The sequence below is a fragment of the Zobellia uliginosa genome, assembly GCF_018860745.1.
Taxonomy (GTDB): Bacteria; Bacteroidota; Bacteroidia; order Flavobacteriales; family Flavobacteriaceae; genus Zobellia; species Zobellia uliginosa_B.
The window spans coordinates 230,687-346,029 of the sequence record NZ_JAHKPY010000012.1; the positions used below are offsets into that span (position 1 = coordinate 230,687).

At 37.3% G+C, this 115,343-nt stretch carries 113 protein-coding genes, 2 tRNA genes and 1 pseudogene; 39 read left to right on the plus strand and 77 right to left on the minus strand.

Going from position 1 to position 115,343, the window contains the following annotated elements:
• The first annotated feature begins 101 nt into the window (after nt 1-101).
• A complete protein-coding gene (locus KO521_RS12340; RefSeq protein WP_215940218.1) occupies nt 102-857 on the plus strand; it encodes a hypothetical protein in 756 nt (251 codons plus the stop codon).
• A 46-nt stretch (nt 858-903) separates the two neighbouring features.
• Here the strand turns inward: KO521_RS12340 and KO521_RS12345 are convergent, their stop codons facing one another.
• The 4 genes from KO521_RS12345 to KO521_RS12360 form a co-directional block, all read right to left on the minus strand.
• On the minus strand, nt 904-1,638 hold the full coding sequence (locus tag KO521_RS12345; RefSeq protein WP_215940219.1) for a LytR/AlgR family response regulator transcription factor: 735 nt from the start codon (nt 1,636-1,638) through the stop codon (nt 904-906).
• A 3-nt stretch (nt 1,639-1,641) separates the two neighbouring features.
• Entirely contained in the window at nt 1,642-2,679 is a 1,038-nt protein-coding gene (locus tag KO521_RS12350) for a sensor histidine kinase (RefSeq protein ID WP_215940220.1), read from the minus strand.
• 9 nt (nt 2,680-2,688) lie between these two features.
• A complete protein-coding gene (locus KO521_RS12355; RefSeq protein ID WP_215940221.1) occupies nt 2,689-3,015 on the minus strand; it encodes a DUF4907 domain-containing protein in 327 nt (108 codons plus the stop codon).
• A 63-nt stretch (nt 3,016-3,078) separates the two neighbouring features.
• Nucleotides 3,079-4,080, minus strand: a complete 1,002-nt coding sequence (locus KO521_RS12360) for a Kelch repeat-containing protein (RefSeq protein ID WP_215940222.1) — start codon at nt 4,078-4,080, stop codon at nt 3,079-3,081.
• Nucleotides 4,081-4,319: 239 nt separating this feature from the next.
• Between KO521_RS12360 and KO521_RS12365 the strand changes: the two genes are divergently transcribed.
• Nucleotides 4,320-5,633, plus strand: a complete 1,314-nt coding sequence (locus KO521_RS12365) for a DUF4270 family protein (RefSeq protein ID WP_215940223.1) — start codon at nt 4,320-4,322, stop codon at nt 5,631-5,633.
• A gap of 46 nt (nt 5,634-5,679) precedes the next feature.
• Complete coding sequence (locus KO521_RS12370) at nt 5,680-6,873, plus strand: OmpP1/FadL family transporter (RefSeq protein WP_354668204.1); 1,194 nt, start codon at nt 5,680-5,682, stop codon at nt 6,871-6,873.
• Between the two features lie 15 nt (nt 6,874-6,888).
• On the opposite strand, the gene ctlX is transcribed toward KO521_RS12370, so the two are convergent.
• The 38 genes from ctlX to rpsL all read right to left on the minus strand — a co-directional run bounded on the left by ctlX (nt 6,889) and on the right by rpsL (nt 31,928).
• Nucleotides 6,889-7,818, minus strand: coding sequence for a citrulline utilization hydrolase CtlX (gene ctlX, locus KO521_RS12375; RefSeq protein WP_215940225.1), 930 nt, complete (start codon nt 7,816-7,818; stop codon nt 6,889-6,891).
• Between the two features lie 104 nt (nt 7,819-7,922).
• Nucleotides 7,923-8,855 (minus strand): dimethylarginine dimethylaminohydrolase family protein, encoded by a 933-nt coding sequence (locus tag KO521_RS12380; RefSeq protein WP_215940226.1) that lies wholly within the window; start codon nt 8,853-8,855, stop codon nt 7,923-7,925.
• A 120-nt stretch (nt 8,856-8,975) separates the two neighbouring features.
• A complete protein-coding gene (locus KO521_RS12385; RefSeq protein ID WP_215940227.1) occupies nt 8,976-10,262 on the minus strand; it encodes a citrate synthase in 1,287 nt (428 codons plus the stop codon).
• Nucleotides 10,263-10,392: 130 nt separating this feature from the next.
• Nucleotides 10,393-11,928 carry a glycogen synthase gene (locus KO521_RS12390; protein WP_215940228.1) on the minus strand — a complete coding sequence of 512 codons (1,536 nt, stop codon included), beginning with the start codon at nt 11,926-11,928 and terminating at the stop codon, nt 10,393-10,395.
• A gap of 132 nt (nt 11,929-12,060) precedes the next feature.
• On the minus strand, nt 12,061-13,353 hold the full coding sequence (gene eno, locus KO521_RS12395) for a phosphopyruvate hydratase (RefSeq protein ID WP_215940229.1): 1,293 nt from the start codon (nt 13,351-13,353) through the stop codon (nt 12,061-12,063).
• Between the two features lie 119 nt (nt 13,354-13,472).
• Entirely contained in the window at nt 13,473-14,594 is a 1,122-nt protein-coding gene (carA, locus tag KO521_RS12400; protein ID WP_215940230.1) for a glutamine-hydrolyzing carbamoyl-phosphate synthase small subunit, read from the minus strand.
• 95 nt (nt 14,595-14,689) lie between these two features.
• Nucleotides 14,690-15,241 carry a 50S ribosomal protein L17 gene (gene rplQ / locus KO521_RS12405; protein ID WP_215940231.1) on the minus strand — a complete coding sequence of 184 codons (552 nt, stop codon included), beginning with the start codon at nt 15,239-15,241 and terminating at the stop codon, nt 14,690-14,692.
• A gap of 61 nt (nt 15,242-15,302) precedes the next feature.
• On the minus strand, nt 15,303-16,295 hold the full coding sequence (locus tag KO521_RS12410; protein WP_215940232.1) for a DNA-directed RNA polymerase subunit alpha: 993 nt from the start codon (nt 16,293-16,295) through the stop codon (nt 15,303-15,305).
• A gap of 18 nt (nt 16,296-16,313) precedes the next feature.
• On the minus strand, nt 16,314-16,919 hold the full coding sequence (gene rpsD, locus KO521_RS12415; protein ID WP_215940233.1) for a 30S ribosomal protein S4: 606 nt from the start codon (nt 16,917-16,919) through the stop codon (nt 16,314-16,316).
• 86 nt (nt 16,920-17,005) lie between these two features.
• The gene (gene rpsK / locus KO521_RS12420) at nt 17,006-17,410 is read right to left on the minus strand and encodes a 30S ribosomal protein S11 (protein WP_215940234.1); all 405 of its coding nucleotides are present in this window, start codon (nt 17,408-17,410) and stop codon (nt 17,006-17,008) included.
• A 13-nt stretch (nt 17,411-17,423) separates the two neighbouring features.
• Nucleotides 17,424-17,798, minus strand: coding sequence for a 30S ribosomal protein S13 (gene rpsM / locus KO521_RS12425; protein ID WP_215940235.1), 375 nt, complete (start codon nt 17,796-17,798; stop codon nt 17,424-17,426).
• Nucleotides 17,799-17,800: 2 nt separating this feature from the next.
• Nucleotides 17,801-17,917: a type B 50S ribosomal protein L36 gene (gene ykgO, locus KO521_RS12430; RefSeq protein WP_013305171.1), complete on the minus strand. Its 117-nt coding sequence runs from the start codon at nt 17,915-17,917 to the stop codon at nt 17,801-17,803.
• A gap of 24 nt (nt 17,918-17,941) precedes the next feature.
• A complete protein-coding gene (gene infA, locus KO521_RS12435; protein ID WP_013751343.1) occupies nt 17,942-18,157 on the minus strand; it encodes a translation initiation factor IF-1 in 216 nt (71 codons plus the stop codon).
• A gap of 2 nt (nt 18,158-18,159) precedes the next feature.
• Entirely contained in the window at nt 18,160-19,503 is a 1,344-nt protein-coding gene (gene secY, locus KO521_RS12440) for a preprotein translocase subunit SecY (RefSeq protein ID WP_215940236.1), read from the minus strand.
• A gap of 12 nt (nt 19,504-19,515) precedes the next feature.
• On the minus strand, nt 19,516-19,968 hold the full coding sequence (rplO, locus tag KO521_RS12445) for a 50S ribosomal protein L15 (protein WP_215940237.1): 453 nt from the start codon (nt 19,966-19,968) through the stop codon (nt 19,516-19,518).
• A 13-nt stretch (nt 19,969-19,981) separates the two neighbouring features.
• Complete coding sequence (rpmD, locus tag KO521_RS12450) at nt 19,982-20,164, minus strand: 50S ribosomal protein L30 (protein WP_215940238.1); 183 nt, start codon at nt 20,162-20,164, stop codon at nt 19,982-19,984.
• An 11-nt stretch (nt 20,165-20,175) separates the two neighbouring features.
• Nucleotides 20,176-20,700 (minus strand): 30S ribosomal protein S5, encoded by a 525-nt coding sequence (rpsE, locus tag KO521_RS12455; protein WP_215940239.1) that lies wholly within the window; start codon nt 20,698-20,700, stop codon nt 20,176-20,178.
• 8 nt (nt 20,701-20,708) lie between these two features.
• On the minus strand, nt 20,709-21,065 hold the full coding sequence (gene rplR / locus KO521_RS12460; RefSeq protein ID WP_215940240.1) for a 50S ribosomal protein L18: 357 nt from the start codon (nt 21,063-21,065) through the stop codon (nt 20,709-20,711).
• A 9-nt stretch (nt 21,066-21,074) separates the two neighbouring features.
• Nucleotides 21,075-21,617: a 50S ribosomal protein L6 gene (gene rplF, locus KO521_RS12465; protein WP_215940241.1), complete on the minus strand. Its 543-nt coding sequence runs from the start codon at nt 21,615-21,617 to the stop codon at nt 21,075-21,077.
• An 18-nt stretch (nt 21,618-21,635) separates the two neighbouring features.
• Entirely contained in the window at nt 21,636-22,034 is a 399-nt protein-coding gene (gene rpsH, locus KO521_RS12470; RefSeq protein ID WP_215940242.1) for a 30S ribosomal protein S8, read from the minus strand.
• Between the two features lie 65 nt (nt 22,035-22,099).
• A complete protein-coding gene (gene rpsN, locus KO521_RS12475; protein ID WP_076455840.1) occupies nt 22,100-22,369 on the minus strand; it encodes a 30S ribosomal protein S14 in 270 nt (89 codons plus the stop codon).
• A gap of 1 nt (nt 22,370) precedes the next feature.
• A complete protein-coding gene (rplE, locus tag KO521_RS12480; protein ID WP_215940243.1) occupies nt 22,371-22,922 on the minus strand; it encodes a 50S ribosomal protein L5 in 552 nt (183 codons plus the stop codon).
• A 3-nt stretch (nt 22,923-22,925) separates the two neighbouring features.
• Nucleotides 22,926-23,240, minus strand: coding sequence for a 50S ribosomal protein L24 (rplX, locus tag KO521_RS12485; RefSeq protein ID WP_215940244.1), 315 nt, complete (start codon nt 23,238-23,240; stop codon nt 22,926-22,928).
• A gap of 13 nt (nt 23,241-23,253) precedes the next feature.
• Nucleotides 23,254-23,622, minus strand: coding sequence for a 50S ribosomal protein L14 (gene rplN, locus KO521_RS12490; protein ID WP_013993867.1), 369 nt, complete (start codon nt 23,620-23,622; stop codon nt 23,254-23,256).
• 1 nt (nt 23,623) lies between these two features.
• On the minus strand, nt 23,624-23,884 hold the full coding sequence (gene rpsQ / locus KO521_RS12495) for a 30S ribosomal protein S17 (protein WP_013993866.1): 261 nt from the start codon (nt 23,882-23,884) through the stop codon (nt 23,624-23,626).
• 13 nt (nt 23,885-23,897) lie between these two features.
• Nucleotides 23,898-24,089, minus strand: a complete 192-nt coding sequence (gene rpmC / locus KO521_RS12500) for a 50S ribosomal protein L29 (protein ID WP_215940245.1) — start codon at nt 24,087-24,089, stop codon at nt 23,898-23,900.
• 8 nt (nt 24,090-24,097) lie between these two features.
• Complete coding sequence (gene rplP / locus KO521_RS12505; protein ID WP_215940246.1) at nt 24,098-24,529, minus strand: 50S ribosomal protein L16; 432 nt, start codon at nt 24,527-24,529, stop codon at nt 24,098-24,100.
• A gap of 19 nt (nt 24,530-24,548) precedes the next feature.
• Complete coding sequence (rpsC, locus tag KO521_RS12510) at nt 24,549-25,271, minus strand: 30S ribosomal protein S3 (RefSeq protein ID WP_215940247.1); 723 nt, start codon at nt 25,269-25,271, stop codon at nt 24,549-24,551.
• A gap of 1 nt (nt 25,272) precedes the next feature.
• Nucleotides 25,273-25,680, minus strand: a complete 408-nt coding sequence (gene rplV, locus KO521_RS12515; RefSeq protein ID WP_215940248.1) for a 50S ribosomal protein L22 — start codon at nt 25,678-25,680, stop codon at nt 25,273-25,275.
• 3 nt (nt 25,681-25,683) lie between these two features.
• The gene (rpsS, locus tag KO521_RS12520) at nt 25,684-25,962 is read right to left on the minus strand and encodes a 30S ribosomal protein S19 (protein WP_215940249.1); all 279 of its coding nucleotides are present in this window, start codon (nt 25,960-25,962) and stop codon (nt 25,684-25,686) included.
• 13 nt (nt 25,963-25,975) lie between these two features.
• Complete coding sequence (gene rplB, locus KO521_RS12525; protein WP_215940250.1) at nt 25,976-26,800, minus strand: 50S ribosomal protein L2; 825 nt, start codon at nt 26,798-26,800, stop codon at nt 25,976-25,978.
• Nucleotides 26,801-26,809: 9 nt separating this feature from the next.
• Nucleotides 26,810-27,100 (minus strand): 50S ribosomal protein L23, encoded by a 291-nt coding sequence (gene rplW / locus KO521_RS12530; RefSeq protein WP_194524650.1) that lies wholly within the window; start codon nt 27,098-27,100, stop codon nt 26,810-26,812.
• A 6-nt stretch (nt 27,101-27,106) separates the two neighbouring features.
• On the minus strand, nt 27,107-27,736 hold the full coding sequence (gene rplD / locus KO521_RS12535; RefSeq protein ID WP_215940251.1) for a 50S ribosomal protein L4: 630 nt from the start codon (nt 27,734-27,736) through the stop codon (nt 27,107-27,109).
• Nucleotides 27,736-28,353, minus strand: coding sequence for a 50S ribosomal protein L3 (rplC, locus tag KO521_RS12540; protein ID WP_215940252.1), 618 nt, complete (start codon nt 28,351-28,353; stop codon nt 27,736-27,738). The genes rplD and rplC overlap by 1 nt, the downstream gene beginning before the upstream one ends.
• A gap of 189 nt (nt 28,354-28,542) precedes the next feature.
• Nucleotides 28,543-28,848 (minus strand): 30S ribosomal protein S10, encoded by a 306-nt coding sequence (gene rpsJ, locus KO521_RS12545; RefSeq protein WP_007094989.1) that lies wholly within the window; start codon nt 28,846-28,848, stop codon nt 28,543-28,545.
• A 12-nt stretch (nt 28,849-28,860) separates the two neighbouring features.
• Nucleotides 28,861-30,996, minus strand: a complete 2,136-nt coding sequence (gene fusA, locus KO521_RS12550; RefSeq protein ID WP_215940253.1) for an elongation factor G — start codon at nt 30,994-30,996, stop codon at nt 28,861-28,863.
• 6 nt (nt 30,997-31,002) lie between these two features.
• On the minus strand, nt 31,003-31,479 hold the full coding sequence (gene rpsG / locus KO521_RS12555) for a 30S ribosomal protein S7 (protein ID WP_215940254.1): 477 nt from the start codon (nt 31,477-31,479) through the stop codon (nt 31,003-31,005).
• 74 nt (nt 31,480-31,553) lie between these two features.
• Nucleotides 31,554-31,928: a 30S ribosomal protein S12 gene (gene rpsL / locus KO521_RS12560; protein ID WP_010519393.1), complete on the minus strand. Its 375-nt coding sequence runs from the start codon at nt 31,926-31,928 to the stop codon at nt 31,554-31,556.
• 657 nt (nt 31,929-32,585) lie between these two features.
• Between rpsL and KO521_RS12565 the strand changes: the two genes are divergently transcribed.
• The 4 genes from KO521_RS12565 (at nt 32,586) to rlmB (ending at nt 39,398) form a co-directional block, all read left to right on the plus strand.
• Nucleotides 32,586-35,846: a SusC/RagA family TonB-linked outer membrane protein gene (locus KO521_RS12565; RefSeq protein ID WP_215940255.1), complete on the plus strand. Its 3,261-nt coding sequence runs from the start codon at nt 32,586-32,588 to the stop codon at nt 35,844-35,846.
• 10 nt (nt 35,847-35,856) lie between these two features.
• Nucleotides 35,857-37,284, plus strand: a complete 1,428-nt coding sequence (locus KO521_RS12570) for a SusD/RagB family nutrient-binding outer membrane lipoprotein (protein ID WP_215940256.1) — start codon at nt 35,857-35,859, stop codon at nt 37,282-37,284.
• A 27-nt stretch (nt 37,285-37,311) separates the two neighbouring features.
• On the plus strand, nt 37,312-38,481 hold the full coding sequence (locus KO521_RS12575) for a hypothetical protein (protein WP_215940257.1): 1,170 nt from the start codon (nt 37,312-37,314) through the stop codon (nt 38,479-38,481).
• Between the two features lie 170 nt (nt 38,482-38,651).
• On the plus strand, nt 38,652-39,398 hold the full coding sequence (rlmB, locus tag KO521_RS12580; RefSeq protein WP_215940258.1) for a 23S rRNA (guanosine(2251)-2'-O)-methyltransferase RlmB: 747 nt from the start codon (nt 38,652-38,654) through the stop codon (nt 39,396-39,398).
• 32 nt (nt 39,399-39,430) lie between these two features.
• Here the strand turns inward: rlmB and KO521_RS12585 are convergent, their stop codons facing one another.
• Nucleotides 39,431-40,174: a rhomboid family intramembrane serine protease gene (locus KO521_RS12585; protein WP_215940259.1), complete on the minus strand. Its 744-nt coding sequence runs from the start codon at nt 40,172-40,174 to the stop codon at nt 39,431-39,433.
• Nucleotides 40,175-40,320: 146 nt separating this feature from the next.
• On the opposite strand from KO521_RS12585, the gene KO521_RS12590 reads away from it, so the two are divergent.
• Nucleotides 40,321-41,598 (plus strand): replication-associated recombination protein A, encoded by a 1,278-nt coding sequence (locus KO521_RS12590; protein WP_215940260.1) that lies wholly within the window; start codon nt 40,321-40,323, stop codon nt 41,596-41,598.
• Here KO521_RS12590 and KO521_RS12595 read toward each other — a convergent pair.
• The 9 genes from KO521_RS12595 to KO521_RS12635 all read right to left on the minus strand — a co-directional run bounded on the left by KO521_RS12595 (nt 41,595) and on the right by KO521_RS12635 (nt 50,147).
• Nucleotides 41,595-42,449, minus strand: coding sequence for a hypothetical protein (locus tag KO521_RS12595; RefSeq protein WP_215940261.1), 855 nt, complete (start codon nt 42,447-42,449; stop codon nt 41,595-41,597). The two genes, KO521_RS12590 and KO521_RS12595, sit on opposite strands and share 4 nt — an antisense overlap.
• A 114-nt stretch (nt 42,450-42,563) precedes the next feature.
• The gene (locus KO521_RS12600) at nt 42,564-43,994 is read right to left on the minus strand and encodes a DUF5723 family protein (RefSeq protein WP_215940262.1); all 1,431 of its coding nucleotides are present in this window, start codon (nt 43,992-43,994) and stop codon (nt 42,564-42,566) included.
• A complete protein-coding gene (locus KO521_RS12605) occupies nt 43,991-44,509 on the minus strand; it encodes a hypothetical protein (protein WP_215940263.1) in 519 nt (172 codons plus the stop codon). The genes KO521_RS12600 and KO521_RS12605 overlap by 4 nt, the downstream gene beginning before the upstream one ends.
• Before the next feature lie 89 nt (nt 44,510-44,598).
• Complete coding sequence (locus KO521_RS12610) at nt 44,599-45,288, minus strand: YjjG family noncanonical pyrimidine nucleotidase (protein ID WP_215940264.1); 690 nt, start codon at nt 45,286-45,288, stop codon at nt 44,599-44,601.
• Nucleotides 45,281-46,528, minus strand: coding sequence for a polysaccharide deacetylase family protein (locus KO521_RS12615; protein WP_436801489.1), 1,248 nt, complete (start codon nt 46,526-46,528; stop codon nt 45,281-45,283). The genes KO521_RS12610 and KO521_RS12615 overlap by 8 nt, the downstream gene beginning before the upstream one ends.
• Nucleotides 46,529-46,655: 127 nt before the next feature.
• Entirely contained in the window at nt 46,656-47,354 is a 699-nt protein-coding gene (gene radC / locus KO521_RS12620) for a RadC family protein (RefSeq protein ID WP_215940266.1), read from the minus strand.
• A gap of 198 nt (nt 47,355-47,552) precedes the next feature.
• On the minus strand, nt 47,553-48,263 hold the full coding sequence (locus KO521_RS12625) for a hypothetical protein (RefSeq protein ID WP_215940267.1): 711 nt from the start codon (nt 48,261-48,263) through the stop codon (nt 47,553-47,555).
• A gap of 16 nt (nt 48,264-48,279) precedes the next feature.
• Nucleotides 48,280-48,483 (minus strand): hypothetical protein, encoded by a 204-nt coding sequence (locus KO521_RS12630; protein WP_215940268.1) that lies wholly within the window; start codon nt 48,481-48,483, stop codon nt 48,280-48,282.
• Between the two features lie 305 nt (nt 48,484-48,788).
• Nucleotides 48,789-50,147 carry a UDP-N-acetylmuramate--L-alanine ligase gene (locus KO521_RS12635; protein ID WP_215940269.1) on the minus strand — a complete coding sequence of 453 codons (1,359 nt, stop codon included), beginning with the start codon at nt 50,145-50,147 and terminating at the stop codon, nt 48,789-48,791.
• A 256-nt stretch (nt 50,148-50,403) separates the two neighbouring features.
• Here KO521_RS12635 and KO521_RS12640 point away from each other — a divergent pair, with 256 nt between their 5' ends.
• From KO521_RS12640 to KO521_RS12665, 6 genes are all read left to right on the plus strand, one after another.
• Complete coding sequence (locus KO521_RS12640; protein WP_215940270.1) at nt 50,404-53,289, plus strand: gliding motility-associated C-terminal domain-containing protein; 2,886 nt, start codon at nt 50,404-50,406, stop codon at nt 53,287-53,289.
• A 3-nt stretch (nt 53,290-53,292) separates the two neighbouring features.
• Complete coding sequence (locus KO521_RS12645; protein WP_215940271.1) at nt 53,293-54,231, plus strand: PorP/SprF family type IX secretion system membrane protein; 939 nt, start codon at nt 53,293-53,295, stop codon at nt 54,229-54,231.
• Between the two features lie 2 nt (nt 54,232-54,233).
• Nucleotides 54,234-56,378: an OmpA family protein gene (locus KO521_RS12650; RefSeq protein ID WP_215940272.1), complete on the plus strand. Its 2,145-nt coding sequence runs from the start codon at nt 54,234-54,236 to the stop codon at nt 56,376-56,378.
• 138 nt (nt 56,379-56,516) lie between these two features.
• Nucleotides 56,517-56,828, plus strand: a complete 312-nt coding sequence (locus KO521_RS12655; protein WP_215940273.1) for a cupin domain-containing protein — start codon at nt 56,517-56,519, stop codon at nt 56,826-56,828.
• Nucleotides 56,829-56,863: 35 nt separating this feature from the next.
• Nucleotides 56,864-57,649: an SDR family oxidoreductase gene (locus KO521_RS12660; RefSeq protein WP_215940274.1), complete on the plus strand. Its 786-nt coding sequence runs from the start codon at nt 56,864-56,866 to the stop codon at nt 57,647-57,649.
• 323 nt (nt 57,650-57,972) lie between these two features.
• Entirely contained in the window at nt 57,973-64,029 is a 6,057-nt protein-coding gene (locus tag KO521_RS12665; RefSeq protein ID WP_215940275.1) for an alpha-2-macroglobulin family protein, read from the plus strand.
• 34 nt (nt 64,030-64,063) lie between these two features.
• Here KO521_RS12665 and KO521_RS12670 read toward each other — a convergent pair whose 3' ends face one another.
• The 6 genes from KO521_RS12670 to KO521_RS12695 form a co-directional block, all read right to left on the minus strand.
• Nucleotides 64,064-64,795 (minus strand): LytR/AlgR family response regulator transcription factor, encoded by a 732-nt coding sequence (locus KO521_RS12670; RefSeq protein WP_215940276.1) that lies wholly within the window; start codon nt 64,793-64,795, stop codon nt 64,064-64,066.
• Nucleotides 64,792-65,829, minus strand: a complete 1,038-nt coding sequence (locus KO521_RS12675; RefSeq protein ID WP_215940277.1) for a sensor histidine kinase — start codon at nt 65,827-65,829, stop codon at nt 64,792-64,794. Before KO521_RS12675 ends, KO521_RS12670 begins: the two co-directional genes overlap by 4 nt.
• Before the next feature lie 2 nt (nt 65,830-65,831).
• Nucleotides 65,832-66,896 (minus strand): histidine kinase, encoded by a 1,065-nt coding sequence (locus tag KO521_RS12680; RefSeq protein ID WP_215940278.1) that lies wholly within the window; start codon nt 66,894-66,896, stop codon nt 65,832-65,834.
• A gap of 127 nt (nt 66,897-67,023) precedes the next feature.
• Nucleotides 67,024-67,365, minus strand: a complete 342-nt coding sequence (locus KO521_RS20455) for a hypothetical protein (RefSeq protein WP_252730061.1) — start codon at nt 67,363-67,365, stop codon at nt 67,024-67,026.
• A gap of 146 nt (nt 67,366-67,511) precedes the next feature.
• The gene (locus KO521_RS12690) at nt 67,512-67,859 is read right to left on the minus strand and encodes a hypothetical protein (RefSeq protein WP_215940279.1); all 348 of its coding nucleotides are present in this window, start codon (nt 67,857-67,859) and stop codon (nt 67,512-67,514) included.
• Between the two features lie 106 nt (nt 67,860-67,965).
• Nucleotides 67,966-68,352, minus strand: coding sequence for an ankyrin repeat domain-containing protein (locus KO521_RS12695; RefSeq protein ID WP_215940280.1), 387 nt, complete (start codon nt 68,350-68,352; stop codon nt 67,966-67,968).
• A gap of 203 nt (nt 68,353-68,555) precedes the next feature.
• On the opposite strand from KO521_RS12695, the pseudogene KO521_RS20625 reads away from it, so the two are divergent.
• Nucleotides 68,556-68,714, plus strand: a pseudogene (locus KO521_RS20625) (hypothetical protein); the annotation flags it as partial.
• A gap of 19 nt (nt 68,715-68,733) precedes the next feature.
• On the opposite strand, the gene KO521_RS12705 reads toward KO521_RS20625, so the two are convergent.
• The 4 genes from KO521_RS12705 to KO521_RS12720 all read right to left on the minus strand — a co-directional run bounded on the left by KO521_RS12705 (nt 68,734) and on the right by KO521_RS12720 (nt 72,181).
• The gene (locus tag KO521_RS12705; RefSeq protein ID WP_215940281.1) at nt 68,734-69,099 is read right to left on the minus strand and encodes a hypothetical protein; all 366 of its coding nucleotides are present in this window, start codon (nt 69,097-69,099) and stop codon (nt 68,734-68,736) included.
• Nucleotides 69,100-69,304: 205 nt separating this feature from the next.
• Nucleotides 69,305-69,826 carry a DUF4136 domain-containing protein gene (locus KO521_RS12710; RefSeq protein WP_215940282.1) on the minus strand — a complete coding sequence of 174 codons (522 nt, stop codon included), beginning with the start codon at nt 69,824-69,826 and terminating at the stop codon, nt 69,305-69,307.
• Nucleotides 69,827-69,890: 64 nt separating this feature from the next.
• On the minus strand, nt 69,891-70,892 hold the full coding sequence (gene obgE / locus KO521_RS12715; protein ID WP_215940283.1) for a GTPase ObgE: 1,002 nt from the start codon (nt 70,890-70,892) through the stop codon (nt 69,891-69,893).
• Between the two features lie 182 nt (nt 70,893-71,074).
• Nucleotides 71,075-72,181: an adenylate kinase gene (locus KO521_RS12720; RefSeq protein ID WP_215940284.1), complete on the minus strand. Its 1,107-nt coding sequence runs from the start codon at nt 72,179-72,181 to the stop codon at nt 71,075-71,077.
• 110 nt (nt 72,182-72,291) lie between these two features.
• Here KO521_RS12720 and KO521_RS12725 point away from each other — a divergent pair, with 110 nt between their 5' ends.
• The 5 genes from KO521_RS12725 (at nt 72,292) to KO521_RS12745 (ending at nt 77,212) form a co-directional block, all read left to right on the plus strand.
• The gene (locus tag KO521_RS12725; protein ID WP_215940285.1) at nt 72,292-73,464 is read left to right on the plus strand and encodes a 5-(carboxyamino)imidazole ribonucleotide synthase; all 1,173 of its coding nucleotides are present in this window, start codon (nt 72,292-72,294) and stop codon (nt 73,462-73,464) included.
• A gap of 4 nt (nt 73,465-73,468) precedes the next feature.
• Nucleotides 73,469-73,960 (plus strand): 5-(carboxyamino)imidazole ribonucleotide mutase, encoded by a 492-nt coding sequence (purE, locus tag KO521_RS12730; RefSeq protein WP_215940286.1) that lies wholly within the window; start codon nt 73,469-73,471, stop codon nt 73,958-73,960.
• A gap of 29 nt (nt 73,961-73,989) precedes the next feature.
• Complete coding sequence (locus KO521_RS12735; RefSeq protein WP_215940287.1) at nt 73,990-74,391, plus strand: hypothetical protein; 402 nt, start codon at nt 73,990-73,992, stop codon at nt 74,389-74,391.
• A gap of 22 nt (nt 74,392-74,413) precedes the next feature.
• Nucleotides 74,414-76,432: a M3 family metallopeptidase gene (locus KO521_RS12740; protein WP_215940288.1), complete on the plus strand. Its 2,019-nt coding sequence runs from the start codon at nt 74,414-74,416 to the stop codon at nt 76,430-76,432.
• Nucleotides 76,433-76,690: 258 nt separating this feature from the next.
• The gene (locus KO521_RS12745) at nt 76,691-77,212 is read left to right on the plus strand and encodes a 5' nucleotidase, NT5C type (RefSeq protein ID WP_215940289.1); all 522 of its coding nucleotides are present in this window, start codon (nt 76,691-76,693) and stop codon (nt 77,210-77,212) included.
• On the opposite strand, the gene KO521_RS12750 is transcribed toward KO521_RS12745, so the two are convergent.
• Nucleotides 77,209-77,568 (minus strand): rhodanese-like domain-containing protein, encoded by a 360-nt coding sequence (locus KO521_RS12750; protein ID WP_215940290.1) that lies wholly within the window; start codon nt 77,566-77,568, stop codon nt 77,209-77,211. The two genes, KO521_RS12745 and KO521_RS12750, sit on opposite strands and share 4 nt — an antisense overlap.
• A 121-nt stretch (nt 77,569-77,689) precedes the next feature.
• Here KO521_RS12750 and KO521_RS12755 point away from each other — a divergent pair, with 121 nt between their 5' ends.
• Nucleotides 77,690-78,244, plus strand: coding sequence for a sigma-70 family RNA polymerase sigma factor (locus KO521_RS12755; RefSeq protein WP_215940703.1), 555 nt, complete (start codon nt 77,690-77,692; stop codon nt 78,242-78,244).
• A 227-nt stretch (nt 78,245-78,471) separates the two neighbouring features.
• On the opposite strand, the gene KO521_RS12760 is transcribed toward KO521_RS12755, so the two are convergent.
• Nucleotides 78,472-79,296 carry a hypothetical protein gene (locus KO521_RS12760; protein WP_215940291.1) on the minus strand — a complete coding sequence of 275 codons (825 nt, stop codon included), beginning with the start codon at nt 79,294-79,296 and terminating at the stop codon, nt 78,472-78,474.
• Nucleotides 79,297-79,420: 124 nt separating this feature from the next.
• Between KO521_RS12760 and gcvP the strand changes: the two genes are divergently transcribed.
• The 4 genes from gcvP (at nt 79,421) to KO521_RS12780 (ending at nt 84,976) form a co-directional block, all read left to right on the plus strand.
• Nucleotides 79,421-82,273 carry an aminomethyl-transferring glycine dehydrogenase gene (gcvP, locus tag KO521_RS12765; RefSeq protein WP_215940292.1) on the plus strand — a complete coding sequence of 951 codons (2,853 nt, stop codon included), beginning with the start codon at nt 79,421-79,423 and terminating at the stop codon, nt 82,271-82,273.
• Nucleotides 82,274-82,438: 165 nt separating this feature from the next.
• On the plus strand, nt 82,439-83,494 hold the full coding sequence (locus tag KO521_RS12770; RefSeq protein WP_215940293.1) for a 3-oxoacyl-ACP synthase III family protein: 1,056 nt from the start codon (nt 82,439-82,441) through the stop codon (nt 83,492-83,494).
• A 45-nt stretch (nt 83,495-83,539) separates the two neighbouring features.
• A complete protein-coding gene (locus tag KO521_RS12775) occupies nt 83,540-84,070 on the plus strand; it encodes a methyltransferase (protein WP_215940704.1) in 531 nt (176 codons plus the stop codon).
• Nucleotides 84,071-84,124: 54 nt separating this feature from the next.
• The gene (locus KO521_RS12780) at nt 84,125-84,976 is read left to right on the plus strand and encodes a glycosyltransferase (protein ID WP_215940294.1); all 852 of its coding nucleotides are present in this window, start codon (nt 84,125-84,127) and stop codon (nt 84,974-84,976) included.
• A gap of 74 nt (nt 84,977-85,050) precedes the next feature.
• Here the strand turns inward: KO521_RS12780 and KO521_RS12785 are convergent, their stop codons facing one another.
• The 7 genes from KO521_RS12785 to KO521_RS12815 form a co-directional block, all read right to left on the minus strand.
• Nucleotides 85,051-85,560 carry an OmpH family outer membrane protein gene (locus KO521_RS12785; RefSeq protein ID WP_215940295.1) on the minus strand — a complete coding sequence of 170 codons (510 nt, stop codon included), beginning with the start codon at nt 85,558-85,560 and terminating at the stop codon, nt 85,051-85,053.
• A 142-nt stretch (nt 85,561-85,702) separates the two neighbouring features.
• Nucleotides 85,703-86,521, minus strand: a complete 819-nt coding sequence (locus tag KO521_RS12790; protein WP_215940296.1) for an OmpH family outer membrane protein — start codon at nt 86,519-86,521, stop codon at nt 85,703-85,705.
• 91 nt (nt 86,522-86,612) lie between these two features.
• Nucleotides 86,613-89,222, minus strand: a complete 2,610-nt coding sequence (locus KO521_RS12795; protein WP_215940297.1) for a BamA/OMP85 family outer membrane protein — start codon at nt 89,220-89,222, stop codon at nt 86,613-86,615.
• 4 nt (nt 89,223-89,226) lie between these two features.
• Nucleotides 89,227-89,967: an isoprenyl transferase gene (locus KO521_RS12800; RefSeq protein ID WP_215940298.1), complete on the minus strand. Its 741-nt coding sequence runs from the start codon at nt 89,965-89,967 to the stop codon at nt 89,227-89,229.
• A gap of 175 nt (nt 89,968-90,142) precedes the next feature.
• The gene (locus KO521_RS12805; RefSeq protein WP_215940299.1) at nt 90,143-90,841 is read right to left on the minus strand and encodes a DUF6089 family protein; all 699 of its coding nucleotides are present in this window, start codon (nt 90,839-90,841) and stop codon (nt 90,143-90,145) included.
• A 101-nt stretch (nt 90,842-90,942) separates the two neighbouring features.
• A complete protein-coding gene (locus KO521_RS12810) occupies nt 90,943-91,824 on the minus strand; it encodes an NAD kinase (protein WP_215940300.1) in 882 nt (293 codons plus the stop codon).
• A gap of 105 nt (nt 91,825-91,929) precedes the next feature.
• A complete protein-coding gene (locus KO521_RS12815) occupies nt 91,930-92,607 on the minus strand; it encodes a CBS domain-containing protein (protein ID WP_354668205.1) in 678 nt (225 codons plus the stop codon).
• A gap of 72 nt (nt 92,608-92,679) precedes the next feature.
• On the opposite strand from KO521_RS12815, the gene KO521_RS12820 reads away from it, so the two are divergent.
• From KO521_RS12820 to clpX, 6 genes are all read left to right on the plus strand, one after another.
• A complete protein-coding gene (locus KO521_RS12820; RefSeq protein WP_215940301.1) occupies nt 92,680-93,396 on the plus strand; it encodes a pyridoxine 5'-phosphate synthase in 717 nt (238 codons plus the stop codon).
• Nucleotides 93,393-94,166 carry an alpha/beta fold hydrolase gene (locus tag KO521_RS12825; protein WP_215940302.1) on the plus strand — a complete coding sequence of 258 codons (774 nt, stop codon included), beginning with the start codon at nt 93,393-93,395 and terminating at the stop codon, nt 94,164-94,166. The genes KO521_RS12820 and KO521_RS12825 overlap by 4 nt, the downstream gene beginning before the upstream one ends.
• A gap of 126 nt (nt 94,167-94,292) precedes the next feature.
• A complete protein-coding gene (locus KO521_RS12830; RefSeq protein ID WP_215940303.1) occupies nt 94,293-94,643 on the plus strand; it encodes a phage holin family protein in 351 nt (116 codons plus the stop codon).
• A 97-nt stretch (nt 94,644-94,740) separates the two neighbouring features.
• The gene (gene tig, locus KO521_RS12835) at nt 94,741-96,063 is read left to right on the plus strand and encodes a trigger factor (RefSeq protein ID WP_215940304.1); all 1,323 of its coding nucleotides are present in this window, start codon (nt 94,741-94,743) and stop codon (nt 96,061-96,063) included.
• Nucleotides 96,064-96,166: 103 nt separating this feature from the next.
• Nucleotides 96,167-96,847, plus strand: coding sequence for an ATP-dependent Clp endopeptidase proteolytic subunit ClpP (gene clpP, locus KO521_RS12840; protein ID WP_215940305.1), 681 nt, complete (start codon nt 96,167-96,169; stop codon nt 96,845-96,847).
• Between the two features lie 99 nt (nt 96,848-96,946).
• A complete protein-coding gene (gene clpX, locus KO521_RS12845; RefSeq protein WP_215940306.1) occupies nt 96,947-98,182 on the plus strand; it encodes an ATP-dependent Clp protease ATP-binding subunit ClpX in 1,236 nt (411 codons plus the stop codon).
• A gap of 97 nt (nt 98,183-98,279) precedes the next feature.
• Here the strand turns inward: clpX and KO521_RS12850 are convergent, their stop codons facing one another.
• Both KO521_RS12850 and KO521_RS12855 read right to left on the minus strand, forming a co-directional pair.
• Nucleotides 98,280-98,843, minus strand: a complete 564-nt coding sequence (locus KO521_RS12850; protein ID WP_215940307.1) for a hypothetical protein — start codon at nt 98,841-98,843, stop codon at nt 98,280-98,282.
• A 73-nt stretch (nt 98,844-98,916) separates the two neighbouring features.
• Entirely contained in the window at nt 98,917-100,431 is a 1,515-nt protein-coding gene (locus KO521_RS12855) for a GH3 auxin-responsive promoter family protein (RefSeq protein ID WP_215940308.1), read from the minus strand.
• Between the two features lie 77 nt (nt 100,432-100,508).
• On the opposite strand from KO521_RS12855, the gene KO521_RS12860 reads away from it, so the two are divergent.
• Nucleotides 100,509-101,303, plus strand: coding sequence for a DUF2797 domain-containing protein (locus tag KO521_RS12860; RefSeq protein ID WP_215940309.1), 795 nt, complete (start codon nt 100,509-100,511; stop codon nt 101,301-101,303).
• A gap of 73 nt (nt 101,304-101,376) precedes the next feature.
• Here KO521_RS12860 and KO521_RS12865 read toward each other — a convergent pair whose 3' ends face one another.
• Together KO521_RS12865 and KO521_RS12870 are read right to left on the minus strand one after the other, a co-directional pair.
• Nucleotides 101,377-104,091 carry an AsmA family protein gene (locus KO521_RS12865; protein ID WP_215940310.1) on the minus strand — a complete coding sequence of 905 codons (2,715 nt, stop codon included), beginning with the start codon at nt 104,089-104,091 and terminating at the stop codon, nt 101,377-101,379.
• 176 nt (nt 104,092-104,267) lie between these two features.
• Complete coding sequence (locus KO521_RS12870; protein WP_215940311.1) at nt 104,268-104,978, minus strand: queuosine precursor transporter; 711 nt, start codon at nt 104,976-104,978, stop codon at nt 104,268-104,270.
• A 109-nt stretch (nt 104,979-105,087) separates the two neighbouring features.
• Between KO521_RS12870 and KO521_RS20630 the strand changes: the two genes are divergently transcribed.
• Together KO521_RS20630 and KO521_RS20635 are read left to right on the plus strand one after the other, a co-directional pair.
• Complete coding sequence (locus KO521_RS20630; protein WP_215940312.1) at nt 105,088-105,660, plus strand: DUF5723 family protein; 573 nt, start codon at nt 105,088-105,090, stop codon at nt 105,658-105,660.
• Between the two features lie 3 nt (nt 105,661-105,663).
• Entirely contained in the window at nt 105,664-107,187 is a 1,524-nt protein-coding gene (locus KO521_RS20635; RefSeq protein WP_354668206.1) for a DUF5723 family protein, read from the plus strand.
• A 75-nt stretch (nt 107,188-107,262) separates the two neighbouring features.
• Here the strand turns inward: KO521_RS20635 and sppA are convergent, their stop codons facing one another.
• Entirely contained in the window at nt 107,263-109,026 is a 1,764-nt protein-coding gene (sppA, locus tag KO521_RS12885) for a signal peptide peptidase SppA (protein WP_215940313.1), read from the minus strand.
• 71 nt (nt 109,027-109,097) lie between these two features.
• On the opposite strand from sppA, the gene folK reads away from it, so the two are divergent.
• A complete protein-coding gene (gene folK, locus KO521_RS12890; RefSeq protein WP_215940314.1) occupies nt 109,098-110,243 on the plus strand; it encodes a 2-amino-4-hydroxy-6-hydroxymethyldihydropteridine diphosphokinase in 1,146 nt (381 codons plus the stop codon).
• Here the strand turns inward: folK and KO521_RS12895 are convergent.
• A complete protein-coding gene (locus tag KO521_RS12895; RefSeq protein WP_215940315.1) occupies nt 110,240-110,779 on the minus strand; it encodes an RNA methyltransferase in 540 nt (179 codons plus the stop codon). The two genes, folK and KO521_RS12895, sit on opposite strands and share 4 nt — an antisense overlap.
• 198 nt (nt 110,780-110,977) lie before the next feature.
• Between KO521_RS12895 and mutS the strand changes: the two genes are divergently transcribed.
• From mutS to proC, 4 genes are all read left to right on the plus strand, one after another.
• Nucleotides 110,978-113,560 carry a DNA mismatch repair protein MutS gene (gene mutS / locus KO521_RS12900; protein WP_215940316.1) on the plus strand — a complete coding sequence of 861 codons (2,583 nt, stop codon included), beginning with the start codon at nt 110,978-110,980 and terminating at the stop codon, nt 113,558-113,560.
• A gap of 133 nt (nt 113,561-113,693) precedes the next feature.
• Nucleotides 113,694-113,766: transfer RNA gene (locus tag KO521_RS12905), tRNA-Gly, on the plus strand.
• Between the two features lie 73 nt (nt 113,767-113,839).
• Nucleotides 113,840-113,923: transfer RNA gene (locus tag KO521_RS12910), tRNA-Leu, on the plus strand.
• A gap of 531 nt (nt 113,924-114,454) precedes the next feature.
• The gene (gene proC / locus KO521_RS12915; RefSeq protein ID WP_215940317.1) at nt 114,455-115,270 is read left to right on the plus strand and encodes a pyrroline-5-carboxylate reductase; all 816 of its coding nucleotides are present in this window, start codon (nt 114,455-114,457) and stop codon (nt 115,268-115,270) included.
• Nucleotides 115,271-115,343: the final 73 nt, after the last annotated feature.

Genomic DNA, 115,343 nt, shown 5'->3' on the forward strand with positions numbered 1-115,343 from the left:
AAACTGAAATACTAGTTGGAGGTATCTACAACGGATTAAACCGTTCTTGAGTTGCTCAGTTAACAACTAACATTATAGCTTCAAAAGCGGAATAATAAGTTATGACCGTATTCAGAAAAATAAGAAAAAAATTATTAGATTCAGGGAAATTAAAAAGCTATTTGACCTACGCTTTTGGAGAGATTTTACTCATTGCAATTGGTATATTAATTGCCTGGAAGATAAATGACCTCAACGAAATTCGTAAAAACAGGATTGTTGAGCTAAAAATTTATGAAAGCCTTTACGATGAGTTGGACACGAACTTAAAAATTTTGAATACTTCAATTGTCAAATACTCCAATACTGCTAGGAGGCTGGAGCATACTATGAATTATATAGGCCTACCTTATGATGAAATCAGTATTGGAGCTAAAGACACTATTGTCCACATTAACTACACACAAATAAATCTATTGGATGGCGCTTTGAATTCCGTGATTAATACCACCAAATTTGAACTTATAGAAAGTGACTCGCTTAAAAGTCTAATCATGAACTACCCTGCAGAAATTCAAAAACTAAAGTCTATCGATCTAAAAATAAAAGAGATTGTTTTAGACCGGTTACAGCCGTCATTAGAAAAACATTTGGCATTAAAAGACATGCTAGCCAAGGAGAACCCTAAATATGAAAGAATAAAAGCTTTTGGAGAAAAATCCAACTACTACAACTTGTTACAAAGTAAAGATTATCAAAATAGCATAGTAGACCGTTTGCTTCAGACAGAAAACTTGCTTACAAGCGCTAAAAAATTGAGGAATAGAACGCAAGTGATGTCCAAAAAGTTAGGAGAGGAACTAGGTTACAGTCTTTAAAAACAATGTTTAGACCTTCCCTCATCAGTTTAAACAAGAACACAGACTACAGACCCAACAAAGAGAAAAATTGGGTTTTATGACTCTCCCCAATGGGAATACGAATATCATCAATTACAATTCTGTTCCGCTGTATGGTTTTGATAAAATTTACGTTTACCACAAAAGATTTATGTACTCTAATAAACTGATTAGGAGGCAATTTTTCTAAAATATCCTTAAAGCTGAGCAAGGTTAAAATGGCCTTATTACAGCCCACTACATGAATTTTTAAATAATCCTTAAGTCCTTGCACATATTGTATGTCATCTAAATTAATCTTTACACTCTCATGTTCCGATTTCACAAAAATAAACTTCTGACTCTCATTTCCATCCCCTCTAGAAGGAAATACATTGGCACTAGAAATAATAGCTGGTGCATCTTTACGTGTTAAAAGTTCTTTTGCCCTTAGCACTGCTTTTATAAAACGCTGGTATGGAATTGGCTTTACCAAATAGTCTACCGCGTTAAGTTCAAAACCTTCTACTGCGTATTGAGAGTAAGCCGTTGTAAAAACAAAAAGCGGACGGTTATCAAGAGCGCTTATAAAATCCAGTCCATTTATTTGTGGCATCTCAATATCGCAAAAAATGACATCTACCTTTTGCTCATTAATTGTTGGAATGGCTTCCAATGGGTTGGTAAATTTCCCAACAACCTCAATAAAACCTATTTTTTTACAGTAGTCCACCAAAATTTCAATGGCCAACGGTTCATCATCTATTAGAATGCATTTCATAATTTATAGGTTTAGAATTAAATTAACTTCATAAGTAGCCCCGTCATCTTTTATGTCCAAATCATGAGAATTTGGATATAAAAAATTTAATCTATTCTTTACGTTTTGAAGACCCACACCACTACTTTCGGACTTTGCCTGATGCTTTCCAATTTTGTTTACAACGTACAGATGTATAGACTTCACTTTGATTAAAAGGTTTATTTTCACGTAGGTCTTTCCGGCATAATCAGTGCCATATTTAAAAGCATTCTCTATAAAGGAAATGAACAGAAGAGATGGTATTATCTTACCAGTGTCATCACCGGAAATTTTTAGATATACATTTTCACTGTTGGCCAACCTTAGACGTTGTAGTGCCACATAGCTTTTAATATATTCTATCTCTTTTCCTAATGGCACCAAGTCTTTATCTGCTTCATAAATCATGTACCGCATTAATTCCGATAGGTTTATAATAGCCTCAGAAGTATCCGGTGATTTTTTTACGGATAGCGAATAAATAGTATTAAGTGAGTTGAATAAAAAATGGGGATTTAATTGCGTTTTTAGAAATTGAAGTTCCGACTGCACCTTCTCTTTTTCAACCGTTTTACGCAGATTTTCGTTTTTCTGCAATTCATTATAAACCCGCAGCATTATAGCGGATATATAAGGTACGATTAGGGTAACGAACGGCATTAAAGAAAAACGTAACGGCATACCCGAAGCTCTTCTTTCTCCTAAAAAATTTCCAAGAGGCCCTAAGTCTTTGGGGATTTCCGGTATAAATAATACATGTGACAAATAGGTGTAAGTAATGAATATAAGTATTGAAATCCCAATGTAGGTTTTCATTTTATCATTCAACAGAAAGTTGGGAACCAGATAGTAATAATTGAAATAAAACAATCCTGCTGCCATGAATAACTTTACAATAATATGAAGCGGAATTGACCTAGACTCTATTAAAAATGGATAAACGAATATTAAGTAAATAGCACACCAGAAGAAGGCATGTACTAACCACTGCGGAAAGTATTTTCTTTTGGGTGCATTCATCTTTTTACTTTAAAGTTTTATTCTTAATTCGTTAAGTTCAGCAACAGTAACAAAAGGAGCCTTTTTCTTTGTTATTTTTTTAAGAACCTCATCTGCTACTAATCTGGCATCCTTTTCAGATTCAAAAGGCCTTTTCCCCTGTATTGCCGGTATAACTTCCTGTTTTACCAAAATCTTATCCTCATATAAAATTTCATAACCATAGCCATTAGTAACCTTTATAGTCTCTGCGCGAAGCTGTGTCTTTTTTACTTCTACCTTTTTAAGGTTGAACGTAATATATGCAACCAAGATGACCACTGCTGCCAATAAAATGTGAATTTTCCGTATTCTCATAAGCTTAATTAAAAAAAGGGCAGTACCAGAAGGACTGCCCCATTACTAACTCAAATAAATTAACTAATCTTCATCATCGTATTCATCAAAAGGAAAAAATTCATACAAATCATCTAAATAAAGACTTCCCGTTCTTCCTAATCCAACAACCGCTTTTGTTCCATTAGAGAAGGCCACTCCATCTTGCCTTGTAGTTCCCTCAAAGCTGGTTTTCACTTCCCAACTATCAATGCTAGGATCATACTGCCAAACAGAGCCTAAAGTTCCACTAGATACACCACAGGCTATGTACCCATATCCATTGAGAGTAAAACCAACCGCATTACTTCTGGTAATGGAATAATCATCTTCTTCGTCCAAATCCAATTTCTTTGTCCATGTTTCCGTAGCGGCATCAAATTCCCAAAAATCATCAATATAGATACCATTAGAGACGCCAGTTCCCAAATAGACCTTATCTCCAATAGTAAAAGTGGTTGCAGCTCTTCTTTTATCCCCGCCAAAACCAACTAGTTCTGACCAAGTGTCCGTTACTGGATCATATTTCCAAAAGTCTTTACGATCATTCTCTCCGTCATATCCTGTTCCAAAATAACCAAAGCCATTCATTCCAAAAGCTACGGCACTCCTTCTACCTGTGGTAGAAGGCAAAGAAGCAATTTCTTCCCATGAATTAGAACCTGCATTATAAGCGTAGAAATCAGAAAGTTCATCTAACCCGTCATATCCTGACCCAATGTAACCTATATCATCAATTTCAAAACCAACTGCAGCATTTCGTGCAGTGCCTATAAAATCTGCTTTCTGCGACCAAAAATCGCCATCCATATCATAAGACCAAAAAGAAGTAAGATAATCATCACCATCATATCCCACTCCGGTATACCCCATATTTCCAATTGTAAAGCTTGAAGTTCCGCTACGTGGACTACCGTCAAAAACAGATCTATCTGTCCAGTTACCCAAATAATCGTCATCATCGTCATCATTTGAACAACTCACCAGTGTACTGGCCATTGTGCTGAAGATTATTATCGTACCTACATAGTATTTCAATCCTTTCATGTGCTTTCTATTTTGTTAGCCAGTTAATTTTCATCAAAACTAAAACACGGTGTTCACCCTTGAAACCGAAATAGATGAAGCAGCGTATTTAACACATGAACACTAGAATTTAATCTACCAAAACGCTTTATGTTTTAATAGTCAAAAAACGGGTATTGGTCTTATAACTATGGAGGTTTGTCTATTCCGGTTTATAAGCGCTAGCGTGTCCAATACATTTACCCTCAAATACTATCAATATGAAAAACATCATAGTCGTTTTAATCTGCTTAACCTTCTTAACATCTTGTAGTACCGATAGCCTTAATACTTCTGATTTTGAGGCAGGAGACACCTTTACAGATAGTGATATACGTGTGGTTCAGTTGGATACAATGACTGTAGATTTCTCTACTATGAAGTTTGATAGTATAGACACATCACAATCTGTTCGCATGCTTGTTGGAAAATATAACGACCCTATTTTTGGAGCGGTCAAAGCTGCCAGTTTTTTAGAGTTGGTTCCTACCTCCTATTTCATTGACACTGATGCCGAGTATGATAGTATAACATTCTTACTTAGACCGGACAATTACCATTATAATGATACCCTGTTATTAAATACCATTCACATAAACCAACTGAGCGAAAATATGAAACCAGCGGATGGTATTAACTTTTACAACACGAGCAAGATAGACTTTGAAGAAGAAGATTTAGGGCGCACAACCTACTACCCAAGACCCATGAATACAGATTCTCTTGAAATTAAACTAACGGACGTTTTAGGACAAGAATTGTTTGACGATTTACAATTAAAGAAAATAACGAACTATGATGAGTTCAAAAACTACTTTTACGGTATTACCGTTCAACCCGATGCAGATGACAATGGTTCTATAATTGGTTTTTCATTGACCTCTAATATGCGTCTTTATTACACCATAGCCACAGAAAACGAAAGAACGCAGTATTACACGGATTTCTATGTTAATACAAGTAGTTCTCCCCTTCCTTTTTTTAATCAAATCTCTGCAGACGAACCCATTGATTATCTAAAGACTTTGATCGATCAAGAAATAAACCTCCATAGTTCCAAAACTGATAACCAAAGTTTTATACAGTCCGGTATGGGCATAGCTACTAGGCTTGAATTTCCTTATATAAAATCGGTATTTGATATTCCTGGACAGGGTACACTACTAGATGCCTCCCTTAGGATTGCCCCTGCAATAAGATCATATACCGATGCATTGGCTTTGAGAGATACTCTTTCTGTCTTTATTGTAGACCAAAACAATGAATTAACCAGCCAATTGTATTCAACAGATGGTTCTGTAGCACAAGCTATTCTAAATAAAGAAAACCAAGAGTTTAATGATATCTATTACGAATTACCCTTAAGTGGCTATTTAGAAGAGTTACTATCCGTAGACCAAGAATCCTCAGATGCCCTGATTCTTTTGCCTAGCAATTACAATTCAACAGTGGATCGTTTTGTACTAAACACAGATATAAATTCTCAAGGTACCACGCTTGAGCTCACTTATGCCATTTATGACGAAGATGAATAAAGTTTTACTCTTTTCTACTTTTGTATTATTCCTAAACTTCTGTGCCGTGAGAGCACAATCAGAAAGTTTAACTAGTTCTCCCTATTCTTTGTACGGCCTAGGCGCCATAAACCAATCTAGCATAGGGCGAACCAATGGAATGGGATTTACAGGAATAGGCCTCAAGACCTCAAATCAAATCAATAATTTAAACCCTGCAAATTTTGCTTTAATTCCCAAAGGGTCATTTTTTTATGACATAGGTATAAAGGGCGAATACAACCAGTACAGCAATAAGGCGGATAGTGAAACAAAAACTACCATCAACTTTTCTAATCTAGCCCTTGCTTTTAGGATAGCGGAAGGATTAGGTGCAGGTATTTCTCTTGTTCCTTATAGTGAGATGGGATATTCCTTGATAGGAATCAAAACCAACATAGAAGGAACAGATGAAACTTTTGAGAGCAATGTAAATGGCATTGGAGGCTTAAGTGAACTTAAATTTAATATAGGGTACAGTGTCTTACCCAACTTTAGGTTGGGGGCAAATGCATCCGTTCTATTCGGAAACATTGAAGAAAATGAGTCTTTTATACTAAACCAAAGCACTTTTTATTCTGAGGAAACCACGAACTATTCCGGTATCCGTTTTGGCCTGGGCATGCATTTTGATGTATCTGAAAATTTTACCATTGGTAGTACGGTTCAATTTCCAACCAGCTTAAAAGGAAATATCAAACGTTCCATTACAAAAAGTTTAGATGGTACAGAAATAACGGTAGAAGATGGTGCCAGCGATACTTCTGCCAATTTCAACATGCCGTTGGAAGTGGGCTTAGGATTGAGTGCTAATCTTTTTGAAACGTTAACCATAAGCGCGGATTATAAGAAGAACTATTGGGATGCTACTGGACAAACAGAAAGTCTTGGAAGTTATGCAGACCAAGACATATACGGAATTGGTCTGGAATATATCAAAGATCCTAGGGGTTATAAATATGCCGATCGCATTCGTTACCGTACCGGTTTTAATTATGACAACGGATACCTTTCCATAAATAAAAAAAAAGTAGATGGATACAACTTTACCGCTGGTATTGGCATACCAATAGGTCATAGTCAAAAATCTATGATGAATTTATCTTACAGTTACGGATCTAAAGGTCAAATTCAAAATATTTTGATAAAAGAGAACTTTCACCTATTAACATTGAATTTTAGCCTAGAAGACCTTTGGTTCCAGAAACGAAAAATAAACTAGTAAAGAATTTTCTCATTAAGAATGCGGCAGAAAAACCTCTGCCATCATGCAACGAGCACTACCGCCGCCACAAGTCTCAATAGCCTCCAAAGAGCTATGAATAATCTCACAATACTTCTCTATAGCTTCAATTTGCTCAGGAGTTAAACTGTGGTAGGCAGAAGAACTCATTACAAGATACTTTTTATCGTCGCTTCCTAAAACCTGAAGCATATTACCAGCAAAATGGTGCATTTGCTGTTCGGTAATTTTAATGATTTCCTTACCGTCTTGCTTTAGATGATCAATTACATTTTTACGCTCCTTTTTATCATCAATCGTATCAAGACATATTACCGAAAAATTCGTGGCCAAACACATCATAACGTTTGTATGGTAAATTGGCATTCTTTTGCCATCTACAGATTGGTTTGCAGTAAAAATTACCGGAGAATATTCAAAATCTTCACAGAACTCTATAAATAAATCCTCATCGGCTCTTTTAGATAGTGCACAGTATGCTTTTTTATTCACTCTATCCAAAGCCATGCTTCCTGTTGCCTCTAAAAAAATCCCTTCTTCCTCTGCAGAGGTATAGTCCACTACATTTTCAATAAGTAATCCATTTTGCTCAAGAATATCTAAAATATCCTCACGTCTTTCATTACGTCTGTTTTCTGCAAACATAGGATATAAACCTACCGTACCGTTAGCATGAAACGAAATCCAATTATTAGGAAATATAGAATCTGGAGTATCAGGCTCCTTGGTGTCTTCAATCACTATTACATTAACGCCTTTGGAGCGCAATACCTTTACAAAGGCATCAAACTCTTGTTGCGCCTTTGAATTGATAGTAGAATTCTTGACATCTATATCTTCCTGAAAATAATTATTAACCGCAGTCTGCTCATTCATTCTAAAATTGACCGGGCGAATCATTAGTATGTTATTCGTAATCTGCATAAAGATTTAATTAATTTTTCGCAAAATTAGCGCTTTTAATTCTGTATAACCTAGGATATATCAAAATATTAGACTTGCAAAAAATACACTGTTAAAGGAAAGTATTAACCTACATATGAGTCCTGTTCCCGAACCAATGGCAGCGTGCTGCAACGCAAAAGACCTTCTTGCTTAGCTATTTCCGAATATGGAATCTCCTCTACCGTAAAGCCCTGATTTCGCAACCAATTATTAAGACGTGTAAAGTTCTTTTCCGAGACCACTACTTCTGGTGAAATAGAAAACACGTTACTGAACATTTGATACATTTCGTCAGGTGAAATTTCAAATATATTTTCCTTACCGAAAAAGTCTACCAGCCATTGGTATTCTTCTTCCACCAAAAATCCATTTTTATGTAATATGGCTTTTCCTTTTCCTAAAGGTTGAAAGCAACAGTCCAAATGCAACGCATTCTGTTTAGCATCTGTATTGGATTTTCGCAAATGAAATGACTTTATTTTTTTAGTAGGAAATTGTTCTGTTATATAATCTATAGCTTCTTGGTTGGTTCTGGCAGTAATATAACTTGGATAATCATCTGCCGTATAGGTACCTATAAAAATATAGTCGCCCCATGGCATAACATCACCACCCTCCACATGTACTTCCTCTGGTGGATGTAGAATATTCTCATCTTCTATTCTATCCAAAACATGTAGAATAGCTTCTACCTCTTTTTCTCTATCCGGTAAAATATTAGCTATGATGAGCTTGTCCTCTATAACGAAAGCGATATCCCTAGAAAAAATTTGATTACAATCCGTTAAGACTTCTGGTCTGTATACTTGCACATCATACTTTTTAAATACCTCTGCAAATGCATTCATCTCAAGAATCATATCCTCTTCCTTTGGATACGTACCCGCTAAAATATGCTCTAATGATTTAGGATCATAGGTCTCTTCTGGTTTTGGTGTGGGTCCGTTACTTTTAGCAGTACCCAAAACCACAACTTTTAACTTAGAAATCTCATCGTTTACGTGAAGCTTAAGCATATACTTTTTGATGGCAAAGATAAGAGAACCAATTGGCGGGCAACAAGATTTATAAAAATAAAAAAAAGTCCTTTCTTGAGTTTCTCAAAAAAGGACTTTGATATAAAATAGTAATGTTGCTTATCTCAATTCCACATCTACAAAAGGGCGTTGAGTAGCACCAATATAAACCTGTCTTGGCCTTCCTATTGGCTCACCTCTTAAACGCATTTCTCTCCATTGTGCAATCCATCCGGGCAGACGTCCCAATGCGAACATTACAGTGAACATCTCTGTTGGTATACCCAACGCGCGATAGATAATACCAGAGTAGAAATCTACATTAGGGTATAATTTTCTGTCTACGAAGTACTGATCTTCCAAGGCTTCTTTTTCCAATCCTTTGGCAATTGCCAAAATGGGATCGTCAATACCTAAACTTTCTAATACATCATCCGCCGCTTTTTTAATGATTTTCGCTCTTGGGTCAAAGTTCTTGTAAACTCTGTGACCAAAGCCCATTAATCTAAAAGGGTCTGATTTATCTTTGGCCTTCGCCATATATTTTTTGGTATCCCCGCCATCTTTTTCAATAGCTTCAAGCATTTCTAATACAGCTTGGTTTGCTCCACCATGCAAGGGCCCCCATAAGGCAGATATACCTGCAGACAGAGATGCAAAAAGACCTGCATGTGAAGAACCTACTATTCTTACTGTAGATGTAGAACAGTTCTGCTCGTGATCTGCATGCAGAATCAACAACTTATCCAAAGCATCGATTACCAAATCATCTTTGCAATACACTTGGTTTGGCTTTTTGAACATCATTTTATGAATATTCTCTACGTAGCCCAAAGTATCATCACCATAATCTAATGGCAATCCTTTTTTCTTTCTAAGCGTCCAAGCAACAAGTACCGGGAATTTGGCCAAAATGCGAACTATGGCATGGTACATATCTTTATCCGAAGAAACATCAACTGTTGAAGGGTTAAAGGCGATAAGTGCACTAGTTAATGAAGATAAGACTCCCATTGGATGTGCGGACTTCGGAAATCCATCCAAAATCTTTTTCATTTCCTCATCAACTTGAGATTCTTCCTTAATATCGGTATGAAATTTTTCTAATTCAACCTTATTAGGTAATTCCCCAAAAATTAAAAGGTAAGCAACCTCTAGGAAGTCGGCCTTTTCCGCCAGTTCTTCAATAGAATAACCACGATACCTTAATATACCTTTTTCACCATCTAAAAACGTGATGGCACTTTCACAAGAACCTGTATTTTTATAACCTGGATCTATTGTTATAATACCGTTTGTGGAAGCCCGTAAGGTTTTGATATCTATGGCGAGCTCATCTTCTGTGCCCTTGATTACCGGAAATTCATATTTCTTACCGTTGTACTCTAAAGTAGCTTTATCTGACATTTTTGAATTTTACTTAAAATTGAAGTGGACGTAAATTTACACAAAATGAAACATCTTAACAACGATGTTTTTTTGTTTATTTAATAATTAACAATGATTTGATTGGTTGTTGCAGAAAAACCGATTTCCCTTATAGAACATATAATTTTTCATAATACTCATCTAAAGACTTCTCCCATGTAAAGCGAACTTTAGATGCATTAGCCTTGATTTCCTTCCATTTATCTTTATCATTCTCCCAAACATCAATGGCCTCACTAAAATTCTTGACCATATTTTTTATTTTTTCGTCATAGGTCTTACCGTCAAAAGCAAAACCTGTTACACCGGGAACGACAGTATCTTTTAAACCGCCAGTATGGTGCACAAAACAAGGATTCCCATTACGCATAGCCAGCATCTGACTTATACCGCAGGGTTCAAAAAGGCTTGGCATGCAATATAAATCCGACTCTAAATAAATAGAGTCTATAAGGTCTTCTGATTGCCCGTTGGTAAAGATAAAATTATCATGTTTATAGCTCATACTACGGAAAAATTCTTCATAATCAGGATCTCCCGTACCTAGCAGCATAAATATACCATCTATATCGCGCAACCTTTGAAGCATTTGTTCAAAAGCCTCCGGAGAGCGTTTAAAAAAATAAAATTTCTGTTCTGTTAATCGGGCTACGCTAGAAACTATAAACTTTGGCTTTTCCGATACATATAACATTATCTTCTCCCCTGTATGGGCTAGAAAATCGGCTTTATATTTTTTAGACTCATCCTGTAACCATCGAAAAAGAGCTTTTACAGTGTTACGATATATCTTGCCTTTATCCGCCTTTCTTATATTGTTATAATTAGAAGCATTAAGTATACCTATAAGTCTACCTTCATTATTTGCATGTTGTAAATCTTTCTCCAAACTCTCACCTCCAACAAATTCAGGTCTTGCACTTGGTAACATCACATCTTCTTTATAAGATGGAGATACGGTATGAACCGAATCTGCCAACCTAATACCAACTGCCATAAGATTAATACAATCTTGATAGCGCGGGTCTTTTAAAGCATCATGATCTAATTGCAACTCCGGAAACCAATTATGAACCGAAGCATAATTATCATAAAAAGGACGTATGCCTTGAATAGCTAAATTATGTATACTATATACGTAACGCATTTTCTTCAAATCCGTATAACTTGGATGATAGGTTTTTAAGAAAAGTAAAGCACTAGCATGCCAGTCATGCATATGTACGATATCCAAATCTCCAAATGCGCCCATTTTTATTGCCTCGGCAACCGCAGTACAAAAAATTACATATTTTATGAAATCGGTGAAAAATGGCTCTGTAGGATCGTCATGATAAATATGAGCTATTCCTCCCTCTTCAATTTCCGGATGGTGAATAACATAATGCACAATATTAGGGTATTCTTTTTTTCCAGGAACCTCATAGAGTTCAGCCCTGTAATTAGTACCTCTTAATTGAAAGTCCAGGTTGGTCCTAAATGTACCGTTATGATGAAGCCTAGAATATGATGGCACCACCACTTGCACTTTATCACCTCTTTTGGCTATGTGCCTTGGTACATCTCGCACAACATCACCCATGCCTCCTGCTTTACAGTTAGCTATCCCATCATTTTCAGCAGCTACAAAAAGAAAATTATTCATGTGAGGCATTGGTTAGAAGTTTGTTAAAAAGGTAGGTAATCTTTGTGATTACTGCAAAAAAAAAGGCCTTCTGATTCGAAAAATATCGAAAGAAAGGCCAGTTTTTCAATTTTACTAATAAGCTTTAATTCACTATTTAATCTTAAATGCTTTATCCTGAGGATAATAGGCTGTTTCGCCCAATTCTTCTTCAATACGAAGTAATTGGTTGTACTTGGCCATACGATCCGATCTTGAAGCAGAACCGGTTTTAATTTGACCTGTATTTAACGCTACGGCCAAATCAGCAATGGTATTATCTTCAGTTTCACCTGATCTATGACTCATTACAGAAGTATATCCTGCATTTTTCGCCATGTTTACAGCTGCAATTGTTTCGGTAAGTGTTCCAATCTGATTTACTTTGATCAAGATAGAATTTGCAATACCATTATCTATACCTTTTGACAAACGTTCAACGTTGGTAACAAAAAGATCATCTCCTACCAATTGAACTTTATCACCAATTTTATCGGTCAGTGATTTCCAACCATCCCAATCATTCTCATCCATACCATCTTCAATAGAAATGATAGGATATTTAGCACTTAATTCCGCCAAATACTGAGCTTGCTCTTCAGAAGTTCTTATCACTCCTTTGTCACCTTCAAATTTAGTGTAGTCATATTTGCCATCTACGTAAAATTCGGCAGAAGCGCAATCCAGGGCAATCATTATCTCATCACCTAGTTTATAACCTGCATTCTCTACAGCTTTAGCGATAGTATCAAGAGCATCTTCAGTACCACCAGCTAAGTTTGGTGCAAATCCACCTTCATCACCTACTGCTGTACTTAAGCCTCTATCATGTAATACTTTTTTTAGGTTATGGAAGATTTCAGTTCCCATTTGCATGGCATGAGAAAAACTTTTAGCCTTAACGGGCATTATCATAAATTCCTGAAAAGCAATAGGCGCATCAGAATGCGATCCACCATTAATGATATTCATCATAGGGACTGGCAATGTATTTGCGCTTACCCCACCAACATAACGGAATAAAGACATACCCAATTCGTTAGCTGCCGCTTTAGCCGCTGCCAATGAAACTCCTAAAATAGCATTTGCTCCTAGTTTTGATTTATTTGCCGTACCATCTAAGTCAATCATTACTTGATCCAGAAGATTTTGCTCAAAAACAGACATTCCCAAGATTTCCTCAGCAATTATCGTGTTTACATTTTCTACCGCTTTAAGAACACCTTTTCCCATAAAGGTCTTATCTCCATCGCGAAGTTCTACTGCTTCATGTTCTCCTGTTGATGCTCCTGAAGGAACAGCAGCACGACCCATTACTCCATTTTCGGTAATAACGTCTACTTCTACCGTAGGGTTTCCTCTTGAATCTAAAATCTGACGTGCATGTACACTTAGTATGATACTCATAAATATAATTTTAAGTTTGGAATTCTCTTAAATTTTGCTAGCTGCAAATATACAAAACCGTGAAAGTAATGCATGGTACGGCGCAACTATATTACCGTAATTATAACAATAACTTAACCTTATGCCATTGCTGTTGCATTTTTCTCAATCAAATCAAAGAATTGATCGAATAAATATTCTGCATCATGTGGTCCCGCACTTGCTTCTGGGTGATATTGAACCGAAAACACATCTTTGCCCTTCATTCGGATACCAGCAACCGTTTCATCATTTAAATGAACATGGGTGATTTCCAAATTTTCATTTGATTCAGTTTCCTCTTTATTCACAGCAAAACCATGATTTTGAGAAGTAATCTCACCTTTCCCAGTCAATAAGTTTAAAATTGGATGGTTTATTCCTCTGTGGCCGTTGTGCATCTTAAAGGTAGAAACTCCGTTAGCCAATGCTATAACTTGATGACCAAGACAAATACCAAAAACTGGTTTCCCGCTAGCAATCATTCCTTTTGCGGTCTGAATAGCATCAGATAGAGGTTCTGGATCTCCAGGTCCATTAGAAATAAAATATCCATCAGCTCCCCAAGCTTCCATTTCTTCAAATGAAGTATTGTAAGGAAAGACTTTTACGTATCCACCTCTTTTTTCAAGGTTTCTCAAAATATTCTTTTTAATTCCAATATCTAACGCTGCAATTTTCATTGGTGCCTGTTCATCTCCAAAGAAATAAGCCCCCGTCGTAGAAACACTAGAAGCCAATTCTAGACCCTCCATACTTGGTACTTTCGCCAACTTGGCTTTCAAACCCTCGATATCATCAACATCTGTAGTAATCACAGCATTCATTGCTCCGTTATCTCTAATATATCCTACCAATGCACGAGTATCAACATCGGATATTGCAAAGAGATTATTATCTTCCAAAAAATTCTCCAAACTCTTATCTGCTCTCGGCCTAGAATAATTATAGCTGAAATTTCTACATACCAGACCAGAGATTTTAATTGAATCAGACTCCGCTTCTTCTGCCACAGTACCGTAATTCCCTATATGGGCATTTGTGGTTACCATAATCTGACCGAAGTATGACGGGTCCGTAAAAATTTCTTGGTAACCGGTCATTCCGGTATTAAAGCAAACCTCTCCAAATGCCGTTCCATCTTTATCACCAACGGATTTACCATAAAATATGGTGCCATCGGCCAACAATAACAATGCTTTCTTTCGGGATTGATACTTCATACGTTTGTTCTTTTTTTTAATTTCACAAATAAACATAAAAAAAGGATAAACTATAAAGTTTATCCTTTTCCAAAATATTATTAAATATCAACATCTTATTCTTCTGAATCGTCTGCTTTTGTTTCGATATCTTTTTGAGACCCTTTTTCAGAATCCTCGGCAACCACAGGTGGAGTCTTAGCCTCTTTAGTAGCTTCTACTTCGCTTTTACCACCTCTTCTACTTCTTCTAGTAGTTTTCTTTTTGGCTTTACCAGCGTTATATAGTTCGTTAAAATCAACCAGCTCGATCATTGCCATGTCAGCATTATCTCCCAAACGATTACCAAGCTTAATTATCCTGGTATAACCTCCTGGTCTATCGGCTACCTTTTCCGCTACAGTACTGAACAACTCATTAACTGCAAACTTATCTCTTAGGTTTTTGAAAACAATACGTCTGTTATGTGTTCCCTTCTCAGCGGAAACATTATTTTCTGCTTTTGATTTTGTAATCAAAGGTTCAACAAATTGTTTTAAAGCCTTAGCTTTAGCTACAGTTGTATTAATTCTTTTGTGTTCAATCAATGAACAGGCCATATTGGCTAACATCGCCTTTCTGTGCGCTGTTTTACGTCCTAAATGATTGACTTTTTTACCGTGTCTCATTATCTTATTCTAATGTATTTCTCCAATCCCAGGGAATTTCCCTTCGTGTAAGAAATATCGATTAATCTTTATCTAATTTATATTTCGAAAGGTCCATCCCGAAGCTAAGCCCCTTATTGATAACCAATTCTTCTAATTCTGTTAATGACTTCTTACCGAAATTTCTAAATTTCATCAAGTCATTCTTATTGAAAGAAACCAAATCTCCCAAAGTATCTACTTCCGCTGCTTTCAAACAGTTCAAGGCACGTACGGAAAGATCCATATCTACCAATTTCGTTTTCAACAACTGACGCATATGCAACGACTCTTCATCGTAAGTTTCAGTTTGAGCTATTTCATCTGCCTCTAAAGTGATACGCTCATCAGAAAACAACATAAAGTGGTGAATCAAAACCTTAGCACCTTCGGTTAAAGCATCTTTAGGATGAATTGAACCATCGGTTACAATTTCGAAAACCAATTTTTCATAATCCGTTTTTTGCTCTACACGAAAGTTTTCAATACTATATTTTACATTCTTTATAGGTGTAAAGATAGAATCAATAGCTATAGTACCTAAAGCAGCATTTGATTTCTTGTTCTCATCAGCAGGAACATAGCCACGACCTTTATCGATAACTATTTCCATATTGATGTTAACTTTAGAATCCATATTACAGATAACCAAATCCGGATTCAACACTTGGTAACCAGAAATAAATTTCTGAAAATCACCAGCAGTCAATTGCTCTTTTCCACTTACGGAAATTGAAACTACTTCTGCTTCAGAATCTTCTATTTGTTTCTTAAAGCGTACTTGCTTAAGATTCAATATTATTTCTGTAACATCTTCTACTATGCCAGAAACAACCGAAAACTCATGCTCTACACCATCCATTCTCAAAGAGGTAATAGCATGTCCTTCCAATGAAGAAAGCAACACTCTTCTAAGTGCGTTCCCAACAGTCAATCCATAACCGGGCTCTAAAGGACGAAATTCGAACTTTCCTTCGAAATCCGAAGAATCGATCATTATTACTTTATCGGGTTTCTGAAAATTAAATAATGCCATATGACTTAGTGTTCTTTATTATTTAGAGTAAAGCTCAACTATTAATTGTTCTTTGATATTCTCTGGAATTTGAAGTCTTTCAGGAACAGTTACAAAAGCTCCTTCTTTCTTTTCTGAATTCCAAGTAATCCATTCGTACACTTTACTGTTAGCAGCAAGTGAATCTTGTATAGATTGTAGAGATTTAGATTTTTCACGAACTCCTACAACATCACCTGCTTTTAGTGAATAAGAAGGTATGTTTACCAATTCTCCATTTACTGTAATGTGTCTGTGTGATACCAATTGTCTTGCCCCTCTTCTTGAAGGAGAAATTCCCATGCGGAAAACTACGTTATCCAAACGTGATTCACATAATTGAAGTAATACCTCACCAGTAACACCTTCTTTTCTCTTAGCAGTAGAGAAGATATTTCTAAATTGCTTTTCCAAAATACCGTAGGTGTACTTAGCTTTCTGCTTTTCCATTAACTGTACTGAGTACTCAGACTTTTTACCTCTACGTCTTGCGTTACCATGTTGCCCTGGAGGGTAATTTTTCTTTTCAAAAGACTTATCATCTCCGAAAATTGCTTCGCCGAATTTACGTGCGATTTTACTCTTTGGTCCTGTATATCTTGCCATTTTCTTAAATTTAGAAGTGTGATTATGAATTAAGGCTTATCCTTCGATAATCGTTAACAACACTTCTGTGAAATATTAGTAATTAATTAAACTCTTCTTCTTTTTGGAGGACGACAACCATTATGCGGCATAGGTGTAACATCAATAATCTCGGTAACTTCTATACCAGAATTATGAACGGCACGAATGGCGGATTCTCTTCCATTTCCAGGTCCCTTTACATAAACCTTTACTTTTCTTAAACCAGCTTCATGAGCAGTTTTAGAACACTCTTCAGCAGCAACCTGTGCAGCATAAGGAGTATTTTTCTTAGAACCCCTAAAACCCATTTTTCCAGCAGATGACCATGAAATGACATCTCCTTTTTTATTGGTAAGGGAAATTATAATATTATTAAAAGATGCAGTTACGTGAGCCTCTCCAACCGAATCAACGATTACTTTACGCTTCTTTGCCGCTTTTGCACCTGCTTTTGTAGTTGCCTTTGCCATAATAACCTACTTATTATTTAGTTGCCTTCTTCTTGTTGGCTACCGTTTTTCTTTTTCCTTTTCTCGTCCTAGAGTTATTCTTGGTACGTTGTCCTCTAAGAGGAAGACCTGATCTATGACGGATACCACGGTAACAACCAATATCCATTAGACGCTTAATATTAAGCTGTGTCTCAGAACGCAACTCACCTTCTATTGTAAAAGAAGAAACGGCATCCCTGATACGACCAATCTCCTCATCGTTCCAATCAGACACTTTTGTATCTTCACTCACTTGGGCCTTCTCTAAAATCTCTTTAGCCCTACTTCTACCGACACCAAAAATATAGGTCAATGCAATTACGCCCCTTTTCTGTTTTGGTATGTCTATACCTGCAATTCTTGCCATAATTATCCTTGTCTTTGTTTAAATCTAGGATTCTTTTTGTTGATTACGTACAACCTGCCTTTTCTGCGTACAATCTTGCAGTCGGCACTTCTTTTCTTAACTGATGCTCTAACTTTCATCGTTCTTATTCTTCTATCGTATTACTAATATCTATATGTAATTCTGGCTTTGGATAGGTCATAAGGACTCATTTCCAATTTCACTTTATCACCAGGAAGTAATTTAATGTAATGCATACGCATCTTTCCTGAAATGTGAGCCGTTACTACATGCCCATTTTCTAACTCAACTCTAAACATTGCGTTTGACAATGCTTCAATTATAGACCCGTCTTGTTCTATTGCTGCTTGTTTAGCCATACTTATGCGACTTTTCTATTTTTCCCAGATTTCATCAACCCGTCATAATGTCTATTCAACAAATAAGCATTTACCTGTTGTACTGTATCAATAGCTACACCTACCATAATTAAAAGTGATGTACCCCCATAGAACATTGCCCAACCTGCTTGAATATCCATCAATTTTACCACAATAGCAGGTAAAACTGCTAAAAGGGCCAAAAATACGGAACCTGGCAACGTTATCAAAGACATTATTTTATCTAAAAAGTCTCCAGTCTCTTTGCCCGGTCTAATACCCGGTATAAAACCACCACTTCTTTTTAAATCATCTGCCATTTTATTGGTCGGTACAGTAATAGCTGTATAGAAATATGTGAAAATAATTATCAATAAACCGAACAACACATTGTAAGCTAGACCAAATATATCCTGAAACTGAACTTCCATCCATTGACCCGCTGCGCTGCTATTAAACGTTTTTCCAATTAAACTTGGTGCAAACATAATTGCTTGAGCAAATATAATAGGCATTACTCCCGAAGCATTAAGCTTTAATGGTATGTATTGTCTAGAACCCATTATGTTCTTTTCATATCCGCCAGAAGCCGTCCTTCTTGCATACTGCACAGGTATTTGACGTGTAGCCATCACCAATAGAATACTAGCTAAGATTACCAAGAACCAAAGTATTATTTCTATCAAGATAAACATTAAGCCACCATTATTATCGACAGTTCTAGAGATAAATTCCTGCACGAAAGATTGAGGCATAGTTGCTATAATACCTATCATAATTAATAATGAGATTCCATTACCAATACCTTTATCGGTAATTTTCTCTCCTAACCACATGGCAAATACACAACCTGTAACCAAGATAATAACTGCAGGAACCATGAAATCCAAACCTTTACCCAAAACAAAGGCACTATCTTGAACTCCAAAAGCCTCTAAACCATATAAATAAGCTGGTGCCTGTACAACACAGATACCAATAGTTAACCAACGTGTAATCTGATTCTTCGTTTTTCTACCACTCTCACCTTCTTTATCCAACTTCTGTAGATAAGGAATGGCAATACTCATAAGTTGTACAACAATAGATGCCGAAATATAAGGCATAATGCCTAACGCAAATATTGATGCATTAGCAAAAGCACCACCGGTAAAAGCATTCAATAGTCCAAAAATACCAGAATCAGTACTCGAGGCTAGTTGAGATAATTGTGTAGAATCAATACCTGGAAGAACAATTTGACAACCAAAACGGTATACCAATAACAAACCAAGGGTTAGTAAAATTCTATTCCTTAGCTCATCTATCTTCCAAATATTGGATATGGTCTCGAAAAATTTCTTCATGGTCAGTTATGCTTATAAATTTATTGCTTCTCCACCAGCAGCTTCAATGGCCGCTTTAGCACTTGCTGTAAATTTATGCGCTGAAACTTTTAGTGAAGCTTTCAATTCTCCACCACCTAATATTTTTACCAGGTCTTTACTTTTGGCCAAACCGTTTTCTACTAAAGTTTCAAAAGTAATAGCGTCTTTAACTTTTTTGTCATCAACTAACTCTTGCAACCTTTCAACGTTAATACCCTGATATTCCACTCGGTTTATGTTTGTAAAACCAAATTTAGGCACACGTCTCTGTAGTGGCATCTGACCACCTTCAAAACCAACTTTCTTAGAATAACCAGATCTAGACTTGGCACCTTTGTGTCCTCTAGCGGCAGTACCACCTTTTCCAGACCCTTGACCTCTACCTATTCTTTTGCCAGCTCTATTGGTAGAACCTTCTGCCGGCTTTAGATTACTTAAATTCATTATAATATGCTATTTAAGCCTCCTCAAAGGAAACCAAATGTTCAACTTTAGCTATCATACCGAGGATATTCGGCGTGGCATCATGCTCTACTACTTGACCGATTTTTTTTAGACCTAAAGCAGATAATGTACGCTTTTGGTTCTGTGGTCTTTTGATGCTGCTCTTTAACTGTTTTACCAGAATTTTCTTTGCCATAATATTTCTACTTAACCTTTAAAAACTTTTTCAAGAGACACACCTCTTTGGCTTGCCACGGTTCTTGCATCCCTCAACTGTAAAAGCGCATCAAAAGTGGCTTTTACAACGTTATGAGGATTAGAAGAACCTTGGGACTTAGAAAGTACATCATGCACACCCACTGCCTCTAATACCGCTCTTACGGCACCACCTGCAATAACTCCGGTACCGTGAGATGCCGGTTGAATATATACACGAGCGCCTCCAAATTTCCCTTTTTGCTCATGAGGCAATGTAGCCTTATTCAGAGGAATACGAATTAAATTCTTTTTCGCATCTTCAATAGCTTTAGCAATAGCCGTTGCTACCTCCTTAGATTTTCCTAAACCGTGACCAACTACTCCGCTTTCATCACCTACAACAACTATAGCTGAAAAACCAAAAGCTCTACCACCTTTAGTAACCTTGGTAACACGTTGTATACCTACCAACCTATCTTTAAGATCTAATCCACCGGGTTTAACGGTCTCTACGTTTTTATATTTCTGGTACATACTCTTATTTAAAAATTAAGTCCTGCTTCCCTTGCGCCGTCAGCCAAAGATTTCACTCTTCCGTGGTAAAGATTACCACCTCTATCAAAAGCAACTTTTTCAATACCTGCTTCCTTGCACTTAGCAGCAATTGACTTACCTACAAGGTTAGCAATTTCTATCTTAGTACCTTTTTCCTTTGCCAAATCTTTGTCTCTAGACGATACAAAAGCCAAAGTGACTCCTTTTTTATCATCTATAACTTGAGCATAAATTTCTTTATTACTTCTAAAAACCGACAATCTAGGTCTTTCCGCTGTTCCAGTGGAAACCTTTCTGATTCTTCTCCGTATTCTCTGCTTTCTTTCGCTTGTTGATAATCCCATGATATACTATTAAGCTGATTTACCTGCTTTTCTTCTTAATTGCTCGCCAACAAACTTAACACCTTTTCCTTTATAAGGCTCAGGCTTACGGAACCCACGTATTTTAGCGGCAATTTGACCCACTAGTTGTTTGTCGAAAGATGTCAATTTTATAATTGGATTCTTTCCTTTCTCAGATACAGTTTCAACCTTAACTTCTGGAGCTATATCTATAACTATATTGTGAGAAAACCCTAAGGCGATATCTAATTTTTGACCTTGATTACTAGCACGGTAACCTACACCTACAAGCTCTAATTCTTTAGTCCAACCTTTAGAAACACCCTCAATCATATTCTTAACCAGAGCACGATAAAGACCATGCTTCGCCTTATGCTCTTTAGAATCCGACGGTCTGGTTACCCAAACCTGGTTCTCTTCATTTTTTATCTCGACGGCAGAAAACTCTTGGGTAAGTTCACCCAACTTGCCTTTTACGACAACCTCGTTATCCTTTACCTCAACAGTAACCCCTTCAGGAATAGCTACCGGATTATTACCAATTCTTGACATTTCTTACTATTTATTCTATTAATATACGTAGCAAAGCACCTCGCCACCTACATTCTCATTTTTTGCCTGCTTGCTAGTCATTACCCCATGAGAGGTAGATACTATCGCTATTCCTAGGCCATTTAGGACTCTAGGCAGATTTTCAGCTCCGGCATACTTACGTAAACCTGGCTTACTGATTCTCTGAATTTTTTTGATAACAGGCTCTTTAGTTGCCTTGTCATATTTCAAAGCTATCTTAATAGAACCTTGAACTTTGTCCTCTTCGAACTTGTAGCTTAAAATATAGCCCTGATCGAACAATATTTTAGTCATTTCTTTCTTCACTTTGGAAGAAGGAATTTCTACGACTCTGTGACCAGCTCTGCTGGCATTTCTAACTCTCGTTAGATAATCTGCTATAGTATCTGTAACCATCTGTATATAATTCGGTAACGGTTTTCGTTCTTAATAACAAACCTGAAACCAGTTATTCAATTTTATTACCAGCTTGCTTTTTTAACACCTGGTATAAGACCTTTATTGGCCATCTCTCTGAACATAACCCTAGAGATACCAAAAGTTCTCATATATCCTTTTGGTCTACCTGTTAATTTACAACGATTGTGCATACGAACAGGAGATGCATTTCTTGGCAACTTTTGCAACGCTTCGTAATCTCCAGCCTCTTTTAAAGCTTTTCTTTTCTCGGCATATTTAGCAACAGTCTTTGCCCTTTTGCGCTCACGGGCCTTCATTGATTCTTTAGCCATACTACTTCTTTTTAAAAGGTAATCCTAATTCCGTTAATAATGATTTTGCTTCTTTGTCCGTTTCGGCCGTAGTTACAAAGGTAATATCCATTCCGTCAATTCTATTGATTTTATCAATATTGATTTCAGGAAAAATTATTTGCTCCGTAACACCAAGGCTATAATTTCCACGACCATCAAAGCCTGTAGCTTTAATCCCTTGAAAATCACGAACTCGTGGCAATGCACTTGTAATTAATCGATCTAAAAATTCGTACATACGCTCACCACGTAAAGTTACTTTAGCACCAATTGGCATGCCTTTACGCAACTTAAACGCCGCAACATCTTTCTTAGATAATGTAGCAACAGCTCTTTGACCAGTAATATTAGTCAATTCATCTACCGCATGATCGATAAGTTTCTTATCTGCAACAGCGGCACCTACACCTCTACTCACAACTATCTTCTGAAGTTTTGGTACTTGCATTACATTTTTGTAACCAAACTCTTCTTTGAGCGCATTTACAATACGCTCACCGTATTCTTTCTTTAACCTTGAAACGTAAGCCATAACTTATATTACTTCATTGGATTTCTTAGATAACCGGACTTTCTTCCCGTCTCTAACCTCGTACCCTACTCTTGTAGTCTCACCTGATTTTGCATCAATAAGCGCAAGATTAGATATATGGATAGGAGCTTCTTTTTTAACGATACCACCTTGAGGATTTTGCGCACTTGGCTTCTGATGTTTAGAAACCATATTAGCACCTTCAACGATAGCTTTGTTCTTTTCACGGTTTACAGTCATAACCTTGCCTTCAGTACCTTTATGGTCTCCTGCAATGATACGAACCGTATCTCCCGTTTTAATTTTCAACTTTTTCATGCTTGCTCTAATATTAAAGTACCTCAGGGGCCAATGAAACAATTTTCATGAATTGCTTGTCGCGTAATTCGCGGGCAACCGGACCGAAAACACGGGTTCCTCTCATTTCTCCCGTTGGATTTAACAATACACAGGCATTGTCATCGAAACGAATGTATGAACCATCTGGTCTTCTAACTTCTTTCTTTGTTCTTACAACTACCGCCGTAGACACTGCACCTTTTTTAATACCCCCATTTGGCGTAGCCTCTTTAACGGTAACAACGATCTTATCTCCGATGGAAGCGTATCTTCTCTTGGTTCCCCCAAGAACACGAATGGTCAAAACTTCTTTTGCCCCAGTGTTATCCGCTACCTTTAATCTTGATTCTTGCTGTAACATATTATTTAGCTCTTTCTAAGATTTCTACTAAACGCCAAGTTTTAGTCTTACTCAACGGGCGCGTCTCCATTATCTTAACGGTATCACCTTCATTGCAGTCATTCTTTTCATCATGTGCAACGTATTTTTTCGTCTTTAAAACGAACTTACCGTACATAGGGTGCTTTACTCGCTTTACCTCTGCCACAACAATGGATTTCTCCATTTTGTTACTGGTTACAACCCCTATCCTCTCTTTTCTTAAGTTTCTTTTTTCTTCCATAAAGCAGAACCAGTTATTGGTTTTCCCTATTAGTTAATTCCGTTGCTAATCTAGCTACCGTTCTTCTTGTCTTTCTGATTAGAAGTGGATTCTCAAGAGGCGTTACAAAATGCGCTATCTTAAGGTTCGCAGACTCCTTTTTAAACTCAGCAAGCTTCTGCTTAAGTTCTTCTGTAGACAGTTCTTTAATTTCTTTGTTTTTCATGGTACAACTTAGATTAAATCTTGATCAACGTAGTCACGTGCAACAATAAATTTTGTTTGCACAGGTAACTTTTGCGCTGCCAACCTTAATGCTTCTTTAGCAACATCTATAGGTACACCAGCAACTTCAAATAAAACTCTTCCAGGCTTCACGGCAGCAACGAAATACTCAGGAGCACCCTTACCCTTACCCATTCGAACCTCAAGAGGTTTTTTGGTAATAGGCTTGTCCGGAAATATCTTTATCCATAACTGGCCTTGCCTTTTCATATATCTAGTAGCCGCGATACGAGCAGCCTCGATCTGACGTGACGTTATAAATTTTGAATCCAAAGTTTTAATGCCGAACATTCCATTTGATAATTGAAATCCTCTACCCGCATTGCCTTTCATGCGGCCCTTTTGCATCTTACGAAACTTGGTTCTTTTAGGTTGTAACATTGTTTACTTCTTTAAAAAATTACTTTCTACGACGTTGCTTTCTTCCGCCATCACGTTTATCACCACCCTTTGAAGATTGACCCTTGGTCATTCCCACTAACGGAGACAATTCACGTTTGCCGTACACTTCACCTTTCATAATCCAAACCTTTATCCCTAACTTACCGTAAGTCGTTTGTGCTTCATGTAAAGCATAATCGATATCTGCACGGAAAGTAGACAATGGAATACGACCATCTTTATAAGATTCTGAACGCGCCATCTCTGCTCCGTTCAAACGACCTGAAATCTGAATCTTAATACCCTCAGCATTCATTCTCATTGCCGCAGCAATAGCCATTTTAATAGCTCTTCTAAATGAAATTCTGCTTTCAATTTGACGAGCAACACTTGCCGCTACCAAATTTGCATCAAGTTCAGGTCTTTTGATCTCATAAATATTGATCTGAACCTCTTTATTCGTGATTTTCTTAAGCTCTTCCTTAAGCTTATCTACCTCTTGACCACCTTTACCTATAATAATACCAGGTCTTGCGGTTGTCACAGTTATTGTTATCAACTTTAAGGTACGTTCGATAATTACTCTTGAAACGCTGGCTTTCGCTAAACGCGCATGAATATACTTACGTATCTTATCGTCTTCAGCTAGCTTATCTCCATAATCGTTTCCACCGTACCAGTTAGATTCCCATCCCCTGATAATTCCTAGACGATTTCCTATCGGATTTGTTTTCTGTCCCATTCTAGCTTTCTATATTATTATTAGACCCCAAAACCAATGTAACATGGTTGGAACGTTTTCTAATTCTATGTGCTCTACCCTGTGGAGCTGGACGCAATCTTTTTAACATACTACCTCCATCAACACGGATTTCCTTTACAAAAAGATCTGCATCCTCTACACTAGCATCCTCATTCTTGGATTGCCAGTTTGCCAACGCAGAAAGCAACAACTTCTCTATCTTACGAGAAGCCTCTTTTGGATTAAAACGCAAAATAGCTAAAGCTTTTTCAACCTTTACACCTCTTACAAGATCAGCTACCAAACGCATTTTTCTAGGCGATGTAGGACAGTTGTTCAACTTGGCGAACGCTATCTGTTTTTTCTCGGCCTTAATTCTTTCGGCCATCTGTTTTTTTCGAACTCCCATAGCTTACTTTTTACCTTTGTTCTTGGCTCCCGCATGACCCCTAAAAGATCTTGTTGGAGAAAATTCGCCTAATTTATGACCTACCATATTCTCTGTAACGAAAACAGGAACAAACTGCCTTCCATTGTGAACAGCTATAGTCTGACCTACAAAATCAGGTGTTATCATCGATGCTCTTGACCACGTTTTAATAACGCTCTTCTTCCCGGAAGAAGCGGTTTGCTGGATTTTTTTCTCCAAGCTATAATGAACGTAAGGTCCTTTTTTTAACGATCGTGCCATTGTTTCTTACTTTTTATTTCTTTCTACGTTCTAGAATATACTTATTCGTCTTCTTGGTCCTAGTACGCGTTCTATAACCTTTAGCCGGTATTCCGTTTCTTGATCTTGGATGACCACCAGAAGCCCTACCTTCACCACCACCCATTGGGTGATCAACAGGGTTCATAGCAACCGGCCTAGTTCTAGGTCTCTTGCCTAACCATCTACTTCTACCTGCTTTACCAGATACCAATAACTGATGATCAGAGTTTGAAATAGCTCCTATCGTAGCCATACACGTAGACAATATCAATCTAGTTTCACCTGAAGGCATCTTAACAGTAACAAATTTACCGTCTTTCGCCATTAACTGAGCAAAAGTACCTGCACTTCTAGCCATAACAGCTCCCTGACCAGGTCGTAATTCTATACAAGAAATAATAGTACCTAATGGAATTTCACTTATAGGTAATGCATTACCAATTTCAGGAGCAACATTACTACCAGAAGAAACCTCTTGACCTACTTGCAATCCGTTTTGCGCGATGATGTACCTCTTCTCACCATCAGCATATTTTAACAATGCAATAAAAGCGGTTCTATTTGGATCATATTGGATAGACTCAACAACACCAGCAACATCTTGCTTATCTCTTTTGAAATCTATTACACGATACCTTCTCTTATGCCCACCACCTCTATGGCGTATGGTCATCTTTCCTTGACTGTTTCTTCCTCCCGATTTTTTTAACGGAGCGAGTAAACTCTTCTCCGGCTTATCAGCAGTAATGGCGTCAAAACCATTTACTACTCTAAAACGCTGACCGGGGGTTATGGGTTTTAATTTTCTAACTGACATTTCTTGTCTTTATAGATTACTGTAAAAATCAATGATATCACCTTCAACCACATCCACTATTGCTTTTTTAATAGCATTAGTTTTACCATGCTGTACGCCGGTTTTGGTGAAACGTGTTTTACGAGACGGACCATAATTCATGGTACGCACTTTCTTTACCGAAACACCGTAAGTTGCCTCTACAGCATCCTTTATCTGAATCTTGTTGGCCCTTGGATCAACTACGAAACCATAACGATTATATAACTCACTCTCGGCGGTCATTTTTTCCGTTATTATTGGTTTTATCAACACACTCATGGCTTTCTATTTTGTTAAGTTTGACTCCAATCCTTCTAAAGCACCTTCCAACAACACAATACTATTTGCATTAAGAATTTTATAAGTGCTTATTTCTGAGGAAGTTACAACTTCGGAACCTTTCAAATTTCGCGAAGACAAATATACGCTATTATTTGAATCACCCAAGACAAACAACGATTTTTTGTTTTCAAGTCCCAATGACTTCAAAACTCCTTGAAAATCTTTTGTCTTTGGCGTATCAAAATTAAAGTCTTCCACAACCAAAATTGCTTGTTCTTTAGACTTGATACTAAGTGCAGATTTACGAGCCAAACGCTTAACGTTTTTGTTCAACTTTTGACCGTAATCTTTAGGTCTTGGCCCAAAAATTCTACCACCACCTCTAAAAATAGGAGATTTAATACTACCGGCACGTGCTGTACCAGTTCCTTTTTGCTTCTTGATCTTACGAGTGCTTCCCGCAATTTCCGCACGCTCTTTAGCTTTGTGCGTTCCTTGCCTTTGGTGTGCTAAATACTGCTTAACATCCAAGTACACCGCATGATCATTAGGCTCTATTGCAAAAACAGCATCAGAAAGGTCTGCCTTTCTACCTGTTTCTTTTCCTTTGATATCTAAAACTGCTACCTTCATTACTTTTCGATAGTTACGTAAGCGTTCTTATGACCTGGAACAGCCCCTTTTACTACTAAAAGGTTCTTTTCCGGAACCACCTTTAACACTCTAAGGTTTTGAACGGTAACTCTATCGCCACCCATTCTACCGGCCATTTTCATTCCTTTAAAAACTCTAGCAGGATAAGATGCAGCACCAATGGAACCTGGAGCTCTCAAACGGTTATGCTGACCGTGAGTCGCCTGACCTACACCACCAAATCCGTGGCGCTTTACAACACCTTGAAACCCTTTACCTTTAGACGTACCTATTACATCTACAAATTCTCCTTCCACAAATACATCAACACCAACGGTGTCTCCTAATTTGTAATCCTCATCAAAACCTTGAAACTCAACGACTTTTTTCTTAGGAGACGTACCTGCTTTTTTAAAATGACCTGCTTCGGCCTTATTAGCACGCTTATCTGCCTTGTCATCGAAACCAAGCTGAAGGGCCTTATAACCATCAACTTCTTCGGTTCTGACTTGGGTGACTACACATGGCCCTGCTTCAATAACGGTACAAGGAATATTCTTCCCGTTCTCATCAAAGATGCTGGTCATGCCTACCTTTTTTCCAATTAACCCAGACATACTGATTTTAGATTATGGAATTCAGATTTAACAAAACCCGTCTTCCGTTTATATATACTTATATTAATTACTCGTTAACTATGGGACAAAAAAACAGGGTCAAAACAATTCAACCCTGATTGTTTCTTCCGTTTTTCCCTCGCACGCAGCTCGGGACATGTCCCCCATCCATAAACGGATGGGCTAAAACTATACTTTTATCTCAACCTCTACACCGCTAGGAAGCTCAAGCTTCATAAGCGCATCAATAGTCTTTGATGAAGAACTATAAATATCCAACAAACGCTTATACGAGCTAAGTTGAAATTGTTCTCTAGATTTCTTATTTACGTGCGGTGAACGCAAAACCGTAAATATTTTTTTATGCGTAGGCAATGGAATTGGACCAGTTACCACAGCTCCGGTAGTTTTTACCGTCTTTACGATTTTTTCAGCAGACTTATCTACCAAATTGTGATCGTAAGATTTTAATTTTATTCTAATTTTCTGGCTCATCTTTTTAAAAAATTAAGCGGTTGTAATACCTTTTGCTGCCTTTATAACTTCTTCTGAAATATTCGATGGAGTAGCTGCATAATGCGAGAATTCCATAGTTGATGTTGCTCTACCAGACGATAATGTTCTTAATGAAGTTACATATCCAAACATTTCAGACAATGGCACTGTACCTTTTACAACTTTAGCACCTGCCCTATCACTCATATCGCTGATTGTACCTCTCCTACGGTTCAAATCACCAACAATATCACCCATGTTTTCCTCAGGTGTAAGCACCTCGATCTTCATGATTGGCTCCATTATTACGGCACCAGCTGCTTTACCAGCCGCTTTGTATCCCATTTTTGCCGCCAATTCAAAAGAAAGTGCATCAGAATCCACAGGGTGAAAAGACCCATCTTTCAATACAACTTTCATTGTATCCATTTCGAAACCTGCCAACGGACCGTTTAACATTGCCGCTTTAAAACCTTTCTCTACCGAAGGAATAAATTCTTTAGGAATACGACCACCTTTTATCTCATCAACAAACTGCAATCCTTCTCCTTCAAAATCCTCATCTGCAGGACTCATTTCAAAAACAATATCACCAAACTTACCACGACCACCGGATTGCTTTTTATAAGTTTCTCGGTGCGAAGCCAATTTAGTAAGTGCTTCTTTATATTCTACCTGAGGCTCACCTTGATTCACCTCAACTTTGAATTCACGCTTTAAACGGTCTACAATAATATCCAAGTGAAGCTCACCCATACCAGATATAATAGTCTGACCTGAAGCTTCATCAGTTTTAACTTGAAAAGTAGGATCCTCTTCAGCCAATTTAGCCAAAGCCATACCTAATTTATCAACATCAACCTTAGTCTTAGGCTCAACAGCAATACCGATTACCGGATCTGGAAAATCCATACTTTCCAATACAATAGGATGCTTCTCAGCAGACATTGTATCTCCAGTTTTAATATCCTTAAACCCTACAGCAGCTCCAATATCCCCAGCTTCGATAAAATCTATAGCGTTTTGTTTATTGGAATGCATCTGATAAATACGTGAGATACGCTCTTTTTTACCTGAACGGTTATTCAATATATAAGAACCAGCGTCCAAACGACCTGAATACGTTCTAAAGAAAGCCAACCGACCTACAAAAGGATCTGTCGCAATTTTAAATGCTAAAGCAGCAAACGGCTCCTTAACATCCGGTTTTCTTGACTCTTCCTCACCTGTATCTGGATTGACACCAACAATAGCATCTTTATCTACCGGTGAAGGCAAATATCTACAAACTGCATCCAACAAAAACTGAACACCTTTATTTTTAAATGAAGAACCACATATCATAGGAATAATAGCCCTATCCATTACAGCAGCTCTTAATGCAGCATGAACTTCTTTTTCCGTGATAGAATCCTCATCTTCGAAGAACTTCTCCATCAACTCTTCATCATATTCAGCAACAGCCTCAATTAAAGCAGCTCTATACTCCTTAACTTCCGCCTTCATCTCTTCAGGAATATCCACAACATCAAAAGTCGACCCGAAACCTTCTTCATGCCAAACGATTGCTCTGTTTTTTGCCAAATCCACGATTCCTCTAAAATCAGCTTCATCACCAATAGGCAAAACAATAGGGACGGCATTAGAACCTAACATCTCTTTAACCTGCTTACACACATTTAAGAAGTTAGAACCTTGACGATCCATTTTATTCACGAAACCAATACGCGGAACTTTATAGTTATCAGCTAATCTCCAGTTAGTTTCAGACTGTGGCTCAACACCATCTACTGCACTAAAAAGAAAAACCAGACCATCTAAAACACGTAATGAACGGTTTACCTCAACCGTAAAATCAACGTGTCCCGGTGTGTCTATTATATTAAAGTGATAATCTTTAGTTTCAGGCAACGCCTTCGCGTTTTCCATTGGAAACTTCCATGTACATGTTGTAGCAGCAGAAGTAATGGTAATCCCACGCTCTTGCTCCTGCTCCATCCAGTCCATAGTAGCCGCACCATCGTGCACCTCACCTATCTTATGACTAACACCCGTATAAAAAAGTATACGCTCCGTTGTTGTTGTTTTACCAGCATCAATATGAGCAGCAATACCTATATTTCTTGTAAATTTTAAATCTCTTGCCATTTTCGATTAGAATCTAAAGTGTGAAAAAGCTTTGTTAGCCTCAGCCATTTTATGCGTATCTACCCTCTTTTTAACAGCCGCACCTTCCTCTTTCGAAGCGGCAAGAACCTCTGCTGCTAATTTTTGTGCCATTCCTTTTTCATTACGCTTTCTTGCAAAACTAATCAACCACTTCATTGCAGTTGAAATCTTACGATCCGGCCTAATTTGCATTGGAATCTGAAATGTAGCACCACCTACTCTCCTACTCCTAACCTCTACGTGAGGCATAACATTTGAAAGTGCATCCTTCCAAAGTTCTAAAGCAGTTTTTTCTTCATCGGTCTTTTTTTCCTCTACGATATCCATTGCATCATAGAAAACATTAAAAGCGATTGACTTCTTACCGTCCCACATCATCATGTTAACAAAACGTGTTACCAATTGATCGTTAAATCTTGGATCTGGTAAAAGCGGTCTTTTCTTTGCCTGTCTTTTTCTCATTACTTAATAGTTTAGAGTCTTGAATTCATATTGAAACTCATCATCTCAATCTTCACCCACTACTCTTTGTTCATTTACTTCTTAGGGCGTTTTGCACCGTACTTAGACCTTCGTTGAGTTCTTCCTGCAACACCTGCAGTATCCAAAGCACCTCTAACGATATGGTATCTAACACCTGGCAAATCTTTTACCCTTCCGCCCCTTACTAATACTATCGAGTGCTCCTGGAGGTTATGTCCTTCCCCGGGTATGTAAGCATTTACTTCCTTACCGTTTGTCAACCTTACCCTTGCTACTTTTCTCATAGCTGAATTTGGTTTCTTCGGTGTAGTCGTATAAACACGAGTACAAACCCCTCTTCTCTGAGGACACGAATCCAAAGCCGCCGATTTACTCTTCTTAGTAATCGTGGACCTTCCTTTTCGTACTAATTGTGAAATTGTTGGCATACTAAATATATATGTATAAATAACCCCTTGTTTAAGGGTCGGCAAATGTAAGACTATTTCGCAGAAATTCAAACAGTTTGCAATTTATTTTAAATAAATTAATTGCGAGTGAATTTTTATTAAAAAAAATAAGCCCAAAATTAAAGACACACACAAGATTTAAAGTATGCATTATCGACAACAAATGATATGAAAAATAATCACTACTTCTATATTATTAGATAAGACCTTAATCATTATCAATAGAAAACAACCGACAATTATCCTTAATTTTCCTAAAAGGAATTACTCCTTTTTAAATGTAAAAAAAAACTGAAATTTCAAATACTATGTCTTAAAACTACTTATTAACATGAAATTTCCTGTTAATATTTAGCTAAAATATTATTTAAACAACAAATTGAGTCAAAAATGCTGATTATTGAGCAATTCCAATTTTTTTAACAAAAACCGGCATCCATATTCATTTAGAGAATTCAAAAATCACGTTTTCTACAACTTTACATGTGTTTTCTGTGTGATTTTCCTAAAATAATTGCTCAAAACCTCATTTTATAACACCAAAAACCTATGCATGCATAATTTTGAGTTAAAAAAAATTGCATAATTAACGTGGATTTGTGACTTTTGGCGCTAGCTAATTCAAATAATTATAAAATGAGAGCAAAACAAAAAGGATTGTTAACGCTGTTTTTGGCGTTAGTCGTGCAAATATCCTTTGCACAAAGCAAATCGATTACCGGAACGGTATCTGACCAAGATGGTCTACCACTGCCGGGAGTTAACATTGTTGTTCAAGGTACCACCAACGGTACCCAAACAGATTTTGACGGAAACTACGCCATTTCGGCTAGCGAAGGTCAAACATTAGTATTCTCTTACATTGGTCAAAAAAGCACTTCTGCCGTAGTAGGATCATCTAACAGTTTGAATGTTCAGATGGAGGAGGATGCCCAGGCTTTGGACGAGGTTGTTGTGACTGCCCTTGGAATTAAAAGAAGTAAAAAATCTTTAGGATATGCAACACAAAAAGTTGATGCTGAAGAGCTTTCAACCGTAAAAGAATCAAATGTTCTTAACCAACTTTCAGGAAAGGTTGCTGGTCTTGCGGTTCAAAGAACTAATAACCTTGGGGGTTCTACCAACGTTGTAATCCGTGGACAAACTTCTCTAACCGGAAATAACCAAGCATTATTTGTTGTTGATGGTGTGCCAATTTCTAACAGAAATACAAATACCGGAACTCAATCACAAGGTTCTACTGGATATGATTACGGAAATCCCGTTTCTGACATCAACCCAGATGACATTGAGTCTATGAACGTATTAAAAGGTGCTGCTGCAACTGCATTGTATGGGTCAAGAGCTTCTAATGGTGTAATTGTGATAAACACCAAAAAAGGTAGTCAAGCAAATACTAAGGACTATACTATAACTTTATCTTCAAACGCTAGCATCGGTAGTATTGACAGTAGTACTTTTCCTGAGTTTCAAAAAGGATATGGAGCTGGTTACGGTGGAAATGATTATAACTTCAGTCCTTCAGATTTTAATGGTGACGGAACGATTGACAACTATGCAAATGTAAATGATGATGCATCTTTTGGACCTGCATTTGACCCTAACCTAAACTTACTACAATGGGATGCACTTTATCCTCAACTACCTGAAACTTACGGCGTCGCAAGACCATGGGTAGCTGCAGAAAACGGCCCTATGAGCTTTTTTACAACTCCAACATCTTTTACAAATTCTGTTGCCGTAGCCAAAAGATTTGCTGACGGAGATGGTTCGTTTAGATTATCATACTCTAATTATGATGCTACAGGCATACTACCTAATAGTTCTCAGAAGAGAAACACCTTTTCTTTATCCGCTACCGCACAATTAACGGATAAGCTTGAAGCAACTGGATATGTTACCTATGTAAACACTAAAACAGTTGGTAGAAACTCTACAGGATATAATGACAATATTGTAGGTTTTATGCGCCAGTGGGGACAAAACAATGTAGATTTTGCAAGGCAAAAAGCTGCTTACGAACAAACGGGAGAAAACATAACATGGAACCCTAAATCGCCAACAGACTTACAGCCAATATACTGGGACAACCCATATTGGACACGTTACGAAAACTACCAAAGTGACGGAAGAGACAGACTTACAGGTTATGCTCAATTGAAATACCAAATTGCTGAAAATCTTTCCGTTACCGGTAAAGCAGCCGTAGACCAATATAGCGAAATACAGGAAGAAAGAAGAGCCGTAGGGTCTGTTGCAACTGGTTTTGGTATTAATGAAGGTCCCGATGGAAGTTACAACAGAAGTGATCAAACTTCAGGATATCTAAGAAGAAACATCAACGCGAGAGAAACGAACTTAGATGTGATATTGAACTATTCTAAAAACTTTTCCGATGATTTCAGTTTTAGTTCTTTCTTGGGTGGTAACGTTAGGCACGAAACCTTAAATATGGTTACCGCTGCAACTAATGGTGGTCTTAAAGTTCCTGGAGTATATTCTCTTCAGAATACAACTGATGCCCTACCTAACCCTAAAGAACGGGATGAAACTATAGAAGTTCAAAGTTTCTTCGCAGGTGCAACTTTTGGATACAAAGATTTCCTTTTCTTAGAAGGAACTCTACGTAGAGATCAATCTTCTACATTACCCGCAGATAATAACTCATATTATTACCCAGCTGTTTCAGGGTCTTACCTATTCTCGAACAACTTAAACATACCATTTATTAAGTTTGGTAAATTAAGAGCTAACTGGGCACAAATTGGCAACGATACCAATTTTGATAGAATTAACGACACATACACTGCCCTAACTTCTTTCCAAGGAAATGCCGCTGCAGCAGTAAGCAACTCAAAGAAAAACCCAGACTTAAAACCTGAAATCTCAAGGTCTTACGAAGTAGGTCTTGAAATGAGGTTTTTAGAAAAGGCAAACGTAGGTTTTGATATTGCTTATTACAAAACAAATACAACAGATCAGATTGTTCCGGTTTCCGTTAGTGAAACCACAGGATTTCTTAGCAAAATTATTAATGCTGGTGAGCTAGAGAACCAAGGTCTAGAAATAGCTGCCTTCTCTGAATTTGACATTACAGAAAATTTCAAATGGAAATTAAATGTAAACTGGTCTAAAAATGAAAGTGAAGTAATTTCTTTAGCCGATGGATTGGACGAACTATTAATTGGATCTTTTGGGGTTCAAGTAGTAGCTAAACCAGGTGAAGCCTATGGTGCTTTAAAAGGAACCGACTATACTTACAACGAAAATGGGCAAAAGATAATTGGTGATGACGGCAAACCAGTTTGGAGTGATGCTGATCAAATTATTGGTAACGGTAACCCAGATTGGCTAGCAGGTGTTAGAAATACATTTTCTTACAAAAACCTAGCCTTAAGTGTGTTCGTAGATATTAGAAGTGGTGGGGAAATGTACTCACTGGATCAAAGATATGGCCAGGCTACAGGAGTTTTGGCTAGTAGTGACTATATAAACGATTTAGGTAACCCAGTAAGAAACTCAATAGCAAATGGCGGCGGTTTTATTTATGAGGGAGTTCTGGCAGACGGAACACCTAATACTAAAAGACTAGACGCTAGTGCTTTCGGAAATACGGGTTACCGAGCATTACCACTTAGCGAATTTGTTTACGACGCCTCATTCGTTAAGTTACGTGAGGTTAGTTTAGCTTATAACTTCCCTAAAGATTTTGTTTCAAAGTTAAGAATGGACAACCTGTCTTTAAGTCTAGTTGGTTCTAACTTATGGATTATCCATAAAAATATACCTGATGCAGATCCTGAAACTGGTTTTGGATCTGGTAATATTCAAGGTATTTCTTCTGGGTCATTACCTACCACTAGAAATTTCGCACTAAATCTTAAACTTCAATTTTAATATATATAAAATGAAAAAAAATATAATAATAGCTCTTATCTCTTTAGTCGCACTTTCGTGTACTAATGATTTGGAAGAGCTGAACGTCAACAAAAAAGATTTTGCGATCACTACAGACGCATCTCTTTTTACAAGCGCACAGTACAAGTTGTTTAACCAAATGACAGAGACTAGTGTAAATGAGAACATTTTTCGGTTAGTTGTTCAACACTGGACCGAGACCACCTATACAGATGAGGCAAACTATGATTTCAAAACAAGAAACATAGATGAATTTCATTGGGAAACTTTATATAGAGATGTATTAAAGAATTTTAAAGAAGCAAAAAGTTTGGTTTCTGGCTTACCAGATGTGCAAACTAATAAAACTGCAACCATTGAGCTTTACGAAATCTATACCTACTACGTTCTTGTAACTTCCTTTGGTGATATTCCTTATACCGAAGCTTTAGATATAGATGTATTAAATCCTACTTTCAATACGCAAGAAGAAGTATTTAATGACCTACTTGATCGATTGGATAACAATGTAATTTCAAAATTCGTAACTGGTGAAGTTGGTTTCTCTGCTTCAGAAGACATTGTTTACAATGGAGATATTGAGCAATGGATAAAATTCGCCAATTCCTTAAAATTACAAATGGGAATGCTCTTAGCGGATTCTGATCCTGCTAAAGCACAAACTGTTGTAAATTCTGCTATAGAAGGCGGAGTTTTCACTTCAGCTAGCGACAATATGAAAATTGCTTTTGAAAGCGCAGCTCCTTATACAAATCCTGTATATGCAGCATTAGTACTATCAGGTCGTGATGATTATGTTCCTACAAATACTATTGTAGATATGATGGGTAGTTTAAACGACCCAAGAAGAGATGACTATTTTACCTTACTTAATGGTGAATACGTTGGAGGCTTACCTGGTGAACTAAACTCATTTGCAAGGTATTCTCACGTTTCCGACAAGATTGGTAAGGACCCAACTTTAGAGGCGCCGTTAATGACCTATTATGATGTTGAATTTTTATTAGCTGAAGCTGTAGAAAGAGGGTTTATAACTGGTGATGCAGCTGAACACTATAATAATGCCATTACTGCTTCTATACTCTATTGGGGCGGAACCAATGTGGAAGCAGACAGTTATTTAGGTCAAGCTTCTGTAGCCTATGCAACAGCCGAAGGAGATTTTAAGGAAAAAATAGGAACACAGAAATGGTTGGCCTTATACAATAGAGGTTATGAATCCTGGACTGAATGGAGAAGGTTGGACTATCCAATATTAGTTGCTCCCGAGGATGCCAAAACAACAAATAATCTTCCTCCATTTCGTATAACATACCCTGATGTTGAACTCACTTTGAACGAGGCTAATCTAAAAGCTGCTATTTCCAACATTGGTGGAGATGAATTAGAAACTAAATTATTCTGGGATAAGCTTTAATTAAAAAACAGTCATAAAATTCAAATTATGAAAAAACTTAATATATTTTATATTTTACCCATATGCGTTCTTTTCTCTTGTAGTGAAGATGATGGGGCTATCACTAATTATGATTTAGGTGCTAATGTCATCCTAAGTCCATCGAGTTTAAGCAATCTTGATGAGAATCATACTATGGAACTTTCCCTTCTTACTGCTGATGATGTAACCGTAACAGGTGTAAAAGTTACCAAGGGTGAATCTACAGTTGATGCGACTATCTCTGGAAACCTTGCCACCTTTAATTCTTCCCTTTTAGGCACACTAAATGGTGAAGAGCAAGAAGAGGATGGGATCGATATTACAACCGTTACTTCGCTCTCCAATGGTCTACCATATTCAAAAGATTTTAATGTTGCGATTACAAAAGCACTTTCTCTTGAAAAAGGTTTAGAAGCTATTACCTATAATTCTTCTGTGGAAGACACTTTGTCATTTGCTGCCTCTACAAAATCTGCAATAATTGATAATATTTCTTTGGAATGGAAAAACGGAGAAGAAGGTACGTATGCACCTACAACCCCATTAGGAGAGGCTTTAGATGTTGATGGCAACGAAATTATATTCGCTAACTTCACAGATGAAAGTTACGGTTATAATTTAGCCGTTAAGGACACACTTTATTACAGGTTTATTGCTACGAGCGGTTCTTTAACTGATACTCTTGAGACTTATATACCAATTATTAGTCAGACTTTTGAAGCTGCCAATAGTGTATCTTTAAGTTCTGATCTTTCGATAAACAAATTAAATCTTGATACTGCAACTTTCTACGGTGACACTAACACCGAAGATGGAGAAATAAAATTCCAAGATCCTTCAGGTTTTGAAAAAGAAGGTGATACAGATATAGATTTTGTTAAAGTTGGAGATTTATCTGGTGAAAGCGAGTATTACAATACTGTAGAAAAACTTTTCGCAGAAAAAGATCTGTTAATTGCTGAAAGGTTATATGATGCAGGTACAAAGGAAACAGGATTTAGTATTACCGCTAAAGGAGACCTATATATTTACAAAGTAACTAGAGCTTCCGAAGAAGAAGGAGAAGATGACATTACTGAGTACGGTATGATAAAAATTGGAGATATTGTCACTACTAATGGTGGTACTAGCTTAACCGAAATTAACATTGAATTTGGTGAGGGTGAAATTAAATAACTAACACCTTTTTTATTATAATTTTTAAAAGAGACTACCTTTACAGGTAGTCTCTTTTTGTTTTGTAGTAATACTATTTATTATTGAGAGCATATAAAAAGTATACACCGTACTTTTTTCTTATAACAGAATCCAATAATATAATTCTGTAATAACCTATATTTGCGCCCATGGACAAAACAACTCAAATTTACGGTATACGCGCGGTCATAGAAGCTATAAATGCCAATGAACCTATTGACAAGGTGTTTGTCCAGAAAGGCCTTAAAGGTGACTTATCGCGAGAGTTAGAAGGATTGATCCGTAAAAACGGAATCAACTGTTCCTATGTACCTATTGAAAAGCTGAATCGATTGACACAAAGCAACCACCAAGGTGTTGTTGCCAATATTTCTCCCATTACCTTTTATGAACTTGAGGAACTTGTTGAATCTGTGATAGCGGACAAGAAAGCTCCTTTATTTTTACTATTAGATCAACTTTCCGATGTTCGTAATTTTGGTGCGATTATAAGAACTGCGGAATGTACCGGAGTTGATGGTATCATTATTCAGAAAAAAGGTGCTGCTCCCGTAACTGCAGATACTATTAAGACTTCTGCCGGTGCCGCTTTTAAAGTGCCTATCGCAAAAGTCGACCACATTAAAGATGCCGTTTATTACTTACAGGGAAGTGGTATAAGCGTAGTTGGTGCTACCGAGAAAACGGAAACCTCTGTTTATGACGTTAATTTTACTGGGCCATCGGCTATTATTATGGGTTCTGAAGATAGAGGCATCTCCCCCTCTACCCTAAAGGCTGCGGACCATTTAGCCAAATTACCATTATTAGGTGAAATTGAGTCTTTAAACGTTTCTGTTGCTTGTGCTGTATTCTTATATGAAGCTGTAAGACAAAGAATTTCAGTTAAATCTTAATTCAAAGTAGTTTCACAGAGTGTAGTTCACTCCTATTCTATAGAATCACTCTCTTTGTTTTCTTTAAAGTGATATGTAATTTGGATTCCCTCGTCAGGAACAACTTCTTCGGGTGGTAATTCTATAAAATTCCCGTTTTCATCAAACTGCCTTAAAAACGCATCTGCTTCTTCATCATAATCCTCTTTCTCCCAATCGTATTTTTTTACGGGTGGTAATTCGGTTTTCAACGTAAATGCTAAGAAAAGTCCTCCAAGAAATCCGCCTAAATGTCCTTCCCAAGAAATTCCATCTTCCACCGGAAAAATATACCAAAGCATACTTCCATAAATAAAAACTACGATTAAGGACAAGGCTACCAACCTATAGTGTTTGGTAAATATTCCCTTAAAAAATATAAAGCTTGCTAAAAGGTAGATAACACCGCTGGCACCAATATGATATGAAGGTCTACCCAATGACCAAGTAAACAAACCGGAAATTAAAATACCTATTAAAATTACCCGTAGCGCAATACTTCTATAGAAATAAAACAACGAGGCAGTCAAAATGGCTAACGGAATAGTGTTATTATAGAGATGTTCTAGCGAACCATGAATAAACGGGCTAAAAATAATGCCTTTTAAGCCAGAAACTCGTTGAGGATATACACCGTAATCATTTAGGTTGATTTTAAAGCGCAATTCCACCCAAAATACTGTCCATATAGTAATCACTGCCAATAAAGGGGCAATGATAACACTATTGGTAAATTTAAAATAAATGTTTTCGGACATATGTTCTAAAACTAGCAATAAGTTAGCCAACTCATTAAAGACTGCTAAATAGTCATTTCATGATGATGACAACTCTTATTGCAAAAAAGCTCGTTTGCTTCTTTATATGAAACAATCTTCTGCCAACTTTATTATACTTTTGCCGTATGAATGAACCCTTAGCCGAACGTATTCGCCCTAAAACCTTAGAAGATTATATCAGCCAGAATCATCTTGTAGGGAAAGATGGCTCATTAACGAACCAGATTAAAAGAGGTATTATTCCCTCTCTTATTCTTTGGGGTCCTCCGGGTACCGGCAAAACAACGTTGGCAAATATCATTGCAACAGAAAGTCAGCGTCCTTTTTATGTACTAAGTGCTATTAACAGTGGTGTTAAAGATATTCGTGAGGTAATAGAAAAGGCAAAGAAAAGTGGAGGGCTATTCACGGCTAAAAATCCAATTCTGTTTATTGACGAGATACACCGCTTTAGCAAATCACAACAAGATTCGCTTTTAGCTGCTGTGGAGAAAGGCTGGGTTACATTGATCGGCGCCACTACAGAAAACCCAAGTTTTGAGGTAATCCCAGCTTTATTATCACGATGTCAGGTATATATTTTAAACGCTTTTGGAAAAGATGATTTAGAAAATCTATTAAAAAGAGCAATCAAAGAGGATAAATACCTTAAATCAAAAAAAATAGACCTAAAAGAGACTGAAGCTCTGATGCGACTATCTGGTGGTGATGGTCGAAAATTGCTGAACATCTTTGAGCTCGTGGTAAATTCTGAATCTGGAGACACTATAGAAATTACGGATAAGCTTGTTATGAGCAAGGTTCAAAAAAATACGGTGCTCTATGATAAAACAGGTGAACAACATTATGATATTGTTTCAGCGTTTATAAAATCCATTCGTGGAAGCGACCCTAACGGTGCCGTTTATTGGTTAGCTAGAATGATCGAAGGTGGCGAGGATATAAAATTCATTGCCAGAAGGCTTCTTATTTCAGCTTCTGAAGATATTGGCCTTGCAAACCCTACTGCTTTGGTTATTGCCAACAATGCTTTTCAAGCGGTTACTACAATAGGATATCCCGAGGCTAGTATAATTCTCAGCCAATGTGCCGTGTACTTGGCCACTTCTCCTAAAAGTAATGCCAGTTATATGGCAATTAAAAAGGCACAGCAAAAAGTTAGAGAAACCGGTGACCTCTCCGTACCTCTACCCTTGCGAAATGCACCTACCAAATTAATGAAGGATTTAGGGTATGGTGCCGAATACCAATACGCCCATGATTACGAAAACAACTTTGTAGATGCAGAGTTTCTTCCGGAGGAAATATCGGGAACGCCATTTTATCAGCCCGGAAATAACTCCCGTGAAAATGCAATCAAAGAATTTTTAAAGAATAGGTGGAAAGGTAAGTATGACCATTAAAATTTAACGGTCAATTCTTCTGTTTTCAGTTTTCCGTCAACATACTGCTCAAAAAACCATTTTTCGCCTTGCTGATAAACCACTCCATTTGCACTATCACCTTCGGCTATAAAATAATTTGGTAAAGAGGTCTTGTATATTTTTAATTGAATTTTAGGCGTACTATCTACCAACTGAAATCCGTTTGGGATTTCCTGTGCATAAAGTGCTCCCCTTGTAGATTTCTCTGCATTAATTACAACACTAGCTGCAGTTGGAACCGCAGGTGGCGCTTGAACAGAACTCTTTAAGTTAGAAGGCTTGGGTCTATTATCCTTATAACTTTGGTTTTCTCTAGTAGCTTTCTGTTGAACCATTGGTTGTTTGTTTTTTGGCTCATACGACTCTGGCTTTTCTTCTATCTGCTTTACATCGTTTTGCATGCTTACGGTTACGGGCTCAGTTTTATCGGCCTTACCATTATAACTATAACTGACAGTATTTAAAGACTTAAAGGCATTTCTTAAAGCTTCTCCGTATGCTGACTTATAATCCTTCTCCTTACTTTTACCTACAGCTGTTGCATAAACTTCTTCTCCTTTACAATTCTCTAGGGTAACACTTGTTTTAGTAGAAAACATTGACGAATCATCTATAAGGTTTGCTGTTAAACCTAAACATCTATTGTTGTTTAATTCGCTAGGTAATTCATCCTCATAAACCGTTTGGAATCCTTCTTCGGTAAATAGATATTTCACCAAAGTACTAGTCTGGTATTGATTAACCTTTTTGAAGTCGTCAAACTTCTTAGGAATAATAATATACTTGTAATCATTAAGTTGCTCTTGGCCCATACCAATTAGGCTTACCATAAAAAAACAGGTTAGGAATATATGCTTCACAATCTTTGTATTTAATATTTGTAATTAGGAAGATGAAAAAAGCGTGCCAAACCTTGAAGTTGTTCATTAATTGACACTATCATATCATTTCTTGCCCCAAGATATGATATTTAATCCTAATTGAAAAGAAGCATAATTACTATCTGCTAAATTGCCGTACGATAACAAATTATCGGCCATAGCATACATGTTTACGGGTCCAGCTTGTATGGAAACCCCTAAACCTACATTTGAATATGAAAACTTATCTATGGTATACGTAGTCTTAACACTCATGAAATTACCAAAGCGCCTTTGATAGAAACCGCTTAAAGCAACTTGCGGACCTCTTGGTCTATTTATAACATATAACTGCCCCCCGGCACTGTTTACATATTTGGCTCGTGCTCGGTTGCTTGAAGCATTTACACCACAGGCACAATTTGCCCTGTTGTCTACATGTTCTCCAAAGTTATAACGTAAAGAGCTATATAATTTGGTAGGCCTAAAGGCTACATAGCTATCCGTGTTATCATTAAATGGTACAAAACCTTCTACATCATCAACAAGCTCCTGCCAAAAATCTTCATTAGGATCAGCTGCCGCATCTGGCAAAATAATTTCTATTCCCTCTATTGTAGCCTTCCCGTTTAAAGTATAGTTTTTAATATCCTTTGAATGATAGATAAAACCTAAATCTAAAAGACTACCGGTAAAAACGAGTTGATCACTTAATTGGTACGTAAATCCAAGATCTACCCCTACACCAAGATTTCCTCCAAAAAATGCTCTCTTTGTAATCGTACTCCCTAGCGTACCATCATCTGAGGCATCTTTTAAACCGTTGAGTCCAGAAGTCCGCAATTGCATATCCGCTTCAACTGTACTAGAATAAATATTGTTTACACCTTCTTTCGTAATAAAAGTTCCCTTATTTTTTGTTGAGTTGAAATCAAAAATACTGGAGTAAATTTTGCCTCTTACCCCTATAGTAAGCTCATTGTCAATTTTTTTATTTAAGCCAACATGAAATACATTCATCAACTCACCGCGTGTTTTAAGGTGTCCTAAATCAAAAGCTTGATTGAGCTTGTCCGCATTTCCTTCAAAACCTAAAATGGCATAATCTTGAAACCAATAACCAATGGCATCCCCTTCAATATACATTCCTGCGGTATAGAAGTTATCAGGATTTTTTCCGCGGAAACCAAAATTTAGAATTTCAATTTGAAAAGTACCGCTCAACTCATCCCGAGCATTCATACCATAAATGGCTCGATCTCTAATCTTATCATTGATATCGAGGCCATCGTTTGAAAAAATATCATTTACAGAGATACCACTCAAACCTGCCTGAAGAGAAACACCTGATAACATAGGAACGCCCGCATACCACTGAAAATCCGTATCAACCCCAGGGTTGACCATTGCAGATTGAGGAATCTCAACAAAATCATACAACAACTGCTTGTTCTGTCCGAACATAGTAAAGCATGTCCAGAAAAGGACGATAGTAAGTGTTAGGGGGATTCTCATTGTACAATTTCCAATCTAAATTTTCCGCTGGATTTTAAAATGACCTTTGGTTCGGCCGCCGTTGAAGCACTTTGAGTACCACTTATGTTAACAGCCTCTACCCGTATACTTGAGGTATTTTTAATAATATCTATACTACGGCCAGAACTACCGTAAGCAACATCTACTTGCTGCATTTCCATTGGAGCAGGTGCAACAGGAATGATTACTGTATCAAGAACATTACCGTCCACATCCAACAATTCTATGGAAACACTTAATTCTGATTCTGTGGTATTTTCAACGATATAAGTAATAGTCCCATCAAGAACTCGTTTTGAAAAAACATTTGAACTAAAGGCATCAAAATTAAACTCTTGGCTAATTACATTGGCTTGGGTAGAAGCGTTTACCAAAGATTCAGGAGCTTCTACATAAAGAATACTGGCCTCAACCGTAGGTGTTACTCCAATCTCATCAAACTGATCAAAATCCTGATCCTCTATACACGATAAAAGTGTGAGGCAGGATAACATGCAAAGAATAGTGTATCTAAAAAATCTTATCATGGCAAAACCAAATTTTAGCCTTTATTGGCCCAATCGTGGCATTACCTAATATAACTCTATAAAAGGGATTTTATTTCGTGCAAATCGTCAATGATTTCACAAAAATCGTGTTTTGGTCCCTGATGTGCATTAAAGTGCAGGGCGTGATAACCTACGGCCTGTGCGCCAAGAATATCAGCTTCCAAACTATCTCCTATCATCAAAGAAGTTTCCGGCCTTGCTTTTGCCCTATCCAGCGCCAGTTTGAAGATAATCGGATCCGGTTTTTTAACTCCTGCCATTTCGGAATCTATAATCTGATCAAAATAGCTATGAATATTAGAATTTTTCAACTTTTTACTTTGAACTTCCTGAAAACCGTTAGTTATAATATGAAGTTTATACTTTGGCTTTAGATAATCCAATATGGACATAGCGTTAGGGAACAAGTGATTAAAAGAAGATAGATGAGCAATATAATCTTCAGATAGTTTATGAATCGTTTCATCCCCTACAGAATAGCTTAAATCATCAAAAACCGATTTTAAGCGTTGGTATCTTAATGCCTCCTTGGTAATTTTCCCTTCCCTGAAAAGCTTCCAAAAGGCAAAATTTGCTGGAATATATACTTCTAGAAAATCCGGAAGGGCGATTTCTATATTATTTTCTTGAAAAATTTTATCAAAAGTAAGGGCAGAGTTCTTTTCAAAATCCCATAAGGTATGGTCTAAATCGAAAAAAACATCAGTAACAACGTTTTTAAACATGGCATTGCTTTAATACGGTTTCGTAAAATTTCTTCCAGTCAATTTTTTCTTTTCCACCTAAAAGTTCATTGGAAAAAACCGAAACAAACTCACCATTTACGGCCTTTACCTCATCACATATATTGCGGACCTGATTTAGAATAGCATCTTCATTGGCACTATTCAGAAAGCCGTAATCATGAAACGCGAATGAATGTATACGTATGGGCTGTTGTACTTCTAAACTAATATCATAAAAGTAAAAAGGAGTACATGTGCTAGCCCTAAAACCTACTTCATGAGTGTAACCCATAGTATAATCATCTACAAACTCTGCTTCTACCAAATTCCTGTAGGTATGTGGTAAGTCTACCCTATTGTAACGTAATCTAGAGGAATTTATAGGTCGGTTTATAACTGATGTCAACCTTTTCTTTTCTTTCTTTAAAAGCTCTATATCATTAAAGGAACTATAAGAAGCGGCAAGTGCCACTTTGCTATAATCTGCAATGGATTTGATAAGAAAGCGAAAATTATTGTTATTCGGAGAAACATTCTTATCAAACGTAGAATAGTCTGCAAACTGAAAAAAGAATATACCTTTTACCCCATATTTTTTATGAAGATCAACCAACATTGTAAAATTGTCGTAAGGATCTTTTTGGGTATTAAACCACACCTTAACACGCTGCACAACCCTTTTAAACTTAAATGACCCCAAATCGTAGAAGAATCCGGCAACGCCTCTAACGATACCTCTATGTGCAAAGCAATGAGATGTGGTTACATCTATGGCAGAAACATAGCGATATTTTTTGGGCGTATACTCCAACTCCGGAAACTTGAGTTTTAATTCGTCCAACAATCTGTAAGCCCAAATATCTACAACAGGAGATCTAAGAAATTTATTTTTATAGGCGATACTGTCCTTAACGGGAAATCTCTCATGAATATCTTTTACATGTGGCAAGTACTCTTCGTACCTACTCAATAAATAAAAGCTGGCTGAAAATATATCAAAAGGAAGACTACTGCGTTCTCCGGCCCTAAAAAAGCAAGGAACACCATCCCAATCGTTAACCACGATCTGCAAGTCATTTATACCTTGCTCAAAAAGAAGATCGTTGCTACGAACAAAGAATTCATTTTGTAAAGGCTGTTTGGTATAGGTAATCTTAGCGCCCGAATGTTTTATGAAATCCTCAACTTTAGTGGTAAAAGAAATTTCAATACCCAATATACGCGTAAAGACCTGCTTCATGGTATATCTGAAACGCGGTGTAATCTTATGGGTATAAATAAGTAACATAATCTGTTAAAAATTCAAGTTTCAACTAACACTCGGCAATCAAAAAATTGTGACACCCGGAACGCTCCAGATTACAAAGTTAAAGAATACCTTCATCAGCAAAACTATAATAATCATTTTGTGTAATTATCAAATGATCCAAAACTTTTATATCTAGAGCCGCAGCGGCCCTTTTTAATTTCTGTGTAACCTTACGATCTTCCTCACTTGGCCTTAGTGTCCCTGATGGGTGATTATGCGATAAGATTAGCCCTACAGCACCTTGTTCCAAAGCTTGGCGCATGACTATTCTAACATCAACTAAGGTCCCCGTAAGACCGCCTTTGCTTAATTGTGCACTGTACAAAACTTTATTAGCATTACTTAGGTAGAGAATCCAGAATTCTTCGTGTTGCAACTCTCCAATACGTGGTTGCAATATATCAAAGGCATCTTTACTACTATTAATTTTACTTATTTTTTGCGCCTCTTCTCCTCGTCTCCTTCTGCCCATTTCCAAAGCAGCTGCAATGGTTACCGCTTTTGCTTCCCCAATTCCCTTAAAGGTCATTAGTTGTTTTATGGAAAGCTTCCCTAGTTCATTAAGGTTGTTATTGGCAGAAGCTAAAATACGCTTACCCAGTTCCACAGCGCTTTCATCTCTACTGCCTGATCCGATTAGAATTGCAATCAACTCGGCATCCGATAATACGGACCGTCCTTTATGGACTAATTTCTCTCTAGGTTTATCATCATCCGACCAATTTTTAATTGAGAATGAAGTTGGTTTTTCATGCATGTTTTAAATATAATAAACTCTGCTACTATTTGCCTTCTACAAAGGTCTAAATCGTTAAGATTTCATCTTACCACAAATTACTCGGAGCATTAATTTCAAATATACATTACAGCTCTAAAATTTAGTTTAAAGGCTACTTTTACTGAAAAAACCTTGCTTATTGCAAGGCTTTTTCACTTGTTAAATTGTAGTTGGTATTTACTCCACTGGTGTAATTACCTTTTCAATTTCTTCACTACTACTCTTTACTTTTTCCTTTCCTTTCTTAATTACATCCTCAAGTTCATTAAGCTTCTCTTCTGCTTTTCTTATCTTTTCTTCTTTTTTCTCAAGAACTTCTTCGTCAAAAACTTCCTCTTCTCTTTGTTTTTGTACTCTCTCTTTAGCCTCTTTAACTTTAACCCTACCTTTTTTTAAAGTTTCCTCATTTTCATCAAAAGACTTTTCGCTTTTTTCTATTTTCTCTTTTGCCATAGAGGCTCTCATATTTCCGAACTCTTCTCCTGACATTTCCCCTTTATCCCTTCCATAGCCATTGCCCTTATTTCCTTTCTCCCGTTCTTTTTTTAATTTTTTATCACCATTTTCTTCGTTGGAAACTTCTTCTTTAACCTCAAAGTCATCATCACCTAAATCATAATCCTCATCATCACCCTCTTTCTTAATTTTCTCTTTTTTTCCCTTGACCCTATCTTTACTTTTTTCTTTGACTTTTTTGGTCTTATCTTCTATTTCGCCAGCCTTCTCTTGATAATCTTCCACCTCATCTTCAACATCTTTTTTAGTCTTTTTTAACTTCTCTTTCTTACCCTTAACTTTATCTTGCGATTTTCCTTGGGCCTGTATACTAGTCCCTGACATGGCCAATAGAACAACAAACATTGTTATAATCTTATATGTATATTTCATGTGTTTATTTTTTAGTCTAAAGGTTATCTAGTTCTTTAAGTGCAGCTTCTACTTCTTCTGATTTCTTTTCTACCTTATCTATAGTTTCATCAATATCTTGCTCTACAGATTCAATGGCATCAAGAGTATGATCTAATTTTTCTTGTTCTTTTTTATCGTCTCCACAGGAAGCTATACCAGCAAAAAGAATAGACGCCATTACTACTTTAATTGTTTTCATCGGTTTTGTTATGAATGATTAGTCTCCTAAGAACGAACCAATTACACACATATTGCTTTTCTAATAATCCTGAAACCTTGTACGATAGCTATAGCAAAGGTGTAACTCTAGAGAATCATTTAAATAACAATCTCTAAAATGAATAAAATCATTTTAGATATGAACTTTCAAGCAGATTTTTCCCATAAATTACCTGGCCTCAAAGAAGCTAAGTATTAAGTGTAAATAGGGAGATGCCTATACACTAACAGAAAAATAAAGAGTTAACGCAGATTGAAAATAAAATACAGAAAAAATTATATCTACTAAGCTTCAATAATGGACTTGACTGTTACTAAATCCAACCCACCATAATTACCGGAACTCATTAAAAGTAATACAGAGTTGTCATAATCTTGACTAAAGACAAAATCTTTAAAACTCTGCGCATTAGTGTAAATCTTAAGGTCTTTACGTTCAAAAGCTTCCGAAATTTGTTCGGGTGTAACCTCTTTTAGTTTTTTTATGGCCACAGATTCCGGCAAGTAAAAAATAATAGCATCATCTGCAGCATCAAGCGCTCCTTTGTATTCCTTTAAAAACTCAGGATTAAAACTACTGTACGTATGCAATTCCAAACAGGCAATTAGTTTTCTGTTGGCATATTGTTCCTTCACCGCTTTTGTAGTTGCCGCCACTTTACTTGGTGAGTGTGCAAAATCTTTATACGCTACGGAAGTTTCCCCTTCTGCAATTTTCTCCAACCTTTTGGAAGCTCCGGAAAAAGTTGCTATGGCTTCATAAAAATCATCTTCATCTACACCCATATTCTGGCAAATCCATTTAGCACCTGCTAGATTACTCAAATTATGTTTTCCGAAAACCTCAATTGGCATAGGACCTTCTGGGGTTGCCAAAAGGGTGGTTCCATTCTCGATACTATATTCGGGTGTTGTGTAGGGCAATTTTCTAATAGCATTCTCTGAGGCCTCTACTACCCTTTTAACTTCCGGGTCTTCCTCATTATATGTAATGCTTCCACCTTTTACAATACTATCTACAAAGATTTGAAATTGCTCCACGTAATTTTCAAATGTTGGAAATACATTAATATGATCCCAAGCAATACCGCTCAAAAGGGCGATATTTGGTTTGTATAAATGGAATTTAGGTCTACGATCTATTGGGGAAGAAAGATACTCATCTCCCTCTAAGATCATAAAATCGTTATCATCGGTCAAATGAACCATACGTTCAAAACCTTCTAATTGGGCGCCTACCATAAAGTCAACTTCCCTATCATGATAATTCAATACATGAAGAATCATAGAGGTAATCGTAGTCTTTCCATGACTACCACCAATAACAACACGGGTTTTATCCTTGGCCTGCTCATAAAGAAATTCAGGATACGAGTAAATTTTTATACCCAATTCTTGGGCTTTCAATAGTTCGGGATTATCTGCTTTTGCATGCATGCCCAAAATAACTGCATCTAAGTTTTCATTTATCTTTTCTGGATACCAACCAAAATTTTCAGGCAGAAGCCCTTTATGACTTAAACGAGACTTGGAAGGTTCAAAAATAACGTCGTCACTTCCTGAAACGACATCACCTTTATGTGCTAGGGCCAAAGCTAAATTGTGCATGGCACTACCACCAATTGCAATAAAATGAATCTGCATAAACGCTGTATTTGCCACAAATATAGGCATTGATTTGTCGAAAAAAAACATCAAAAAAGGTTGTATACTTCACCTGCCAAATATGATAAACGTTCTATTTTATCGGCAAAATACACACATTAAGAAACCCCTTGCCACGTGTTAGGTAGGATTCACCCTTCAAAAAACTGTTTTGACAACATTTATTCACCTACACTATACCACCAAGTTACATTTGTTTTGTTGCAACATGCATCATGTTCCCTAACATTATAAAATGACCAACCAACCCTACACAAGAAACCTCCTGAAATGGATACTGCCTTTTTGCACTCTCCTGTTCTCAGTAAATGCAATAGCACAATGTGCAGGCACAGACGCTTCCGTTACCGTTTGTTCAAAAGATAACGATGATGCCAACAAGACATTTGATCTATATTCCGAACTGGGCGGTAATCCGGAACTAGGTGGTTCTTGGTCTACCAACGACCCCGCCAATTTTTACGCACTTGATCGTGATACGGGTATAGTCAACCTCTGGGAAGTCAAAAATTCTGGATTACACGAATTTACATACACCAATAATTGTTTGGGTTCAGAGCAGTCTGCAGTGGTAACAGTTACGCTTGGCGGATATCCGGGCGAAGATAATATAGACGGTACCGCAGATGCCTGTGGAGACGACCCAATGGTGAACCTACATGGTTTTATCGGAGATGAAACCGAAGGGAAATTCCAGGATTTTAACGGTACTTGGGAAGCGATAACCCCAGAAGCTATTCCTTTTCTTACGGCAAATTTCTTTAATGCTGAAATGGCCGGCCCAGGAACTTTTGAATTTACACACACTGTGCCTGCCGTTGGCGCTTGCCTTAGCAGACAAGTTACTCTTTTACTGGAAGTACAAAGGCCTGCAAATTCTGGTATTGGCTCCGGTCTAACGGTTTGTACTACAGATGACCTATCTGGATATATAGATTTTGATTTAAATAGCCTTTTAGAGGACGAAGATGTAAATGGCACCTGGTCAGAAGGTGAGGACACGGACCAATTAGCAGACCTTACCGATCACAATATAGATATACAGGCCATAAGAGACCGTCATATCTACGGTACATTCTCTTTTACTTATACCGTATACCCTTCTCATGCGGTTTGCGATATTCATAGAACAAGTGTAGACATTGTGATTCTGCCTGCGTTACATGGTACGATGACGGCACCAAACTTTTGTGAAGGACCCGATAGGTACTTGATTAACATAACCGATTACGATGACACTTTAATTCCTGCCGGAACGTATTCAGCAAGCTATAGAGTAGAATCTTCCAGTGGATCCGAAACAGATTCCTCTCCTCTTATTCTAAGTACGGATGGCACCGGCTCTTTTGAAATTGATGCTTCATTAGTTAAAAAAAATGTGACCACCACATTATCAATAACTTCATTAGGCGAAAAAGTTTGTGCAGACATACAAGTACCGGACATACAATTTATTGTTACGGACCCTCTGGCAAACGTAACGGACGTATGTGAAGGTGAAAATGTTTCAGTAGCATTAAGCGATATTTTTGACCCATCCTTTACTAGGGCAAATGGTACTTATGATGTAAACTACATTATTACGGCACCAAGCGGTACAGAAACGGCCCACATTGCTAACGAAATAACTTTCACCTCTGGCAGTGCCGCATTTATCATACCTGCAGACCAAATAACGGAAACCGGAGAGTATTCTTTCAATTTTGATGTGGAGAATGGATTTCCTATGGAATGTGATGTTACGGATAACGCAATCATTACCGCTATACCAGAAGCTATACAATTGGCAGTTGTAGTAGATAATTCATGTAATGCAACTGGTATTGATGTAAACGTAAGTGCCCCTGTCCTTACGGACGGAGCATATATCGTAACCTACGAGGTGGTATCACAGGAAAGCAATACGGTTCTCATTGATAACACTATCAACTTTACCGGTGGTACCGCAGACTATCAAATTGATGTGGCTACGTTGGAACAAGGCAATTATACCATTACCGTAAAAAGTACTCAGAACGATACTACGCCATGTAGAACGATTTTTGACTTTGAAGTAAACGAAAACTTTGCTATTGAGGGTGTTCCCGCTTTACCCGAAACCGAAGCCGTACAAACCATTTGCCTTGTGAATTTCCCTTCTGAATCGCCTACTCTGCAGGATATTGAAGTAAGTGCCACGGGCGCAATGATGTTTTATGACACAGCCACGGATATGGATATTCTTCCATTAGAAACAGAACTAGTTGACGGCGAAGATTATTTTATATCTAATATAGACCCCAACAACAACTGTGAAGGTTCAGACAGAATTCAGGTTACCATAATTTTATCAGACCCGGAAATGCCTATGCTCTTTGTGGGAAACCCTACTTTTTGCGGTTCTGAAAATCCCATTATAGAGAGTTTGAACATGAGCATAGCCAGCACCCATACGGTAGTCTGGTATGACAGTGAGATAGGAGGCACACTTTTGGATAAGAGTTCCGCGCTGGTAAACGGCAAAAGTTACTTTGCGGCAACCGAAGTTGATGGAAAATGTCAAAGCTCCATACGAACGGAAATCATTCCTACGGTATACCAACTAGAACCCGCAACTTTGGCATTCTCTACTTTAGCGCTTTGCGGATTGGATAATCCTACGATAAAAAATCTTAGAGATGCAGAAAGTAATTCTTCATATGAGGTGCTGTGGTATGACACGCCCGCCAACGGCATTCCTTTAGAGGAAGATGTTCTACTTATTACAGGGACCACCTATTACGCAGAAAGCTTTAATCCAGAAACGGGCTGCATGAATCCTGAGCGAATGGCCATTACCATAGATCTTACAAATTGCGAACCTGAAGAATATGGATTTTTCATTCCTGACGGCTTTTCACCAAACGGTGATGGTAAAAATGACACTTTCTTCATTCCTAATATTGAAATCATCTTTCCTGATTTCACCTTAGAAATTCTAAATAGATATGGAACCAGCCTTTTTAAAGGAGACCGACAAAACCCCGCTTGGTATGGAACTAATGGAAATAGTACCGCTCCAAATGGTGTTTACTTCTATATAATTGATTATAACAAGGAAGGTCATGACCCTACTCAAGGAAGATTATACCTTAACCGCTAAACCATGAAAGAAATAAAACTATTTTTTGTTTTCCTGATGTTCGTGTGTGCTGCGGCCTATGGACAACAAGACCCCCAATACACGCAGTATATGTACAATATGAGCGTTGTGAACCCCGCATATACCACTAACGAAGTAGGTATGCTAAATTTTGGTGCCCTCTATCGATCACAATGGAGAAATGCCGTGGGTAGCCCCAAAACACTTACTTTTTTTGCACATACGCCCATGAGCGATAAAATAGAAGTTGGCCTGTCCTTTATTTCAGATGATATAGGAGACGGCGCTTTAAAGGAAAACAATATCTATGCGGATTTTGCATATATCTTAAAGTTAGACGACAAAAGTAACCTTTCACTAGGTCTAAAAGGTGGTTTCACCTCTTTTGAAACAAATTTTGATGGCTTTATGCTTCCTGAGTTTCAGGACGACCCAGCTTTTAATGAAAATATCAACAGTACATTTCCTAATGTGGGCGTGGGCGCCTTTTATCACAGAGAACACTTCTACGCAGGTGTTTCCGTCCCTAATCTACTTACCACAAAACATTTAGAAAATAAAAATGGCATCAACCGGATTGGTTCAGAGAAAATTCATGTTTTCCTTACTTCTGGATATGTTTATGAACTAAATTCAAATGTAAAACTAAAACCTTCTGTTCTTGCCAAAATGGTGCAAGGCTCACCTTTCACTATAGACGTTTCTTTAAATGCTCTTTTTCTGAATAGGTTTGAAGGCGGCTTATCTTACCGTTTGGAAGATTCTGTGAGCGCCATGTTCAATATAGCCGCAACACCAGCTTTGAGAATAGGCTATGCTTATGACTACACCTTATCCAACTTAAGTACATACAGCTCTGGTTCGCATGAAATATTTGTTCTTTTTAACCTCGATTTACTGGGCCTCGACAAAGGATACGATAAATCACCTAGATTCTACTAAATATGAAAAAACTACTCCTCATATGGTTTGTTCTGGGTATTACGGTGTCCACCTTTGCCCAACAAGAACTGAAACGTGCAGATACGTATTTTGAACGCGCTTACTACAGTGATGCCATTCCGCTCTATGAGCAAATACTACCTAAAAACAAAAGTTCCAAACTCATTAAAAACTTAACGGACAGCTACTATCATACTTTTGATATGAAAGCTGCTGCTCGTTGGTACGAATATTTAATTACCAATTATGCCGACCAAGTTGACGAGAGCTACTATTTTAAGCTGAATCAATCTTTGAAGGCTATTGGCGAATATGAAAAAGCAAAAAAAGTAAGCATCGATTTTTATACTACAAACAATCGGGCAGATAGGGTTATCCAAACTAACAAAGATTTTAAGTACATTGATAACGTTCAGGCAATTGGGGAACGTTTTGAAATCAAAAATCTTAACCTTAACACTACCACTTCAGAATTTGGTGCGGCTCGCATAGATTCTAACTTGGTGTACAGCGCATCCCGTAAAAAGTCAAAAACACTACCCAAACTATATCGTTGGAACAATGAGAATTATCTGGATATCTATTCGCATCCCATTGAAAAAATAGAACAAGGAGATAGTTTAAGCTCATCCATTAGCAGCGTAATCAACTCCAAAATGCATGAAGGTACTTTTGCCATTTCAAAAGATAGAAAAACCATTTATTTTACCCGAAACAGTAAAAAGAAAACGGAAGATGATAAAATCACCAACCTAAAAATTCATCGAGCGGAATTCTTAGATGGTGAATGGAAAAACAGTATGGTACTCCCTTTTAACAGCGATGATTTTTCTACCGAACATCCGGCTTTAAGTCCCGATGGAAAAAAACTCTATTTTGCTTCTGATCGCGAAGGCGGTTTTGGTTCGTTTGACCTATACTTTGTAACCATTCAAAAGGATGGTTTTTTTGGAAATCCTATCAACCTTGGGAAGGAAGTCAATACGGACAAAAAAGAACAGTTTCCTTTCTTAGATGAAAAAGGCAACTTGTATTTTGCTTCAAACGGACATCCCGGTTTTGGCTTGTTAGATATTTTTATTTCAAAAACGGAAAATGGAAAATTTAATACACCAGACAATCTTGGACTACCCGTAAACAGTGGTTATGATGATTTTTCATTGTCTTTGGAGGCTAATTCCAATACCGGGTATTTTTCATCTAATCGCCCAAGCGGAAAAGGGAGTGATGATATTTACTCTTTTACCGAAACTAAACCTCTTATTATAGAGGACTGTAAACAATTCATAGCCGGTATCCTCACGGACAAAACAACAAAACTTCCTTTACCAAATGCCACAATAGAGCTTTTGGATGCAGACGGTAGAAGCCTTGAAAAGGTCAATACCTCAAGTGATGCTTCTTTCAAATTCCAAATTATCTGTTCTAACGAGTATCTTATAAAAGCGAATAAAAGTGGTTATGAAGCTAATTCAAAGACCATAGCTTCGGATACAGAAAGAAACGCAATAAAAGACGGATCGCTTACACTCTTCTCTATTAAAATTCGTGAGCAACAAAAAGCAGACAAACTTCTAGTTGAAAAAGAAGAAGCAGAAAAATTGGCCGTAGCCCAAGCTGAAAAACAAAAAGAACAACAGAAAGCAAACGAGCTTGCCCTCATAAAAAAGGAAAAGGAAATTGCGGCAAAACAAAAAGCTGACCAAGAAAAAGAGGAACGTGAACGTCTTAAAAAAATCAATGATATAATTTCTAAAGAAGAGGCCATAGTAAAAGAAAATGAACGCATAATAATTAAGACCGAAGAAATTCATTTTGACTATAGCCTTTGGTACGTGCGTCGGGAAGCAAGGGAAAGGCTCTCTAAAGTGGTTGCCATTATGAAGCAAAACCCAGGTATGATAATTGAAGTTGGAACACATACTGATATACGCGGTAATGCAGAATATAATCGTGATCTATCACAAAAACGGGCAAATTCCGCTAAAGAGTTTATGGTTAAAAATGGCATAGCAGAAAACCGAATCATCGCCAAAGGATATGGCGAGTCTCAACCCATCGTAAAATGCGAAACTGAGGAGAGCTGCTCTGAAGAAGATCATGAATGGAACAGAAGATGTGAGATGGTGATCGTAAAATGGCAATAGTCCAAGAAAGAAAAGAAGACAAAGCTCTTATATAGGAAAATCAACTATCCAAAACTTGGCCTCAAATCATAAATATGGTTTGGGGCTTTTTCATTTATGACGGTATTCTTTATATATTCGTTAGACTAATTCTGTACAATGAACTTATCAAACATTCTTTCAAAAGAAATAATTCCGGGCTACCATGGTAAACTTGTACATTCAAAAAATATGTCCATCGCTTTTTGGACCGTTGAAGAAGGAGCAGAAGTTCCTGAACACTCGCATTTGAACGAACAGATTATGCATGTGCAAGAAGGCCGTTTTGAGTTCACCCTTAATGGTGAAACGAAAATATATGAAGCGGACGATGTGGTAATCATACCACCCCATATCCCACACAGTGGCAAGGCACTTACACCATGTAAACTTATAGATGTTTTTAGTCCGGTGCGTGAAGAATACAAATAAAAAATTGCAGTATAAACAGCCATAAATCGCATCATATGAACATCTCTCTTAAAGGCAAAAAAGCTTTGGTTGGCGGCAGCTCAGGCGGAATTGGAAAAGCAATAGCACAACAATTGGCAGAAAGCGGTGCCAGTGTAACCCTTATGTCTCATAGTGAAGAAAAACTTAAAAAAATAGTATCGGTTTTACCTACCGGCCATGACCAGAAGCATAATTATCTGGTGGTTGATTTTGCGGACTTTCATGACTACCGCGAAAAAATTTATAAGTACTTCGTTTACAACACTGTTGATATTCTAGTGAACAATACGCAAGGCCCTGCAGCCGGAAGTGCATTAGAAAAGCAGACAGTAGATTATCAAGAAGCCTTTAATCTACTTTTTAAAACCGTAGCGTACACCACGGAACTGGCCCTAAAACATATGAAAGAAAACACATGGGGCAGAATTATTAACGTAGCATCGGTATCCGTAAAAGAGCCTTTATCTTATTTGGCACTTTCCAATACCATTAGAGCTGCTGTGGTTACTTGGGGAAAATCATTGGCGACAGATGTAGGCCCATATCAAATAACAGTAAACAGCATACTAACCGGTTATTTTGATACTGATAGAATTACCCAATTGAACTCAAAAAAAGCCGAACAATTAGGTATTTCTGAAGATGAAGTTTTAGCGGATATGGAGTCCAAAGTGCCGGTGAAACGCATAGGTGATCCAAAAGAATACGGATACCTTGTAGCTTTTCTAGCTTCGGATAACGCGGCCTACATAACCGGTACACAAATTCCGATTGATGGCGGACTCCTTAAAAGTTTATGACACTGTTTCTTAGGATGCCACTATCAGCAACACAATAAGAACAAAAAGTAATACACCGGTAGATTTGAGGGAAGTGGCCCAACCATCAACAAAATTGTTATCCATTATTTAGGTTTTAGTTCATTCAAAAGTAAGCTTGTGAGCTAGGCTTAAATGGTTTTAAAAATCATTATTTTATCTCATACGCCGCTGGCAGAACTTTTAGTATCGGTTAAATCCCATATATTCAAAGAAGCCTATTCCCTAACCGGATAATGCCGTTCACTCATTTATAGTTTTCATTGGCATTGATTTTGCTCAGTTTTGTTCTGTAATTTTATACTATGAAAAGATTTTCGCTTGTATTAATCGTAATACTTTTTTCGCAAATGCTATCAGCCCAAGACAGTGGAGATCCGTATACATCACTTTGGAAAAAAGTGCAGAAACTAGAGAGCGAAGACCTTACCAAGTCCGCCTTGGAGATGGTTGAAACTATTTCGGCGAAAGCGGAAAAAGAGAAAAATTCAGAACAGACCGTCAAAGCATTACTGTTTACCTCAAAGTATATCATGACTTTAGAGGAAGATTCACAACTAACCATCATCAACCGTTTTAAAGCGGAAATTAAAAAAGCGGAAACCCCAACCAAAAACATTCTAGAAAGTTACTTGGCCAATCTATACTGGCAATATTTCCAACAAAACCGATATCAGTTTTACAACCGTACTTCAACGGAAACAAAAGTAGACCATGTTGACTTTCGCACTTGGGACCTCACTACACTTTTCCATGAAATCACACTTCACTTTACGGCATCCCTAGAAAACCCAAAAGAACTTCAAAATACAGATTTAAAAGGGTTTGAAGAGCTATTGAACCAACAAAAGGGTTCTGGCAGCTTCCGCCCTACCCTTTACGATATTTTAGCCCACACGGCACTGCAGTTCTTCAAAAGTGATGAAAGCAATATTACCCGCCCAGCGGATAAATATGAAATCAATGATCCGGAAACTATATGCGAGGCCTACCAGTTTGCACATCATAATTTGAGCACCAAAGACAAAACTTCGTTACAGGCAAGAGCATTGAAAGTATACCAAGAACTCATTCTCTTTCATTTTGGCGAACCTGACTTAAAACCTTTGGTTATGGCCGATATTGAGCGCCTAAACTTTGTCTACCAAAATGGCATTTTTGAAAATAAGGAAACGCTTTACGAGGAGATCTTAAAAAACTCTGCGGAGCAACTAAAGCACCATGAAACCTCTGCTTTGTACCGTTATGAACTAGCGAAGTTATACCATACCCAAGGGCAAGCTTATCAACTTGAAACAAACGAAGAACTGCGTTGGAAAAATAAAGAGGCTATTGCGTTGTGCGATGAAGTAATTGCCAAGTTCCCCGATAGTATGGGCGCCGAGCAGTGTAAATCGCTTAAATCTCAAATCCTGGCTCCAACCTTATCCATGATTACGGAAAAACATCTTCCGGTTAACGAGCCTTCAAAATTATTGGTCAATTATAAAAACCTGACCTCCTTACAATTGTCCGCTTACGAAGTAGACAACAAACAGATTAAGGAATTAAACAGCCTATATCCGCAAAAAGAACAACTGTCCTTTATAAAAAAACTGAAACAAAAAAAGAGTTGGTCCGCTCAACTTCAAAATGAAAAAGACTATCAACAACATGGTATTGAAGTGCTGCTACCTCCTTTGGAAAACGGACAATACATTATTTTGGCTACTCCCGAACAGAAAAGCAAAGATAGTTTTGCTTTTAGTCAAATTCAGGTGACCAATATGGCTTTGATTGAAACCAATGCCCAATCGGAAAAAAAATATCAAGTAATCAATAGAAATTCTGGTAAGCCAATTTCAGGCGCAAGCATGAAATTTACTTATCTCAAGAATTATAGCAAGCCCTATGCTACCAAAACTGAGAAAACAGATAAAATGGGATTTGTAACTCTTCCCTTAACGAATGATAACTGGAACGATGTTTCGGTAGAAATTAATCATAAAGAAGAGAAGGCTTACTTTGGCAATTATTATATAAACAAAAAACCGGAAAAAAGCAGCGTTAACGAGGTAACAAACAAAATTTTTCTCTTTACGGACCGAAGTATTTACCGCCCAGGGCAACCTGTTTACTTTAAAGGTATACTGATAGAAACTTTTGAAGAAAAATCGAAAGTGGTAGCCAATGAAAAGGTGTCGGCAACCTTGTATGATGTTAATGACCAAGAAATAACGGAACTCGAATTTAAAACGAATGAATTCGGTTCTTTCAATGGCGAATTTTTATTGCCTAATTCTGGCCTAACCGGAGATTTTCATATCGAAACCGATGGCATTTCCTTGGATGCCTATAAAACGCATTATTTCTCCGTAGAAGAATACAAACGCCCAAAATTTGAAACCTCTTTTGAACCTGTTACAGAGACTTACAAAGTAAATGACAGTATAAAAGTTACAGGTAGTGCTACTTCTTATGCCGGAAGTAAAATTACCGATGCCAAGGTAAGCTACCGTGTAAAACGGGCCGTATACTTTCCACGCTGGTTTTACTGGCGTATGCCCTATTATAACAGTACTCCCCAAGAAATAGCTCATGGAGAAACTACTACGGATACTTCGGGTAATTATGATTTAAAATTTAAAGCCATACCTGACAACAGTGTCTCCAAAAAGCACCTACCCACTTTTACTTATGAAATTAGTGCAGATGTTACGGACATTAACGGAGAAACGCATAGCACCACTACTTTTGTATCCGTTGGTTATCATGCGCTTACCGCCAATATATCTGTTCCCGAGCAATGGAACAAGGACAAAAATGAAGATAATGTAACCATTTCTACCTCCAATCTTAATGGGCAACCTATATCCGCAAAAGGAACTTTGAAAATGTATAAACTACAAGCTCCAAAGCAGGTGCTGCGTTCTAGGTCCTGGCCGGCCCCTGATTATAAAAATTGGAGCAAAGAAGAATATCAGAATCTTTTTCCACATGAGGCCTATGATAAAGCGGATCAAGCAATACATTGGGCGAAAGGTAAATTGGTGTGGCAAACTGATTTTGACACTAAGAAATCTAGTACGTTCGACATAAAAAACCTAAAAAAATGGGTGTCGGGCAAATATGTTATCGAATTGGAGACCAAGGATAAATTTGGCCAAGTTGTAAAGGAAAAAGCCATAACTACACTTTTCAGTGATTCCGATAAACAATTGGCGGACAACCGCCTATTCGACATTAAAATAGATAAACCTAATTATGAAATTGGTGACAAGGCTGAAATTACGTTATACTCAAACTCACAGGACCTGACCTTAACCATTACTATTGAGAAGGAAGAAGAAATTATTGATATACGTAAGATTCAATTGAACCAAAACTCAAAATCGTTTACAGTCCCGGTTACTGAAAATGATTTAGGTGGATTTGCCATCAATTATACGTTTTCTGCCTATAATTCCTTTCAGTCGGGTACGTTGTCTATTTCTGTGCCTTATCCAGAAAACCGACTTGAAATCGAGACCACTACTTTTAGAGATAAATTACAGCCGGGTACGGAAGAGACTTGGTCGTTCAAACTAAAAGGACCTCAAGGCGAAAAAGTATCTGCCGAACTTTTGGCAAGCATGTACGATGCCTCTTTAGATACTTTTAGACCACACGGATGGAATTTTAATCCGCTTGCGCGAAGCTCCTATTATTCCTCCATTTACGCCAATGCCCATACCAGCTTTGGCACGAATTCATTCCGAACCTATCTGGATACAGACAGATATAGCTACTCACCGCAACAGTACGACTCCTTTAACTGGTTTGGGTTACATTTTGGTTATGGGAACTATTATGGCCGTAGTTTAACAAGAAAAATGTCACGAAGCGAAGCTGCAACTTTAGAGATGATGGATAATGACACCACTCCTTTACAAGAGGTTGTCATCACCTCTTCAATGGCTCCAGAAGAAAATGAAATGGGGTTAACCAATCACAATACCTCAACTAACAAAGCTGAAAACAAAACAGATTTAGAAAAGGTACAAATCCGTACAAACCTTCAGGAAACGGCATTTTTCTTTCCTGAATTACGAACGGATAAAGAAGGAAATGTTTCGTTCAACTTCACCACTCCAGAAGCGCTTACCAAGTGGAAACTACAATTATTGGCCCACACAAAAGACCTGCACAGTTCCGTTAAGAGGTTAGAGACCGTTACGCAAAAAGAACTAATGGTGACGCCAAATGTACCGCGTTTTCTGCGTGAAGGTGATGAAATCAGCATAAGTACTAAAATTGCGAACCTCACGGATAAAAAGCTATCAGGAGAAGCAAAACTTATACTTGTTGATGTACTTTCAGGAAAAGACGTCACCGAACAATTATTGAGTACGAAAGCTCAAAATGAATTCGCGGTAGACTCGTTAGGGAACACTCAGGTTTCATGGCAACTTAAAATTCCAGAAAACCTTCAGGCCGTTCAATATACCGTGATAGCGAAAGCGGGTGATTTTAGCGATGGCGAACAAAGTGTGCTTCCCGTTTTGACCAACCGTATGTTAGTTACGGAAACCTTACCGATGTGGGTACGTAGCAATCAGACCAAAACCTTTGTTTTAGATAAATTGAGGGATAATACCTCAACTACAATACAACATCATAAACTTACTTTGGAAATCACTTCCAACCCAGCTTGGTATGCCGTTCAGGCACTGCCATATTTAATGGAGTATCCGTATGACTGTAACGAGCAAACTTTTGCCCGATACTATGCCAACACTTTGGCAAGCCATATTGCGAATTCAAACAAAAGAATAAAAGCGGTATTTGACCAATGGGCCAGTTCCGATGCGTTACTGAGCAACTTGGAAAAGAATGAAGAACTGAAGTCCCTTTTAATTCAAGAAACCCCATGGTTACGCGATGCGCAATCTGAGACCGAACAGAAAAAACGAATTGCGCTTTTATTCGACCTCAACAAAATGAAAGATACACAGAGCCGTGCACTTGATAAATTGAAGAACAACCAAAAATCATCCGGGGCATGGTCGTGGTTTAGCGGTGGTTCTGACAACCGGTTCATCACCCAACATATTATTGGGGGAATTGGCCATTTAAACAAACTGAACGTAACCTCTGCCACACCCGAAAACCAGTCTAAAGCGGAAGAAATGACCCGAAAGGCCATTGCTTATTTGGATGCCGAATTTGTAGAAGAGTACGAGCAAATGAAGAAATACACTTCCAACATAAATCATGATCATTTAAGCCAGATACAAATTCACTATTTGTACATGCGCAGCTTCTTTACCGATATTAAAACCTCAAAGGAAGTCGATAAAATTAGGGCGTATTATCTTGGGCAAGCCAAAGAATACTGGACTAAGAAAGGGCTTTATTCGAAGGGAATGTTGGCCCTCATCTTAAACAGAAATGGTCACACCGCCACGGCTAATAAAATTCTTAAAGGACTTAAGGAAAACAGTATTATTTCAGAAGAATTAGGAATGTACTGGAAAGAAAACACCGCTTCTTGGTATTGGCACCAAGCACCTATTGAAACACAAGCGCTTTTAATAGAAGCTTTCGGAGAAATCGAAAATGATACAGAAACTATAGATAACCTGAAAATTTGGCTTCTAAAGCACAAACAGACCAACCAATGGTGCACCACCAAAGCTACCTCCGAAGCCGTTTACGCATTGCTCCTACAGGGCAACGACTGGCTTTCCATAACCGATGCCGTTGATGTTAGCGTTGGAGGAAAAGCTATAGATACTGAAAGGTTAGCAAATACTAAAGTGGAAGCAGGAACAGGCTATTTTAAAACTTCGTGGGATACTTCTGATATAGAAAAAAATATGGCTGAAGTTAACCTGACTAAAAAAGGAAACGGAATAGCTTGGGGCGCCCTGTATTGGCAGTATTTTGAAGATTTGGACAAAATAACATCCGCAGAAACACCTTTACAGCTTAAGAAAAAGTTATTCCTGAAAAAGAACACGGATACAGGTGAAAAAATCTCAGAGGTTACCGATGCAACAGTTTTAAAAGTAGGTGATTTGGTGCGTGTACGAATAGAACTTCGTTCTGATCGGGATATGGAATTCGTTCATATGAAAGACATGCGAGCGGCAGGGTTTGAACCTATTAACGTAATCTCCCGCTACAAATGGCAAGATGGTTTGGGGTACTATGAAAGCACCAAAGATGCCAGCACCAATTTCTTTTTCGATTATTTACCGAAAGGAGTTTACGTATTTGAATACGACTTAAGGGTAAACAATGCCGGAGATTTCAGCAATGGAGTTACTACAATCCAAAGCATGTATGCACCAGAGTTTTCTAGTCATTCAGAAGGTGTTCGTGTGGAGGTTGGTGAATAGTAGTTTGTAGTTCAATATAAACTTGCGGATAAATTTACAAACTCATGCGGTCTTTAAAAAGGTAAGATTGTCGCCTAGAAACTTCAACTTCCACTCCGTTTTTCATGGTAAGTTTTAGTTTTCCGTTAAACCATGGCACCACATCTCCAATATAATTGGTATTGATGATTTGTTGTCTATTCGCTCTAAAAAAGTTCTGAGTAGGCAGTTTTTCCTCAACTTGATTTAGGGATTTGTAGAGCATTGGATTTTGGTCTTCAAAAAAAACTCGGGTATAATTACCCACAATATCAAAATGCGAAATATCCCCAATTTTTACTAACCAACATTTCTCTCCGTCTTTAATAAATATCTGGCTGTTTTCAGTCAACCGCTCACTCTTTAGTTCTTCTGGAGCCTTAGTTTTCTCAATTTTACTTTTAACCTTTTCTATCGCCAATGCAAAACGGCTTTCGCTTATTGGTTTTAAAAGATAGTCCAACGCATTATACTCAAAAGATTTTATGGCGTACTCATCATAAGCAGTTGTAAAAACCGTGACAGGAACCTCATCCAGCATCTCCAGCAACTCAAAACCGTCCTTTTCCGGCATATTGATATCCAGTAGCAAGAGATCAGGATTAGTCTTTTTTATTAGCTCTACTCCATTGTCTACATTTTCTGCTTCGCCTATCAAGTCAATTTCAGAATAATCTTTTAACAATTCTTTTAATTCGTTTCTTGCCAGTCTTGAATCTTCAACTATTACCGCTTTAATCTGTTTCATTCTAATGGGATTATTATGCTCGCAACAACCTCTTCTTCTACCTCTTCCAATGAAAAAGTAGCTTTTTTACCATACAAAAGTCTTAATCGTTGCCGAATATTTTTTAACCCTAGTTGCGTAGAGTCCTTCGCTATTTTTAATTTTCCCGTATTGGCTACGGTTATAAATAAATTTTCATTTTCTTTTAAAACTTTCAACGCTATGGTACCTCCTTCTTTGAGATTGGCAATCCCGTGTTTAGCGGCATTCTCTATCAACAACTGAATTATCATGGGAGGTATTGGAATCTGTAATGTTTCATCATCTATTTCTTCTACATATTGCAACCGATCTTCCATTTGTATTTTTGAAAGTGCAATATAGTTTTCTACCATCTCCAACTCTTCACGTAATGGAATAGCATCTACAGTGTTTTTGGCAAACGCATATTCCAACATTTCCGATAGTTTGGAAATCATTTCTTGAGATTTGCCCACATCTTCAAGCATCAATCCGCGAATATTGTTTATACTATTAAACAAAAAATGCGGATTTATTTGTCCTTTAAGAGTATTCAATTGTGCCTCATTTAAGGTAGTTATAAGCTCGATCCGCTCTATTTTTTGCCGATTAAGCCCCACAAAAATTTTAATTAAAAGATACAGTATGACCCAGAAAACCAACAAAAAAAATATAATAACAAAGGAAGACAAAAATGCCCATTCTTCCGATTCCTTCTCATTAACCGTTGTTTCAACTTCAAAAAAGTCAGTCAAGTAATTTAGCCCATAAAAAACGAGAGAGGCTGCAATTAAAGCCGAAAAAAGTTTTATAAAATCAAAAAATGTAAAAGGTAAGTATGAAAAGTTACTCTTATTTAATAAATATCTTAAAAAAGAAGTAGCTACAACAACAACCAAAACTCCTGTTAAGACATCATAAACGATTTTAGATAGTGATTCTTTATCCCCAAAAAATTGAAGTGAAATAACAAACAGGCTCCATCCAAAACATTGTAAAACCCAAAAAATATTCTTCGATAAAAATCTCTTCATTATTAAGCTCGTTTTTCTAATGAATTACGGTATATTGGAAAAACAAAAGTTGATGTAATTTGATTGTTTTCACCATAAACACTTAAACTCCCAGGTGTACCGTATAAAATCAAAATTCTCTTCGATAATTCCTTAAGCCTATTTTCCACTTCCACTAATACATTTGGAAACTTTCCAATAGTTTGGAGCTCTATGATTATCTTACCATTCTGTTCTGATATACTAATTCTCACTTCCCTCTTTTCTTTTGAAACAGTCATTATTACATTATTTGTATGCTGAATTAATGACAATAATATCATTGGCGGTATATGAATCTCCAAAGTATCTGACTCAATCTTCTTAAAAAGATCTATGTGATTATCAGTTTGGATATTAACCAAAACTACATAATGAGCTAACATGTTTAATTCTTCATTTAAATTAACCACATCAAGTTCAGTATTGGTGAGGGAATACCTGAGAAGGTCTGAAAGTATTGTCAATAAATTACGAGCTAAAGGAACATCATTACGGCTAAGTCTTTTAATATTATCTAAACAGCCAACAAGAAAAGTTAAATTAATTTGACCTCGCAATAATTTCAACTGTTCCTGTCTTAGGTTTGCACTTATTTCTAATTTTTCAATACGTTGTCTATTCAACTTCCTGAACAACAAAACAGTAAAATAAGCAATTACCCAAATTGCAATAAGAAAAATTTTATGTGCAAAAGAAATAACAAAAGCTCTGTGCTCTCCTCCTGGTATTGGTTCTAAAAAAAAATTCCTTATCACAGATGATATTTCTCCTAAGACAGTTATCAAAAGAGCTGAGAGTATAAAACTTATGAGAAATTTCAAAAAATTAGCAAATTTGAATAAAGCTATTTCAAAATGCATTTTTTTAAGCGCCCATCTCAAAAAAACAGTTGCAATAACACATTCAACCACCCACGTAATCATATAATAAACACTTCCTCCTATAGTTCTCTGAACATCTGAAATGTAAAGAAGTAAAGCCCAAAAGAGCGTCCATCCTATGAACTGAATTAACCAAAAAACATACTTAGACAAAAATTTCTCCATTGGACTTATTAGTGAATTTAAAATATAAGCGTTTTGAATCGTAAGATTATAAGTAGCACTCTCATCATTTAAGAACTAGCTCCGTTAGCAATTCAATTAAAAATTTCGTTATGATTAGCATTCCTAATTATTTTGATTTTGCGTTCGTTTCTTTTCTAGTCCATATAAAATAGATAACATAAAGCCATCCAAAAAGAGCATGAAGAATAGCCCTTTTAATAGACTTGTTGCGCTCCCATGAAGTTAATATTGCTATGACGCTCCCTATTCTTATACCATTCTTAAAACCTACACCTTCTACTAAACTTCTCAAATGACTCCCAACTTCGTAACCTACTTGGTAGGAGTTCCCTTCTCCAAAATGACTAGCCATATGAAGAAGGTATGAAACTAGCAGAAATACCAATATTGTGACACCTATAATTAATTCGGTATTTATTTTTTGTCTTGATATTTCTGTATTTTTCATAATTAAAGAGTTTAGATAATAGTTAAAAGATATTACGTTATTCCACCTTGTAATACCAAATTATGGGTAACGGTAAAATATTTGTTATAAACGGGCTTACGATTCTTTAGGAACTTTAATGTCAATATTTAAACACATCCATATAGTTAAGGTGCCATAATTGCTGCCAACCCTAGTCCTATACATATCCCTGCAGTAATTATTAAACTGACTTTTAGAAACAAATGAAAGTTATCTGATGCAGTTCTTTCTTTTTCAAGTTTTTGCATAACGTTATTTTTATAAATAGACACTCTTACAGAACTAAGGTGGGAAAAACTTAGATAAGGTCTCAACTTGTATTCGTTAATTCCAATGTTGAATATATGGTCTCTTCCAAATAAAGAAAATCCTTTTGAAACTTCTTTATTGTTTACTAATACAGATTCCATCCCAAAATGGGAATTATAAAATTCAACAGTTCTATCCTCGATTATATATTTTGAATATCTCATAACAAAATGATTTTATGGTTATTTATAAAAATACAGATACACTTTTTTTAAAAATTAGGCCTAAAAAGGTGTCCCCGAAAACTCCTTTTCACATTGACCGAATACTTTAAAGTGATTCAATAAATGCCACTGCATCTGATGCATTACTCAATTTTGCGTAATCTAGTGCTGTCATTCCTATTTTTGATTTCTCAGATAAATCTGCACCTTTTGAAACTAACAATTCAACTAACTCTACATTATTATATCTTGCCGCATACATTACAGCAGTCATGCCCATAGTTTTTTCCTTTGCCTCAATGTTAGAACCTAGCTCTAAAAACTTTTCTACGGTTTCATAATCATTGTTTACTACGGCTAAACTTAAAGGAGATACATTAGTTGTAGTTGCCTTGATAGAACGTACTGCTTTGTCCGAAGGATTGTTGTTTGCGTTTGCACTGTTAACCATTACACTAAAAAGAATTCCGAATGCGATTGCTGATTTTCTCATAATATTAAATTTTAATTGTTATTTATTTCTGACGTAAAAGTAATACACACTTGTAGGTACAGAAACGAGTTTATGACAAACGGTAATTTCCGTAACTCCAACGGTAGCAATACTTAACGGATTATGGCGAACGGTAAATATTGCCATCTGAATGGCAAAAGCGAAGAATTAGACTACTAAATAAGTAGTTTGAACAAGACCTTTTTGATTACCTATCAAAAAGACTATATGTCTTTGAATACGATGTACGCGTAAATAATGCCGGAGATTTCAGCAATGGCATAACTACCATACAAAGTATGTATGCACCAGAGTTTTCTAGTCATTCAGAAGGTGTTCGTGTGGAGGTAGCAATGGAGTAGCATTCTGAAAAAGTACTCCTTACAAACTAACTGTGGGCCAAAGTAACTTGTAGATAATCACACCCAAAATAAAACCCGTGCCAAGACCACAAAGAATAACGATTAGTATCATCTGGTTAGATGACTTTTGAGATAATATATTAACCAAAGAGATTGGCGAACCGTTTTTACGAATCTCAAACCGATTCAGTTTCTCTCCATAGGACAAATCACGTTGGGCAATTCTATATCGGTTTTCACCAATAGTAAACGTGTGCTCAGTTCCTATCTCGGACATTTTTTTAGAAACCGTTCTCCCATCCAGAAGTACTTTTTCCTTTCCGAATAAAGTATGAACAACTTCTATCTTATGATTTTCAATATAATAAAGCGCACGCTTTAGCATTAGAGATATTTCCTTTTAAGTTCTAAGAGGGGGTAGAAAAATATTCTTTTCTAACATATAGTGATCGTTCTCCAAACAGAGTAGTTGACACTGCACTATCAAAAAAGAACACTCGAAAATATGGAATAATAAATTATCCGCATAGAAAAGTTTAAAAACACTTTTAGATTAGCTATAAGAATACTGAGTAAAATCAATTAACCACCTATTTTTTAGGAGGATATTTTGAAAACACTTTAACAACTATAGCATGTAGCTTTTCTTCACGAGTCTCGGGAGATACATTTTCTTTGAAACTACTTTGTGCTTGTCCTTGCCAAAAGAGCTCATCCTTTTTCACATCTACAAAATCAAACCGGATTTCTCTCTCCAATTTTGGCTGTCCAACTGGTATACCTACTGAAACCCCTCCACCAACACTGCGGCCGGTTCCTCCTAAACCAAGCCCTACGGTATTATTACTAGCTACCTCAAAAGACTCACTATCAATATTTATAAAAAAATCAGGGTCTTCAGAAAAACGTATACCTTTTAATTGCATTTCTTCATTAACCGCGTGCAATAACCTTTTGGTATCCAATTCACTAAGACCGGTATTCATATCCGGGTAATAGTTATACGTACTATAATTAGTAAAATCGGTTCCCTTTTCATAATCATAGTTCACCCTTACGGCATTACATGAGGCTAAACAAAAAACCAACGCTAAAATAAGTACACTTTTCATAGTCTTGTTTTGAGTTAATGTAAGCAATTTTAATCTAACAAAAATAGATAACCTCACGTTGCCACTAATTGTTCAACATAGCCCAAAGCTTGTCTTTCAATTCAGTGATACCTTGTTGGGCAACAGAAGAAATAAACATGTAAGGTACCTTACCCAAATCCTTATCTAGTTCTACACTCATTTCATCAATGAGTTCTTGATCTAACATGTCACTTTTAGAAATGGCGACCAAACGTTCCTTATCAAGCAATTCCGGATTGTACCTACGTAGTTCGTCTAGTAATATTTGATATTCTTTTCCAATATCCGTGCTATCCGCAGGAATTAAAAATAACAAAGTAGAGTTACGTTCTATGTGGCGCAAGAAATAGTGCCCTAACCCCTTACCCTCGGCAGCCCCTTCAATAATCCCGGGAATATCCGCCATGACAAAACTCTGAAAATCCCGGTATTCAACGATACCTAAGTTAGGTTTCAGAGTTGTAAATTCATAATCTGCAATCTTAGGTTTTGCAGATGTAATTACAGAGAGTAAAGTAGATTTGCCGGCATTTGGAAAACCAACAAGACCTACATCTGCCAATACTTTTAATTCCAGTATAACCTCTACCTCTTGCCCTGGGATTCCGGGTTGCGCATATCTCGGTGTTTGATTGGTACTTGTTTTAAAATGCCAGTTACCCCTGCCACCCATTCCACCTTCGGCTAAAATTCGTTCTTCATCGTGATCGGTAATTTCAAACAAGACCTCACCTGTTTCCGGGTCTTTTACAACCGTTCCTAAGGGAACATCCAAATACACATCTTCGCCATCAGCACCAGAACTACGGGATTTACTACCGTGCCCGCCGTGACCAGATTTAAAATGTTTTTTGAACTTGAAAGTTACGAGTGTCCATAAATTTTGATTTCCACGTAAAATAATATGGCCTCCACGGCCTCCATCCCCTCCGTCAGGACCGCCTTTGGTAATGTACTTTTCCCTATGCAAATGCACAGACCCTTTTCCTCCTTTACCAGATTCAGCATAAATCTTTACGTAGTCTACAAAATTGCCCTCGGTCATAAAAAATCTGAATTATATCTTGACAATAGTCAACATTTGCGCAAAAATACGCATTTCACATGAAGCTTAATCATGCTATGCATTTAGAAATTAGTCCTGTAAATCAAAAAAGAGAGTTGATATAGGCCTAAACTTTAGTTTGACTTATTCAACTCTCTTAAAAAATTTAAAAATTGAGGTTTTTACAGCTCTTCTATAACTTTTCCCAAACGGTGGGTTATCTCATCTATGGCACCAATTCCGTTTACACTATGAAACTTATTCTGAGCTTCGTAAAAATCCTTTAAAGGTGCGGTCTTCTCGTTATACTCATCAAAACGATTACGAATCTTAGATTCGTCCTGATCATCGCTACGGCCACTGACCTTGCCTCGTTCCAACAGGCGTTGTATTAGAATTTCATCATTAGCCTCTAAAGCAATGGTTGCATCTATTTTCATCTCTTTGGTAGTCAAGAATGCATCTAGAGCCTCTGCCTGGGCTGTAGTACGCGGAAAACCATCAAAAATAAACCCGCTTGCATCCGGATTTTTCTCTACGGCATCTTGTAACATTTTTATAGTTACCTCATCGGGAACTAAATCGCCACGATCAATATATGATTTAGCCAATTTGCCTAGCTCAGTATCATTTTTCATGTTGTACCTGAAAAGGTCTCCCGTAGAAATATGTTTCAGGTTGTACTTCTCTTTTAAAAATTCCGCTTGGGTTCCTTTTCCAGCCCCCGGTTTCCCGAACAGCACGAGATTGATCATATGTTTTTGGTTTAATTGGTAAACTTCCCTAAGATTTCGGCCTAATTCATTATAATCCAAGCCATAACCCACTATAAATTTATCCGGTATATCTATACCTATGTAATCAATGGTATACTCACCATTATATATTTCAGACTTATAAAAAAGACTTGCAACTTTAAACTCCTTAACGTTAGCCTTTGAGAAAAGATGTATTAATTTTTTAAGCGTACGGCCCGTATCTATGATATCTTCAAGAATAATAACACTACGGCCTTCTATATCTTCGGAAACATCTAAAAGCGTTTCTACTATTCCCGTTGAAGTCAAACCTTGATAAGAACTTAATTTTACAAAGGAAACCTCACAAGGATACTCATATTCTTTCAGAAAGTCTGAGACGAACATAAACGAACCATTTAGCACGCCCACAAATATGGGGATTTCGTCTTTATAATCTGCGGCCACTTGGTCCGCTACGTTTTTAACGGCGGCTTTAATCTGCTCTTCGCTCAAGAACGGTTTAAAATGTTTATCGTGTAGCTTTATCACATCGCATTTTTAAAGAACGGCTAATATAACACTTTGATTTTGCTTTTTTAAGCACACACCTTGCGTTTTAAGAATTCGATGTATTTTTGCACTAGTTATAAATCAATTTCATGTCCATAGAAAATTCATCAGATTACTTTTCCTCATCTTTTAAATTGGGAATTTTAGGCGGTGGCCAACTCGGAAAAATGTTACTTTACGAAACTCGTAAGTTTGATATTTATACCGTGGTAATGGACTCTTCTGCAGAAGCACCTTCTAAAATAGCCTGCAACGAATTTATTTTAGGAGACCTTATGGATTTTGATGCCGTATATAATTTGGGAAAGCAAGTAGATGTGCTTACCATTGAAATAGAAAATGTAAATGTTGATGCACTAGAAAAACTTGAAGACGAAGGTTTAAAGGTTTTTCCTCCCACCAGAGCACTTAGAATTATTCAGAACAAGGCAAAACAGAAGCTTTTTTACGTTGATAACAACATACCTACAGCAGATTTTCAAAGATTTGCCTATAAAAGCGAAATAAAGGACAGCATCTCAAACGAAGCTTTGACTTTTCCTTTTATATGGAAAGCTGCCCAATTTGGCTATGATGGCCAAGGCGTAAAAGTTGTTCGCAAAATAGAAGATTTAGAAGGACTTCCTACCGGTGAGTGCATCGCCGAAGAAATGATAGACTTTACAAACGAACTGGCAGTTATCGTAACCCGAAGCGCCGGAGGAGAAGTAAAAACCTATCCGGTGGTAGAAATGGAATTTCACCCGGAAGCTAACCAAGTAGAATATGTTATCTGTCCTGCAAGAATTAGTGATGAAGTTGCTAAAAAAGCACAAGAGATAGCATTGAAAGTCTCAGAAAAAATACAACATGTTGGTCTTTTAGCAGTAGAGCTTTTCCAAACAAAAGACAATCAAATTATAGTTAATGAAGTTGCTCCACGGCCTCATAATAGTGGTCATTACAGTATTGAGGCTAGTTATACCAATCAGTTTGAACAGCATATTCGTGCTATTTTAAACCTTCCGTTAGGTGACACAAAAAGTAAGGTTGCCGGTATTATGGTAAATTTAGTAGGCGCCGAAGGACATACAGGTGAGGTCGTTTATGAAAATATGTCCGAAATTTTAGGAATGGAAGGAGTAACTCCCCATATTTACGGCAAAAAACAAACCCGTCCTTTTAGGAAAATGGGCCATGTAACCATAGTAAACGAATCAATTTCCGAAGCGCGCAAAATTGCACAGCAAGTAAAGGAAACTATTAAAGTGATAAGCAAATAATCATATGAGTAAAGTAGCAGTAGTAATGGGCAGCACTAGTGATTTGCCCGTAATGCAAGACGCCATAGATATTTTAAAAGGTTTTGACATTGAGGTAGATGTAGATATAGTATCTGCCCACAGAACCCCGGAAAAACTGTTTGATTTTAGTAAAAATGCACACACCAATGGCTACACGGTTATCATTGCAGGTGCCGGTGGAGCAGCTCACCTACCAGGTATGGTTGCTTCTATGTCTCCATTACCCGTTATAGGCGTTCCTGTAAAAAGCAGTAATTCCATAGATGGTTGGGATTCTGTTCTATCTATTCTTCAAATGCCAGGTGGCGTACCTGTTGCAACTGTAGCTCTTAACGGAGCAAAAAACGCGGGAATCCTCGCAGCACAGATTATAGGAAGTTCAGACAAATGTGTTCTTGATAAAATTATCCTTTACAAAGAAGGCCTAAAACAAAAAGTTATTGAAGGTGCTAAATCCGTAAGCTTCAAAAAGTAAATGTATTAGGTTATCAAAAATTACTACTTATGAACTACCCTTCACTTATTGGTTTTATAATTGGTGTGTTGGCTATTATTGCTCTAGCTATTATAGAAAAAAACATTATCAATGTTTACCTAAGAAGCCTTTGGAGAAGCTTACTGTTTTTCTTCTCCATGTATGTATTGATTCTCGTTCTTGTATTTTTCCGTTGGAAATATTATGAGATGCAATTAGGCGACTTTGACCTTAACGGAGATGGAAGCATAGGTCTTGTTGAGTATACGGACCAATATAGATTTGTTAGAGATAAGGTAATGAGCGGTGCCGATCGCAATTTTGCGTTTTTAACCGGAGCTGCCCTTTCTTTTCTCTTAGCCGGCCTTGCACTCATACTAGACCTGGTAAATACTTGGATAAAGCTCAAAAACAATCCCATAGAATCTTAAAACCCAAAAAATCTTACGTCATATGAATCCTTTATTGACTCCTTTTGATACTGCTCCTTTTTCAAAAATTGAAAATATCCATTTTAAGCCTGCTTTTTTAGAGGCTATGGATGATGCAAGAGCACAGATAGACCAAATTACGGCCAACAAGGCTGAACCTTCTTTTAAAAATACAATTGAAGCGCTAGAGTTCTCCGGTCAGCAACTAGACCGTATTTCCAGCGTATTCTTTAATTTGAATTCTGCTGAAACTAATGAAGAAATTCAAAAGATAGCACAAGAAATTTCCCCTCTACTTTCTGAATTCAGTAATGATATAACCTTAAACGAAGCTTTGTTTAGGCGTATAAAAAGTGTTTACGACCAGAAAGATTCATTAGACTTAACGGTTGAGCAACAAACTTTACTTGATAAAAAATACAAAAGTTTCAGTAGAAACGGGGCTAATCTTAATGATGCCAAAAAGAAACGTCTTCGCGAAATTGATGCTGAGCTTTCCAAATTGAAATTAAAATTTGGTGAAAATGTACTTGCTGAAACCAATAAATATGAAAAGCACCTTACCAATGAAAAAGATCTGGACGGTCTTCCTGATGGTGAAAAAGAGGCTGCTGCGCAACTGGCAAAATCCAAGGATAAAGACGGTTGGTTGGTTACTTTAGATTACCCAAGCTATATTCCATTTATGAAATATGCCAAAAATCGTGAACTCCGGAAAGAATTAGCTCTGGCCTTTGGTAGTAAAGCTTTTCATGGCGATGAGCTAGATAATCAAGAAAACGTACTTAAGATAGCCAATTTGCGATTTGAGCGTGCAAATCTTTTGGGCTATAAGACCCATGCCAATTTTGTTCTTGAAGAACGTATGGCGGAAACGCCGGAAAAAGTTCATGAATTCTTAAACGAGCTTTTGGTAAAAGCAAAACCGGCTGCGGAAAAGGAATTCGCTCAACTTGAAGATTTTGCTAAAGAATTGGACGGTATAGACCAGCTCCAAAAATGGGACGGTAGTTACTACTCTGAAAAGCTGAAACAGAAGCTCTTTAACCTAGATGACGAGAAACTAAAACCTTATTTTAAGCTAGAAAATGTAATTTCCGGTGTTTTTAAAGTAGCCGAAAAGTTATTTGATTTAAGATTTGAAGAAGTTTCCGATATTGATAAATATCATGAAGAAGTAAAAACATACAGGGTTTACAATACGTCCAACAACTTTATTTCTGTCTTCTATGCAGACTTCCACCCAAGAAAAGGAAAACGTGGTGGAGCTTGGATGACTTCCTACAAACCGCAATACCAAAGTGATGGAGAAAATGTACGTCCGCATATATCCAATGTATGTAACTTTACGCGCTCTACACCTAGCAAGCCCTCTCTTTTAACTTTTAATGAGGTAACTACTCTATTTCATGAATTCGGTCATGGACTACATGGTATGCTAGCAAACACTACATACCCAAGTCTTTCAGGCACCTCAGTTTTTTGGGATTTTGTAGAACTTCCCAGTCAGGTCATGGAAAATTGGTGCTATGAGAAAGAGGCTTTAGAGCTTTTCGCCACTCATTACCAGACTGGAGAAGTTATTCCTATGGAGTTGGTTCAAAAAATAAAAGAATCCGCAACTTTTCAAGAAGGTATGCAAACGTTGCGCCAACTGAGTTTTGGACTATTAGATATGTCTTGGCACGGAATAGACCCAACTGGTATTACTAACGTGAAGCAACATGAAACCAAAGCATTTAAAGGTACAAACCTATATCCTGAAACCGCAGAAACTTGCATGAGCACTTCCTTTTCGCACATCTTCCAAGGCGGTTATTCTTCAGGATATTACAGTTACAAATGGGCAGAAGTTTTAGATGCTGATGCTTTTGCTTATTTTAAGGAAAACGGTATCTTTAATAAAGAAGTTGCTACTAAATTCAAGGATAACGTTCTTTCTAAGGGTGGCACAGAAAACCCAATGACCTTGTACAAACGTTTTAGAGGCGCAGAACCCAAGGTAGAGGCCTTATTGGAAAGGGCCGGACTATTGGACTAAAAGCATATCATCCAAAAAAAATAAAAAAAATATACCCAGATTATGTTTTGTAAGTTTTTTCTTATATATTTACTAAACATAAGTAGGTTGAAAAGGTTATATCAAAAGTAATTTTTTTAACGGTTTAAAAGAGGGTGTGGGGACGCCCTCTTTTTTTATTCCCTAAAACCAAACACCAACTATAGGTTAAATTAGTACTATTTTTTACTTTTAAAGGAGCCATCTCACTTGGTTTTTAGACCTTCGCAAAAAAAAGACATGGTTATATTTGTTGACATGGATGAGGTGATTGCCGACACTTACGGAGCTCATATAGAAATTTATAATAAAGAATTTAACGAAAATTTGCCATTAGACATTTTCCACGGAAGTGAGGTATGGCACAAAGTTCCTGAAAACAGACAACAAAGTGTACGGAACCATGCAAGGACAAGAGGATTCTTTCGCAACCTTAAACTCCTACCCAATGCTCAAAAAGTCTTACAAAAACTGCATGAGAAACACGACCTATACATTGCGTCTGCAGCAATGCAGTTCCCTAACTCTTTGGAAGAAAAATCAGATTGGTTAGATGAACATCTACCTTTTATTCCATGGCAAAATCGTATACTTTGTGGGAACAAGCATATTTTACATGGCGATGTACTTATTGATGATCGCAGTTACAACCTTAAAACGTTTAATGGTAGAACCATTTTATTTACTTCTCCTCACAACGTAAATACTACAGGTTTTGAACGTGCCAACAATTGGCTAGAAGTTGCAGAAAAACTACTCTAGTCCTTTTTATTTGCCAAAAAGGCATCGTACCCGCCTTCTAGATTAACCACCATGCTATACCCTAGCGAATCTAATACATGGGCTGCTTTAGCGCTACGCCCTCCCATTTTACAGTACACATATACAGGACGGGATTTGTCTATAGTATCAAAACTTTTTATGAAATTGGCATCAAACCAATTAATATTCACTGCATTATCCAAATGACCGTCAATAAACTCCTGTGGCGTCCGAACATCTACCAAAATTCCCGAATCTATATCATTCTGTGAAAATTCTGTGATACGTTTTCCTTTACTTTGAGCACAACCCAAAATTAGAACACACAAGGTTAGAAGCAAATAGTGAAATTTCATAGCATTTTAAGTTTAATCAAAAATACTAATTATGGCGGCATTAAATTATATTCCGGGGAATGAAAAAAAATTGAAGGTCATTAAATCTAATTCCATTACTTTTGAAGACGACACGATACGTATGGCAGAGCACCAACTTAAGCCCGAGAAATGGGTTGATTTATATGCAGATTACCTTTTTAACTACGCAATAGGCCGTATTAGCGACGCTGAAGTAGCAAAAGACCTTGTTCAAGAAACGTTTATGGCAGGTTTAAAATCTGCTAAAAATTACAAGGGAGACGCTGCGGAACGCACTTGGCTAATTGCTATTCTTAAAAGAAAAGTAATTGATCATTACAGAAAAATCAACTCTAAAAAAGGAAAAGCTGAGGTGCGAATGAACTATAGTTCGCAGACGGATGCCGAGGGTGATTGGCTAGAAGAACAAGTGGCAGACCCCTTTAGTTCATTCGAAAACAGCAACATAGAGAACGAAGAATTAGGACTTGCTATTCAGTCGTGTATTGCTAAACTACCTAAAAAACAAGCTTTGGTCTTTACCATGAAGACAATTCAAGGAGTTAGCACAGAAGATATTTGTAATGAGCTAGATATTAATCCGTCTAATCTCTGGGTAATGATACATAGAGCTAGAACAGCTTTAATGGATTGCCTTAATCAAAATTGGTTTTAAACTATGATTTCTTGCGACAAAGCCGCCATAATTTGTAACAAAGCCCAATATAGGGAAGCAACTTTTATGGAAAAAATAAAATTGCGTTTTCACCTTTTTATGTGTAAAACTTGTTCTAAGGCAACTAAAGAGAACACACAATTAACAACATTATGTCAGAAGGCAGACCTTCACAGCTTAACTGAACAAGAAAAGTTGAAAATGAAGCAAATGTTAGATAAAAGAGACTAAAAAAGTTTTTCCAACGCAAACAATACCGCCCACCAAAAAATAGATATACCTTCTACCCAAAAGGAGGCAAAATATTTATTTTGTTGACGTTTGGTAACAAACATTAAACTTCCTAGGAGCAAAAACAGTATACCCCCGGCAATAGCTTCATATATATAAATAGTATCTTTCCAAAAGATAAGAAAGAAAAACGGAAAGGTTCCAAAAAATCCCACTATTTTGGTATTGGCAACTCCATAACGTTGTGGCAAAGTTTTCAGCTCCGGGCTGTCGTAAACCAAATCACGAATTTCAAAAGGAATTAGTAAAATCAGTACGAAAAGAAATCGCTGAACAGACTCAATCCAAACATCCTTATCCATCTGCCCACCTTCTTCCAACACAGGAAGGAGAACAGTTGCCCCGGCCCAAACCAACGCGACAATAAATATCTTAAGTCCGCCCCAACTCCTTAAGTTTTTAGCATGTGGCAAGAGAGGTACCGCGTACAAACCCGTAAGTGCCACAAGAGCGGTAACTCCAAACCAGACCTCCATTTTAAGAAAGTAACCGTGGTAAACAGCTATAGCTAAAGCAAGAAAACTGGCTAATTGAATATTCTTGTGATACCTAGTGGCAACCAGAATATACTTTTTGGCTTCTACCCCATATTTCACAAAATTGTAGCAAGCAATAGAACCAAAGAAAAGGAAGCAGGAAAGGTGTTGATCCACTCCATATCCAAGCGTTATATCTGTTACATGAACAAGTGCATACACCGCTAAAGCAACATGTATGGAAGCATCTAGATAAAAATCAAAAATGCGGTTCAGAACATTCATACCACAAAACTAACTAAACTGTTCATAAACACCGGATTTAGTTAAAAACTTTCAACCTATGGAACAATTATGTGATAATTTTAAGGGATAAAATGTCTAATTTTACGCCACTTATTTTTAAGCTATGAAGACAGACGTATTTGCTTTACGCCATATAGGCATACGAGAAGAGAATCATGAGCATATGCTCAAAACAGTAGGCACAGAAACTTTGGAACTGCTCATTTATGAGACTATTCCAAATGATATTCGTCTAAAACAACCCTTGCAGCTTAATGCGCCTATGAGCGAGCATAAATTTTTAGCTCATATTCAAGAACTTTCAGAGCAAAACGAAGTTTTCCGTACTTATATCGGTTTGGGATATCATGAAAGTTTAACTCCTTCAGTAATAAAAAGAAATATTCTTGAAAACCCAGGTTGGTATACCGCGTACACCCCCTATCAAGCTGAAATAGCACAAGGTAGATTAGAAGCTCTTTTAAATTTCCAAACCGTAGTATCCGATCTTACCGGTATGGAGCTGGCCAATGCTTCACTTTTAGATGAAAGTACTGCCGCTGCAGAAGCTATGACCATGTTGTTTGACGTAAGGAGCCGTGAACAAAAGAAGAACGGTATACTAAAATTCTTTGTTTCCGAAGAAGTTCTGCCACAAACGTTATCGCTTTTAAAAACACGTTCTACACCACTTGGTATTGAACTAGTGATTGGAAACCATGAAGAATTTACTTTTGACCAAGATTTCTACGGTGCTTTGTTACAATATCCTGGCAAATACGGTCAAGTGAATGATTACGCCAATTTTGTGTCCAAAGCCAAGGAAAACGACATTAAAGTAGCTGTTGCAGCAGATATATTAAGTTTAGTTCTACTCACTCCTCCTGGAGAATTTGGAGTTGATATTGTTGTTGGAACCACTCAAAGATTTGGTATCCCTCTTGGTTACGGAGGTCCGCATGCAGCATTTTTCGCGACTAAAGAGGCTTACAAAAGAAATATTCCCGGTAGAATCATAGGAGTTACTAAAGATACAGATGGTAAATCTGCTCTTAGAATGGCACTCCAGACAAGGGAACAACATATTAAAAGAGACAAAGCAACCTCTAACATTTGTACTGCTCAAGTTTTGTTGGCCGTTATGGCCGGTATGTATGCTGTATACCATGGTCCCAAAGGATTAAAATTCATAGCCAATAAAGTTCACCATACTGCCGTAACTCTTGCAGATGCTCTGGAAAAATTAGGACTGTATCAAACTAATTCATCTTATTTTGATACTATTACTATTAAAGCAGATGCTAAAAGTGTTAGGAAAGTGGCTGAAAAAAACAGTGTGAATTTTCTTTATATTGATGATGAAACAATTTCTATTGCCGTTAACGAAGCTACTTCAATACAAGATTTAAATCAAATTGTCTCTGTTTTTGCTGAAGCTATTAGTAAAAAAGCTACCATAACCGAGAAGCTTATATCAAAATCCGCTATAACGCCTTCAGTACAGCGCCACTCTTCCTTTTTACAAAATGAAGTATTCAACATGTACCATTCCGAGACGGAACTCATGCGATATATCAAGAAACTGGAGCGTAAAGATCTTTCTTTAAATCATTCTATGATTTCATTGGGCTCTTGCACCATGAAGCTCAATGCTGCTTCGGAAATGCTACCTCTGAGCATGCCACGCTGGGGTAATATTCACCCATTTGTACCTATTGAACAAGCTAAAGGCTATCAATTTATTTTAAAAGAGTTAGCCAAAGACCTATCTACTATAACCGGTTTTGCAGCAACCTCCTTGCAACCAAATTCAGGAGCTCAAGGTGAATATGCGGGACTTATGGTAATTAGAGCCTACCATGAATCCAGAAATGAGGGACACAGAGATGTATGTATCATTCCTGCTTCGGCACATGGCACCAACCCTGCTTCGGCAGTAATGGCAGGTATGAAAGTTGTTGTTACCAAAACGGATGAAAAAGGGAATATAGACGTAGCCGATTTAGAAGAAAAAGTTGAAAAACATTCTGAAAATCTTGCTGCTTTAATGGTCACCTATCCTTCTACCCACGGTGTTTTTGAATCTTCCATAAAACAAATCACCAAATTAGTACACGATAATGGTGGCCAAGTATACATGGACGGCGCTAATATGAATGCGCAAGTTGGTCTTACCAACCCTGCAATTATTGGAGCAGATGTATGTCACCTAAACCTTCATAAAACCTTTGCTATACCCCATGGAGGCGGAGGTCCTGGTGTAGGTCCTATTTGTGTTGGCGAACAATTAGTTCCTTTTCTTCCAGGTAACCCCGTAATAGAGACTGGTGGGAATAGTGCTATAACAGCAATTTCTGCGGCACCTTGGGGAAGCTCCTTGGTATGTTTAATCTCTTACGGGTATATAAAAATGCTTGGCGAACAAGGACTGAGACACTCCACTGAAATTGCCATTTTAAACGCAAATTATATAAAACATAAACTTAGCGGAGCCTATGACGTATTATATACAGGTGAAAAAGGACGTGCTGCACATGAAATGATTATTGATTGTCGTCCTTTTAAAAAGAACGGCATTGAAGTTACGGATATCGCCAAAAGACTAATGGACTATGGTTTTCACGCACCAACTGTATCTTTTCCCGTTGCAGGAACATTAATGATCGAACCAACCGAGAGTGAAAGCTTAACCGAATTAGACCGTTTTTGTGAGGCTATGCTATCCATTAGAAAAGAGATAAACGAAGCTACTACAGAAGACCAAAACAACGTACTTAAGAATTCACCCCATACACTTGAAATGCTAACTGCAGATGAATGGAATTTTCCTTACAGCAGACAAAAAGCTGCATTTCCACTTTCGTACATTCAGGATAATAAATTTTGGCCATCGGTAAGAAGAGTAGACGATGCCTATGGAGACCGTAATTTAATATGTACTTGCGCTCCTATTGAGGCATATGCAGAAGCCAACTAATCAGCTATATACCCAACAAAAACAAGCCTTCCCAGTATTAAAGGAAGGCTTGTTTTATTTTATATCATTTTTTAAATACGTCTTGGACATCGTAAATTTTCCTATGCATGCATAGGAATCAATTCATTTTAGTCTACCTTGTAGGGTGATAAAATAAATTACGATATGTCAATTGCTATTACAGGAACAGGAAGTTACATACCATCACTCGTCGTTCCGAACGATGAATTTGGAGGTCATAATTTTTTAAATGCCGATGGCTCTCCATTTGCCCATGACAATGCTGTTATCATTCATAAATTTAAGGGTATTACCGGAATTGAAGAACGACGCTACGCCGAAAAAAGCCTTAATACTTCAGACATTGGTTTTCTAGCTGCCGAAAAAGCAATTACCGATGCCGGAATAGATAAAGAAACCATTGATTACATAATCTTTGCACATAATTTTGGAGATGTATCCCCAGGTAATATTCAAAGTGACACGCTGCCCAGTTTAGCAACCAGGGTAAAACAACATTTACGAATAAAAAATCCTGCATGTGTTGCTTATGACCTAATTTTTGGCTGTCCTGGATGGATACAAGGTGTAATTCAGGCAAATGCATTTATAAAAAGCGGTATCGCCAAAAAATGTCTTGTTATCGGTGGTGAAACACTATCCCGAATTGTAGACCCGCATGATAGGGATTCTATGATCTACTCCGATGGTGCAGGGGCAGCTATAATTGAACAGACAGATGGCGCAGGAGAACTGCTTTCCCATTCAAGTGCCACGTATACGCAAGAAGAAGCCTACTTCTTATTTTTTGGGAAGTCATACAATCAACTTAAAGATGACACGAAGTATATAAAAATGTTCGGTCGTAAAATCTATGAATTCGCAGTGACCCACGTTCCACAGGCAATGAAAGATTGTTTAGATGAAAGCGGAGAAGGAATAAATGACCTTAAAAAAATATTTATTCACCAAGCGAACGAAAAGATGGACGAAGCCATCATTAAGCGTTTCTACGGTCTGTATGACCAAGAGGTTCCTAATGACATAATGCCTATGAGCATTGGTAAACTAGGCAATAGCTCTGTTGCAACAGTACCTACCCTATTTGATTTGGTCTTGAACGGAAAAATAGAAAATCAAGAGGTTCAAAAGGGAGATGTTGTTATCTTTGCCAGTGTTGGCGCGGGCATGAATATTAATGCTATGGTATACAGGGTCTAATTGAACCGGTAACAGCGCAAAACATCAAACTTGCAACCTGTTCAAATGTACGAGAATACCTATCCGAGTAAACGCTTTCAGCATACCCTAGATTTTCTAAAAAAGCATATATCTACCGAGGAAACCATTCTTGATCTTGGTGTAGAAAATCCGTTTTCGAAAATCATGAAAGGACAGGGATATACTGTAGAAAATACCAAAGGCGAAGATTTGGATGTTGATTATTCTTCCTTAGTCAATTCTAATGCAAAAGTTGTTACCGCATTTGAAATTTTCGAACATTTATTAGCTCCTTTTAATCCGCTTAGGGAAATAAAAGCAGATAAACTTGTGGCCAGTATCCCCCTAAAACTTTGGTTTTCTCCTGCCTACCGCAGTAAAACGGACCCGTGGGACCGTCATTACCATGAATTTGAGGATTGGCAATTTGACTGGCTTTTGGAAAAAGCAGGTTGGGAAATAAAGGATAGGGCAAAATGGACCAATCCTGTCAGAAAACTGGGCATACGCCCATTATTACGAAGTTTCACCCCACGCTACTACATTGTATATGCCATAAGAAAACAAGTGAAATAAGCCTAGTATATCATTTGATTTTCTTAGCTTTTGACCTTTAAATGCTTCATTGCCATGCACTACTACGTAATTGTTCCCGCTCATAACGAAGAAGGCTTTTTAGCTGACACCTTAAATTCTATATTAAGACAGTCGCTACAGCCAAAAAGGGTAGTTGTTGTGAACGATAATTCCACCGACAACACAGAAGCTATCATAGACCAATTCGTGACTCTCAGCCCTATTTTTCAAAAGCTGAATACAACATCTTCTACAGAGCACATGCCTGGCAGCAAAGTGGCGAATGCATTTAACAAAGGTCTTCAATTACTAGATGAAGATTACGATTTTATCGTAAAATTAGATGCCGATGTAATCCTCCCCGATAATTATTTTGAAAAAATCGTTTATATTTTTAGAGGACAGCCCAAAGTAGGTATTGCCGGAGGTTTCATTTACGAACAGAATGAAGACGGGCAGTGGAAGCTAAATCACCCTATGGATAAAAACCATGTTCGAGGTGCTTTTAAGGCTTATACCAAGAAATGTTTTAAAGCTATTGGAGGTTTACGAAGTGCTATGGGCTGGGACACGGTAGATGAATTACTCGCGCAATACCACGGACATGAAATTTATACGGATGATGCCTTAAAAGTAAAACATCTTAGACCTACCGGAAAGGCCTATAACAAAAAGGCTAAACACCTTCAAGGAAAAGCAATGTTTACCATGAGATATGGTTTTTTAATAACCACAATAGCCTCATTAAAAATGGCCTTAAAGCAAAAAAAACCACAAGCTTTTATGGATAACCTGTACGGCTATCTCGACGCCAGAAAAGAGAAAGAACAATTCCTGGTTACCAAAGCGGAGGGCAATTTTATAAGAAAATTACGTTGGCGGAACATCAAAAGAAAACTTTTATAATTTCAACTTAAAATTATAAACAAAAAAATCCTGCTTATCTAGCAGGATTTTTTTTGATATTTTGTTCAGGTAAATTAGATACCCAATTCTTTTTTAACGTCAGCTAAAAGGTCTTTACCTTTTGCAACGATAAGTCCGCCACCAGCTTGAGCATCTATTACATACTCATAACCTTGTGCAGCAGCTACTTTTTCAATTGCAGCTTTAGCTTTGTCCGATATAGGAGCGAAAAGCTCTCCTTGCTTTTTCTGTAGCTCTCTTTGCGCAGCTTGCTGTGCTTCACCAATATTCTTTTGAACGCCTTGAAGCTCTATTGCTCTTTTCTCGTTCTCTTCTTTAGATTTAGAAGGTGCCTCATTTTGGTACAAGGTAGCTTTGTTCTGAAACTCGGTCATTGAACTTTCAATATCGGCATTGTAAGTTTCTGATAATTTTTTAAGTTCTGCTTCGGCAGTTTTCATCTCGGGCATTGCACTTAATAGTTGGGTAACATCAATATGTGCTACTTTGCTCTGTGCATTAACAAAACCTGTAGCGGCTACGAACAATACTAAGGCTACTGCTATTTTTTTTAAGTGTTTCATGATAATTCTAGTTAAAATAATTGAGTGTTAATTTCTGGTTAATGTAATTTTCTCGTTTCACATTTGCTAAGCAAATCGCCGCAATGTATTAAAATTATGTCTATTTAGCAGATGATTACGAGACTTTGTTAAGTAAACCCTCTTACTCTTCAGTTTCTCCTTCATCCTGCCCGTCTTCTTGACGTTCTTCTAGCTTTTCTTTTCTTTTAGCTTCACGCTCCTCTAAGAGCTTTTTTCTTCGGGCTTCATAAGCTTTTTTACGTTCTTCCCTAAGCTTTAATTGCTCCGCACGTTTCTCCTCTGCTGTTTTCTCTCTTGCTTCCTGTGCCTTCTCCGCATTCTCTTTTCTCTCCTTTAGAGCATCGCTCATCTCTTCTTCGGCCTCTTCCTCATTAAACTTGTTTCTGCTGTCTTTCTTGGGCTTACTTATTTTTCTAGTTCTTGAAATACCTCTCAAGACCAAATCACTAATATCGTGTCTGTTTTCTGAATACAACATAACAACATCCGCAGATTTATCAAAAATAAAATCGTACTTCTTGTTTGCTCCTATTTTCTGAACCTCGTTAAATACTTGATCTTGTATTGGCTGAATAAGACGGCGCTTCTGTAAAACCAAATCCCCTTGGGGACCAAAACGGTCTTGTTGATATTCTACCATTTCTTTCTCAAGAATCTGGATGTCCTCTTCCCGCTCGGCAATTAACTCATCGGTCAAAAGCACGCGCTCCGCCATTAAGTCTTTTTTAACAGCCTCCAACTGACTTTGTTTTTGTTCAATATCTATTTTCCATTTCTGGACCTTATCAGCAAGTTGTTTCGTAGCATCTCTGTATTCGTCTACGTTCTCTAAGATATATTCCATATCTACGTAAGCAATACGTACACCACGCTGAGCAAAGGTATAGGCAGAACAGAAGGTTAACACCAGTACAAAAAGAACGTTTGATTTTGTTTTCATTTCTTTATCGTTTTATCCAATAGAAAATATCGTGCCAAAATTACTAAAACTTTTAAAATGAGTGTTTTAGCAATAAGGACGATTCTTTAAATTAAAACTGTTGGCCGATAATAAAGTGTGTTTGAAGTCCGCTAGGTCCTTGTCCTATAGAAGCTGGCCTAAGGTCTTCATCAAACCCGTAACCAAAATCAATACCTAACAACCCGAATGCCGGCATGAATATGCGCAGCCCCACTCCGGCCGATCGTTTTATTTGAAACGGATTAAATTCCTGAAAATTGTTGAAGGCATTACCACCTTCCATAAATGCAAGCATATAAATGGAAGCTGAAGGCTTCAAAGTTAACGGATAACGCAGCTCTAATGAGAATTTATTGTATACTAAACCGCCTTCTTGTTGCCCAGTTATAGGGTCAATTGGCGTTAAAGATTGATTCTCATATCCTCTTAACTGAACCACATCACGACCATCTAAAGTAAAGTTACCAAGACCGTCACCACCTACGAAGAAACGCTCAAAAGGAACATCACCTACATCATTATTATAGTTACCCAAGAAACCGAACTCTGCGTTGGTACGCATAACCAAATCACCAACTAAGGTTGTATACCAATCACCTTTAAATTTAACCTTATAATACTCTAACCATCTAAAACGTTGTTGATCGATATCTTCCAATTCTGTAGATTCTGCTGTAGTCAACCCAACTTGCGCTTTTTGCAAAGTCAATTCTTCACTTCTATCCCGCAAAGTTGCAAAATCCTTATTGCTAAATAAAGAATAAGGTGGCGTAAACTTTGCTGTTACTTCAAAGTTAGACCCTCCTCTAGGGAAGATACGACCCCCTGAAGTAGCATTTCTAGAAATCCCCAAAGTGTAAGCAAATGAATTGGATTTTCCGTTACCAAAATTGAACAACCCAATATCATAATTATTGAACTCATACAGTTGGTAGCTCAAGGAGTGGGAAATTGTAAAGAAATCATCAGGCCACTGAACACGTTTTGCCAAACCAGCTGTAATACCGGTAATTGCAAACCCACGATCTTTATCTACCTCGATTCTACTGCTATTTGAGTTATTATAATCTACCCCAAATTGCTGTGTTCGGGATAAGTTTAAGCTAAATTGAACTGGTTTTCTACCTCCCAACCAAGGTTCTGCAAAGTTCAAACTGTAAACCCTAAAGGTTCTACTGGCCTGCACTCTCATGGCAAAAGTTTGACCATCACCCATTGGTACAGGTTTATATGCTTCACCTTTTAAAATATTCTTAATAGAGAAGTTATTAAAAGAAAGCCCAAGCGTTCCTATAAAACCTCCACCACCGTAGCCACCTTGCAGTTCTATCTGACTTGAACCAGATTCTACCAAGTTGTATTTAATATCTACCGTACCTTCGTTAGGGTTAGGATTGAGAATGTCCGGCTTAATCTGTTCCGCATCAAAATATCCTAATTGCTGTAATTCACGAATGGTCCTGATGATATCACTCTTGTTATATTTCTGTCCTGGACGCGTTCTAAGTTCGCGATAAATAACGTGGTCGTTCGTACGGTCATTACCAACAACATCTATATGGTTAAGAAAAGTCTCCTTACCTTCTATAACACGAATTTCAAAATTAATGGTATCATTTTCCGCAGAAACTTCTACTGGGTTGATGCTTGAAAACAAGTACCCGTTATTTTGGTATAAGCTAGTAACATCATTAGGTTCTGGCTTAGAATCATCTGCAATACGTTCTCTTAACAATACGCCGTTATACGTATCCCCTTTTTTAATACCCAATACTGATGCCAATTGGCGGTCCGTATACACACTGTTACCAACAAAGTCAATATCACCAAAATAGTATTTGTTACCTTCTTCAATTTGATATTTTAAGATGATATTATTTTCATCTACCTTGATCAAAGAGTCGGAAATAACACGTGCGTCACGATAACCGTTCTCCGCATACTTATCCGATAATAGCTCTAAATCATTTTCATAGTCTTCTTCTATGAATTTAGATTTCTTCCAAAAACGCCAAAACCGCTTTTCTTTGGTTTTCTTAAAAGCACCTTTTAATTTCTTATCGGATAACTGATCGTTACCTTCAAAAATCATTTCCTTAATCTTAACCTTATCACCCTTATTGATATTTATGACCATTTTCTGAGCATTGGTCTCAGAGGTATCATTGGCAACGATTATAGCGGTTTTTGTATTTAAGAAACCTTGCTTTTTGTACTTATTATCTAGATAGTTTTTGGTGTTGGCTATTAAACTTTCTGTGATTTTTTTACCTTTCTTAAGGTCTGTATCTTTAAGGATATCATCAACCTTTCTAGGCTTTACACCGTTTATAACGACATCTGATAGCGTTGGTCTTTCAATAATATTCAATTCCAGAAAAACCTTATCACCTTCTATATTAGTAATATAAAAATCTATATTCTTAAAAAGTTCAAGACCCCAAAGCTTGTTGATTATTCCACTAACTTCATCACCCGGAAGCGTTATAGGTTGCCCTACACGTAAGCCGGTATACGTCTTTACGGTCTGCTCATTATAACTTTGCAGTCCTGTGACCTCCAAACCACCTAAAATGTACTTTTTACCGTCCTCAAAAGAAAGTTCTTGTGCGGAGCAAAATGCGGTTGCAAAAATTAATAGGAGTGTAATAAAAGGTTCGAAGGATATGAACCTTTTCATATCGCTAATTGAGTTGTTCGCTGGTTTTTCCAAATCTTCGTTCTCTGTTCTGATAACTTTTTATGGCTTCTGCCAAATGTTGACTACTAAAATCGGGCCAAAATACATCAACGAAATATAATTCCGCATAGGCTATTTGCCACAGTAAAAAATTGCTGATACGATGCTCACCACTAGTGCGGACAAGCAAATCTACATCAGGCAAATCGTGCGTGTAAAGATGGCTATTAATAATGGTTTCGTCAATGTTTTCAACTGAAATTATATTATTTTTAACTTTGGTACTTATTTGTTTTACTGCGTTTTTGAGCTCTTCTCGCGCACCATAACTTAAAGCCAAAGTAAGGGTCATTCCTGTATTTTCCCTAGTTTTCTCCATTACCTCTTTAAGTTCCCTATTAGCCTTTTTGGGTAATGACTCCAAATCTCCAATGGCATTCAACCTAATGTTGTTTTCTGAAAAAGTCTTTAATTCTTTCTTTAATGAGGACACTAAAAGCCTCATTAACGTATCTATTTCAATTTTAGGCCTTTTCCAATTTTCTGTAGAAAATGTATATAGGGTAAGATATTCTAGTTTTATTTTTACACAGTTTTCAACTGTTTCCCGAACAGTTTTAACTCCGTTTTCATGTCCAAAAACGCGAAGTTTGCCTTTTTGTTTAGCCCAACGACCATTTCCATCCATAATTATGGCAAGGTGGCGTGGCATTTTATTTTTATCTAATTCTTCTAGGTCAACCATAAGGAACTGATCATATTGCTCTAATAAGCATTCTATTGGACGAGAGCACACAACCCCATCAACCTCTAAAATTATTCATTTTTTGAGCGCACGGCAAAAATAGCCCATAAATTTGAATTATGCATAGTTATGGCTATATCAAGAAAAGAAAATAAGGGATATACAGAGGTCTTACCTATTCAAAACACTCATTACAAGGTTTTCTACCAAAAGTATAGGTTAAGGTGAAACCGGAGAACATATACCAGTCGTCATTAAAGACATTTCCGAAACGAAGATCATCTAACTGGCGACTAACATTAAGTTTTTCTGGGTTACTACTATCCAGATTGTCGGTAAATGTATATCGTGCACCTATTTCCGCTCCTAATATCAAAAACTGATTCAATCTAATCTTTGCTCCAACAGTCATTGGTACGGCAAAAGTTCCGTCTCTTTGAGCCACACTTAAAAACTGACCTGCATCAAAGTAATTGTAGTCATATCTCACATAAGTGATACCTGTATATAGATATGGGGTAAACGCTGGACCCATCTTATGTAAATTATACTCTACGAAGTTAAATTCAAGTCCGGCAGAAGCTTCTAAAAGAGAATTATCCATCTGGTAGCCTCTCTGCTGACGAGATGGATCGTTGGATTTTGTATCATCTGCATCAAACTTTGCATAGATTACACTAGCACGCCACGCATAACGTTTGGCTATATTCCATTTAAAAATGCCCCCGATAGCAATATCAGATGGTGAAATATAAGTAGTGCGCCCTACATCCCCTATAACATTGGCTCCTCCAGCAAAAATACCGGCTTCATAGGTTTGAGCTCCTATTGTGCCAAAAGTACATAGTAGAACTATGACAATGAAATGCTTCATAAATAGTATTAGTTTTCGAATATAACAATTGTACTCAACTATTATATTAATGTTCTCACATGATAAACAGGATTTGCGGTTTTTTATTGTCCGCTCGAGATTCAATTCCGGCGATCTTCGCCCCATAACAGTTTATTCCGCAGGGTTTTCAGAAAACTCTCCGAAGTATATTCTATCATTTTAATCACAAAGTCTGCCTTCTTTATCAGAATTTCCTTTCCGTTCTCAACAGATGCAATTCTAGAATCTAGTGAAATAAGATGGTTATCTTCCCTTCCCGATACTTTTAGTCGTATTTGGGTATCATCTGAAATAACCAAAGGTCTCGCATTTAAATTGTGCGGAGCTATGGGTGTTAGCACCAAGGATTTTGCAGTTGGTACAATAACAGGACCACCGCAACTAAGCGAATATCCGGTAGAACCGGTTGGGGTAGAAATGATGAGTCCATCTGCCCAATAAGAGGTTAAATATTCGTTATTTAGATACGTCTCTACTGTAATCATAGAAGTTGTATCCTTTCTACTTACCGTAATCTCATTCAAAGCAAAACGCAATTCGTTCAACTCTAAAATATCCGAACCCTGATCAACTTCCACCAAACTTCTTTCTACTATAGTGTATTCTCCTCTTTTAAACTCCTGAACCACTTTACGGACTTCTTCTTTACTAAATGTCGAAAGAAATCCTAAACGACCTGTATTGACACCAACTATTGGAATGCCCAAATCCTTCACAAAGGTAGTTGCCCTAAGAATAGTACCATCACCACCAAAACTAACAAACATATCATAAGAGCTATCCAACCCTTCTACATCAGTAAACGTGGTATAATTAGCTGCACTATATTTTTGAGAGAGAAAATAGTGAAATTCTTTTTCAATTGCGATTACCGCGTGCTCTTTTTGTAGCTCATCAAGCAACTCCATAACATATTGCAAGGTGTCTTCTTGATACATTTGACTGTAAACGGCAACTTTCATTCCTTAATCTTTATTGTAATTACTAAAACCTTTTGGCCTTACGCAACAAAAATAAGGATTGTACCCTTGACTAATTACCCTTTTTAAAGAATATCGCAAGAAATCCTAAACGTTAAGATATTTGTCAAGATAATCTGATCGTTCCTTTAAGTCCTCCAAGAATTGATCGTCCGTATTACCGAACAGTACATTATAATTATATCTACGGAATGTTTGAAGAATATCGTTTAAATTAGAAGAAGCTATTTTAATTGTTATTTGAACCACATCATTCTTAGAATCGGTAATGAAACCACCAATTAATTTGGTATTGTTACTTTCAACAATTTGCGCAATCTCACTAAAGGAATAGTCCTTTATACCTTTAGCCACTACTATGATTCCGCCTGGCTCCGTAAAGAACGGCGTGTCTATAAAGACACTTACAATATCAGTAAGATCATAATGGCCATCAATCCTCCCTTTTTCATCAAGAATAGGCACAAGATTGGCTTCGTTTCTAGCAAAAACCTCAAGAACATCCAACCAACTCGTTTCTTTTCGAACAAAAAATGTTTCCAAATCGTACCGATATTGTTCTATTTTCTTGTTGATATCAAAATTCTCCAAGTCATTTTCACTAAGCACCCCTAGGTATGCCTCGTTCTCTGTCACTGCAACGTGTGAGTACGTGGTATCCTTAAAAAAGGAAATTACCTTAGCTAATGAATCGCCTATTTTAAAAGACGGAATATCTGTTACTATTTGATCTTGAATGTGCATAACTCTTTCTACTAAACGCAAAATACTAATTAAAAATATCAAAAGGCATGCCTAATTTGTATTTTTGTACCAAATGGTTAATTCTCCCGTTAAATGACAAAATTAAGTGTAAACATCAACAAAATTGCAACCTTAAGAAACGCCAGAGGTGGCAATATGCCAGATTTATTGAAGACTGCCACGGATATTGAGTCTTTTGGCGGCCAAGGCATAACCGTTCATCCTAGACCTGATGAAAGACACATTCGCTATCAAGATGCAAGAGCCTTAAAAAAAGTAGTTACCACGGAGTATAATATAGAGGGTAATCCTGTTGAAAAATTCATAGAACTTGTACTGGAAACGCAACCTACCCAAGTAACCTTGGTACCTGATGCGGTAGATGCTATTACTTCAAATGCCGGCTGGGATACTATAAAACATAAAGATTTCCTAAAAGATGTAATTAAAACTTTCAAAAACGCAGGCATACGGACATCAATTTTCGTTGATGCAGAAGCCCGCATGGTAGAAGGTGCAGCAGAAACCGGCACGGAGCGCATTGAACTTTACACGGAGAGTTATGCAGCGCTATTTTCAAAAGGAAACCATAGCCAAGCTGTCAAGCCTTTTACCGAAGCTGCCAAAATTGCACATAAATGTGGTTTAGGTATTAATGCAGGACATGATTTAAATTTAGACAACATTAAATACTTCAAAGAGAACGTTCCCCATTTATTAGAAGTCTCCATTGGTCATGCCCTAATTTGCGAATCGCTTTACCTGGGTCTGGATAACGTTGTAAATATGTACCTGAATAAATTAAAATGACAGAAACTTTACACTCCAAAATACTTGGAACCGGTACCCCCCTTTTAATCTTACATGGTTTTCTGGGGATGTCCGATAATTGGAAAACCTTGGGCAACCAGTATGCAGAAGAAGGTTTTGAAGTACACCTCATAGACCAACGCAACCATGGTAAGAGTTTTTGGTCCGATGATTTTAATTATGATCTTCTTAGCGGTGACCTAAAGAAATACATGCAAACACATCATTTGGAAAATGCCTTGATTATTGGACATTCTATGGGAGGCAAGACCGCTATGCAGTTTGCCAGTAGTTATCCCAATCTGGTAAAAAAGATGATAATTGCGGATATTGGACCTAAATTTTACCCACCTCACCACCAGCCTATCATTAATGGTTTGAATGCCCTAAATCTGGACACTATGAAGTCTAGAAACGAAGCCGATTCCGAATTAGGAAAATACATAACCGACTTTGGCACCAGACAATTCCTGCTCAAGAATCTCTATTGGGTCGAAAAAGGTAAGTTGGGTTTTCGGTTCAATCTTAGTGTTTTAAGTGAAAAAATGAATGAAATAGGAGAAAATATTGGCACAACGGACTCCTATAACGGTCCCGTTCTTTTCCTACGTGGTGACCGTTCAGAATATATCATGCCAAATGACATTGCCGAAATAAAGAAACACTTTCCACAAGCACAATTAGACACTATAGACCACGCCGGGCACTGGCTACATGCAGAAAACCCAAAACAGTTTTTTGAAAAATCCATGAATTTCCTAAAACCCTAAACTGATTTTACATCACATAAATGGGAACGGGGTTTAATATTTTGTAGCGCCAATACTCAAAGACGCAACTAATCTTTATCTTTAAGGGTAATGAAATTATTCATTGCAGATTAAAAATTTACAACTATGAAACTAATTTTACGCGTTCTTTTAACCGCCCTTGCCGTGGTTATACTATCCAAAATATTACCACACGTCTCAGTAGACAGTTACATGACAGCTATAATCGTTGCTATAGTTCTTAGTCTTTTGAACTTCATAGTTAAGCCCATTCTTGTTATACTTACCCTGCCGGTAACCATTATCACCTTAGGTCTTTTCCTACTTGTAATCAATGCCATTATCATTTTATTGGCAGACAATCTTATTGATGGATTTAATGTAGATGGTGTTTTATGGGCTATACTTTTTAGCCTTTTGTTATCCTTTCTTCAATCTATATTGTTTTCGCTTTTAAAAGACGACGAAAAATCATAACGATTGTTTGGATCTCAAGGCTTTAAAAACTTGCCAACGTACATTTATTGTACTACTTTTGCATCCCATTTTTATGGAAACAAAAAAGAAGATTTAGATGAATATTACAAAAGAGCAGATCGACGATTTAAATGCCGTCGTTAAAGTTGCCATCACCAAGGAAGATTACCAAGATAAGGTAGACAACATCTTAAGTGACTATAGAAAGTCGGCCAACGTACCCGGTTTCAGAAAAGGGCACGTGCCAATGGGCTTGATAAAAAAACAATACGGCAAGGCCGTTTTGGTAGACGAAGTAAACAAACTTCTTCAAGATAACCTTAACAAATACCTTACTGAAGAAAAATTAGATGTCCTTGGAAATCCCCTTCCTAAGCAACAAGACAATTTTGACTGGGATGAAGAAGAACTTGCTTTTGAGTTTGAGTTAGGTCTAGCGCCTGATTTTGAAGTTCCTTTGAAAACAAAAAAACCTATTACTCATTATAAAATCGTTGCGGACGATAAAATGGTAGAAGAGCAAGTTGAACGTATCTTAAAACAATACGGAAAACTTATTAGCAAGGATACTGTTGAAAAAAACAACGAAGTAACCGGTACTTTCAAGAACGAAGAGGAAGAAATAGACAATAAAGCTACTTTAGAACTTGACAAGGTCAAAAGCAAAAAAGCTTTAGATGCTTTAAAAGGAAAAAAGGTAGGTGATGTGGTTACATTGAAGTCTAAAGGTCTTTTCAAAGAAGATTATTTACTTTCAAGCGTTTTTGGTGTTTCTCAAGAAAAAGCAGCAGACCTAGATATTGAAGCTACTTTTACTATAGAGGAAATAAACGAAAGAGAACCTGCAGCCTTAGACCAAGAGCTTTTTGACAAGCTTTTCGGTAAAGACGAGGTTAAATCTGAGAAAGACCTGAAGCAACGTATCAAGGATGATTCAGAGAAACAATTCGAACAACAGTCAGATCAAAAATTATTGAATGACATTACCGAATATTTCATAGAAAACACAAAATTTGAACTTCCTTCCGAGTTTTTAACCAAGTGGATACAAACTACTGGTGAAAACCCATTGACCGAAGAAGAAGCCAACGAAGAGTATGAAAAATCTGAAAAAGGACTACGGTACCAACTTATAGAAGGTAAGGTTATTAAGGACAATGACATTCAACTTCAGTTTGATGAGCTCAAGGAATTCGCCAAAGGCTTTATTAAGCAGCAAATGGCACAATTTGGTCAATTAAATCCTCAAGAAGAAGAATTGGATAACATAGCCGCTCGTGTTTTAGGTAACCAAGACGAAGTAAAACGTCTATCCGAGCAGTTAATGAGCCAAAAACTGCTTACCTTATACAAAGAGAAAGTAAACCTAAAGACCAAAGAGGTTACTTACGAAAACTTTGTGAAGGAAGTTTACGGGTAATATTTCCAAAAAATTATAAGTATCTTTACGGTGCCGAAAATATTATTTTCGGCACCTTTTTTTATTTTATACCCCAGGGTTACTTAAACATCGAAAGAAAATTATGGATTACGGAAAAGAATTCAAGAATTACGCTATAAATCACCAAGGTATTAGCAGCACTTATTACGATTCGATCTTAACAAGCATGTACCCAGTTGGTCTTACGCCCAACATTATTGAAGAACGTCAGATGAACGCTGTTGCCATGGACGTATTTTCAAGATTAATGATGGACCGTATCATCTTTCTAGGAACAGGCATTAACGATCAAGTAGCTAACATTGTACAGGCACAATTATTGTTTTTGGCCAGTACCGATGCTAAAAAAGATATTCAGATTTATATTAACTCTCCTGGAGGAAGCGTATATGCCGGTTTAGGCATTTATGACACCATGCAATTCATTGCTCCGGACGTTGCCACTATTTGTACGGGAATGGCCGCCTCAATGGGCGCGGTACTTCTTTGCGCAGGTGAAAAAGGAAAACGTAGCGGATTGACGCACTCTAGAGTAATGATTCACCAACCTATGGGTGGAGCACAAGGACAAGCGAGCGATATTGAAATCACCGCACGTGAAATCCTGAAATTGAAATCAGAATTATACGAAATCATTGCCAAGCACTCTGGTCAATCTTTAGATAAGGTCAACGAAGACAGTGACCGTGATTACTGGATGAAGGCCGAAGAAGCCAAATCTTATGGTATGATTGACGAAATTTTGGTAAGGGGGAAAGAATAATTTCGACCAAATGCGTACTATTAATTGGTTTTTCAATTAAAACGATGAACCAAAACGCAGTTATTTGCGTTTATTTTTTCAAAGAAAGTATACTTTAATATGGCTAAAGAAAATTTAGAATGTTCGTTTTGTGGCAGAAAGAAGCCAGAGACCAATCTTTTGATTGCCGGTCTTGATGCACACATATGCGACAGATGTATAGAGCAAGCCCATGGTATTGTTACCGAAGAATCTAGACAAACTAAAACAAATGACCTCTCTTCAGAACTAACCCTGAAGAAACCTTTGGATATAAAATCATTTTTAGATAATTACGTTATTGGGCAAGAGCGCACCAAAAAGGTAATGTCTGTAGCGGTTTACAATCACTACAAAAGGCTTTTACAGCCTAAGTCCAACGAGGACGATATAGAAATACAAAAGAGTAATATTGTAATGGTAGGCCAGACGGGTACAGGTAAAACCCTTATTGCCAAAACTATTGCCAAGATGCTTAATGTGCCGTTGGCTATTGTAGATGCTACAGTTTTAACTGAAGCGGGTTATGTAGGTGAAGATGTAGAAAGTATTCTTACACGTTTGTTACAAGCTGCAGATTACAATCTTGAAAAAGCAGAACGAGGTATTGTTTTTATTGACGAAATCGATAAAATAGCACGTAAGAGCGATAATCCTTCCATTACTAGAGATGTATCTGGCGAAGGTGTGCAACAAGGACTTCTTAAGTTGCTTGAAGGTACCGTTGTGAATGTTCCACCGAAAGGAGGAAGAAAGCATCCGGACCAAAAGTTCATTGAGGTCAATACTGAAAATATCCTATTTATTGCAGGAGGTGCTTTTGATGGTATTGAACGTGCTATTACCAAAAGGCTAAATATGCAAGCTATTGGTTACAGCGCCGCCAAAACGGATGATAATTTAGACCAAGAGAACATTCTTCAATATATAATCCCCAAGGATTTAAAAGAATTTGGTCTTATTCCGGAGATTATAGGAAGGCTTCCGGTGCTAACGCACATGAACCCGTTAGACGAGAAAACATTAAGAGCTATTCTTACCGAACCTAAAAATGCGATTATTAAGCAGTACGAAAAGCTTTTCGCGATGGATGATATTACTTTCACCATTACAGATCAAGCTTTAGACTATATCGTAAAAAAGGCTATAGAGTATAAGTTAGGTGCCAGAGGCCTACGTTCTTTATGTGAAGCTATTTTTACAGATGCCATGTTTGAAATGCCTAGTAATGGCGAAACAGAATTTAAGGTTACAAAACCTTATGCCGAAGAAAAATTATCTCACGAGACCGTTAAAAAGCTGAAAGCAGTTTCATAAAGTCTCTTAGAAATAAAGTAACAAAAAAAGCGGAATCACATTAAGTGATTCCGCTTTTTTTGTTGCTTTGAGTGTTAGCTTAAAACCTCGGGGTTATTTAAATAGCTTTTTGCTTGTTTGTTTTACCTTTATTTTGCGTAACTGTATTCAACAGATCAAGACAAACTTTCTTGATTATTTTTTCATCCGAATACATATCATGGCTAAAGCCTTGGACTAGCTCTCCTTCTATCCCTATTTCTTTGTACCAAGATGATTTTGGCCTATACACATCTTCATCACCAAATAAAAGATGGATTTCAGATTCGGGTTTTTTAACTTCCGAACGCAACCTAGTGGAAGAAACCGCATATAATGATTTCATGGGTAGTCCGCCAAGTGCGGCTTTCCATGCTATAGCCCCACCAATACTAAAACAAAGGTAGTGTGCCGGTTCTTTTTCCTTATTAAGTAAATGGGCTACGGCCGTATCTATACCTCCGTCTACGAAGGCCTGATGCACGTTTTCCTCGGAGTTTACTTTTACATCTACATTCCCCAGTTGTTGGCAATCATAAAAAGTAATATTAAAATGCTGTTGAAGATATCCAAGATAAGAAGTTATCCAGAGCCCTTTTTTAGCTCCCCACATATCGGATAGGATTACAAGTCTTTCTGCCATAATATTAAAATTTAATTTGCCTTTAGGTTAGGTTTGGGAATCAATTTCAATATTTAACGGGTAATTCTCCCTTTTATTTGTTCATGTGAAGTAATTCTTCGACATAGTCCCTTTTGTTGGATAATCTTGGAATCTTATGTTGCCCTCCAAGCTTATCTTTTAACTTCAACCAATCATAAAAAAGATTTTCTCTTGCTATATGAACCGTAGGCATATTCAAAGTAATATTGTTGTAACGCTTGGCCTCATAATCCGAATTCAATGATTTTAGCGCATTATCCAAATACTCGGTAAATACATTTATATCTTCCGGTGGATTTCTAAATTCAATAAGCCACTCGTGCGCTCCTTTTTCTTTACCCTCCATAAAAATTGGCCCGGCTGTATAATCTTTGATTTCAGCACCGGTTTTAGCACAGATGGTCTTCAGGGCTTCTTCTGCATTTTCAATAATCAATTCCTCTCCAAATACATTTATGTGATGCTTAGTGCGCCCGGTAACTTTAAGACGGTACGGACTGGTAGAAGTGAATTTAATGGTATCACCTATTTTGTATCTCCATAAACCAGAGTTGGTAGTAATGATTATGGCATAGTTGGTATTCTTTTTTACTTCCCACAGCGGAATGGCCATTTGCGTTTCAGTACCATATTCGGTCATAGGAATGAATTCATAGAATATCCCATAATCCAACATCAACAATAAATCATTTGCATTGTTACGGTATTGAATTGCAAAAAAACCTTCTGAGGCATTATAGATTTCATAGTATTTGAAACTTTTGCGAGGTAACATTTTTTTATATTGCTCTTCATACGGGTTAAAGCTTACCCCTCCATGAAAATAAACCTCAAGATTTTCCCACACCTGAAAAAGGTTCTCCTTTCCGGTCTCCTGTATTACGTTATTAAGAAGTACTAACATCCACGAAGGAACACCTGCCAAACTAGTTACGTTTTCTTGTGTGCTTTCTTTTATAATTGCCTTTAGTTTACTTTCCCACTCGCTCATAAGGGACACCTTGCTACTAGGGGTACTACTAAATTCTGCCCATAACGGCATATTATCTATAAGAATTGCGGATAAATCTCCAAAAGAAGAACCATTATCTTCATACAATTCCTTACTACCTCCTAGTCTCAAACTTTTGCCGGTAAACAATTGTGAATTCTCATTGTTATTCAAATACAGGCAAAGCAAATCTTTACCGGATTTATAATGACAATCTTCTAACGCCTCCTCACTTACTGGAATAAACTTACTCTTAGCATTGGTAGTACCGCTACTTTTAGCAAATAACTTTATGGAAGTTGGCCAAAATATATTCTGTTCGCCACGACGTGTACGTTCTATAATAGGTTCTATTTCTTCGTAAGATGAAATAGGAACTCGCTCCCGGAAGGTTTCGTAACTATTGATTGACTCAAAATCATATTTTCTGCCGATCTCAGTGTCTTCTGCAATTTCTATTAGTTGATGAAGTACTTCTTCTTGAACCTCTTCAGGGTATTTTAAAAAAAGTTCTATTTGGTGATAACGCTTTTTTAGCAACCACGAGGCAATAGAATTGAATAAAGGAATCGCCATTTTTGGGTATCTTTGAATTCGCTAAATTTAAGTTTAATACTTATCATTTTCAAATTCATTTTAAATCAAACTTTTTTATGCAGTACGAAGGCGTCCTAAGAAAAATGCAGACGGAGATAGGAAACCCCATTCAATATTACATGGTATTCGAGAATGATTTTTTGAATGTAAATCAAATTCTAGATAAAGAACTGGAAATCAATTTTATAAAATTTCAATGCCTGAATTGTGGTAGGGACCTCCCTATTTTTCGTCAGGGTTTTTGCAAGACGTGTTTCTATGAAATTCCTTCTGCTGGAGATTGGATTATGCGACCAGAATTAAGTAAGGCACATTTAGGAAAAGAAGACCGTGACCTTGAATATGAACAGAAAGTGCAGTTACAACCACATATTGTTTACCTGGCCAACTCAAGTAATATCAAGGTTGGTGTTACCAGAAAATCACAAGTCCCTACAAGATGGATAGACCAAGGTGCTCATGAGGCTATTGAAATAGTAGAAGTTCCAAACCGATATTTGGCAGGCATAACGGAAGTAGCGTTAAAAGACCACATTGGAGATAAGACCAACTGGCGAAAAATGCTAACAAACCATGTTGAAGATGAAAATTTGGTTGAATGGCGAAATAAATTGAAACAGTATATTCCTAAAGAGGCTCAACAATATTATATTGAAGATAACAGTGAAACCCATCTTGTGTTTCCGGTATTACAATATCCTGAAAAGGTAAAAAGTCTAAACCTTAACAAAACACCAAATTACAAAGGAGTTTTAAAAGGGATAAAGGGACAGTATTTTATATTTGAAGATCAGACGGTATTTAATGTTCGTAGTAATGAAGGCTACTACGTTTCACTTCAAGTCAGTTAGAACGATGTTATTTGAAAATTACCGCATAGTTCAATCCTGGTTTCAGAGTTAAACTATGCGGTTTAAGTATGCTCTAGTTACTTTTTTTCTTTCCTAAGAGACCTCCTAAAATATTTTTGGCTTTCTCTTTTACAACGTCTTCCTCTTTTTTAGGCGCAGCTGTATCTGTCTTAACAGTAGTTGTATCTTTTTTACTTCCTCCTAGAAGACCTCCCAAAACTTCTTTTACATCATCTTTGGTAGAGTTGCTCTCACCTTCCTTCTTTGCATCATTGCTTCCTAAGACATCTCCTATTAGATCCTTGGCTTTATCTTTTCCTTTATTAACAAGTTTTTGCTTCTGAATTTCCACCAATTGGTTAGTTAAGGTCTTTACTCCGGAACCAAGATCAGTACTTACCTTAGGATTATCATAATTACCACCTATGTTAGCTACTACCGGAATTTTCAAATCTTTAAGATCGTCCTCACCTATTTGTGAAATTAGTTTACCAACATCACTACCCAAATACTTAGCAGGCACCTCCATGGTGGCCGTATATTTCATTTCTTTGTTAAAGGTGTGAGTACCACCAACATTAATAGCTATATCTTTATATTTTACCGTAAACGGTTTTACGTTCACCACTCCATTTTCAAAAGTAAGTTTGGTTTTTAAATCATCTAGATTTAATTGTTTCATGTCTATGAAATTTAGCTTACTATTTAAAGACGTAAGCATTGGAGCGCTTTCTGCATCCACTTCCTTTGTCATAATATCTGCAAAGATATCCCCGGTCAAAGTCAGCAAATCAGGAACCAAATCATCTGTAAGACTACCTGAAAGTTTTATATCCGTGTCCATAGTTCCCTTTAGAATCTGGGCAATTGGAGCAACCGCCTTAAGAAGATCAAGAGATTTAAAGGTTTCACTTATCCCCAACTGCTTCATATCTAAATTCATCGCAAAGATCGGCGTTTCTTCTTTCGTAGAAACCTCTCCGTTAAATGCCATTTTACCATTAAATATAGAAGATGTCATATTGGACAAAACCGCTTTCTCATCTTTAATTTTTAGATTGCCCTGTACGTCCTTTAAAGTAAGGTTGTCATAAAGTACGGTATTGGCCTTAGCATTAATATTCGCATCCAAAAAAGAAGGGATTTTAATTTTCTCTTCTGTCTTACCCTCTGTATTTTCATCTTTAGCTTCCCCATCATTTGAAGTTGATTCTGTTTCCTCTACCATGAAATCGCTTAAAGCAAAAGTATTGGAAGAAAGGTCAAAATCGCCTTCTACCTTCTCATCATTGAACATAAAACCTAATAGATTCTTTATAGTTCCTTTGGCGTTAAAGTCGGTCTTACCTGTTGTTCCTCTCAACTCATTCAATGTTACCGTAGAAGGGTTGAATGTCATAGTTGTGGTTGTAAGCTTTACCGGGCTAGGTATTTCAGCCGACTTATATTCAAAATCACTTAGACTTACTTTACCGTTAGTGGTTGTTTTTTCATATTGCTCCTTTTCTATGGAAGCCATATCAAAAGCAGTGGTTACATCTGTTACCAAAAGGCCTTTTAAATCGAGGTCTGCTGGCACCGGGTAAGCTTTCTTTAAATTCGCAAGATTCATTTTGCCATCAACATGCGCGTTAACTTTGGTATTACCCATAAGCTCTTTGACATGAGCTGTCATGTTAAACTTGTCCTCATCAATCATAAAAGACAGTTTATCTATATCTACATATGTATCTTCCGCAATACCCGTAGTATTATTTATTTTGGTATCAATAAAAACATTACGAACGGATTTTGGCAAATCTGGATATTTAAAAGATGCGTTCTCAGAATTGATTTTAATATTAAATTTTGGAATATGCTCCTCATCTACAATACCGTTGAACTTACCTTCTAGCATAAAGTTTCCAGTAGTCTTTACATCCTCTATATTTTTGGAATACTCCTCCGGAATAACTGCCAAAAAGTTTTTAAAGTCCGAAGAAGGTGTTTTAAAATTGATATCCATTTCCTGGTTATCCTCATTGACTTTTATAAATCCATCAAATACCAAAGCCAGTTGGTTGATCAATGCTTCGTTCTTTAAAAAAGTATATTTATTTTCTTTTAAGTCAACCCCTATAAGAGCATCTAACTCAATTTTATTCTTGTTAAGGTAATTGGTACTGTCCATTTCAAAAGAAACCAAAGCTTCCGTAAACGTATCCAATTCTGATTTCTCTGCAGAAAGATCACCTTTTCCTTTGTGCTGCATATCCGAGATTTCCAAACGCATTCCCGTAGATTGATCGTCATAGACAATATTGGTATTCGTTATGGCATACGACTGCAAATCCAGATTGAATCCATCACCTGAATCATCGGCAGGAGCACTTGGCTCATCTGATGGTACCGCAATATCAAAACTGGCATTCTCCTCTTTGTCTATAGTAACGTTCACCAATGCACCATCTACCGTGAGACTTTTAATCCCTATAGGCTCATCTTGTCCTTTAAACAACTCACCAATACCCATGGAAAGAGCTACTTTCTTAGACGCAAAAAGTGTATCCCCTTCAAATGGGGCTTTATTTAACAGAATAACATCTTCCATACTAACCTCAGCATTCGGAAAACTGCTAAAGAGACTCAGATTAGCTTTTGAAAAATCAAAATTAGCGTTAACGTTTTTGTTTACGTTATTCTTTATGATATCCTCAATTTTGGATTCAAGGAAAAAGGGCGCAGCTACTAGTATAGCAACAATAAGCAGTACAAACACTCCTAAACCCCAAAATATTTTCTTTTTCATATTTCTATTTCAAATACTGATTTATACAACTTAACGGAATAAAAAAGATGAGCGTTTACTCTAGCATTGATATCCGTTTTAAAACTAGGCACAACCTAATGAAAGAAGCTCGGTCTCATTAACTCTTATATTAAGATTCTTAACCCTAACGGTACAACTCCAAAAAGCACTGAATATTATACCTTTAGCACTATTTCTTCTCCTACGCCCAAATTAAACCGCTTTCTCATAATATATACGAAGAAATACAAAAAAGGCGTGTCTAGAAATGCTATAAAAACCTTGAAAATAAATCCGCTTACTACCAAGCCAAAGAAAAGGTCCCATGGCAAAATACCAAATACACAAAGAAGCCCTACCACAGTGAAGGTATCTACAAACTGAGAAAGAAAAGTAGAAAAATTATTACGCACCCATAAATACTTGCCCTTGGTCACTTTTTTCCAAAAATGATAAATAGCAATATCAATATACTGTGCAAAGAGATAGGCAATCATAGAAGCCAAAACCGCTATTGGGGACAGCGCAAATACTTGGGTAAATGTTGCATCGTCTATTGGAGAAGAAGGGATGGCCGGAGCCACTTCTGCCAAAAGGATTATAGCCATAGAAAATAGACTGGCAAAAATACCTGCCGTAACAATCTGATTAGCCTTCTTTCTACCATAAATCTCAGAAATTAAATCTGTAATTAAAAAGGTGATCGGATAAGGTAAAATCCCTACGGATATTTCAAAAAGCGACACTCCAAATATGGTAAAATCACCAAAAGGATTCCAATAGAAGAACTTTTGAAAAATAAGATTAGAGACCACCAAAGAGGTAATAAACAGCGCTCCCAAATAAAGATATATCTGATATGCCAAACGGCTATCCTTTAAATTCATAAGTATTTTCTTATTAAAGTGATCGATGAACAGTGCAATTTCACCGATGGTTGTTCGTTAAAACAAGACTCTTAAAACAAAATCAAAAATAGCTTAAAAAATACCAAGCATGAAAAAAACCATATTTACATCCTTACTAGTATTGGGTGCAATTAATGTCAAAGCCCAATCCTATGTCGGATTTCTGACAGATAATTACAGTGGTGTCAACAGCTTAATTGCCAACCCTGCACATATTACGGATTCTAGATTTAAAACCGATATTAATATTGTAGGTGCAAGCACGTTCTTTAGTAACGATTATTATGGATTAAAACTGGGTGACGTAATCACCTCAGATTTTGATTTTGATACTGATGGTAAAAAGTACCCCAAAGACAGCAATAATTTCTTTGGTAATGCAGATGTTTTGGGCCCATCATTTATGTTTAACCTTACACCCACAAGCTCACTAGCCGTATTTACAAGGGGAAGAGTAGGTTACAATGTAAACAAAATTAATGGCGAAACTTTTGAAAGCCTTTCCAATGATTTTGATGAGAACGATGACCTTATGATAGATGAAGAAGATGTTTATCTTACGGCTAATGCATGGGCAGAAATTGGCGTTACCTACGCACAAGTTCTGATGAACAAGGACCAACACTTTCTTAAAGGAGGTATTTCTTTAAAATACCTATAAGGTATGGGAAATGCTTACGCCAATGGAAAAGACATAACTATAGATTATGATGCTGATGGCACTCCCTTACAAGGCGGACAAACTACCGGAAGTATAGAATCCGTAGGTGAAGTAAACTATGGCCACAGTGATAATATTGATGATAATTTTGAAGATTTTGAAGTTGAAATTGTAGATGGTGCAACTGGCTTTGGTGTAGATTTAGGAGCTGTTTACGAATGGAGACCTGATTACGCATCCTATGCTTCAACCGATGGTGCAAACTCATTTAAACATCTGAACAAGTACAAATTAAAATTTGCCCTCTCTATTAGTGATATCGGTTCCATAAACTATAAAAATGGTACTCAGAACACCTATGATATAACAGGCACGGTAAATGAAGACGATTTTGAGAATGAAGACAATTTAGAAGACCTCTTAAACAACTTATATACGCAGACTTCAATAGATGCCTCAGAAAAATTTACTTTACCAACAGCTCTTCATTTTAACGTAGACTATAGTTTAAACAATAGATTTTACCTGAATTTAAATACTGATTTTTCATTGCGTTCTAATTCCAAAGTAAATACAAATAGAATACCAACAATGGTTTCTTTTACTCCTCGCTTTGAAAGCAAATGGTTTAGCTTTTACATGCCTGTGAGCCTTACCCAAGGCTCAGGAGCACAATGGGGAGCTGGTTTTAGAGCAGGACCTCTATATGTGGGTTCTGGCTCTGTCATGACCTTATTACTAAGTGACAACTCAAAAGCGGCCGACGTCTATGCGGGATTGAAAATACCGGTATACCAAGAAAAACCTAAAGACAGAGATGGCGATGGCATAGTAAATAGAAAAGACGATTGCCCTGATGAATTTGGCCCAATTGAAAACAATGGTTGCCCATGGCCTGACACCGACGGCGACAAGGTTTATGATAAAGATGATAAGTGTCCCGAAGAAGCAGGTGAAGTACTGAACGATGGTTGCCCATTAGTTGATTCTGATGGCGATGATGTACTTGATGAAGATGATAAATGTCCTAACCAACCTGGAGCAGCAGAAAACCAAGGGTGTCCTTGGCCAGATACAGATGGTGATGGTGTTTTGGACAAAAACGACCAATGTCCTAATGAAATGGGAACCGTTGCTAACTATGGTTGCCCAGAAACTCCTGAAGTTACCGAAGAAGTTCAAAAACAACTGAACGATTACGCTAAAACCATTCTTTTTAACTCTGGAAAAGCGAGTATAAAAGCAGAATCCACAAATGTTTTGGTAGACATTATGGGCATCCTAAAAGAGTACCCTGAAGCTAAATTTACAGTAGAAGGTCATACAGACAGCGTGGGTAGCAAAGCTACCAATCAAAAACTATCAGAGTCCAGAGCCGTATCTGTGAGAGACTTTTTAAATGACAAAGGAATTGACAGCTCCCGTTTAACAGCTGTAGGATACGGAGAAGACAAACCTATTGCCTCCAACATGTATAAGGACGGTCGCGCTCAAAACCGTAGGGTAGAAATCAACCTGGTAAAATAGAATATCAAAGCCATTTTATACTAAAAGAGCCAGCTTGCAGCTGGCTCTTTTTATTTCTATACAGTTCTAACAACTCTATTTTATATCTAATACAAAGGGCATACGTGCCTGTACTCCTTCTTGATTCATAGCAGATTTTACTTGTTTTAAAATCGAATAGGCCTCCGTACCTATTTCTTCTTCTATAAAATCTTGCTTTACTTTGGCACTGGCACCACCTAAATCTTCCAACAAGCGTTCTATGCCCGATTTATATTTAGGAAATTTCTTAATACCATAATCACCTAGTTCTGCCATTTTTGCAGCTTCTTCAATGGCATCTTCCAAATTACCCAATTCGTCTATAAGACCAATACGTTTTGCATCTACTCCACTCCACACACGACCTTGAGCCAAACTATCTGCCACGGTCATACTAATATTGCGCCCTTGAGAAACCCGCTGTAAAAAGGTATCATAAGTACTTTCAATACTTTCTTGAACATAACCTCTAAACTCGTTGGACATTGGTTCAAAAACGGAATATTCTACTGAGTTTTTATTTGTACCCACCTGTTCTGCATTGATACCTATATCACCAGCAAGCTCAGTTAAATTTGGCACTGTTCCAAAAACACCTATAGAACCGGTAACCGTAGTAGGTTCTGCAAATATCTTATCTGCCCCAACAGCAATATAGTATCCTCCTGAGGCGGCCACATTACCCATAGAGACTACAACAGGCTTTATCTCTTTTGCCAATGCTATTTCTCTCCATATAATATCGGACGTCAAAGCACTTCCTCCCGGCGAATTTACCCTTAGTACAATGGCCTTTACATCCTCATCTTCCTTTGCTTTTATTATTGCCTCATTGATTATTCCCTGTCCAATAACATCAGGGCCTCCTTCTCCATACAAAATTTCACCTTGGGCAAAAACAACCGCAACTTTATCTTTTCCACTTTTGAGTACCTCCTTATTTGAGCGAACTACATAATCCTGTAATTCAATTATGTTTAGATCGTCATCCTTATCTAGGCTAATGGCGTTTCTAAGTTTCTGCTCGTATTGATCAAAGAAAATTACATCATCTAAAAGACCATTTTCTTTAGCAAATTCCGGACTTCTTCCGCCTAAAGTATCGGCGATTACATTTAAATTGGCCGCAGAAATGTTTCTTCCCGTAGAGATATCCTCTATCATAGAGTTCCATAACGAGCCAAGTAATTCTTGTATCTGAGTCCGGTTTGCTTCACTCATTTCGTTGGAAATAAAAGGTTCCACAGCACTTTTATACTTTCCGTGACGTATGACTTCCATCTTTACTCCGGTCTTCTCCTGTAAATCTTTAAAAAACAAAACCTCCGATGATAATCCACGAAAATCCAACCCACCTACAGGATTTATAAAAATAGAATCTGCAACACTCGCCAAATAATAATCCTTCTGCATGTAAAAATCTCCGTACGTATAGATAAATTTACCGCTGCTTTTAAAATCCTCTAAGGCCTTTCGGATTGACTGTGTTTGCGCCAGACCAGCCATCATAAAGTTATTATTAATGCTTATGCCTTTAATATCATCATCGTCTTTCGCAACTACAATGGCCTGAAGAATTTCATCTAGACCTTGTGATTGTTCCATAAACGCTCCGGTAAACGGATCTGCATCATTATTACCTACATAATCACTGATCGGTAGTTTTAATTGCAGCTCTAAAATGGAGTTTTTCTCAATAGAAACTGTTTCTTCGGAACTGCTTGCAATACCAACAAAAACAATGACCATTATAAAAATAACACCAAAAGCTATTAAGCAGCCAATAATGGCGGCCAGAAGATTTCTTAAAAATTTCATGAAAAATGGGTTAGTATTTTTACCCAAAGATAACGAACTCACACCTACTTTTTGTTACTTTGTAATATATTATGAGCAACCCCAAAACAGTTTACCTATCGCTAGGAAGTAATCTTGGTGACACTTTGAACAACCTGCAAGACGCAGTTTTCGCCATAAACAATACCGCCGGAGAAGTTGGAAAGATATCACATGTCTATCTAACAAGCTCTTGGGGATTTGAGTCGAGCGACTTCATGAACATCTGTCTTTCGCTTAAAACAACAATGGCGCCGCAGGAACTTTTGCGCACACTATTAAACATTGAGACCAAGTTAGGAAGAAGACGTTCGGTGGAAGATGGCTACCAGCCCAGACCCATAGATATAGATATACTCTATTACGAAAGGGAAACTTTTATTTCAGAAAATTTGGTAATTCCCCACCCCGAGCTTACCTATCGTAAGTTTGTACTTAAACCTTTGTCCGATATTGCGCCGCAGTTTTATCACCCTGTACTGAACAAAGACACCCGAAACCTTATTCAAGAATGTCGTGATAAAGGGAAACTAGAACGTACCACCTATAAATTACACAGAAACCGTTCCGACCTTTTCTCGCACGTCAATTTTATTGCCGTAGAAGGTAACATTGGAGCAGGTAAAACTACCTTGGCCAATAAAATTTCAGAAGATTTTAATGGCAAACTGGTATTGGAACGTTTTGCGGACAACGCCTTTCTACCCAAGTTTTACGAAGATCAAAGTCGTTATGCTTTTCCGCTGGAGATGTCTTTCCTAGCAGATAGATATCAGCAGTTTACCGATGATACGTCTCAGTATGATCTATTCAAGAAGTTCATGGTAAGTGATTACGACATTTATAAATCGCTCATATTTGCACGTATCACCCTACAACAAGAAGAATTTGACCTCTACCGGAAATTGTTCGACTTGATGTACAAAGAAGTTAAAAAACCCAAGATATACGTCTATCTATACCAAACTACAGAACGTTTGTTAGAGAATATTAAGCAGAGAGGAAGAGATTACGAACAGAAAATTGCCCCGGATTACCTTCAAAAGATTAATAAGGGTTACTTTGAATTTATTAAAGGATACCCGGAGCAGAATAATTTAATTATTGAAATGGGCGACCTTGACTTTGTAAACAACAAAGATGATTACGAAACCATATTAGAAAAGATTACCAAGTTTGCAGTTCATTTGCCTAATTAAGCTTTTAAAGCATTTATTTTAGACCATAAATCCCAAACAACGACACCTGCACTTACAGAAATATTCAAAGAGTGTTTGGTTCCGTATTGCGGAATCTCAACTACATTATCACTGGCGTCTACGACTTCCTGCGATACTCCTTTTACCTCGTTACCAAATACCAAAGCGTATTTTTTACCAACTTCCACTTGCAACTTATTAAGCATAATTGCATTTTCGGCTTGCTCAATAGACAAGACCGTATACCCTTCCCCTACTAAGGTCTTAACCAAATCAACGGTGTTTTCTTTGTATTCCCAGGCTACGCTTTCCGTAGCACCCAAAGCCGTCTTTCTAATATCTTTATGAGGAGGCTGTGCTGTAATACCACAGAGGTATATTTTTTCAATTAGAAACGCATCCGAAGTTCTAAAGACAGAACCAATATTGTTCAAGCTTCTAATATTATCCAATACGACAACAATAGGCGACTTATCCGCCTCTTTAAAAGCTTCAACATCCAGTCTATCTAATTCTTCATTCTTTAATTTACGCATGTTCTGGTTTCCCGTTAAATATTGATTTTTATTGTTATTGACAAGGCAAAACGTTGAAGATAAACTTATCCTGAAATATCAACAATAGTTCATCTTCCCTTGAAAAAACAGTACTTTCGTTTTATACTTTCGCCGTAAAATTAAACTATTCTTATCGCTTTGGGAAAAACTGAAAAAACAAAAAAGGTAACGCCTTTGATGAAACAGTATAACACCATCAAGACCAAGTATCCTGATGCATTATTATTGTTTCGTGTTGGCGATTTTTATGAGACTTTTGGTGAAGATGCCGTTAGGGCCTCTAAAATTCTAGGTATTATACTCACCCATCGTAACAATGGAGGTGACCGTACAGAACTTGCCGGTTTTCCGCACCATTCGCTCAATACGTACTTACCAAAATTGGTAAAGGCCGGTGAGCGAGTTGCTATTTGTGATCAATTGGAAGACCCTAAAATGACCAAAACCATTGTAAAACGCGGCGTAACCGAATTGGTAACTCCGGGTGTTGCGATGAACGATGACATTCTGAATGCGAAAGCGAACAATTTTCTTTGCGCTGTTCACTTTGGAAGAAAACTACTTGGTGTTTCGTTCGTAGATATTTCTACAGGCGAATTTTTAACCTCGGAAGGTACTGAAGAGCAGATTGACAAGCTATTACAAAACTTCACACCCAATGAGGTTCTAGTCTCTAAAAAACATAAAAACGAATTTTTAGACGTTTTCGGAAAGCAGTTTCATACGTTTTACATGGAAGATTGGGTCTATCAAGATGATTACGCCCAAGAAACGCTTACCAACCATTTCAACACCAGCACACTTAAAGGCTTTGGTGTTGACCACCTTGGCCATGGTATCATTGCATCCGGTGTAGTTTTACATTATTTATCCGAAACCCAACACAGGCAGCTGCAGCACATCAATAGTTTAAAACGCATTGCTGAAGAGGAGCATATTTGGATGGACCGTTTTACCATCAAAAACTTAGAACTTTATCATTCTACCAATCAGAATGCGGTAACGCTTTTAAACATTATAGACAAGACCCTATCTCCCATGGGCGGTCGTATGCTAAAGCGTTGGTTGGCACTGCCCCTAAAGAATACCGAAAAAATCAGTCGAAGGCATCAGGTGGTTTCCTATTTACACAACAATGATGATACCTTGCTTAAAATTCAGCAACGCATCAAACAAATGGGTGATTTGGAACGTCTTATTTCCAAAGTAGCTACCGGAAAGGTGAACCCAAAAGAAATTATTCAGCTTAAAAATTCGCTTGAGGCTGTTATTCCTGTAAAACAACTTACAGCTCAAAGCGATGATGAATCGTTACAATTAATCTCAGACCAGCTACATGCTTGTGATTTACTGCGTGGTAAGATCAAAGAGATGATTAACGAAGAAGCCCCTGTTCATATTCCTAAAGGAAAAACTATTGCTGATGGTTATTCCAATGAGCTTGACGAACTGAGAGGCTTAGCATTTTCGGGCAAAGACTATCTAGATAAAATGCTAGCTCGCGAAAGCGAGCGCACAGGCATTACTTCACTTAAAATAGCCTCCAACAATGTATTTGGTTATTATATTGAAGTTAGAAATACGCACAAAGATAAAGTGCCAGAAGAATGGATTCGTAAACAAACACTAGTAAATGCCGAGCGCTATATTACCGAAGAACTAAAGGAATACGAAGCCAAAATTCTGGGTGCGGAAGAACGCATATTAAGTCTTGAGCAACAACTCTTTGGGCAATTAGTTGTTTGGGCACAAGAATACATTTCACCAGTTCAAAACAATGCACAGCAAATTGCGCAACTAGATTGCCTCTGTGGTTTTGCGCAATTGGCTAAAGAGAATAACTATTCAAAACCAGAGATCAACGACTCTACCGAAATTAACATTAAAAACGGTAGACACCCCGTTATAGAAAAGCAATTACCATTAGGCGAAGCCTATATTGCCAATGATGTGGTTCTTAACCGAGACGAGCAACAGATTATAATGATTACCGGCCCCAACATGAGTGGTAAGTCTGCAATCTTAAGGCAAACCGCTTTAATTGTACTTCTTGCTCAAATGGGTTGTTTCGTGCCTGCAGAAGCAGCCGAAATAGGTTATGTAGACAAGATTTTTACACGTGTAGGTGCAAGTGATAATATCTCAATGGGAGAATCTACTTTTATGGTAGAGATGAACGAGACAGCTTCCATTTTGAACAATCTTTCCGAGCGTAGTTTAGTACTCTTAGATGAGATTGGACGAGGAACGAGTACATATGATGGTATTTCTATTGCTTGGGCTATTAGCGAGTACCTGCATGAACATCCGGCAAGGGCAAAAACTCTTTTTGCCACGCACTACCACGAGCTCAATGAAATGTGTAACACTTTTGAACGCATCAAGAATTTTAATGTTTCCGTAAAGGAATTGAAAGACAATGTACTTTTTCTTCGGAAATTGACCGAGGGCGGAAGTGAACATAGTTTTGGTATTCACGTGGCAAAAATGGCGGGAATGCCCTCTCAAGTAATCCATAAAGCGAACAAAATTTTAAAAAAACTGGAGAAATCGCACTCTAGTGAAGAATTAACCGACAAACTACAAAGCGCCCAAGACGAGATGCAATTGAGCTTCTTTAATTTAGACGACCCCCTACTGGAACAAATAAAGGAAGAAATCACCTATCTAGATATCAACACCTTAACACCCGTTGAAGCACTTATGAAATTGAACGAAATAAAACGATTATTGACCAAAAACAAGAAGGCAACTTCTTAATTTTTGAGTCTAAAAAAACATCGTTTTTTTATTTTTGAGATTTCATATAAATTTTCTTTGCGTTTTATAGAATTGTATTAAATTTGCATCCGCATCTGTGAAAGATGTCACGTTCTTTACCTTAATACTATACGCGAAAATAGCTCAGCTGGTAGAGCGCCACCTTGCCAAGGTGGAGGTCGCGGGTTCGAATCCCGTTTTTCGCTCAAAGAGCAAATTTTGCTCAACAAATTGAACGCTGCTTACAGCGTTTTTTTGTTAAAGACTTTACCAATAGCGGCTCGAGTGGTGGAATTGGTAGACACGTTGGACTTAAAATCCAATGGACATTAGTCCGTACGGGTTCAAGTCCCGTCTCGAGTACTTTAAACCCTTGTTAATCTTCGGATTTTCGAGGGTTTTTTGGTTTATTTTAATTTGTTCTCTCTTATTTTCCTCTCAAAAACCGTTATTTCCCATATCCCTTTAACGTCCTTAATTACATATACCAATGAGACTCGTACAAAGAAAAATTACTTAATCATTGCGTATAAAAACATTCTTCAAAAAAATTGCTCACTTTGATTGCAACTACAATAACAAAAACTTAACATCCTAAACTTGCGATACCTATTCATTATGATATGTTACATGCTAAATATTTTTTATGAGGTTATTATATATCAGGAGAAAAACAAAAACAGAAAAACATTACAGCAACAAAATGGGGCAATTGACTACTAAGGTCACTTATATTAAACGTTACTTTCTTGGGTTGCCAATTGGCACCATACAGAAATACCGCAAAACCTACTACGGGAAAATTAAGAACTACGAAGATTGTCAGCTCTTTATTTAAACTAAACCCACAAGACCTATCTTTAGCATTTTTAAGTAACCGTTAAAAGCAAATTCATGAAAGTACTAGTTATAGGAGCCGGAAATATGGGATTAACATATGCAGAAGGCATGTCCAAATCAAAATTGCTCAACAAGAAGAATATTATGGTATTGGACAATTCCAAAGAAAAACTGAAAGAACTAAATGAAATTGCCCATTTTGATGCATTCAAGAAATTAGAAGAATGTGTTCCACAAGCAGATATTATTTTCATAGCCGTAAAGCCTTATCATGCTGCCGAGCTTTTTGAAACTATTAAACCTCTAGTGAATTCAGAGCAAATCTTAATTTCCATTATGGCCGGTATTACTATAGACACCATAAAGAGCCAAACAGGAATTAATAAGATTGTTCGTGCCATGCCCAATCTACCTGCAAAAGTCGGAAAAGGATTAACCTCTTATACCGCTTCGAGCCAAATTTCGAGGATTGAATTATTAACAGTGGAGAATTTACTGGACACAACCGGAAAGTCTATAAGGGTAAGCGATGAGAACTTCATAGATGCTTCTACAGGCATATCCGGTAGTGGTCCGGCATACGTATTTTACTTTATGCAAAGTATGATGGAGGCTGCTCTTCAAATGGGTTTTTCCAAGAAGGTATCCAGTGTACTGGTAAGCGAAACGTTCACGGGGGCTGTAGAACTGTTCAATCAAAACAATCTAAGCCCTAATACATGGATGGACCGCGTTGCAAGTAAAGGTGGCACCACACAAGCCGCTCTGGACTCTATGGATGACAATAATGTAAGTGAACTGATAAAAGAAGCTGCTTTTGCCGCATTTGATCGTGCCGTGGAAATGGGTAAGGAAGAACAAGATGCTTAAGCGTTTAGCCCATATGGGCAAATTTCTTTAGGTTAACTCTTATTTCTTTGAGCAATACTGATGGAATTAATAA

Excerpts from the sequence above, each read along its gene's own strand:
- rplD (WP_215940251.1), bottom strand. The coding sequence starts at position 27,736 with ATGAAGGTAGCAGTTTTAGATATCAAAGGAAAAGAAACAGGTAGAAAG.
- gcvP (WP_215940292.1), top strand. The coding sequence starts at position 79,421 with ATGAAGACAGACGTATTTGCTTTACGCCATATAGGCATACGAGAAGAG.
- KO521_RS12830 (WP_215940303.1), top strand. The coding sequence starts at position 94,293 with ATGAAACTAATTTTACGCGTTCTTTTAACCGCCCTTGCCGTGGTTATA.
- eno (WP_215940229.1), bottom strand. The coding sequence starts at position 13,353 with ATGAGTATCATACTAAGTGTACATGCACGTCAGATTTTAGATTCAAGA.
- KO521_RS12650 (WP_215940272.1), top strand. The coding sequence starts at position 54,234 with ATGAAAAAACTACTCCTCATATGGTTTGTTCTGGGTATTACGGTGTCC.
- KO521_RS12710 (WP_215940282.1), bottom strand. The coding sequence starts at position 69,826 with ATGAAAAGTGTACTTATTTTAGCGTTGGTTTTTTGTTTAGCCTCATGT.
- KO521_RS12785 (WP_215940295.1), bottom strand. The coding sequence starts at position 85,560 with ATGAAACACTTAAAAAAAATAGCAGTAGCCTTAGTATTGTTCGTAGCC.
- rlmB (WP_215940258.1), top strand. The coding sequence starts at position 38,652 with ATGGACAAAACAACTCAAATTTACGGTATACGCGCGGTCATAGAAGCT.
- ykgO (WP_013305171.1), bottom strand. The coding sequence starts at position 17,917 with ATGAAAGTTAGAGCATCAGTTAAGAAAAGAAGTGCCGACTGCAAGATT.
- KO521_RS12565 (WP_215940255.1), top strand. The coding sequence starts at position 32,586 with ATGAGAGCAAAACAAAAAGGATTGTTAACGCTGTTTTTGGCGTTAGTC.
- rplF (WP_215940241.1), bottom strand. The coding sequence starts at position 21,617 with ATGTCAAGAATTGGTAATAATCCGGTAGCTATTCCTGAAGGGGTTACT.
- KO521_RS12895 (WP_215940315.1), bottom strand. The coding sequence starts at position 110,779 with ATGCGTAAATTAAAGAATGAAGAATTAGATAGACTGGATGTTGAAGCT.
- KO521_RS12670 (WP_215940276.1), bottom strand. The coding sequence starts at position 64,795 with ATGAAACAGATTAAAGCGGTAATAGTTGAAGATTCAAGACTGGCAAGA.
- KO521_RS12575 (WP_215940257.1), top strand. The coding sequence starts at position 37,312 with ATGAAAAAACTTAATATATTTTATATTTTACCCATATGCGTTCTTTTC.
- tig (WP_215940304.1), top strand. The coding sequence starts at position 94,741 with ATGAATATTACAAAAGAGCAGATCGACGATTTAAATGCCGTCGTTAAA.
- KO521_RS12600 (WP_215940262.1), bottom strand. The coding sequence starts at position 43,994 with ATGAGAATCCCCCTAACACTTACTATCGTCCTTTTCTGGACATGCTTT.
- KO521_RS12410 (WP_215940232.1), bottom strand. The coding sequence starts at position 16,295 with ATGGCATTATTTAATTTTCAGAAACCCGATAAAGTAATAATGATCGAT.
- KO521_RS12585 (WP_215940259.1), bottom strand. The coding sequence starts at position 40,174 with ATGTCCGAAAACATTTATTTTAAATTTACCAATAGTGTTATCATTGCC.
- KO521_RS12740 (WP_215940288.1), top strand. The coding sequence starts at position 74,414 with ATGAATCCTTTATTGACTCCTTTTGATACTGCTCCTTTTTCAAAAATT.
- KO521_RS12345 (WP_215940219.1), bottom strand. The coding sequence starts at position 1,638 with ATGAAATGCATTCTAATAGATGATGAACCGTTGGCCATTGAAATTTTG.
- KO521_RS12660 (WP_215940274.1), top strand. The coding sequence starts at position 56,864 with ATGAACATCTCTCTTAAAGGCAAAAAAGCTTTGGTTGGCGGCAGCTCA.
- KO521_RS12390 (WP_215940228.1), bottom strand. The coding sequence starts at position 11,928 with ATGAATAATTTTCTTTTTGTAGCTGCTGAAAATGATGGGATAGCTAAC.
- rplB (WP_215940250.1), bottom strand. The coding sequence starts at position 26,800 with ATGTCAGTTAGAAAATTAAAACCCATAACCCCCGGTCAGCGTTTTAGA.
- KO521_RS12870 (WP_215940311.1), bottom strand. The coding sequence starts at position 104,978 with ATGAATTTAAAGGATAGCCGTTTGGCATATCAGATATATCTTTATTTG.
- KO521_RS12365 (WP_215940223.1), top strand. The coding sequence starts at position 4,320 with ATGAAAAACATCATAGTCGTTTTAATCTGCTTAACCTTCTTAACATCT.
- KO521_RS20630 (WP_215940312.1), top strand. The coding sequence starts at position 105,088 with ATGAAAAAAACCATATTTACATCCTTACTAGTATTGGGTGCAATTAAT.
- purE (WP_215940286.1), top strand. The coding sequence starts at position 73,469 with ATGAGTAAAGTAGCAGTAGTAATGGGCAGCACTAGTGATTTGCCCGTA.
- rplV (WP_215940248.1), bottom strand. The coding sequence starts at position 25,680 with ATGGGAGTTCGAAAAAAACAGATGGCCGAAAGAATTAAGGCCGAGAAA.
- KO521_RS12865 (WP_215940310.1), bottom strand. The coding sequence starts at position 104,091 with ATGAAAAAGAAAATATTTTGGGGTTTAGGAGTGTTTGTACTGCTTATT.
- KO521_RS12635 (WP_215940269.1), bottom strand. The coding sequence starts at position 50,147 with ATGCAGATTCATTTTATTGCAATTGGTGGTAGTGCCATGCACAATTTA.
- rpsL (WP_010519393.1), bottom strand. The coding sequence starts at position 31,928 with ATGCCAACAATTTCACAATTAGTACGAAAAGGAAGGTCCACGATTACT.
- rpsD (WP_215940233.1), bottom strand. The coding sequence starts at position 16,919 with ATGGCAAGATATACAGGACCAAAGAGTAAAATCGCACGTAAATTCGGC.
- KO521_RS12610 (WP_215940264.1), bottom strand. The coding sequence starts at position 45,288 with ATGTTTAAAAACGTTGTTACTGATGTTTTTTTCGATTTAGACCATACC.
- secY (WP_215940236.1), bottom strand. The coding sequence starts at position 19,503 with ATGAAGAAATTTTTCGAGACCATATCCAATATTTGGAAGATAGATGAG.
- KO521_RS12605 (WP_215940263.1), bottom strand. The coding sequence starts at position 44,509 with ATGTTATCCTGCCTCACACTTTTATCGTGTATAGAGGATCAGGATTTT.
- rplC (WP_215940252.1), bottom strand. The coding sequence starts at position 28,353 with ATGTCTGGGTTAATTGGAAAAAAGGTAGGCATGACCAGCATCTTTGAT.
- KO521_RS12380 (WP_215940226.1), bottom strand. The coding sequence starts at position 8,855 with ATGCTTAAGCTTCACGTAAACGATGAGATTTCTAAGTTAAAAGTTGTG.
- KO521_RS12665 (WP_215940275.1), top strand. The coding sequence starts at position 57,973 with ATGAAAAGATTTTCGCTTGTATTAATCGTAATACTTTTTTCGCAAATG.
- KO521_RS12855 (WP_215940308.1), bottom strand. The coding sequence starts at position 100,431 with ATGGCGATTCCTTTATTCAATTCTATTGCCTCGTGGTTGCTAAAAAAG.
- KO521_RS12735 (WP_215940287.1), top strand. The coding sequence starts at position 73,990 with ATGAACTACCCTTCACTTATTGGTTTTATAATTGGTGTGTTGGCTATT.
- KO521_RS12825 (WP_215940302.1), top strand. The coding sequence starts at position 93,393 with ATGACAGAAACTTTACACTCCAAAATACTTGGAACCGGTACCCCCCTT.
- KO521_RS12640 (WP_215940270.1), top strand. The coding sequence starts at position 50,404 with ATGACCAACCAACCCTACACAAGAAACCTCCTGAAATGGATACTGCCT.
- carA (WP_215940230.1), bottom strand. The coding sequence starts at position 14,594 with ATGAAGTATCAATCCCGAAAGAAAGCATTGTTATTGTTGGCCGATGGC.
- KO521_RS12805 (WP_215940299.1), bottom strand. The coding sequence starts at position 90,841 with ATGAAGCATTTCATTGTCATAGTTCTACTATGTACTTTTGGCACAATA.
- KO521_RS12795 (WP_215940297.1), bottom strand. The coding sequence starts at position 89,222 with ATGAAAAGGTTCATATCCTTCGAACCTTTTATTACACTCCTATTAATT.
- clpX (WP_215940306.1), top strand. The coding sequence starts at position 96,947 with ATGGCTAAAGAAAATTTAGAATGTTCGTTTTGTGGCAGAAAGAAGCCA.
- KO521_RS20455 (WP_252730061.1), bottom strand. The coding sequence starts at position 67,365 with ATGAAAAATACAGAAATATCAAGACAAAAAATAAATACCGAATTAATT.
- rplE (WP_215940243.1), bottom strand. The coding sequence starts at position 22,922 with ATGGCTTACGTTTCAAGGTTAAAGAAAGAATACGGTGAGCGTATTGTA.
- rplR (WP_215940240.1), bottom strand. The coding sequence starts at position 21,065 with ATGGGATTATCAACAAGCGAAAGAAAGCAGAGAATACGGAGAAGAATC.
- rpsS (WP_215940249.1), bottom strand. The coding sequence starts at position 25,962 with ATGGCACGATCGTTAAAAAAAGGACCTTACGTTCATTATAGCTTGGAG.
- KO521_RS12780 (WP_215940294.1), top strand. The coding sequence starts at position 84,125 with ATGCACTACTACGTAATTGTTCCCGCTCATAACGAAGAAGGCTTTTTA.
- KO521_RS12385 (WP_215940227.1), bottom strand. The coding sequence starts at position 10,262 with ATGTCAGATAAAGCTACTTTAGAGTACAACGGTAAGAAATATGAATTT.
- KO521_RS12850 (WP_215940307.1), bottom strand. The coding sequence starts at position 98,843 with ATGGCAGAAAGACTTGTAATCCTATCCGATATGTGGGGAGCTAAAAAA.
- rplX (WP_215940244.1), bottom strand. The coding sequence starts at position 23,240 with ATGAAAAAGTTGAAAATTAAAACGGGAGATACGGTTCGTATCATTGCA.
- KO521_RS12695 (WP_215940280.1), bottom strand. The coding sequence starts at position 68,352 with ATGAGAAAATCAGCAATCGCATTCGGAATTCTTTTTAGTGTAATGGTT.
- infA (WP_013751343.1), bottom strand. The coding sequence starts at position 18,157 with ATGGCTAAACAAGCAGCAATAGAACAAGACGGGTCTATAATTGAAGCA.
- KO521_RS12360 (WP_215940222.1), bottom strand. The coding sequence starts at position 4,080 with ATGAAAGGATTGAAATACTATGTAGGTACGATAATAATCTTCAGCACA.
- rpsN (WP_076455840.1), bottom strand. The coding sequence starts at position 22,369 with ATGGCTAAAGAATCAATGAAGGCCCGTGAGCGCAAAAGGGCAAAGACT.
- rpsJ (WP_007094989.1), bottom strand. The coding sequence starts at position 28,848 with ATGAGCCAGAAAATTAGAATAAAATTAAAATCTTACGATCACAATTTG.
- rpsK (WP_215940234.1), bottom strand. The coding sequence starts at position 17,410 with ATGGCAAAGGCAACTACAAAAGCAGGTGCAAAAGCGGCAAAGAAGCGT.
- proC (WP_215940317.1), top strand. The coding sequence starts at position 114,455 with ATGAAAGTACTAGTTATAGGAGCCGGAAATATGGGATTAACATATGCA.
- KO521_RS12790 (WP_215940296.1), bottom strand. The coding sequence starts at position 86,521 with ATGAAAACAAAATCAAACGTTCTTTTTGTACTGGTGTTAACCTTCTGT.
- KO521_RS12680 (WP_215940278.1), bottom strand. The coding sequence starts at position 66,896 with ATGGAGAAATTTTTGTCTAAGTATGTTTTTTGGTTAATTCAGTTCATA.
- KO521_RS12725 (WP_215940285.1), top strand. The coding sequence starts at position 72,292 with ATGTCCATAGAAAATTCATCAGATTACTTTTCCTCATCTTTTAAATTG.
- KO521_RS12770 (WP_215940293.1), top strand. The coding sequence starts at position 82,439 with ATGTCAATTGCTATTACAGGAACAGGAAGTTACATACCATCACTCGTC.
- KO521_RS12595 (WP_215940261.1), bottom strand. The coding sequence starts at position 42,449 with ATGGTAAGCCTAATTGGTATGGGCCAAGAGCAACTTAATGATTACAAG.
- KO521_RS12625 (WP_215940267.1), bottom strand. The coding sequence starts at position 48,263 with ATGAAATATACATATAAGATTATAACAATGTTTGTTGTTCTATTGGCC.
- KO521_RS12630 (WP_215940268.1), bottom strand. The coding sequence starts at position 48,483 with ATGAAAACAATTAAAGTAGTAATGGCGTCTATTCTTTTTGCTGGTATA.
- KO521_RS12615 (WP_436801489.1), bottom strand. The coding sequence starts at position 46,528 with ATGAAGCAGGTCTTTACGCGTATATTGGGTATTGAAATTTCTTTTACC.
- KO521_RS12570 (WP_215940256.1), top strand. The coding sequence starts at position 35,857 with ATGAAAAAAAATATAATAATAGCTCTTATCTCTTTAGTCGCACTTTCG.
- rplO (WP_215940237.1), bottom strand. The coding sequence starts at position 19,968 with ATGAATTTAAGTAATCTAAAGCCGGCAGAAGGTTCTACCAATAGAGCT.
- ctlX (WP_215940225.1), bottom strand. The coding sequence starts at position 7,818 with ATGCAGATTACGAATAACATACTAATGATTCGCCCGGTCAATTTTAGA.
- KO521_RS12655 (WP_215940273.1), top strand. The coding sequence starts at position 56,517 with ATGAACTTATCAAACATTCTTTCAAAAGAAATAATTCCGGGCTACCAT.
- KO521_RS20635 (WP_354668206.1), top strand. The coding sequence starts at position 105,664 with ATGGGAAATGCTTACGCCAATGGAAAAGACATAACTATAGATTATGAT.
- rplQ (WP_215940231.1), bottom strand. The coding sequence starts at position 15,241 with ATGAGACACGGTAAAAAAGTCAATCATTTAGGACGTAAAACAGCGCAC.
- sppA (WP_215940313.1), bottom strand. The coding sequence starts at position 109,026 with ATGAAATTTTTAAGAAATCTTCTGGCCGCCATTATTGGCTGCTTAATA.
- KO521_RS12860 (WP_215940309.1), top strand. The coding sequence starts at position 100,509 with ATGCAGTACGAAGGCGTCCTAAGAAAAATGCAGACGGAGATAGGAAAC.
- KO521_RS12750 (WP_215940290.1), bottom strand. The coding sequence starts at position 77,568 with ATGAAATTTCACTATTTGCTTCTAACCTTGTGTGTTCTAATTTTGGGT.
- KO521_RS12690 (WP_215940279.1), bottom strand. The coding sequence starts at position 67,859 with ATGAGATATTCAAAATATATAATCGAGGATAGAACTGTTGAATTTTAT.
- rpsC (WP_215940247.1), bottom strand. The coding sequence starts at position 25,271 with ATGGGACAGAAAACAAATCCGATAGGAAATCGTCTAGGAATTATCAGG.
- rpmC (WP_215940245.1), bottom strand. The coding sequence starts at position 24,089 with ATGAAAAACAAAGAAATTAAAGAACTGTCTACAGAAGAACTTAAGCAG.
- KO521_RS12645 (WP_215940271.1), top strand. The coding sequence starts at position 53,293 with ATGAAAGAAATAAAACTATTTTTTGTTTTCCTGATGTTCGTGTGTGCT.
- KO521_RS12705 (WP_215940281.1), bottom strand. The coding sequence starts at position 69,099 with ATGCTAAAGCGTGCGCTTTATTATATTGAAAATCATAAGATAGAAGTT.
- folK (WP_215940314.1), top strand. The coding sequence starts at position 109,098 with ATGAGCAACCCCAAAACAGTTTACCTATCGCTAGGAAGTAATCTTGGT.
- KO521_RS12820 (WP_215940301.1), top strand. The coding sequence starts at position 92,680 with ATGACAAAATTAAGTGTAAACATCAACAAAATTGCAACCTTAAGAAAC.
- KO521_RS12590 (WP_215940260.1), top strand. The coding sequence starts at position 40,321 with ATGAATGAACCCTTAGCCGAACGTATTCGCCCTAAAACCTTAGAAGAT.
- clpP (WP_215940305.1), top strand. The coding sequence starts at position 96,167 with ATGGATTACGGAAAAGAATTCAAGAATTACGCTATAAATCACCAAGGT.
- KO521_RS12800 (WP_215940298.1), bottom strand. The coding sequence starts at position 89,967 with ATGGTTGACCTAGAAGAATTAGATAAAAATAAAATGCCACGCCACCTT.
- KO521_RS12810 (WP_215940300.1), bottom strand. The coding sequence starts at position 91,824 with ATGAAAGTTGCCGTTTACAGTCAAATGTATCAAGAAGACACCTTGCAA.
- obgE (WP_215940283.1), bottom strand. The coding sequence starts at position 70,892 with ATGACCGAGGGCAATTTTGTAGACTACGTAAAGATTTATGCTGAATCT.
- KO521_RS12675 (WP_215940277.1), bottom strand. The coding sequence starts at position 65,829 with ATGAAGAGATTTTTATCGAAGAATATTTTTTGGGTTTTACAATGTTTT.
- rpsH (WP_215940242.1), bottom strand. The coding sequence starts at position 22,034 with ATGGTTACAGATACTATAGCAGATTATCTAACGAGAGTTAGAAATGCC.
- rplN (WP_013993867.1), bottom strand. The coding sequence starts at position 23,622 with ATGTTACAGCAAGAATCAAGATTAAAGGTAGCGGATAACACTGGGGCA.
- KO521_RS12340 (WP_215940218.1), top strand. The coding sequence starts at position 102 with ATGACCGTATTCAGAAAAATAAGAAAAAAATTATTAGATTCAGGGAAA.
- KO521_RS12745 (WP_215940289.1), top strand. The coding sequence starts at position 76,691 with ATGGTTATATTTGTTGACATGGATGAGGTGATTGCCGACACTTACGGA.
- rpmD (WP_215940238.1), bottom strand. The coding sequence starts at position 20,164 with ATGGCAAAGAAAATTCTGGTAAAACAGTTAAAGAGCAGCATCAAAAGA.
- rpsE (WP_215940239.1), bottom strand. The coding sequence starts at position 20,700 with ATGTACCAGAAATATAAAAACGTAGAGACCGTTAAACCCGGTGGATTA.
- KO521_RS12355 (WP_215940221.1), bottom strand. The coding sequence starts at position 3,015 with ATGAGAATACGGAAAATTCACATTTTATTGGCAGCAGTGGTCATCTTG.
- radC (WP_215940266.1), bottom strand. The coding sequence starts at position 47,354 with ATGCATGAAAAACCAACTTCATTCTCAATTAAAAATTGGTCGGATGAT.
- KO521_RS12775 (WP_215940704.1), top strand. The coding sequence starts at position 83,540 with ATGTACGAGAATACCTATCCGAGTAAACGCTTTCAGCATACCCTAGAT.
- KO521_RS12755 (WP_215940703.1), top strand. The coding sequence starts at position 77,690 with ATGGCAGAGCACCAACTTAAGCCCGAGAAATGGGTTGATTTATATGCA.
- mutS (WP_215940316.1), top strand. The coding sequence starts at position 110,978 with ATGAAACAGTATAACACCATCAAGACCAAGTATCCTGATGCATTATTA.
- rpsQ (WP_013993866.1), bottom strand. The coding sequence starts at position 23,884 with ATGGAAGAAAAAAGAAACTTAAGAAAAGAGAGGATAGGGGTTGTAACC.
- fusA (WP_215940253.1), bottom strand. The coding sequence starts at position 30,996 with ATGGCAAGAGATTTAAAATTTACAAGAAATATAGGTATTGCTGCTCAT.
- rplW (WP_194524650.1), bottom strand. The coding sequence starts at position 27,100 with ATGAGTGTGTTGATAAAACCAATAATAACGGAAAAAATGACCGCCGAG.
- rplP (WP_215940246.1), bottom strand. The coding sequence starts at position 24,529 with ATGTTACAACCTAAAAGAACCAAGTTTCGTAAGATGCAAAAGGGCCGC.
- KO521_RS12350 (WP_215940220.1), bottom strand. The coding sequence starts at position 2,679 with ATGAATGCACCCAAAAGAAAATACTTTCCGCAGTGGTTAGTACATGCC.
- rpsG (WP_215940254.1), bottom strand. The coding sequence starts at position 31,479 with ATGAGAAAAAGACAGGCAAAGAAAAGACCGCTTTTACCAGATCCAAGA.
- rpsM (WP_215940235.1), bottom strand. The coding sequence starts at position 17,798 with ATGGCAAGAATTGCAGGTATAGACATACCAAAACAGAAAAGGGGCGTA.
- KO521_RS12760 (WP_215940291.1), bottom strand. The coding sequence starts at position 79,296 with ATGAATGTTCTGAACCGCATTTTTGATTTTTATCTAGATGCTTCCATA.